Source organism: Idiomarina sp. ST10R2A5 (assembly GCF_051842325.1).
Lineage (GTDB): Bacteria > Pseudomonadota > Gammaproteobacteria > Enterobacterales > Alteromonadaceae > Idiomarina > Idiomarina abyssalis.
Genome location: NZ_JBNIEX010000002.1, coordinates 115,343 through 230,685, shown reverse-complemented (window position 1 = coordinate 230,685; position 115,343 = coordinate 115,343). Strand labels below are relative to the sequence as shown.

87 protein-coding genes (2 of these 87 running past the window's edge) are annotated in these 115,343 nt (G+C 46.9%); 63 read left to right on the top strand and 24 right to left on the bottom strand.

The features are described 5' to 3' along the window. Positions 1 to 230 carry the end of a prolipoprotein diacylglyceryl transferase gene (gene lgt, locus ACP7FG_RS03675; RefSeq protein WP_439225563.1) on the top strand. Its footprint begins 556 nt before the window's first position, so the window shows 230 of its 786 coding nt (coding positions 557-786); its start codon lies off the left edge, out of view; the stop codon is at positions 228 to 230. 244 nt (positions 231 to 474) lie between these two features. On the opposite strand, the gene ACP7FG_RS03670 is transcribed toward lgt, so the two are convergent. The 3 genes from ACP7FG_RS03670 to ACP7FG_RS03660 all read right to left on the bottom strand — a co-directional run bounded on the left by ACP7FG_RS03670 (position 475) and on the right by ACP7FG_RS03660 (position 2,991). Continuing rightward, positions 475 to 1,326 (bottom strand): thymidylate synthase, encoded by an 852-nt coding sequence (locus ACP7FG_RS03670; protein WP_439225562.1) that lies wholly within the window; start codon positions 1,324 to 1,326, stop codon positions 475 to 477. Positions 1,327 to 1,388: 62 nt separating this feature from the next. Continuing rightward, a complete protein-coding gene (locus tag ACP7FG_RS03665; protein ID WP_439225561.1) occupies positions 1,389 to 1,667 on the bottom strand; it encodes a helix-turn-helix transcriptional regulator in 279 nt (92 codons plus the stop codon). Next, positions 1,660 to 2,991: a HipA domain-containing protein gene (locus ACP7FG_RS03660; RefSeq protein ID WP_439225560.1), complete on the bottom strand. Its 1,332-nt coding sequence runs from the start codon at positions 2,989 to 2,991 to the stop codon at positions 1,660 to 1,662. The genes ACP7FG_RS03665 and ACP7FG_RS03660 overlap by 8 nt, the downstream gene beginning before the upstream one ends. 191 nt (positions 2,992 to 3,182) lie before the next feature. Between ACP7FG_RS03660 and ACP7FG_RS03655 the strand changes: the two genes are divergently transcribed. Genes ACP7FG_RS03655 through tcdA form a run of 3 tightly spaced genes read left to right on the top strand, consistent with a single transcriptional unit; the run spans position 3,183 to position 5,396 of the window. After that, positions 3,183 to 4,211 carry a response regulator gene (locus tag ACP7FG_RS03655; RefSeq protein ID WP_439225559.1) on the top strand — a complete coding sequence of 343 codons (1,029 nt, stop codon included), beginning with the start codon at positions 3,183 to 3,185 and terminating at the stop codon, positions 4,209 to 4,211. After that, the gene (locus ACP7FG_RS03650; RefSeq protein ID WP_088768828.1) at positions 4,208 to 4,627 is read left to right on the top strand and encodes a PAS domain-containing protein; all 420 of its coding nucleotides are present in this window, start codon (positions 4,208 to 4,210) and stop codon (positions 4,625 to 4,627) included. The genes ACP7FG_RS03655 and ACP7FG_RS03650 overlap by 4 nt, the downstream gene beginning before the upstream one ends. Beyond that, positions 4,620 to 5,396, top strand: coding sequence for a tRNA cyclic N6-threonylcarbamoyladenosine(37) synthase TcdA (tcdA, locus tag ACP7FG_RS03645; protein WP_439225558.1), 777 nt, complete (start codon positions 4,620 to 4,622; stop codon positions 5,394 to 5,396). The genes ACP7FG_RS03650 and tcdA overlap by 8 nt, the downstream gene beginning before the upstream one ends. A 124-nt stretch (positions 5,397 to 5,520) precedes the next feature. Here tcdA and ACP7FG_RS03640 read toward each other — a convergent pair whose 3' ends face one another. Further along, positions 5,521 to 5,889 (bottom strand): SufE family protein, encoded by a 369-nt coding sequence (locus ACP7FG_RS03640; RefSeq protein WP_439225557.1) that lies wholly within the window; start codon positions 5,887 to 5,889, stop codon positions 5,521 to 5,523. 124 nt (positions 5,890 to 6,013) lie between these two features. Between ACP7FG_RS03640 and ACP7FG_RS03635 the strand changes: the two genes are divergently transcribed. The 4 genes from ACP7FG_RS03635 (at position 6,014) to ACP7FG_RS03620 (ending at position 11,819) form a co-directional block, all read left to right on the top strand. Then, positions 6,014 to 6,763 (top strand): electron transfer flavoprotein subunit beta/FixA family protein, encoded by a 750-nt coding sequence (locus tag ACP7FG_RS03635; RefSeq protein WP_439225556.1) that lies wholly within the window; start codon positions 6,014 to 6,016, stop codon positions 6,761 to 6,763. After that, complete coding sequence (locus tag ACP7FG_RS03630; protein ID WP_222236509.1) at positions 6,760 to 7,689, top strand: electron transfer flavoprotein subunit alpha/FixB family protein; 930 nt, start codon at positions 6,760 to 6,762, stop codon at positions 7,687 to 7,689. The genes ACP7FG_RS03635 and ACP7FG_RS03630 overlap by 4 nt, the downstream gene beginning before the upstream one ends. 191 nt (positions 7,690 to 7,880) lie before the next feature. Continuing rightward, complete coding sequence (locus ACP7FG_RS03625; protein ID WP_439225555.1) at positions 7,881 to 9,725, top strand: DUF1302 domain-containing protein; 1,845 nt, start codon at positions 7,881 to 7,883, stop codon at positions 9,723 to 9,725. 75 nt (positions 9,726 to 9,800) lie between these two features. Then, the gene (locus ACP7FG_RS03620) at positions 9,801 to 11,819 is read left to right on the top strand and encodes a S9 family peptidase (protein ID WP_439225554.1); all 2,019 of its coding nucleotides are present in this window, start codon (positions 9,801 to 9,803) and stop codon (positions 11,817 to 11,819) included. 8 nt (positions 11,820 to 11,827) lie between these two features. Here ACP7FG_RS03620 and ACP7FG_RS03615 read toward each other — a convergent pair whose 3' ends face one another. Together ACP7FG_RS03615 and ACP7FG_RS03610 are read right to left on the bottom strand one after the other, a co-directional pair. After that, positions 11,828 to 12,625, bottom strand: a complete 798-nt coding sequence (locus ACP7FG_RS03615) for a glycosyltransferase family 25 protein (protein WP_439225553.1) — start codon at positions 12,623 to 12,625, stop codon at positions 11,828 to 11,830. After that, entirely contained in the window at positions 12,570 to 13,364 is a 795-nt protein-coding gene (locus ACP7FG_RS03610; protein ID WP_439225552.1) for a glycosyltransferase family 2 protein, read from the bottom strand. Before ACP7FG_RS03610 ends, ACP7FG_RS03615 begins: the two co-directional genes overlap by 56 nt. An 81-nt stretch (positions 13,365 to 13,445) precedes the next feature. Here ACP7FG_RS03610 and ung point away from each other — a divergent pair, with 81 nt between their 5' ends. Further along, positions 13,446 to 14,096: a uracil-DNA glycosylase gene (gene ung / locus ACP7FG_RS03605; RefSeq protein WP_439225551.1), complete on the top strand. Its 651-nt coding sequence runs from the start codon at positions 13,446 to 13,448 to the stop codon at positions 14,094 to 14,096. Here the strand turns inward: ung and ACP7FG_RS03600 are convergent. Next, positions 14,083 to 15,480, bottom strand: a complete 1,398-nt coding sequence (locus ACP7FG_RS03600) for an MBL fold metallo-hydrolase RNA specificity domain-containing protein (RefSeq protein ID WP_439225550.1) — start codon at positions 15,478 to 15,480, stop codon at positions 14,083 to 14,085. The two genes, ung and ACP7FG_RS03600, sit on opposite strands and share 14 nt — an antisense overlap. A gap of 361 nt (positions 15,481 to 15,841) precedes the next feature. Here ACP7FG_RS03600 and ACP7FG_RS03595 point away from each other — a divergent pair, with 361 nt between their 5' ends. The 32 genes from ACP7FG_RS03595 to cysQ all read left to right on the top strand — a co-directional run bounded on the left by ACP7FG_RS03595 (position 15,842) and on the right by cysQ (position 57,363). Continuing rightward, the gene (locus ACP7FG_RS03595; protein ID WP_439225549.1) at positions 15,842 to 16,852 is read left to right on the top strand and encodes a Wzz/FepE/Etk N-terminal domain-containing protein; all 1,011 of its coding nucleotides are present in this window, start codon (positions 15,842 to 15,844) and stop codon (positions 16,850 to 16,852) included. Positions 16,853 to 17,117: 265 nt separating this feature from the next. Next, the gene (locus tag ACP7FG_RS03590; RefSeq protein WP_439225548.1) at positions 17,118 to 18,827 is read left to right on the top strand and encodes an ABC transporter ATP-binding protein; all 1,710 of its coding nucleotides are present in this window, start codon (positions 17,118 to 17,120) and stop codon (positions 18,825 to 18,827) included. A gap of 267 nt (positions 18,828 to 19,094) precedes the next feature. Beyond that, a complete protein-coding gene (locus ACP7FG_RS03585; RefSeq protein ID WP_439225547.1) occupies positions 19,095 to 20,042 on the top strand; it encodes a KpsF/GutQ family sugar-phosphate isomerase in 948 nt (315 codons plus the stop codon). Next, on the top strand, positions 20,039 to 21,340 hold the full coding sequence (locus ACP7FG_RS03580) for a cytidylyltransferase domain-containing protein (protein ID WP_439225546.1): 1,302 nt from the start codon (positions 20,039 to 20,041) through the stop codon (positions 21,338 to 21,340). Before ACP7FG_RS03585 ends, ACP7FG_RS03580 begins: the two co-directional genes overlap by 4 nt. 9 nt (positions 21,341 to 21,349) lie before the next feature. Next, the gene (gene kdsA / locus ACP7FG_RS03575; RefSeq protein WP_439225545.1) at positions 21,350 to 22,195 is read left to right on the top strand and encodes a 3-deoxy-8-phosphooctulonate synthase; all 846 of its coding nucleotides are present in this window, start codon (positions 21,350 to 21,352) and stop codon (positions 22,193 to 22,195) included. 568 nt (positions 22,196 to 22,763) lie between these two features. Continuing rightward, positions 22,764 to 23,504, top strand: coding sequence for a hypothetical protein (locus ACP7FG_RS03570; RefSeq protein ID WP_439225544.1), 741 nt, complete (start codon positions 22,764 to 22,766; stop codon positions 23,502 to 23,504). 334 nt (positions 23,505 to 23,838) lie between these two features. Next, positions 23,839 to 24,582: a hypothetical protein gene (locus ACP7FG_RS03565; protein ID WP_439225543.1), complete on the top strand. Its 744-nt coding sequence runs from the start codon at positions 23,839 to 23,841 to the stop codon at positions 24,580 to 24,582. Between the two features lie 302 nt (positions 24,583 to 24,884). Then, positions 24,885 to 26,027 carry a hypothetical protein gene (locus ACP7FG_RS03560; RefSeq protein WP_439225542.1) on the top strand — a complete coding sequence of 381 codons (1,143 nt, stop codon included), beginning with the start codon at positions 24,885 to 24,887 and terminating at the stop codon, positions 26,025 to 26,027. 38 nt (positions 26,028 to 26,065) lie between these two features. Then, positions 26,066 to 27,382 carry a glycosyltransferase family 4 protein gene (locus ACP7FG_RS03555; RefSeq protein ID WP_439225541.1) on the top strand — a complete coding sequence of 439 codons (1,317 nt, stop codon included), beginning with the start codon at positions 26,066 to 26,068 and terminating at the stop codon, positions 27,380 to 27,382. Positions 27,383 to 27,846: 464 nt separating this feature from the next. Then, on the top strand, positions 27,847 to 28,878 hold the full coding sequence (gene galE, locus ACP7FG_RS03550; RefSeq protein WP_439225540.1) for a UDP-glucose 4-epimerase GalE: 1,032 nt from the start codon (positions 27,847 to 27,849) through the stop codon (positions 28,876 to 28,878). Between the two features lie 495 nt (positions 28,879 to 29,373). Further along, positions 29,374 to 30,411 carry a polysaccharide biosynthesis protein gene (locus tag ACP7FG_RS03545; RefSeq protein ID WP_439225539.1) on the top strand — a complete coding sequence of 346 codons (1,038 nt, stop codon included), beginning with the start codon at positions 29,374 to 29,376 and terminating at the stop codon, positions 30,409 to 30,411. 2 nt (positions 30,412 to 30,413) lie between these two features. Beyond that, positions 30,414 to 31,550: a UDP-2-acetamido-2,6-beta-L-arabino-hexul-4-ose reductase gene (gene wbjC, locus ACP7FG_RS03540; RefSeq protein ID WP_439225538.1), complete on the top strand. Its 1,137-nt coding sequence runs from the start codon at positions 30,414 to 30,416 to the stop codon at positions 31,548 to 31,550. Beyond that, positions 31,547 to 32,701, top strand: coding sequence for a non-hydrolyzing UDP-N-acetylglucosamine 2-epimerase (gene wecB / locus ACP7FG_RS03535; protein ID WP_439225537.1), 1,155 nt, complete (start codon positions 31,547 to 31,549; stop codon positions 32,699 to 32,701). The genes wbjC and wecB overlap by 4 nt, the downstream gene beginning before the upstream one ends. After that, entirely contained in the window at positions 32,691 to 33,788 is a 1,098-nt protein-coding gene (locus tag ACP7FG_RS03530; protein WP_439225536.1) for a glycosyltransferase, read from the top strand. Before wecB ends, ACP7FG_RS03530 begins: the two co-directional genes overlap by 11 nt. 134 nt (positions 33,789 to 33,922) lie before the next feature. Next, entirely contained in the window at positions 33,923 to 35,059 is a 1,137-nt protein-coding gene (locus tag ACP7FG_RS03525) for a glycosyltransferase family 4 protein (RefSeq protein ID WP_439225535.1), read from the top strand. Then, positions 35,052 to 36,014 carry a UDP-glucose 4-epimerase family protein gene (locus tag ACP7FG_RS03520; protein WP_439225534.1) on the top strand — a complete coding sequence of 321 codons (963 nt, stop codon included), beginning with the start codon at positions 35,052 to 35,054 and terminating at the stop codon, positions 36,012 to 36,014. The genes ACP7FG_RS03525 and ACP7FG_RS03520 overlap by 8 nt, the downstream gene beginning before the upstream one ends. 14 nt (positions 36,015 to 36,028) lie before the next feature. Then, positions 36,029 to 36,577 (top strand): sugar transferase, encoded by a 549-nt coding sequence (locus tag ACP7FG_RS03515; RefSeq protein WP_439225533.1) that lies wholly within the window; start codon positions 36,029 to 36,031, stop codon positions 36,575 to 36,577. After that, entirely contained in the window at positions 36,574 to 37,626 is a 1,053-nt protein-coding gene (locus tag ACP7FG_RS03510; protein ID WP_439225532.1) for an NAD-dependent epimerase, read from the top strand. The genes ACP7FG_RS03515 and ACP7FG_RS03510 overlap by 4 nt, the downstream gene beginning before the upstream one ends. A gap of 30 nt (positions 37,627 to 37,656) precedes the next feature. Further along, on the top strand, positions 37,657 to 38,823 hold the full coding sequence (locus ACP7FG_RS03505; protein WP_439225531.1) for a nucleotide sugar dehydrogenase: 1,167 nt from the start codon (positions 37,657 to 37,659) through the stop codon (positions 38,821 to 38,823). A gap of 53 nt (positions 38,824 to 38,876) precedes the next feature. After that, complete coding sequence (locus ACP7FG_RS03500) at positions 38,877 to 40,268, top strand: hypothetical protein (RefSeq protein ID WP_439225530.1); 1,392 nt, start codon at positions 38,877 to 38,879, stop codon at positions 40,266 to 40,268. An 86-nt stretch (positions 40,269 to 40,354) separates the two neighbouring features. Further along, complete coding sequence (locus ACP7FG_RS03495) at positions 40,355 to 43,111, top strand: SLBB domain-containing protein (protein ID WP_439225529.1); 2,757 nt, start codon at positions 40,355 to 40,357, stop codon at positions 43,109 to 43,111. Between the two features lie 127 nt (positions 43,112 to 43,238). Beyond that, positions 43,239 to 43,535, top strand: a complete 297-nt coding sequence (locus ACP7FG_RS03490; RefSeq protein ID WP_439225528.1) for a hypothetical protein — start codon at positions 43,239 to 43,241, stop codon at positions 43,533 to 43,535. A gap of 118 nt (positions 43,536 to 43,653) precedes the next feature. After that, a complete protein-coding gene (locus ACP7FG_RS03485; protein WP_439225527.1) occupies positions 43,654 to 44,337 on the top strand; it encodes a YjbF family lipoprotein in 684 nt (227 codons plus the stop codon). A gap of 8 nt (positions 44,338 to 44,345) precedes the next feature. After that, positions 44,346 to 47,213, top strand: coding sequence for a YjbH domain-containing protein (locus ACP7FG_RS03480; RefSeq protein WP_439225526.1), 2,868 nt, complete (start codon positions 44,346 to 44,348; stop codon positions 47,211 to 47,213). A gap of 64 nt (positions 47,214 to 47,277) precedes the next feature. Continuing rightward, positions 47,278 to 49,182: a polysaccharide biosynthesis protein gene (locus ACP7FG_RS03475; RefSeq protein WP_439225645.1), complete on the top strand. Its 1,905-nt coding sequence runs from the start codon at positions 47,278 to 47,280 to the stop codon at positions 49,180 to 49,182. An 18-nt stretch (positions 49,183 to 49,200) separates the two neighbouring features. Next, complete coding sequence (pgi, locus tag ACP7FG_RS03470) at positions 49,201 to 50,670, top strand: glucose-6-phosphate isomerase (protein ID WP_439225525.1); 1,470 nt, start codon at positions 49,201 to 49,203, stop codon at positions 50,668 to 50,670. 34 nt (positions 50,671 to 50,704) lie between these two features. Continuing rightward, positions 50,705 to 51,613 (top strand): sulfate adenylyltransferase subunit CysD, encoded by a 909-nt coding sequence (gene cysD, locus ACP7FG_RS03465; protein WP_439225644.1) that lies wholly within the window; start codon positions 50,705 to 50,707, stop codon positions 51,611 to 51,613. Further along, positions 51,613 to 53,031, top strand: coding sequence for a sulfate adenylyltransferase subunit CysN (gene cysN / locus ACP7FG_RS03460; RefSeq protein ID WP_439225524.1), 1,419 nt, complete (start codon positions 51,613 to 51,615; stop codon positions 53,029 to 53,031). The genes cysD and cysN overlap by 1 nt, the downstream gene beginning before the upstream one ends. Positions 53,032 to 53,239: 208 nt before the next feature. Next, on the top strand, positions 53,240 to 55,438 hold the full coding sequence (locus tag ACP7FG_RS03455) for a S8 family serine peptidase (RefSeq protein ID WP_439225523.1): 2,199 nt from the start codon (positions 53,240 to 53,242) through the stop codon (positions 55,436 to 55,438). 14 nt (positions 55,439 to 55,452) lie between these two features. Next, positions 55,453 to 55,938: a S8 family serine peptidase gene (locus ACP7FG_RS03450; RefSeq protein WP_417435960.1), complete on the top strand. Its 486-nt coding sequence runs from the start codon at positions 55,453 to 55,455 to the stop codon at positions 55,936 to 55,938. A 101-nt stretch (positions 55,939 to 56,039) separates the two neighbouring features. Next, positions 56,040 to 56,636 (top strand): adenylyl-sulfate kinase, encoded by a 597-nt coding sequence (cysC, locus tag ACP7FG_RS03445; RefSeq protein WP_439225522.1) that lies wholly within the window; start codon positions 56,040 to 56,042, stop codon positions 56,634 to 56,636. Beyond that, positions 56,629 to 57,363 carry a 3'(2'),5'-bisphosphate nucleotidase CysQ gene (gene cysQ / locus ACP7FG_RS03440; RefSeq protein WP_439225521.1) on the top strand — a complete coding sequence of 245 codons (735 nt, stop codon included), beginning with the start codon at positions 56,629 to 56,631 and terminating at the stop codon, positions 57,361 to 57,363. The genes cysC and cysQ overlap by 8 nt, the downstream gene beginning before the upstream one ends. A 2-nt stretch (positions 57,364 to 57,365) precedes the next feature. Here the strand turns inward: cysQ and ACP7FG_RS03435 are convergent, their stop codons facing one another. The 3 genes from ACP7FG_RS03435 to ACP7FG_RS03425 form a co-directional block, all read right to left on the bottom strand. Continuing rightward, positions 57,366 to 59,105: a DUF5666 domain-containing protein gene (locus ACP7FG_RS03435; protein WP_439225520.1), complete on the bottom strand. Its 1,740-nt coding sequence runs from the start codon at positions 59,103 to 59,105 to the stop codon at positions 57,366 to 57,368. Between the two features lie 197 nt (positions 59,106 to 59,302). Beyond that, positions 59,303 to 60,613 (bottom strand): HipA domain-containing protein, encoded by a 1,311-nt coding sequence (locus ACP7FG_RS03430; protein WP_439225519.1) that lies wholly within the window; start codon positions 60,611 to 60,613, stop codon positions 59,303 to 59,305. Then, a complete protein-coding gene (locus tag ACP7FG_RS03425) occupies positions 60,614 to 60,883 on the bottom strand; it encodes a helix-turn-helix domain-containing protein (RefSeq protein ID WP_439225518.1) in 270 nt (89 codons plus the stop codon). Positions 60,884 to 61,124: 241 nt separating this feature from the next. On the opposite strand from ACP7FG_RS03425, the gene ACP7FG_RS03420 reads away from it, so the two are divergent. From ACP7FG_RS03420 to guaA, 3 genes are all read left to right on the top strand, one after another. Beyond that, positions 61,125 to 61,478: a hypothetical protein gene (locus ACP7FG_RS03420; RefSeq protein WP_439225517.1), complete on the top strand. Its 354-nt coding sequence runs from the start codon at positions 61,125 to 61,127 to the stop codon at positions 61,476 to 61,478. A gap of 216 nt (positions 61,479 to 61,694) precedes the next feature. Further along, entirely contained in the window at positions 61,695 to 63,164 is a 1,470-nt protein-coding gene (guaB, locus tag ACP7FG_RS03415; protein WP_054491261.1) for an IMP dehydrogenase, read from the top strand. 11 nt (positions 63,165 to 63,175) lie between these two features. Further along, positions 63,176 to 64,753 (top strand): glutamine-hydrolyzing GMP synthase, encoded by a 1,578-nt coding sequence (gene guaA / locus ACP7FG_RS03410; protein ID WP_271331926.1) that lies wholly within the window; start codon positions 63,176 to 63,178, stop codon positions 64,751 to 64,753. 113 nt (positions 64,754 to 64,866) lie between these two features. Here the strand turns inward: guaA and ACP7FG_RS03405 are convergent, their stop codons facing one another. Beyond that, on the bottom strand, positions 64,867 to 65,391 hold the full coding sequence (locus ACP7FG_RS03405) for a hypothetical protein (protein ID WP_054491259.1): 525 nt from the start codon (positions 65,389 to 65,391) through the stop codon (positions 64,867 to 64,869). Between the two features lie 110 nt (positions 65,392 to 65,501). After that, entirely contained in the window at positions 65,502 to 66,665 is a 1,164-nt protein-coding gene (locus ACP7FG_RS03400; RefSeq protein ID WP_439225516.1) for an endonuclease/exonuclease/phosphatase family protein, read from the bottom strand. A 439-nt stretch (positions 66,666 to 67,104) separates the two neighbouring features. Between ACP7FG_RS03400 and ACP7FG_RS03395 the strand changes: the two genes are divergently transcribed. The 3 genes from ACP7FG_RS03395 (at position 67,105) to ACP7FG_RS03385 (ending at position 75,017) form a co-directional block, all read left to right on the top strand. Then, on the top strand, positions 67,105 to 70,236 hold the full coding sequence (locus ACP7FG_RS03395; RefSeq protein WP_222236572.1) for a TonB-dependent receptor: 3,132 nt from the start codon (positions 67,105 to 67,107) through the stop codon (positions 70,234 to 70,236). Positions 70,237 to 70,381: 145 nt separating this feature from the next. Then, a complete protein-coding gene (locus tag ACP7FG_RS03390; protein ID WP_439225515.1) occupies positions 70,382 to 73,534 on the top strand; it encodes a TonB-dependent receptor in 3,153 nt (1,050 codons plus the stop codon). Positions 73,535 to 73,628: 94 nt separating this feature from the next. Continuing rightward, positions 73,629 to 75,017, top strand: a complete 1,389-nt coding sequence (locus tag ACP7FG_RS03385; RefSeq protein WP_199496378.1) for a Na+/H+ antiporter NhaC family protein — start codon at positions 73,629 to 73,631, stop codon at positions 75,015 to 75,017. Here ACP7FG_RS03385 and tadA read toward each other — a convergent pair. Then, complete coding sequence (gene tadA, locus ACP7FG_RS03380) at positions 75,010 to 75,483, bottom strand: tRNA adenosine(34) deaminase TadA (RefSeq protein ID WP_439225643.1); 474 nt, start codon at positions 75,481 to 75,483, stop codon at positions 75,010 to 75,012. The genes ACP7FG_RS03385 and tadA overlap by 8 nt on opposite strands. 69 nt (positions 75,484 to 75,552) lie before the next feature. Here tadA and ACP7FG_RS03375 point away from each other — a divergent pair, with 69 nt between their 5' ends. The 3 genes from ACP7FG_RS03375 to ACP7FG_RS03365 all read left to right on the top strand — a co-directional run bounded on the left by ACP7FG_RS03375 (position 75,553) and on the right by ACP7FG_RS03365 (position 80,862). Beyond that, positions 75,553 to 76,836 (top strand): amidohydrolase, encoded by a 1,284-nt coding sequence (locus ACP7FG_RS03375; protein ID WP_271331933.1) that lies wholly within the window; start codon positions 75,553 to 75,555, stop codon positions 76,834 to 76,836. 1 nt (position 76,837) lies between these two features. Continuing rightward, positions 76,838 to 78,205 (top strand): membrane-bound lytic murein transglycosylase MltF, encoded by a 1,368-nt coding sequence (gene mltF / locus ACP7FG_RS03370; RefSeq protein WP_416512068.1) that lies wholly within the window; start codon positions 76,838 to 76,840, stop codon positions 78,203 to 78,205. 86 nt (positions 78,206 to 78,291) lie between these two features. Further along, positions 78,292 to 80,862 carry a zinc-dependent metalloprotease family protein gene (locus ACP7FG_RS03365; RefSeq protein ID WP_439225514.1) on the top strand — a complete coding sequence of 857 codons (2,571 nt, stop codon included), beginning with the start codon at positions 78,292 to 78,294 and terminating at the stop codon, positions 80,860 to 80,862. Positions 80,863 to 80,864: 2 nt separating this feature from the next. On the opposite strand, the gene rfaH is transcribed toward ACP7FG_RS03365, so the two are convergent. After that, a complete protein-coding gene (rfaH, locus tag ACP7FG_RS03360) occupies positions 80,865 to 81,362 on the bottom strand; it encodes a transcription/translation regulatory transformer protein RfaH (protein WP_054491340.1) in 498 nt (165 codons plus the stop codon). Between the two features lie 386 nt (positions 81,363 to 81,748). Here rfaH and purL point away from each other — a divergent pair, with 386 nt between their 5' ends. Next, positions 81,749 to 85,636 carry a phosphoribosylformylglycinamidine synthase gene (gene purL / locus ACP7FG_RS03355; protein WP_439225513.1) on the top strand — a complete coding sequence of 1,296 codons (3,888 nt, stop codon included), beginning with the start codon at positions 81,749 to 81,751 and terminating at the stop codon, positions 85,634 to 85,636. 285 nt (positions 85,637 to 85,921) lie between these two features. Here purL and ACP7FG_RS03350 read toward each other — a convergent pair whose 3' ends face one another. After that, a complete protein-coding gene (locus ACP7FG_RS03350) occupies positions 85,922 to 86,671 on the bottom strand; it encodes a 3',5'-cyclic-nucleotide phosphodiesterase (RefSeq protein WP_439225512.1) in 750 nt (249 codons plus the stop codon). A gap of 67 nt (positions 86,672 to 86,738) precedes the next feature. Between ACP7FG_RS03350 and ACP7FG_RS03345 the strand changes: the two genes are divergently transcribed. The 4 genes from ACP7FG_RS03345 (at position 86,739) to ACP7FG_RS03330 (ending at position 92,495) form a co-directional block, all read left to right on the top strand. Then, positions 86,739 to 87,371: a DUF998 domain-containing protein gene (locus ACP7FG_RS03345; RefSeq protein WP_271331937.1), complete on the top strand. Its 633-nt coding sequence runs from the start codon at positions 86,739 to 86,741 to the stop codon at positions 87,369 to 87,371. Next, a complete protein-coding gene (locus tag ACP7FG_RS03340; RefSeq protein ID WP_439225511.1) occupies positions 87,364 to 89,613 on the top strand; it encodes a heavy metal translocating P-type ATPase in 2,250 nt (749 codons plus the stop codon). The genes ACP7FG_RS03345 and ACP7FG_RS03340 overlap by 8 nt, the downstream gene beginning before the upstream one ends. A 5-nt stretch (positions 89,614 to 89,618) precedes the next feature. Next, entirely contained in the window at positions 89,619 to 90,365 is a 747-nt protein-coding gene (gene murI, locus ACP7FG_RS03335; protein WP_439225510.1) for a glutamate racemase, read from the top strand. Positions 90,366 to 90,806: 441 nt separating this feature from the next. After that, positions 90,807 to 92,495: an NAD-dependent malic enzyme gene (locus ACP7FG_RS03330; protein ID WP_439225509.1), complete on the top strand. Its 1,689-nt coding sequence runs from the start codon at positions 90,807 to 90,809 to the stop codon at positions 92,493 to 92,495. Here the strand turns inward: ACP7FG_RS03330 and ACP7FG_RS03325 are convergent. Beyond that, positions 92,492 to 93,643 carry a trans-sulfuration enzyme family protein gene (locus ACP7FG_RS03325; protein ID WP_439225508.1) on the bottom strand — a complete coding sequence of 384 codons (1,152 nt, stop codon included), beginning with the start codon at positions 93,641 to 93,643 and terminating at the stop codon, positions 92,492 to 92,494. The two genes, ACP7FG_RS03330 and ACP7FG_RS03325, sit on opposite strands and share 4 nt — an antisense overlap. An 83-nt stretch (positions 93,644 to 93,726) precedes the next feature. On the opposite strand from ACP7FG_RS03325, the gene azu reads away from it, so the two are divergent. The 3 genes from azu (at position 93,727) to ACP7FG_RS03310 (ending at position 98,414) form a co-directional block, all read left to right on the top strand. Continuing rightward, positions 93,727 to 94,176, top strand: coding sequence for an azurin (gene azu, locus ACP7FG_RS03320; protein WP_054490527.1), 450 nt, complete (start codon positions 93,727 to 93,729; stop codon positions 94,174 to 94,176). 87 nt (positions 94,177 to 94,263) lie between these two features. Continuing rightward, positions 94,264 to 95,307: an efflux RND transporter periplasmic adaptor subunit gene (locus ACP7FG_RS03315; RefSeq protein ID WP_439225642.1), complete on the top strand. Its 1,044-nt coding sequence runs from the start codon at positions 94,264 to 94,266 to the stop codon at positions 95,305 to 95,307. Continuing rightward, positions 95,307 to 98,414, top strand: coding sequence for an efflux RND transporter permease subunit (locus ACP7FG_RS03310; RefSeq protein ID WP_439225507.1), 3,108 nt, complete (start codon positions 95,307 to 95,309; stop codon positions 98,412 to 98,414). Before ACP7FG_RS03315 ends, ACP7FG_RS03310 begins: the two co-directional genes overlap by 1 nt. Here ACP7FG_RS03310 and ACP7FG_RS03305 read toward each other — a convergent pair. From ACP7FG_RS03305 to ACP7FG_RS03295, 3 genes are read right to left on the bottom strand one after another with little or no spacing between them, the layout of a single operon-like run. After that, positions 98,411 to 99,166, bottom strand: coding sequence for a transporter substrate-binding domain-containing protein (locus tag ACP7FG_RS03305; protein ID WP_439225506.1), 756 nt, complete (start codon positions 99,164 to 99,166; stop codon positions 98,411 to 98,413). The genes ACP7FG_RS03310 and ACP7FG_RS03305 overlap by 4 nt on opposite strands. Then, a complete protein-coding gene (locus ACP7FG_RS03300; RefSeq protein WP_439225505.1) occupies positions 99,167 to 99,622 on the bottom strand; it encodes a TerB family tellurite resistance protein in 456 nt (151 codons plus the stop codon). Between the two features lie 9 nt (positions 99,623 to 99,631). Continuing rightward, entirely contained in the window at positions 99,632 to 101,056 is a 1,425-nt protein-coding gene (locus ACP7FG_RS03295) for a GAF domain-containing sensor histidine kinase (RefSeq protein ID WP_244994817.1), read from the bottom strand. Positions 101,057 to 101,148: 92 nt separating this feature from the next. Here ACP7FG_RS03295 and ACP7FG_RS03290 point away from each other — a divergent pair, with 92 nt between their 5' ends. After that, on the top strand, positions 101,149 to 104,325 hold the full coding sequence (locus tag ACP7FG_RS03290) for an amidohydrolase family protein (protein WP_439225504.1): 3,177 nt from the start codon (positions 101,149 to 101,151) through the stop codon (positions 104,323 to 104,325). Between the two features lie 16 nt (positions 104,326 to 104,341). Here the strand turns inward: ACP7FG_RS03290 and ACP7FG_RS03285 are convergent, their stop codons facing one another. Next, on the bottom strand, positions 104,342 to 105,277 hold the full coding sequence (locus tag ACP7FG_RS03285) for a LysR family transcriptional regulator (protein WP_054490537.1): 936 nt from the start codon (positions 105,275 to 105,277) through the stop codon (positions 104,342 to 104,344). Between the two features lie 161 nt (positions 105,278 to 105,438). Between ACP7FG_RS03285 and ACP7FG_RS03280 the strand changes: the two genes are divergently transcribed. From ACP7FG_RS03280 to aceK, 3 genes are read left to right on the top strand one after another with little or no spacing between them, the layout of a single operon-like run. Continuing rightward, positions 105,439 to 105,738 (top strand): helix-turn-helix domain-containing protein, encoded by a 300-nt coding sequence (locus ACP7FG_RS03280; protein WP_224798334.1) that lies wholly within the window; start codon positions 105,439 to 105,441, stop codon positions 105,736 to 105,738. Then, a complete protein-coding gene (locus tag ACP7FG_RS03275; RefSeq protein WP_224798335.1) occupies positions 105,728 to 106,939 on the top strand; it encodes a type II toxin-antitoxin system HipA family toxin in 1,212 nt (403 codons plus the stop codon). Before ACP7FG_RS03280 ends, ACP7FG_RS03275 begins: the two co-directional genes overlap by 11 nt. A gap of 17 nt (positions 106,940 to 106,956) precedes the next feature. Beyond that, positions 106,957 to 108,651, top strand: a complete 1,695-nt coding sequence (gene aceK / locus ACP7FG_RS03270; RefSeq protein ID WP_439225503.1) for a bifunctional isocitrate dehydrogenase kinase/phosphatase — start codon at positions 106,957 to 106,959, stop codon at positions 108,649 to 108,651. Here aceK and aceA read toward each other — a convergent pair. The 4 genes from aceA to argE form a co-directional block, all read right to left on the bottom strand. Continuing rightward, positions 108,635 to 109,972, bottom strand: coding sequence for an isocitrate lyase (gene aceA / locus ACP7FG_RS03265; RefSeq protein ID WP_224798337.1), 1,338 nt, complete (start codon positions 109,970 to 109,972; stop codon positions 108,635 to 108,637). The genes aceK and aceA overlap by 17 nt on opposite strands. Before the next feature lie 30 nt (positions 109,973 to 110,002). Then, a complete protein-coding gene (gene aceB, locus ACP7FG_RS03260) occupies positions 110,003 to 111,586 on the bottom strand; it encodes a malate synthase A (protein WP_439225502.1) in 1,584 nt (527 codons plus the stop codon). 183 nt (positions 111,587 to 111,769) lie between these two features. Further along, on the bottom strand, positions 111,770 to 113,395 hold the full coding sequence (locus tag ACP7FG_RS03255) for a methyl-accepting chemotaxis protein (protein WP_439225501.1): 1,626 nt from the start codon (positions 113,393 to 113,395) through the stop codon (positions 111,770 to 111,772). 90 nt (positions 113,396 to 113,485) lie between these two features. Further along, positions 113,486 to 114,649 carry an acetylornithine deacetylase gene (gene argE, locus ACP7FG_RS03250; protein WP_439225500.1) on the bottom strand — a complete coding sequence of 388 codons (1,164 nt, stop codon included), beginning with the start codon at positions 114,647 to 114,649 and terminating at the stop codon, positions 113,486 to 113,488. A gap of 95 nt (positions 114,650 to 114,744) precedes the next feature. Here argE and argC point away from each other — a divergent pair, with 95 nt between their 5' ends. Continuing rightward, positions 114,745 to 115,343: the 5' portion of an N-acetyl-gamma-glutamyl-phosphate reductase gene (argC, locus tag ACP7FG_RS03245; RefSeq protein WP_439225499.1), read on the top strand. It continues 427 nt past the right edge of the window; the window shows 599 of its 1,026 coding nt (coding positions 1-599); the start codon lies at positions 114,745 to 114,747; the stop codon falls past the right edge of the window.

The window sequence follows — 115,343 nt, the reverse complement described above, 5'->3', positions numbered from 1 at the left end:
TGCTGTTGTTTGCCGTTATTATCTGGTTCCAGCGTAAACCGCGCGGAGTCGGTGCGGTCAGCGGCTTATTCCTACTGGGCTACGGCGTTGCCCGCTTCATTGTCGAATTCTTCCGGGAACCCGATGCGCACTTAGGCTTGCTGTCTTTAGGCATGTCCATGGGTCAATGGCTGACCCTGCCAATGATCATCCTGGGTATCATTCTGATGGTTCGCGCAAAGCGCGGTTAAAATGACATAGTGAATATGTCCGACGGTTGCTAGTGCGTCTATTAAACGGCTGTTGGGGCGCATGTTTCGCTTGAGCGTTAAGGGGCGCTATGCCAGAGACGCTGCAAGTTCATCCATGAACGCTTGACGAAGGCCATCCATGGCCTTCGACACTCTGGCATAGCGCCCCTCAACACTCGTAACGCTTACATGCGCCCCAACAGCCGTTTATCAGCCCCAGCTCTGTTCTAATCTCTTGATTGGGTTATACCGCAAATGGATACTTTATTGGTTCGTGACACTGATAACCGCTGACCGTGAAATCATCTTTGCTCACCCAGTTTTCTATATCTTCAAGGGACTTAATTTCAGGGTTAATGTGTAACTGAGGCGACGGGAAAGGTTCGCGTTTCAGTTGGACATCGCGCATGAGTTCCAACTGGTTTTCATAAATGTGAGCGTTCACTATCTTGTGGTACGCCTTGCCTGGTTTGTGCCCGGTAATTTGTGCCACCAAAGCCAGCAGAACAAAGCACTGAATTTGGTTGAAATTGAGCCCCAGCGGTACATCGCAGCTGCGTTGGTATGAGGTTAGGTAAAGCGTGTCGCCTAACAGCGAAAAGTTGTGGGTATGCATGCAGGGGCGCAAACAACCCAATTCAAATTCGCCGGGATTATAGAAGGTCACTATTTCACCGCGATCATCAATGCCTTTTGAGAGGTTATTGATCACTTTTTTCAACTGATCTAAGTGGCTGCCATCCGGTTTTTGCCATGAACGCCCCTGTACTCCGTAAACGCGGCCCATGTCATCTTCACCTTGGCGGTTCGGGTTATTCAGCCATGCCTGATTTTCATTGGCATTGGCGTCCCAGGTTTTACAGCCAATATCGCGAAACTGAGCCGCGCTGTCGTAGCCACGCAAATAACCTAAAAGCTCAGCAATAGCTGACTTGTAATAACTTTTGCGAGTGGTAATGAGCGGGAATTGGTTGTTGGCAACATCGTACTCTAAGTCGGCGTTTATAACCGTTAGGCAGTTAATGCCTGTACGTTCGTTTTTAACCCAAACACCTTCGTCGACAATGCGTTGGCACAGCTCTAAGTATTGTTTCATTTTTTATATAAAATTGTGTTGTGCGTAATGTTTTATATCGTACCTGATGCAATGGCATCAGGCTACAGCTTATGGTTAACAGCCTTTGCACTGAGCCGAAGTCCGGCGGGAGCAAGCAGTTTTTCAACGATAGATAAACGCGGATCGGTCTTGCCTTTTTCAATGTCGCGCAATGTTCTATCGGCCACCCCAAGAAATTTCGCGTAATGAGCCTGATTCATCCCGTATAATTCCGTTCTAATTTTCTTAATTGCAGCTCCGAGAGAGATATCGCCACTAGCCAATGCCTCTTCTATATCTTTTATGATCGCTCTGCGCTCTTCTATTGATAAATTATCCATTGTGTACACCGAAATTTGCTAATTTACTTTCAAGGTTGTTAAAACCAATGGCAGGGAACTCCAGTATTTCGCGAGGACAACCATGCTGCTCTAATAAAACAGGAACACCAATTAACTTTTCCGCTAAGCTGTTCAGGAACGCCATCAACTCATCAGGTTTGCAATACTCTGTAAGCTCTTTAACCACGTTATCAAAGCGAACTATGCCGCCTTCTTCACAATCTTTTCCCCACTTAAATAAACGGGTTACCATTTCAGGGTCGGCTTTCATCGGCGCAAAGTCGTAAATAGGGGCAAATTGAATATCACCCTCGAATTTTAAAAATGAGATATTACGCCCGTGGTTGTCTGAATTTCCGAAAGCTAAATTCAATAAATCTCTTGCCAGATACTGTTTAGCAAACTCCTGGCTCGACATCTGGGTGGTGGCTTTTATTTTATTCCAGATGTTCTCCATGACAAAAAAGTGATCCTGGTAACTGCCGGGTCCCGCATTAATCATCGAATAGATACTTTCAACGCCAACCCTGGTTGCTATTGAGTTGTCAACTTGAACGTCAAACCGTGGAAGCCAAAGGCTTACTTGAGATTCATGCTCCAGCGTCATCATGCCAGACACATTAATTGTCTCAATGCTGGTACCTTCCAGTATCTTGCTCAGCACCTGATAAAAGACACCTTCCGCGCGGAGAATATTATTGTCTCTGGCAGAGCGGGCATTCCGGGCAAACTTGGTCAGGTAGGGTGTTGCAGAAAGCCGTTTACCGGCAAAGTCACCATCAATATAAACCTCATTATTTTCAACCATAAGCAGCAGTTTGGGAGCAACACCACCAGCCCCCGTAGCACCACCTACAGCGGCCCCCTGTTCATTTGCGTACTCCAGAAAACCGTGTTGTAACTGTGCAACATCATTAATGGAAAAGCGCTGCGTGTTATGAACGTTCAGTTGTGAAGTGGCTTCTTTAATACGCAGGTTACCAATGGGGGACATGCAGGCGTGGGTTAGTAACGCATAATTTTGCTCAAACTCGCTACGTCTACTGACATTGAGGTAATTAAGCCACCAGTCCCGAGACTTCCCTACCGGCAGCAAATCGTCAAGTAATGCAGGCCAGCTTTCGTAATCGATAGGTGTTATCGTGACGGGGGCATTAACACTACAAGCCCAGCAGTCTGTCATGCCGTAGCTGTGCACGTCCTTAATGTATTGTGGAAGATAAGCTAAGGTAACACCACTTGCCATCTGTTCACCGGCAAAGCTGATGTTGGCAGCGTCCCACCATTTTCCTTCGTTAAATAGCTGAAGTGTTACGTTTTTCATTAATATCCGGCAGTTTGTTGCTGTAATTTGGTAAGAATAGCTTATAAATCGGAATCAATCTACCGTAATTTTATTGTTTATCGATCTTTTTCGGAATCAAACTGCTGTATTTTAAGGTTCACATACATGGCGTCAGACTGCACCATAGGTTAAACTAGGGGCATGTTTTTAACGGCCGGGAATTTCAATCTATGACGCTAAAAGTCACGCTGTGCGATGACTCCAAAATGGCGCGGAAACAGCTGTTGCGCACGCTGCCGGATGACTGGGACGCTGAGGTACATCAGGCGGAGCACGGCGAGCAAGCGCTTATTTGTGTGCGTGAAGGGCGTGCTGAAATCCTGTTTCTGGATTTGAACATGCCGGTAAAAGACGGCTACGAAACCCTGCAGGCAATCAAAGACGAGCAGTTAGAAACCTTAGTTATTGTGGTGTCGGGTGACATACAGCCCGAGGCGCAGAAACGCGTTCAGTCATTAGGTGCCATGGCCTTTGTGAAAAAGCCGATGAAAGCCGAAGACGTACAAACTCTGTTGCAGCAGTTCGGCCTTTACCAGCCGGCCGGTGGTCAGCTTAAAGTCGCCGACCAACAAACCCAGGCTCCGTCTAATCCGCTCGATGTATACCGCGAGGTTTCAAACGTTGCCATGGGTCAGGCGGGCGATCACTTAGCCCGGGTGCTGGATACGTTCATTGAACTACCGGTGCCTAACGTCAACTTTATTGCGCCTTCAGAACTGCACATGGCCATAGAGTCTATAGACGCCAAACAGCAAGTAGCGGCAGTCAGTCAGGGGTTTTCCGGCAGCGGTATTTTAGGTGAAGCTTTAACGCTCTTTAATGAGGCGGCTATTGACGACATTGGCAAGTTATTAGGCGCGAAGCTGGGCGAAAGCGGCTCGGTGAAGCAGCAACGTATTGAGTCGTTAATGGACGTGGCTTCTATTTTATCCTCTGCCTGTTTGAACGGTTTAGGTCAGCAGTTGCATGTGGAGTTTGCGGCGTCGCAGCCGGTATTACTCGGTGAGAACCAGCCCATGCAAGAATTACTGAAGCATGGTGAAAAACGCTGGCAGAAAATTTTGGCCATAGAAATTGGCTATCAGTTGCCGGAGCATAAGCTGGCGTTTGACCTTTTACTGCTGTTCCCGGCGGACGCTGTGAAAATTCTCGACCAGCAGCTGGCGCACTGGCTGCAAAGCGAAGAGGATGACCAATGATAGACGATATGGATGAGCTGCACAGCAAACTGAGCATTCTGGGCGCCATTGATGTAGGCATTGTGGTGGTCGATAACGACAACAATATTCAGATGTGGAACGAGTTTATGCAGAACCACAGCGGTTTGCGGCCCAGCGAAGTGCGCGATAAAAATTTATTTCGCTGTTGTCCGGGTATCGACCAGGCTTGGTTTCAGCGTAAAATTGACCGCGTGCGGCAATTAAACTCGCGGGTGTTTATCACCTGGCAACAGCGTCCTTACGTGTTTCGTTTTCGCCACAGCCGGCCCATAAGCGGGCAGAGCGAATGGATGTATCAAAACGTCACGCTTATTCCGCTTAAGAACCCGCGTGGTGAAGTGCACCAGGTGGGCATTATTATCTACGATGTGAGTGAACAACCCAGTCATGAGTGAAGTTCCCGATCAGCGCTTTGGCGGTGTCAGCCGCGTTTACGGACAGCAGGCGTTAAACCATTTTCAGCAGTTACATATTGTGGTCGCCGGGCTTGGCGGCGTTGGCTCCTGGGCGGTGGAAGCACTGGCGCGCACCGGCATTGGCAAGCTGACCCTCATTGATTTAGACGACGTCTGCACCACCAATATTAACCGTCAGTTGCCGGCTACCGATGACACCATTGGGCAACTCAAAACAGAAGTGCTGGCACAGCGGGTGAAAAGCATTAACCCAAACTGCGAAGTTAAGGTTATTGATGACTTTTTGCTGCCCGAGAACTTCGAAGAGTATTTAGCCGGCGCCGATGCAGTGCTTGACGCCATAGACAGCGTCAATACCAAAGCTGCGTTAGTAGCCTGGTGCAAACGCCGCAAGCTACGCCTGGTGGTGTGCGGCGGTGCCGGTGGGCAGATAGACCCGGGCATGATCCGCGTCGGTGACTTAGCCAAAGCCAAGCAAGACCCGCTACTGGCGAAAGTCCGCTCACAACTGCGCCGCGACTACGGCTTTTCCAAGAACCCCAAGCGTAAATGGGGCGTTGACTGCGTCTATTCCGAAGAGCAACTGCGCTACCCGGTTATTTCCGGTGAGCTGGAAGGTGAAGTGACACTGCAAAAACCAGGCTCCGGTTCCATGCGCATGGACTGCAGCTCCGGCTTTGGCGCCGCTATGGTGGTCACCTGCAGCTTTGCGATGCAAGCCACCGCTGTTTTGCTGAAAAAAGTGTAGTTTGGCGATTAGCGCGCCCGATGGTTATGGGAGCTACTGCGGAGGTGTGCAGCGCCATGGATGGCGCTGCCCAAGCCCTACAGGGATGTATTCACGGGCGTCCTCCGCAGTAGCTCCTATAACCTCAGCGCTCATTCACAACCCGCAACTTCAGGGTTTTGGCGACTTGGTACAGGCCGTTGCTGCGCGAAGGGCTTAGGGCGTTGTCCAGGCCTTCGGCGCGGTAAAAGGCGTCAATGTCAAAGGCGGCTATTTCCGCCACCGAGCAGCCGTCCAGCCGTTGTTGTAGTAGTGCCAGTAGCCCGCGCACAATGCGCGACTCGGAATCAAAACGAATCACTACTGCCTCCACATCAGAAGTATCCAGCCACAGCCACACCTTCGCCTCGCAGCCACCCACCAGATGATCGTCATCACGACATTCTGCCGGATATTCTGGTAGACTTTTGGCTTGTTGAACTAAGTGACGAAAAAGCTGTTCCCAGCTGGTCATGTAAACTCTCCCTTACGGCAATAGAGTTTTATTCTCCCATAACTTGTGAGATCGACGCCAGTCTAGGATAATGACAGCACAATAAAGACCAACATTCAGAACATTCCAGAAAAAGGAAGACAACATGAAGATACTTGTCGCGGTTAAGCGCGTCATTGACTACAACGTCAAGGTGCGTGTTAAACCAGATCAGTCCGATGTCGATTTGGCGAACGTCAAAATGGCACTTAACCCATTCTGCGAAATTGCCGTAGAAGAAGCTGTACGCCTTAAAGAGGCAGGCACAGCAGACGAAGTTGTTGTAGTTTCTATTGGCCCTAAAGCGGTACAGGAGCAGTTACGTACTGCGCTGGCATTAGGTGCAGACCGTGCTATTCAGGTTGAAACCGACGACATGCCGGACTCTTTATCTGCCGCCAAAATTCTAAAAGGTGTGGTAGAGAAAGAAGAGCCGGACATGGTCATCCTGGGTAAACAGTCTATCGACTCAGACAACAACCAGACCGGTCAAATGCTGGGTGCCTTAACCGGTATGCCACAGGGTACTTTCGCGTCTAAAGTGGAAGTAGGCGACGGCTTTGTAAACGTCACCCGTGAAATTGACGGTGGTCTGCAAACCGTTAAATTGAACCTGCCGGCTATTGTCACTACCGACCTGCGTCTGAACGAACCGCGTTACGCGTCGCTGCCAAACATCATGAAAGCCAAGCGTAAGCCGCTGGAAACCACAAGCCCGGACGAACTGGGTGTGGAAGTTAAGCGCACTATTAAGCTGCTGAAAGTTGAAACGCCTGCGGAACGTAGCGCTGGCGTGAAAGTAGCCGATGTAGATGAGCTGGTCGACAAACTGAAAAACGAGGCGAAAGTATTATGAGCATCTTAGTGGTAGCAGAACACGACAATAATGCGGTTGACCCTTCAACGCTGAAAACGCTAGCCGCTGCACAGAAAATCGGTGGCGACATCGAGGTACTGGTTGCCGGTAAAGGGTGCTCAACCGTTGCTGAAAATGTGGCAAAAGCCGACGGCGTGAAAAAAGTCATGCTGGCAGACAACGAAGCTTACGAGCATCAGTTGGCCGAAAACATCAGCGAACTGGTTGCTGACTTAGGCAAAAACTACAGCCACATTCTGGCTCCGGCCACAACCACCGGCAAAAACTTCATGCCGCGCGTTGCTGCGTTATTAGACGTGGCACAGGTATCTGACATTATCTCGGTAGAAAGCGATGACACCTTTAAGCGTCCTATTTATGCGGGTAATGCCATTGCCACTGTGCAGTCAGAAGACAAAATTAAAGTCATTACCGTTCGTGCAACGGCATTTGACGCTGTTGCAGAAGAAGGCGGTAGCGGCGAAGTCGAAAACATCGATTCCGTATTTAACAACGACAAATCTGAGTTTGTTGAAGAGCAACTGGCAGAATCAGAACGTCCTGACCTGACCTCAGCAGAAATCGTTATTTCTGGTGGTCGTGGTATGCAGAACGGCGAAAACTTCCACTTGCTGGAAGACGTAGCTGACAAACTGGGCGCTGCAGTAGGTGCATCACGCGCCGCGGTAGACGCTGGTTTCGTACCAAACGACATGCAGGTTGGTCAAACCGGTAAAATTGTTGCTCCGCAGCTTTATATTGCGGTAGGCATTAGTGGTGCTATCCAGCACTTAGCCGGTATGAAAGACTCTAAAGTCATTGTTGCCATCAACAAAGACGAAGAAGCCCCAATCTTTCAGGTGGCGGACTACGGTTTAGTGGCCGATTTGTTCGACGTATTACCTGAATTAAACAGCAAACTGTAATATTTGCTGAGTCTTTGTAACATTCTAGATTCGCTGCTGGCGCTCCATTTTTAGCGTCAGTAGCGACATTTTCCCGCATTTTTTCCAACAACTTGTTATATTTTCGTGTTCATACACTTGCATATTTTTAACTCATCGGACATGATTCAGACATAACCGCCAAACAAGTTTAAAGGATTAGGTGGCTCACAATGAAAAGAAGAACAACTATGCTAAAAAAACTTCCTCTGGCTACGGCCATTGCACTGAGCTTTGCGGCATCAGGCCAGGCTGCTGACTTCGAAGTCGGCGATTACGAAATTAAATTCGACTCTATTCTGTCATACGGCGCTGCATGGCGTATGGAAGATCAGGCTAACCACCTGATGCATCCGGGCAACCGCCAGGGCGGAACGGCACAGTCAAGTGTGGGTGACGACGGTAACCTGAACTTTGATAAAGGTGATTTAGTATCATCCGTAGTCAAAGGCGTACACGACTTAAGCATTGATGGCGGAAGCCACGGTGCCTTTATTCGTTTCAACTATTGGTACGATCACATCATTTCTGAAGAGAACATGGTGCACGGTCACCCGGGTAACAACTACTACCCGGACACCAAACTGAACGACGACGTATTCGACGACTACTCTCAAGGTAAAGGCGTTGAATTACTGGATGCCTTTGTCTACGCCAACTTTGACTTAGGCGATATGCCAGCCAGCGTTCGTTTAGGACGCCAGGTATTAAGCTGGGGTGAAAGTACCTTTGTTTTCAACGGTATTAACGACATTAACCCACTGGATGTAAACGCGGCACGTCGTCCGGGCGCAGAAATTAAAGAAGCGCTGTTACCCGTTGGCATGTTGAGCACCAGCATTGGCTTAACCAATACCTTAAACTTAGAAGCTTTCTACCAGTACGAGTGGGACAACACTAAACTGGACGGCTGTGGTACTTACTTCTCAAGTGTCGATATCATCGGCGGCCCTGGCTGCGGTAAAGTGACACTGAACCCACAGTTAGTACCAGGTGACCCAGACAGCTACTTAAGTGACTTCGAGTCAGTACAAGCAGGCGCTTATATTGGCAGCAACCCTATGCTGGAAGCTTCAGACAGCGGCCAATGGGGTGCTAACCTGCGTTACTACTCAATGGACTTAGACACAGAATTTGGTGTTTACTACCTTAACCTGCACAACAACACGCCAATTATTTCGGCGTACAACTGGACAGTGGACCCGCGTCCATTCCAGCAAGCGGCCGGCGCAGCTGGCCAACAACTTGGCTATACCTGGTCAACACCTAATGGCTATCCGATAGACGGACCTCGTTTGGTTATTGAATACCCTGAAGATACTAAAGTTTATGGTTTTAGCTTTAGTACCAACTTAGGCCTTTGGTCTGTTGGCGGTGAGTACAGCTACCGCGACGGTGTGCCGGTACAAATTAACACCACCGAAATTTTAACCGCCGGTTTGCGTCCAAACGTGCCAAGCACCTTTGCTGACCGTGTTAACAACGCTGAGCTGGGTGAGTTAGCTCACGGTTACGACCGCATGGACGTTAGTCAGGCGCAGGTCAGTTTTGTGCGCTTTGTTGACCGTCTGTGGGGTTCTGACCGCATGACCTTTGTGGGTGAAATTGCCACTAACCAGGTGCATGACCTGCCAGGTCTGAACGAACAACGCTACGGTCGTTTGCCACTGTATGGTAAGTGCTTAAGTGCACAAGACACTGGCGCTCCGGCCGACATGAACTGCGACGGTTTTGTCACTTCAAACTCGTGGGGCTACCGTACCCGCTTCCAGTTTGAGTATCAGGACGTTTGGCAGGGCTGGGGTTTAACGCCTGTGGTTCAGTTTAACCACGACGTTAATGGTTACTCACCAAACAGCAACTTTATTGAAGACCGTAAGTCGCTGGGCGTTAACTTAGTAGCGGACTACCTGTCTACTTACAAAGTGAGCCTGGGTTACACCACCTTCACCGGCGGTGACTACGATGCGACCACTGACCGTGACTATGCGTCAGTCAGCTTCTCTTACGCGTTCTAATACATTGATTCACACCGTGAATCACGATAAAACCGTCTCTACCGAGGCGGTTTTTTATTTTCCGGGGGAACAACAATGAAAAAATGGATAATTGCGGCAGCCGCACTGGCCTTGTCAGGCACAGCAGCAGCCCAGGAAAAGTTTGAATTAGAAGACGTATTCACGCTGGAATACGCATCCTCGCCGACTATTCACCCCAGCGGTGAATGGACAGTGTTTGTGCGTCAGTCCATGGACATTAATAACGACCGTAAAGTAGGCCGTTTATGGGCCAGTCTGCCCGACGGCGATATTCGGCCGTTAACCGGTGAGCAGGGCAGCGAAAGCCAGCCGGTGTGGTCACCAAATGGTGATCGCTTAGCTTATGTATCCACCGAAACCGGTTCACCGCAGGTTCATATTTACTGGGTAGACTCCGGTGACAGTGCGGCAGTAACGCAGCTGACACAAGCGCCGTCGAACCTTAGCTGGTCACCCGATGGCAGCCAAATTGCTTTTTCCATGTTCACACCAAAATCAAAGCCGGCTCCGGTCAGCTTACCGGGCAAACCCGAAGGTGCTAACTGGACCGAAGCGCCTAAGTACGTCGACAAAGACAATTATCGCTTCGATGGTGGTGGCTACGCAAAAGACGGCCATCAGCAAATTTATGTTATGCCCGCAACTGGTGGTTCGCCACGTCAGCTAACCGACGACGAATTCAACCACGGCGGGCAGCTGGCCTGGTCACCCGACAGCAAGCACATTTTCTTTTCGGCGAACCGTCGCGACGACGCCTTCCGCCAGCCTGTTAACAGTGAAATTTACCGTCTGACTTTAAGCAGCAAAGAAATTTCAGCGGTTACCGACCGTACTGGCCCGGACAGCTCGCCAAAAGTGTCGCCAGACGGCGAAAAAATTGCCTTTACCGGTTATGACGACACCAAAATGAGCTTTCAGGCAGCTAAACTCTATGTCATGGCGTTGGACGGCTCCAATGTGCGCGTACTGGCTGACGATTTAGACCGCAGTGTTACCGGGTTTTCCTGGGATACCGACAGCCAGGGCATTTATTTCACCTACGACAACAATGGCGTTGGCCAGTTGGCACGTACCAACTTAAACGGCGAATACAAGAACCTGACCGACCGCGTTGGTGGGTTGTCGTACAGTCGGCCATACGGTGGTGGTGATTTCAGTGTTGCCAAGGGTGATCGCATTGCCTTTACCATCTCTAACCCCATGCGTCCGGCCGAGCTGGCGTTATGGGACAGCGGTGACGTTCAGCAGCTAACGCGTTTGAACGAAGACGCATTAGGCCACAAGCAATTAGCCAAAGTCGAAGAGATCAACTACAAATCCAGTGTTGACGGTATCGACTTACAAGGCTGGATTGCTTACCCGCCGGGCTTCGACAAAAACAAAGACTACCCGTTAATGCTGGAAATTCACGGTGGCCCGCATACCAATTATGGTCCGCGTTTCGCTGCTGAAATTCAGTTGTTTGCGGCGGCAGGCTACGTGGTGCTGTACACCAACCCGCGCGGCAGTACCAGCTACGGTTCAGACTTTGCGAACGAAATTCACCATAACTACCCAAGCCACGACTACAACGACTTAATGGACGGCGTAGACGCGGTTATCGACAAAGGCTTTATTAACGAAGACGAGCTGTTTGTCACCGGTGGTAGTGGCGGCGGCGTGCTAACCGCCTGGATAGTCGGCCATACCGACCGCTTTAAAGCGTCGGTTGTGGCCAAGCCGGTAATCAACTGGTACAGCTTTGTGTTAACGGCTGATATGTACAACTTCTTCTATCAGTACTGGTTCCCGGGCATGCCATGGGACAACCTGGAGCATTACATGAAGTATTCGCCTATCAGCTACGTGGGTAATGTGACTACGCCAACCATGCTGCTGACCGGTGAAAACGACTACAGAACACCAATGTCAGAAACCGAACAGTATTATCAGGCACTGAAACTGGAAGGTGTGGACACCGCCATGGTACGCATTCAGGACTCAGGCCACGGTATTTACGCGCGGCCCAGCAACTTAATGAACAAAGTTGCTTATATCCTGCATTGGTTTGATAAATACAGGGGAACGAAGTAAATTTCAGACTACCTGTTTTTGTGGTATCGGCGGTTCTGCCAGAAGAACCGCCATTGTTCCTTCAGACGAACCCAACCGCGGCGCTTTAATGTGTGGCGGTTGGCTACACTAAAAATATCGCTTTCGTGTGAGTGACTGTTGTCCACGGTGTAAGGCAGTAGCCCTAGCACATGAGCTCCTGTCTCCCATTGCCATTGCATGTCCACATCCACCGGACGGAAAAAGGGTACCCGCGACAGCAGTTTTTTTGCGCCTTGCCGGCTAAGCAGGTAAGCACAAGCGCCCATCGGTGGTTTTTTATAATCCACCAGTTGAAAATCACCAAAGGTTTCCAGCGGCTGCGATACCTTGGGTGTAAACGGCTGTGCCAGCTTAATGAGGTCCCAGTTCGCGAAGCGGCTGGCCGCTAGTGCCTTCAGCGGCTTTTGCAACTGAGCAAACAGCGGGTCCAGCACAATGTCATCTTCCAGAATTATCGCTGCGTTATCTTCGCTGTCTAAAAGCTTTTGCCAGGCCTTGCGGTGGCTCATGTAGCAGGCAATTTCGCCCATGGTCAGGTCGTAATTGTAGCGCTCGGTGTTCAACTGGTGGCTGTATACCGCATTCACTGCGCTGTTTGAAACGGCACGGCCATCCACCGCCGACACCCGTTGAAAGTCCAGGTTCAGTTCAGACATGGCCTTTTTTACATCGTCCAGGCGGTGCCTTGAGCGATCCAGGTTAATTAAATAAATGGGTAAAGAAGCCATATCAGTGTTCTGACTTTTCAACATCATCGCCGCGCTTACGTCGGTAAGCGCGCTCATACAGCTTGGCTTCGGTCAGGAAAAAATGAAACGCGTCGATGTTGGCTTTAATAAAGCCGCGCCACCCGGCTAAAAACATGCGGCGAATAAAGTAAAACTTAATGAACATAAGCGGGAATATCAGCAGCACGCGTGCCAGGCTGCAGTGACGCCCGCGCTCCTCCCGTTGCTTAGCCTTTAGCAACGAGTATTTGTTCAGTTTGTCCATATAGCCATGAGCTGAATCATAACCGTAGTGTTTAACGTCAATAGGCAAGTGCGTCAGAGGCGGCTCTACCTCAATGTGCTCATGCACTTTGGTGGACGTATTCCACTGCGACTTCGACTTACGATACACCCTGCGGAAGCGATGATGCCGATGGTAAGGCAGCGAGTGCCCCATAAAAATGTCGTCGTGCGCCAGGTAAATACCATTAATATCGCCTTTGGCAATACGCTGCTGTATTTGCTCAAAAGCGCCTTCCGGCATTACTTCATCGCCGTCCAGGTTGATCACCCAGTCGTTACGGCATTGCTCTAAAGCAAAGGCCTTTTGTCTGGCGTAACCTAACCAGTCCTGATGAATAATACGGGCACCGTGTTTTTCGGCAATGCTGAGTGTGTCATCGGTTGAGCCCGAATCTACCAGCACTATTTCATCAGCACCTTTAACACTGGCCAATACTTCGTTCAGGTGGCGACCTTCGTTTAACGTAATTAAATAAACACTGACTTTAGGTAACTGACTTTGCTCAGACATAGGTAACCTTGCGCATCTTTAGTTGAGAACAAGGATCATATCGTTTTATCATACAAAAACAATAACAACGGAAACACCACAATGCCCTGGACCGATCTTCTAGCTGAAGAAAAACAAAAGCCGTATTTTCAAGAACTGTGGCAGCGTGTTGAACAGGCGCGTCAGCAAAGCGTGGTGTACCCACCAAAAGAAGACGTGTTCAACGCACTTAAGCTGACCGAGCCTGAGAACATTAAAGTAGTTATTTTAGGGCAGGACCCATACCACGGCCCGGGGCAGGCACACGGTTTAAGCTTTTCGGTGCCCGAAGGCGTTAAGTTTCCGCCGTCGCTGCGCAATATGTTCAAAGCCATAGCTATGGACTACCCCGACACCGTACTGCCAAAACACGGCGATTTAACCAGTTGGGCAGAGCAGGGTGTGCTGCTGCTCAATACCGTACTGACCGTAGAGCAGGGCAAAGCACACAGTCACGCCAGCTGGGGCTGGGAAACCTTTACCGATACCGTTATTAGTAAAGTGTCTGAAGCTACCGAGCATGTGGTCTTTTTACTGTGGGGCTCGCATGCACAAAAGAAAATACCGCTAATAGACGGCAACAAGCATTGCATACTAACGGCACCTCACCCGTCGCCTTTGTCAGCGCACCGCGGCTTTTTCGACGCCAACCATTTTCGTAAAGCCAACGAGTATTTGCAGCAACATGGGCGACAGCCAATTAAGTGGGCGTGATCACATCCCCGTATCGCGCTTTTATTTTCGTTGCCAACGCCAAACGCGCATCGGGTTCCCCATGAATTAACCGTATAAGCTTTACCGGCTCTTCAGTGGCGTCAATAAAGTCCAGCAGCTCCTGCTGGTCGGCGTGAGCGGAATAACCGCCTAAGGTATAAATACCCGCTTTAATCCAAATGCGCTGATGGTCTAACTCCACATAGCCGCCCTCAGGGCCGTAAGTTTGAATGTCACGCCCCGGTGTACCTGCGGCCTGATACCCCACAAAAAGTACATCGGTGCGCGGGTCGGGCAGTAAGGCTTTTAAATAGTTGAGCATACGCCCGCCGGTACACATACCGCTGGCGGCAATTACAATGCAGGGGTCACCGCTGCTTTGCAGGTAATTCACAATGCGCTCGTGTTCGCTGTGCTCATCCACCGTTAGCAGACGGTCAAAATTAAGCGGGTGGCGGTCTTCGTCTAAGCGTTTGTGGGCGTCCTCGTCCCATAAATCCTTCATGGCGCGGTACTGCTTAGTAAACTGCGCTGCCAGAGGGGAATCGAGAATTACCGTCATTTTATGCCAGACAGGATTTTTCGTGCCGGTTTTCGCTTCTTCTTCACGCGCCTGGTGGATAATATCTTCCAGCTCATATAAAAGCTCCTGCGTACGGCCAATGCTAAAAGCCGGAATTAAAATGGTGCCTTTGTTTTCAATGCAGCGTTCGACTACCGACTTTAATCGCTGGGCACGATCAGCCCGCGACTCATGGTTTTTGTCGCCGTAGGTACTTTCCAGCAACAAAAAATCGGCACGCTCTAATGGCTTAGGGTCGGGCAGCAGTGGGGTGTTTTTACAACCTAAGTCACCCGAGAACACCACGCGGTAGTGGGTACTCACATTTTCAATTTCAACATAAGACGATCCCAGAATGTGGCCGGCCTGGCGAAAGCGCAGTTTAAAAGGCTCAGTAGCAAACTCGGCGGGGAGTTCAAGCCATTGGTCATAAGCAACAGGGTTTAGCTGGCGTCGCAGCCGGGCAATAACCGCGTCGATAATCTCAGCGTTACGGGTTAAACCAACCTTTAAGGCGTCTTCAATAACCAGCGGCAGTAACAGCGCAGTGGCCTTGGTGCAATAAATAGAGCCGTTGAAACCCGCAATAAGCAACCAGGGTATGCGACCAACGTGGTCAATGTGGCAGTGTGTTACTACCAATGCCTTTACCTTGCTTATATCAAAGTCTATTTCCTGGGCGCTGGCGTCGGCACCCGAACCAGATGTTTCTGCCCCCTGAAACAAACCGCAGTCAATAAGTAGTGAGTGGTCATTGTCTAACAAAAGCTCGTGGCACGAGCCGGTAACCCCTTCAAAAGCGCCGTGGTGAATTACATCCATGTTTTTGGTTCCTTGTGTTGCTTCTTCATATGTAGCCTGACATTTATGTCAGGTGAGATACTGTTCCTGACATAAATGCCAGGCTAAAAATTGAGATTACACAAACCAGCGAGAAACCGCCATAGGACAAAAGAGTGATAAGTTCGGGGGAGTCAAGTGCTCAAAATTCCATCGAAAAGATATGATAAAGCCTTTGTAGAGAAAGGGCTGCATGCGGTATCATACGAGCTTGATCTAAATTTAGTAACGCACAAATTACACACAATTAACAGCACTATCGGTCTATGGGAGCCGCACCCCATGGGCGGTAGCGTGCGCAACTTATAAAAATAACGTTAAGTAGGCAACCCTTAAGGCCTTCATGATGAAAAACGAAAATTCTAAAGCACCACTAACTCCTCCTAACTACGAACCAAACCGCCATCCGGATTACCAGGACGACGAAATAGACCTGCGCGAGCTATTCGGCATAATTTGGCAAGGCAAATGGTGGATTATTGCCATTACCTTCGTGTTTGCGGTTGGGTCCGTTATTTACTCTTTAAGCCTGCCGAATATTTATAGGTCTGAAGCAACACTCGCGCCTACTGAAGAAGCGAGCGGTGGCGGACTTTCTCAAATGGCAGGGCAATTGGGTGGCCTGGCTAGTTTAGCCGGTGTTAACTTAGGTGGTAAAAATGCTGATAAAACCACCATCGCGTTAGAAATTCTTAAATCTCGCGCCTTTATTAAAGGCTTTGTCGAAAAGTATGACATTCTGCCTGAGCTTATGGCTGTGGAAGAATGGAATCGGGGTAGTGGTATTGTCTTTAACAATGAGGTTTATGATCCAGACATGAATGAGTGGGTCAGAGAAGTTGAACCGCCTAAGCAGTCAGCGCCATCGAGTTGGGAATATGTAAGAGTATTCAGAGACCAGGTGCTGGAAGTCAGTAAAGACGACGCAACAGGATTGGTAACTGTTGCGGTGAACCATCAGTCTCCAGAAGTTGCCCAAAGATGGGTGGGGTGGCTTATTGAAGAAATTAATAGCCACATGCGTGAAAGAGATATTCGGGAGGCGAAGAGAAGCCTGGAATATTTAGACAAAGAGCTACAAAGCACCTCGTTAAGTGACATGCAGCAAATGTTTTACCAACTCATAGAAAAGCAAACACAAACCATTATGCTGGCGAATGTGCGCCCTGAGTATATTTTCCAAACCTTAGATCCGGCCGTGGTGCCAGAACAAAAAGCCAAACCATCGCGTGCTATAATATCCATTATTGGTACCTTCTTAGGTGGCTTATTGAGTATAGGTTTTGTTTTATCAAGAAGCATGTTTAGTAAGAATAAGATGTTAAACTCCCTCAATTTTAATGGAAGTAAATAAAGTCATTGATTAGTAAAAAAATGGGTTTACCAGCGGGAGCATTTGCTAATTTGATGATTATATTTTCTTGAATCATGTCCTAAGTAAAATAAAAAATATCTTTCAGTTTTAAAATCGGCAAAATTGCTCTTAATTTGCTTTTTACTTTTATCTCTTTAACTAAGAGTCGAATAGTTATATGTTTAAACGTCTGAAACGTCTTTTCCAACTTCTCTCGAGTGAGCAACGAAAACGACTTATAAGACTTCAGTTTTTGGTTGTTTTAATGGCATTTTCTGAAGTCGCAGGGGTAGCTGCAATAGGGCCTTTTATGGCACTGGTGGGTGATATCAGTCTATTACAGGGAGAGGGGGTATTAGCTGAAATATATTCATTAACTGGTTTTCAAAATCCAAGAGATTTTTTGTTTTGGTTGGGAGTATGCGTTTTAGTAGTGCTGGCCTGTGCAAGTATCATTGCCATGTTTACAACATGGCGTCTGTCTCTTTACGCTGCAAAAGTTGGTGCAGAAATCTCTACTCGTTTATTTAAACACTATATGTCACAGCCATGGCTATTCCATGCTAAAGGCACTAGCAGTGAGCTAACCAATAGAATCTCACAAGAGACTAATAGGATAACTAATCTAGTCATTCAGCCATTAATGCAGATGAATGCAAAAGCTGTTTTAGGGTTAGTCATGGGGGGGGCCATATTTGCTTTTAATCCTTTGGTTGCTCTGGTTGGACTCTCTACATTTAGTGTTGCCTATGTGCTTTTGTACAGGTTAATTCGCAGTCAACTAACCCGAAATGGGAACGATATTTCCAAAGCTAACCAAGAACGTTTTAAACTTATGAATGAGGGATTTGGTGGTATTCGGGATACCCTTCTCTTGGGTCGCCAAAATGATTTTGTACACCGTTTTAATAAGTCCAGCGAGTTATTAGGTAACTCACAAGGAGTGACTAGGGCTCTTGCCCAGGCCCCTCGCTATGCTATGGAATTAGTTGCGTTTGGTGCCGTGATCTTTTTGATACTTTACTTATTATCGGAATATGATGGGGATTTAAGTGATATATTGCCTGTTTTATCAGTATATGCGTTGGCTGGGTTCAAATTACTTCCTGCTTTTCAACAGATATATACTAGCTTAGCTCAGGTAAAAGGAAACATGGCTTCATTTGATAGCATTGAAGAAGATTTAAAAGCAAGTCTATATGAAAAAACAATAGAAAATGCTGCACAATATGGGAAGCTTAAACCCAGAAATCTTATAGAACTGGAAGGTATAAGCTTTTCATATCCCGGTAACAGGCAAATGGCTTTGCAAAACTTGAATTTGAAATTGCCCGTTAATCAAGTTATTGGGTTGGTCGGAGCTTCAGGCTCAGGCAAGTCGACAACCATAGATATCTTGTTAGGGTTGATAGAGCCCCAGAAGGGGCTGCTTAAAGTTGACGGTATTGAAGTGAGGGAGAGTAGAAAACGTGCTTGGCAAAATAACATTGGCTTTGTTCCCCAGACAATATTTTTAGCTGATTCGAGTATAAGGGAAAATATTGCTTTTGGGATAGCACCTGACGGAATAGATGAAGAACGCGTGCGAAAGGCTGCGAAACTTGCTCACTTAGAGGATTTATTAGATCAACTTGACGAAGGGTTAGATACAAGAGTAGGTGAACGAGGTATACAGATATCGGGAGGGCAAAGACAGCGAATTGGTATCGCGAGAGCACTATATGATGACGCGGATGTACTAGTTTTTGACGAAGCTACAAGCGCGCTTGATGGAATAACAGAAAAGTTAGTCATGGATGCGATCCACAACTTATCTGGTGCAAAAACAATAGTGATAATTGCGCATAGAATTAATACTGTAAGACAGTGCGATACAATCTATTTTCTAAATAATGGAACGGTTCAAGATTCGGGAACCTATGAGCAACTACTTGTTAGTAACAATAATTTTAGAAAAATGGCTTATACTTCATAGTGTTACCTTTCTAAGAGACTTGTATATTTTTAGATTAACGTTTCTATCTAGTTTTGCATGAAAAGCAGATACTTATTACATAAAAGTTTTTAAAACGCCCGGCTGAGTGCGTATAAGAACATATGAAATATTAAAATAATGGCGTAATATTAAAATAAAATTCAAGCTTGTAGTTAAGACTAGTAAGTTAGTAAGTTTGTAAAGCAGTTCGCAGAAACGTGGTAAGCCTCAAATAGAATCAAGCTAAATTATAAGGTTAATGATTTGATGTTCAGCTATAAAGGGATCGCTCAAAGAGTTTTTGAAACGCAATGTTCTTCAATAAATTTTGTTGCTAAAAAAATTGATGCTGCTTTTGATAGTGCTATCACTAAAATCCTTGATGTGGATGGTAGAGTTATCGTTTGTGGGATGGGAAAATCAGGTCATATTGGAAAAAAAATCTTTGCAACTTTAGTTAGTACAGGTACCCCTAGTTTCTTTCTTCACCCATCTGAGGCATTTCACGGTGACTTAGGTATGGTACAGCCTTCAGATGTTTTTTTGGCAATTTCTAACTCTGGTGAGACAGAAGAGCTATTAAGATTGTTACCTTTCTTGAAAGACAATGGTAATACATTGATTTGTATGACCGGAAATCCTAGCTCAACCCTAGCTCAGAATTCTGATTGTCATTTAGATATAGGAGTTCAAGAGGAAGCTTGCCCTCTGCAACTAGCACCAACGTCTTCGACAACTGCTACGCTTGTCATGGGAGATGCATTGGCTATTGCGTTAATGGAGGCGAGGCAGTTCAAGCCAGAAAACTTCGCTAGATTTCATCCTGGTGGTAGTCTTGGTAGGAAGCTACTTAGCCGAGTCATTGAATTTGCCTTACCTGCAGTAACTGTGCATGTAGCGAGTGACTTTAAACTTTTGTTAACTCGGATCGCGAACTCTAAATGTGGAGTTGTTTGTGTAACAAAAAATGAAAACTTGGTAGGTGTAATTACCGACGGAGATGTTAGCCGTGCATTGTCAAACTATGAGTTGTCAGAGCTTAATAGTTTAAGTGCTGAATCAATAATGACAAAATCGCCTAAAGTAGTATCCTATTCAACAAAATGTGTTGATGCAGACATACTAATGAGTGAAACTTCTGTAAATAGCTTAGTTGTTACTGATGAAGCAAATAATTTATATATATATCAAAACCTGAATAGAGGAGCTTTATGAGAGTCGTCGCGTTTTTGCCAGCTAAAGGCTCAAGCTCAAGAATAGAAAGTAAGAATTTGAAGTTACTTGATGGTAAGCCACTATTTTTACACACCCTAGAGAAATTAGTACTTTGCGATTTTATTGATGAAGTTTATTTAGATACTGAATCAAAAGACGTTATTGACTTTGCAAGTGAAATTGACTGTAAGATTTTAAATCGCGATCCATCTCTTGCTAGTAACAAAACTGATGGAAATCAGCTTTTTATGAATGAAGTAAACCAAGTTGAAGCTGATATTTATATTCAAATTCTTGGTACGAGCCCTTTTATTCAACCTGACACGATTAAAAAGGGCGTCGACGCGTTGATGGAACCTTCGTCTGGATACGATTCAGCAGTGCTTGTTAACTCTGAAAAGCAGTATACATGGGAAGAAGGTAAACCTAGTTATGATATTAATCACATTCCAAACAGCGTAGATCTTGATGACACTGTCATAGAAACTATGGGGTTGTATATTGTAAAAAATGAAGCTGCAAAGAAGACAAATCGAAGAGTAGGTGAGTCTCCTTTAATGCTCCAGGCTTCACCACTAGAAGCTATTGACGTGAACTGGCCTGAAGAATTTGAATTAGCGAACTTAATCGCGGCTGGCTTGAGAGAACAAGATCGTCGATTGTTAACCAATATTAGAAATCATCTCACAAGTAGTATGCTATCAGATATTCTTGATGATTTTGGCTATAGTAATCAAGTTATCCGTGGGCTGACTCCTAATATCCCTGAAGCGAAATTTCTTGGACGAGCAAAAACGTTAAAACTTCGAAAGTTAAAAAAGGGAGAAGATTTTAAAGGAATTTATTCAGCTTTACATTCCTACGATACCATAATACCTAATGATATCATTCTGGTGGAGAATGATACCCCTGATTATGCCTACTTCGGAGAATTGAATGCAAATTTAGCTATTAGGGCGGGTGCATCAGCGGTAGTCGTTGGGGGAAAAACCAGGGATTCTAGTGAAGTACTTAAATTGGGGCTGCCTGTGTTCTCTTCAGGTTATACCTGCCAAGATGTTCGGAAACGCGCTACAATGGCATCTTTGAATAAAACAATTAATTTAAGCGGTGTATCGGTTAGCCCTGGAAGCTTAGTTTTCGGGGACGCTGAGGGGTTAGTTGTTATACCTAAAGTAATAGAAAAAGAAGTGATTGAAGAAATTTATACTCGAGCATCAAATGAAAAAAAGATCCTCGTGGATATATCGATGGGAGCTGAGGTCAGTTCCTTAGTAAAGAATTACGGATTTTTTTAGAGTTTAAAAATGGTCATTGAAATAAATAATAATATTTCGGTAGGAAATCAGCTTGGCTTTACGCTCTTCGGTGGTATTAATGTTATAGAATCCGAAGAGTTAGTAATGGAAGCATGTGAGGAATATGTTCGGGTGACAAAAAAGCTCGGTATTCCCTTTGTTTTTAAAGCTAGTTTTGATAAAGCTAATCGTTCGTCAATCCACTCATATCGTGGGCCGGGTTTAAATAAAGGGTTAAAGATTCTTGCGGATGTAAAAAAAGAATTTGGAGTACCGTTAATAACAGACGTCCATGAGTCATTTCAAGCTGAAGCAGCTTCTGAAGTAGTGGACGTATTGCAGCTTCCCGCATTCCTAGCTCGCCAAACCGATTTGGTTACCGCAATGGCGAAGACTGGCAAAGTGATCAATATAAAAAAACCTCAATTCCTTAGCCCAGGACAAATGAAACACATCATTGAAAAGTTCAGAGAAGCAGGTAATGAACGTATAATGCTCTGTGAGCGCGGAACGTGTTTTGGATACGATAATTTAGTGGTCGATTTGCTTGGTTTCGGTGTTATGAAGAATATTAGCAACAATGCGCCTATCGTTTTTGACGTAACCCACGCTCTACAGCAAAGAGAAAGCGGTGGTTCTGTATCTGGCGGGAGACGTTCTGAAATAGTCGAGTTAGCTAAAGCCGGAATTTCAACGGGGCTCGCTGGTCTTTTTTTAGAAGCACATAAAAATCCCAATAAGGCAAAATGTGATGGTCCTAGCGCGCTGCCTTTAGACAAACTCGAGATTTTTCTTGAACAAATAAAAGAACTTGATGATCTAGTAAAAAAGCAAGATAAAATCCTCATTACTTAATTGGTTAGCTAAATTTCAATAGAGGTATCAAACCTTTTTAAAGCTTGTAAGTAAGGAAGATAATATTAATTGAAATTATTATCTTATACGGTTAGCACCTAGTTCCTTTATTGATGGCACTTAGAAAATATTATACATAATTTTAATATTTCTTGTTTACAGGCTAGCCAAGCTTAGATTAAATCATCTTAACACTAACTGAAGTTTTTTTCTTATCTGCCTTTTGCCAGTATGAAAGATGCTCAAAAAAGGTTGTTGAGTACTAGTGAACAAGTGTGAATCAGAGCCTTGGTACGAGCTTATAGATAAAACCAGTTACTATTGTTTTTTATTTAACCGGGGAAATCTACGCAGAATGAATTTATTGAGAGTGAGTGCCTTCAGTAAAACTGGTTTAAGACTCTCGACAAAGTTAAATATGAAATATAGCGGCGGTATGTTCGATTCGCTTCAGGTTTGTGGTGTTTGATTATTGTTAGACATAATTTCATATGTAGCTACTTTTTAAAACTCCTTATCGAATTGGCGTTATATATTGCTTAATTTTTTTGAAGGTTTTAGTCAAGTTATGTTTTTAAATAAAATTAAAAAATTATTCAGATTAATAAAGCTTTTATTAATCTATGTTTTTAAAATAAGACCAAGCGATTTTTTTAATGATAAATATTTTAGTGGTAAAAAAATAATTATCATAGGCCCGGCAGACACTGCGATGCAGTTTTCTAATCCTGTTAAACTTGACGATTTCGATCTCATCATAAGGCTAAATAAATCTCCCTTAATGCTTGAGAAAAATGGTAATTCTGAAAGAACAGATGTTTTATACCATTGTTTAAATGAGGACCCGATAACGGGGGGGGGGGAAATAAAGCCAAGCATACTTATAAAACAGCATACGAAGTTTATACTGTACCCTTACAGGGAGATTTTCTTGTTTAAGGATTTTTTTGAAATAAAAGCTAAATATCCAGATCTTAAGATAAAAGCGGCTGGTTCTTTTTCGAAGTATATGAAATTAAGAAGAAAGCTTAATGTAAGGATACCAACGACCGGGATTCAAGCAATTAATCACCTAATAGATACCGATTTTAGTGAACTCTATATAACTGGTTTTACATTTTTTAGGACTGCATATAAAGAAAATTATATAGCGGAAAATTATAGCGATTCAAAATCTGCCTACGAATTAGCAAAAAGTAGTGGGAATCATGATCCAGATAAAGAGTTTGAATATTTTTTTGATCTGATAAATAGAAAAAACAGCGGAAAAATCGTACTCGACGAGTATCTTAAAAGGTATAAATTCTGACTTTAAAAAGTTATTGCGAATAAATTAATTTTTACAGTTCGATAAGCATTAATTGTATAAAAATAATAAGTATTTTTGAAAAAAATTACTACTTTTTAAATATTTAATAAAGATCAACCAGTAAATTAAAGTAGTATTATAGTTATGGCTAACGTCGAAGCTTCCTGTTAAAGCAATGAAGATTTTAGATATCAATTGCCCGGTTAATATTTCTGGTTACATAATAGTAATCTAAATTTGGAATGACGAAATTTCGATCTTGATGGTATGAATTTTACTTTGCTTAAATGGTTATTAGGAGTATCTCAGTTTATAAATTTTAAGAGAGGATTAGATGTTGCTGTTCCTTAGAATAAAGAATTTTATATTAGGGCGTCTTCATTCGATTAATTTATCACCCAGATTTATCGAGGATAAAGCTGAATCAACTGATTTAAGTGAATTTGAGAAAGGGTTCGGTATAAAGGCTACTGATAGGCCATTTGAAATATCTGCAGTATATAGACTGTCTCATGAGTCTGAATTTCTAACAGCAAGTGTAATGAGTATTGCGTCTTTAGTTTCGGAAGTTATTTTTGTAGCGAATAATAGTGACGAAGCGACGCTACGTGTAATAGAAAAATTGATAGACTATCTCGGAACTATAGGAATAAGAACCAAACTTATTTTTTTTAATAAAGAAGTAGCCAGCCAAGGTATTAATTATAAAAAAGACATTGAAAATGGGAAAGTCAGTCTGTCCGATTACTATAACTTTTGCTTCTCTCATGCTACATCTGAATATGTAATGAAAGTAGATGGCACAATGATAATGCTTCCACAAGCTAAACATGAAATAGAAAAAAAATTGAAGTTTAACGATTTTGTTCAATATAGAGGAATATCGTTCTTTGGGCGAAAAATGTCCTATGAAACCTATTTATATAAAAATGGTATGTTCAGATATGTTTGTGGCGATTATTTCGAACGGTTAAATGTAAGCGAGTTAGCTGAAAGAAAGAATATATACCGCTCTCGAATACACAAGAGGCTATATATTCATATGAAGTATTATAAGATGAAATATTATCTTCCTTAATTACCAAATAAGTTGTAAGTAAAATTTTTTATGGAATAAAATCCTAGAATGAGTTTAAAAACTATACTCAATTACTTTAACTTTTCTTTAAGCCTTTCGGGTTTTATGCCAGAAATTTAATCGTTGAAAAAGATACTATATTAATATAGCTAGTAGTTTACATCTATTGGCTTCCACTAGAAGAGAAGTAATTTCTAATAGATTTATTTTTTGGAAAAATAGTTCACATTTCTTCACTTTTACCACTTTCTTGCTCGCTTTATGTTTTATAAAAGCTTTAATTTAAAAGGCTACTGAAAAGTATGTTAAAAAACGTACTAGTGTTAATTTTAACCTTAATTCTATTATTAACAACTCAGGAGGTGGTTGCACTTGATCTTTTTATAGGTAAGGAAGTTAAATATCTAATTAATTTTTTATGCCTATTAGCTATATTTTTTAGTTTTCGTGACATAATATTTTTTTATGCCTTAGACCTTGTTTTTTGGTTGTTAGTTATTATTTATGTTTTTGTGAGATTTTCCTACTTTGGAATCTCTGAAAGTTCTGCAGTTGATTTATATCATTTCTTGAAATTTTATTTAGCATTCAAGATCGTTGTTGCATTAATAAGCAGGAGTAACTATAAAAATATATCTAGTGCGGTTAAGTGGCCTATATTTTTTGCATTTATATCTTTCATCCTTTTTTTAGTGAAACCTGACCAGTCATTCGTCTTTGAGGATCACTCTGGGCACACGGTATATGCTACTTACTTGTCATTTAGTTCTTCTATTTATAACTTACCCGGTATATCATTCGCGCGAATGAATTCGGTTTTTGACGAACCTGGGACCTTTGGTCTATTTATTTCAATGGTTCTTTTTTTAGATTACTATAACCGGAGAAAGCTTGATTTTACTTTTTTATCTATTGGGTTGTTAGGCTTAAGCTCAATGTCTTTAGCTTATATAATATACTTTATCGGTATCATTATTATAGTATCATTTAGTAAAATTAAACTTAAGAATTTTTTTACGATAGCTATTTTGTTTTCGATATCCATTTTAATACTATCATTTGATAGTAGTTTTTCAGAGTATATTATCGGTCGTTTCGATTCGATATTAAACGACAGCCATAACCGTTCTTCTGGTAACGAATTAGCTTTAGACTTCCTTGCCCACTCATTGGCAGGGATGAGTGATGCTGTGTTCGATAAGCGTTTAATCCCATCTAGTGGCATACTCGTACTGGCAGCATATAAAGGTGTGTTATTCGTATTACCTTTTATTTTTATGGTGTTTTGGCTGCTTTTATACTTTCCTAAGAATAAACTAATTTTCTTTTTTCTTTTTCTTATAGTAATTTCAACAAGAAATAACTTTTTTACCGGGTTTATGTTACACCTTTTACTTTTTATAGTTGTCTGGTCGTATAATTGGCCTAGTTTACGCGAAAAATAAACGTTGTTTATATATAGATATTTAAATGGATAGTTGACGTGCTGAATGATAATGAGATTAAACATAATAGTGGAAAGCCTTTAAAAGTACTTTGGGTTGTCAATCATGCTATGCCCGATTTATGTGAACATTACTCGCTACCCAAGACAACAAGCGGTTCATGGTTGGTTAGTCTACTAGATTACTTTAAGAGTCAGCAAAGAAGTGTGCAAGTTTTTATAGCTTGCCCCTCTAAACTGGGATATACCGAAACTAAACTGCAAGGGATAACCTATCTGACATTTCCGGAACCGCGGGTTGGTAAATATATTTATCTAAAGAATAAATCGCATAAAATTGCAGAACGTTTAATAAATATAGCTGATCCAGATTTAATTCATTTTCATGGTACAGAGTTTCCATATTTTGAAGCTTTCTACATATCTAACGGCGCTCCAACCGTAACTTCTATTCAAGGGTTGGTCTCTGAAATATATAAAACTAAAGCGATGACTAAGTTCAACAGCTATATTTCTTTTTTAGGAAAGATATATTGTTGGTTTAAGCATTTTTCCCTCTACACTAGATTTCTTTCTGAAACTCGGCAAATTAAGAACTCTCAAAATATAATAGGTAGGACAAACTGGGACTTTGTGCGTTCTTTTTCAATTAACCCTAAAATATCTTATTTTAAGGTGGATGAAGGGTTGAGAAGTGAGTTCTTGAACATAAAGTGGGATGAGAGCTCTCTTCAAGAAGAAACTATATTTTTCCCCGGAGACATATGTAATCCTTTAAAAGGTTTTGCATTTATGCTTAACGTTCTGGCTTCTGTTAAACAAAAAGCTCCAAACATCCAGTTACTTGCAACAGGCGATATAAGTAAAAGGAATGACAGTTATTCTAGGTCGCTTAAGAAAATAATAAAACGTTTTGAGCTTGAAGATAACATTCAGTTTCTTGGTTCTTTAGAGTCGGAAAGAATGGCATATTATTACAAAAATTGCTCAATCTGTTTTATAGGGTCAGCTATAGAAAATAGTTCAAATTCATTTATTGAAGCCCAGTCTGTTGGTATTCCTATAGTGGCCCCCTTTGTTGGTGGGCTTCCGTCGTTATATACGGGGGCATCTAAAGTAAAATTCTACCCGTTGAACGATGTGCAACTAGCTTCGCATTTTGTTTTTCAAAGCCTTGGCTACAGAACCGATTTTGACGGTATTAATAATGGCTTCCACCGTAATGGGGAAAATATATCTTTTCAACTCGATTCTAATGAGACTCAAGGTTTTGATACGGGGTTAGAATATTTAAATCTATACAACTACTTAGTAGGGGAGGGTACAGCCGAAAAAAGTCGGGATACATTTAATTAGTGACCATAAGAGAAAATACTAGGCTAGCTTGGAAATTTCTCGAAACGAGCATTCGGAATCGAGCCTATCGGGTTTGTGCTTAAGCATGGAAAAGCTGTTTATTCTATTAAAAGAATGGGTCCTCTTACTAACTAGGATAGAAATTTTAGCTATTAGAACTAGGTACTGTTGAAACATCTAAAATGATAATTTGCGGAACTTATTAGGCCTGTGTAAATGATTCTTTTGATTACTACATTTTGCAACTCTTAGGCTAATATTGCAGTACAAGTATAAATAAGAAACTTTGATACCTAAGTAAGTGTTTTTAATCAATTTTTTCTTATAAATTATATAAGATAACAGTGTACTTATTTAGTGATATATTACGATTGGTGAAAGCAGAAGAATTAGAAGGAACGTACCTAGGCTTTTTACAGCTTCACATTAATACGATAAGACTTGCAATAGACCGGTAGATTTTTATGAATGAACATATACTTGTAACAGGCGGGGCCGGCTATATAGGCTCACATACAGTGGTTGAATTACTTAGTGAAGGCTATTCAGTTGTCGTTTTAGATAACCTCTCTAATAGTACTAGAGAGTCCCTTAAACGTGCCGAAAAAATTTCAGGAAAAAACATTTCTTTTGTTAAAGGAGATGTCCGTGATAAAGCCAGTCTGAATAAATTATTCAGCCAATATACAATTCAGTCGGTTATCCACTTTGCTGGTTTAAAAGCTGTAGGGGAAAGCGTTGAACGACCACTTCACTATTATCAAAATAACGTTATAGGTACATTCACTTTATGTGAAGTGATGGAAGCTTTTGGCGTTAAGAATCTCGTCTTTTCCTCTTCAGCTACGGTGTATGGAGAGCCCCAAGGTTTTCCAATTAATGAAAGTTCGCCAGTCGGTAGTACTACTAATCCTTACGGCACTTCGAAGTATATGGTCGAACGTATTCTTCAGGATTTATGTGTTGCTGATTCAGGTTGGTCGGCTATCGTTTTACGATATTTTAACCCAGTTGGAGCCCATAGCTCCGGGATTATAGGTGAAGACCCAAATGGTATTCCGAATAATCTTTTACCGTATGTATCACAAGTTGCAATTGGTAAGTTAAAAGAACTGAATGTATATGGCTACGATTATCCGACCCCAGACGGAACAGGTATACGAGACTATATTCATGTAGTCGATTTAGCTCAAGGTCATCTTGATGCATTAAAGTTAATCGAAGAAAATGCCCCAGTTGGATTCGATGCGATAAATCTAGGGACTGGAAAAGGCTATTCTGTACTAGAAATCATAGAAGCTTTCGAAAAACAAAGTGCAAAAGCAGTACCATATAGGCTTGTCGAGCGCAGAGCGGGTGATATAGCTATCTGTTATGCCGATGCAGCCTACGCATATAAGAGATTAGGCTGGAAGGCTAGACTAGGATTAGAGAAAATGATGCGTGACTCTTGGAATTGGCAAATGAAAAACCCTAACGGATACAAAGGAAAATAATTTCTGTCGTAGTTATCATGTAGCTTTTAGCGCAAACCTCTTATATTCAATCCTTACTAAGGAGACTAGTTTTTTATGGAGACTGGTTTTAATTGTTTGTTGAAAATTAAAGGGAAACTAACGTTAACTAAATTGAGATAATTTTTAATGAGTAAAGAAAATTAATCGCTGGACAGAAAATATATTGTTAAGTTGACCGACACACCTGAAACCAATTCTACACCTGAGAGTTAACTAGTAACTGTAATAGTTGCACTTTAAGAGTTATGCTTCGCTTAATAAAGAGCAGTGGCGATTTATTCATCTCGGTCGATATATATTTTATTCGCTATGGTTCAGTTGTTCTTTGCTAGTTTATTTATCGAGGTGATGGTATCTTTTTTACTCATCTTGAGCTTTGCAATCCCGGCTCTTCTAAAGAGAGCTAACGATAATCGATTGGTTTACTAACTTTTGGCTTAAGCTAACGCTTCTAATATTTTATACGGTTCTTTTATGACTTTTAGTAATAAAAAACTTTTACTTACTGGCGGCACAGGTTCGTTTGGTAACGCTGTCCTTCGCCGATTTCTTGATACGGATATCGCTGAAATACGAATTTTTAGCCGTGATGAAAAAAAGCAGGATGATATGCGTAAAGCATACAACCATCCCAAGCTGAAGTTTTACATTGGCGATGTTCGAGACTATCAAAGCGTCTTAAATGCGAGTCGCGGCGTGGACTTTATTTATCATGCTGCTGCCTTAAAGCAAGTTCCCTCATGTGAGTTTCACCCAATGGAAGCAGTAAAGACAAACATCGTAGGTACCGAGAATGTTCTCGAAGCAGCTATTCAAAATGAAGTGAAAAGGGTTGTTTGTTTAAGTACAGATAAGGCTGTTTACCCTATTAATGCGATGGGTATATCAAAGGCTATGATGGAAAAGGTCATGGTCGCAAAGTCTCGTAACGTAGATGAGCAAAGAACCGTTATTTGCGGTACGCGTTATGGCAATGTTATGGCCTCACGGGGTTCGGTAATTCCTTTATTTGTTGATCAAATTAGAAGTGGTAAGCCAATTACTATTACAGACCCTAACATGACACGCTTTATGATGACTCTGGATGATGCGGTCGATTTGGTTCTATACGCATTCGAACATGGTACCAACGGTGATATTTTCGTTCAAAAGGCTCCAGCTGCAACTATTGAAACTCTAGCAAAAGCTATTTTGTCCTTCGTTGATAAAACAGGACATCCCATTGAAACTCTCGGGACACGCCATGGCGAGAAGCTCTACGAAGCACTTTTATCGCGAGAAGAGATGGTTTGCGCAGAGGATATGGGCGACTATTATCGAGTCCCGCCCGATCTTCGCGACCTTAACTACTCTAAGTATGTTGACCAGGGCGACAATAGAATTGAGCAGGTTGAGGACTATAACTCACATAATACTGAGCGATTAAACGTTGAGGGAATGAAGCAGCTCTTGAATAAACTTCCATTCATGCGTGCGGTTGCAAACGGCGATTACATTAATCCAGAAGGCTAGCTATGAAGTTACTGATTACTGGCGCAAACGGCTTTGTCGGCAAAAATCTAGTTGCTCATATCGATGAAATGGAAGATATTGAGTACGTTAAGTTCACGAAAGCTCATAAAGCACCGGAACTTAACGAATTGCTAAAATGTGTCGACTGCGTTATTCACTTGGCAGGTGTGAATAGACCTGATAATGAAAGTGAATTCTTTGAAGGGAATACTAACCTTACAGAAGAATTACTAAATATACTAAGTGAGCAGCCCAAACCCTTACCGGTTATTTATAGTTCGTCTATCCAGGCTCAACGTGATAACGCTTACGGTAAAAGCAAGCGACAAGCTGAAGAGTTAGTTAAAAGTTACGCAGAGGCTAATAGTACGCCTGCAAAGGTTTATAGACTAGCTAATGTTTTTGGGAAGTGGTGTGAACCAAACTATAACTCAATGGTGGCTACTTTTTGTCATAATGTTGCTCGCGACCTTCCTATACAAATCAACGATACCAACGCCAAAGTTAAACTTGTTTATATTGATGATGTAGTAAAGGAACTCATAAAAGCTGCACGTGATTTAGTTTCCGGTGAGAACAAAAATGCACAAACAGAAATGCTTAGTGAAGTGCTGCCTGTTTATGAGAAAACAGTAGGTTATGTAGCGAAGCAGCTGCGTTTATTCAAAGGCAGTCGCGACACTCTTGTTACAGAAAAGGTTGGCGATGGTTTTGTCCGTAAACTGTATTCAACTTACGTCAGCTATTTACCTAAAGAGCGCTTCTCATACGAGGTACCTAAGCATGGCGATGAACGCGGTGTTTTTGTTGAAATGCTAAAAACCAAGGACTCTGGACAATTTTCATTCTTTACGGCTCACCCAGGAGTGACAAGAGGTGGGCATTACCACCATACAAAAAATGAAAAGTTTCTGGTTATAAAAGGGAATGCTCGTTTTGGATTCCGCCATATGATAACTAATGAATATCACGAGCTTTTCACAAGTGGCGATAAACCGGAAATTGTTGAAACGGCCCCTGGCTGGAGCCATGACATTACCAATGTAGGTGATGAAGAAATGGTTGTGATGCTGTGGGCGAATGAGATATTTGACCGTGATAACCCTGATACATACTACGCACCGGTGAAACTTTCATGAAAAAACTAAAAGTAATGACTATTCTGGGTACACGTCCAGAAATAATTCGTCTGTCTCGTGTTATGGCAGTACTTGACGAGGTTGTTGACCATAAAATTGTTCACACGGGTCAAAACTATGACTATGAATTGAATGACGTTTTCTTTGAAGAACTCGGTGTGCGTCAGCCTGATCACTTTTTTAATGTTGATACGTCTTCTTTAGGAAAAAGCCTCGGTGAAATTCTAATTAAAACTGAACAGGTTATTCTTGAAGAGAAGCCGGATGCTGTTCTGGTGTTAGGTGATACAAACAGTGCCGTAGCCACTATGATGGCAAAACGAATGAAGGTAGCTACGTACCATATGGAAGCTGGTAATCGCAGCTTCGATGCCAATGTACCAGAAGAAATTAACCGGAAATTGGTAGATCACTTAGCCGATTTCAACTTGGTTTATACTGAACATGCTAGACGACATCTTTTGAGTGAAGGGCTCTCGCATCGCTTTATTTACCTAACGGGATCACCGATGCGAGAAGTTCTGGAGCATGTATTACCGTCAATTCAGAAGTCTACTGTTTTAGATACTCTGAAGCTCGAAAAGAACAAATACTTTATTGTCAGCGTTCATAGAGAAGAGAACGTCGACAGTAAAGAGAACCTTAAGAAAGTGGTTGAGTGCTTAAGTTCTTTATATGAAGCCTACGGCTACCCAGTTGTTGTCTCTACACATCCGAGAACTCGCAACAGATTAGAAAAGCTCGGCTTGCTCGATGATGTGGAAGGTATTCAGTTTTTAAAACCTTTTGGCTTTTTTGATTACAACAAGCTGCAAATGGACGCATTTTGCGCTATTTCCGACAGCGGCACTATTAGCGAAGAGTCTTCAATTTTAGAGTTTCCGGCAGTAACACTACGTCGTTCTATTGAACGTCCCGAAGCGCTCGATACAGGGGCTATAGCGTTAACTGGTTTGGACCAGCAAATGCTAATTGATGGAGTTCGAATAGCTACCAGCTCTCGTGATGTTTTTTCTGGGGCGGAGCGTGAAATTCCGGAAGAGTATAAAATTAGAAACACATCAGAGCGAGTTGTCCGTTTAATTACTGGAACCGCAAAGTTAACTCCGCATTGGAAAAATATGGACTCGTTTAGTCGTTATGACTGGTAATAATAGAAAAATTTTGTATGTTGGCGGTTTCAAATTGCCGGATTTAAATGCAGCAGCTCACAGGGTTGTCAACCTAGGAAAGGCGTTTTCTGCGTTGAGTTATAATGTATATTATATGCATCACGGAAAGGTAATTAAGCAAAGTGAGCTAGATGAGGTTGAGCATGTAAGGCTATCAAAAATTGCGAGGTTTAAAAAGTTTTTTGGCTTAGATGCTATAACTGGAATTAGAAAGTTAAAACCTAAGTACGTTGTTTTATATAACTATTGGAGTGTTAGTTTTGCTTTTGTTCTCCTTTACTGCAAGCTTAATAAGGTAAAGGTTATATCTGACTGCACTGAGTGGTATGGAGTTATCGGTTATAGAGGAATCAAAAAGTTAGCAAAGTTTATAGACACTGAGCTTCGCATGCGCGTTCTTAATAAACTCTGCTTCAAGGTTATTTCAATAAGCTCCTATCTACACCGCTACTATGGACATAAATCAGTTTTAATACCTCCATTAGTTGATGTGAATGAAGTTAAGTGGAGTGCAAAAGAAGATAGTGAATTTGCGAACCCCAAATACTTCAATATTTTATATAGTGGAAATGTTGGGTATGGAAAAGATAGCCTTTATGGCCTGATTGAAAAAGTAATAGAACATAATAAAAGTGGCAAACGAAAAATCAGAGTACTAATCGCTGGCACTACAAGACAGGACTTTGAAGTCTCTGAGTTCAACTACTTACCTAAAGGTGGAGAGGATGCAGTAGTATTTACTGGAAGGCTAACACATGATGAAGTCATTATGTTAAATAAAGCTTGTGATATTCTATATTTCTATCGTCCGGTAATAAGGGCAAATAAGGCTGGCTTTCCCACCAAGTTTGTCGAAGCCTATACGCTAAATTTACCTATTGTAACTAACGATGTTAGTGATGTTTCTAAATATTTGCAGTTTGAAAGTAGAGGTCGATTAATTGACAGCCCTGGTAAGCTAAATTTAGACGAAATAGTGGGGGGGTATTCATGTCGAGGTTATGGTTTAGACCTAAGCTTTCACTTTGAGAGCCACCTCTCAAGTGTCAAACATCTTTTTCATTGAGCTAATGGCGGCATCCTATGCCTGATTTATATATTTTTATTTAAACCAAAACTTTCATAGTTAGCGAATCACTCCATATCGAATACTAACAATTCATACGTTTACCTTTCCAGTAAGGCTTGAAAACTAAAAACATGCAACAGAAAATACTTTTTATTATTAATACGCCTGAGTTTTTTCTTTCTCATCGTGCCTCTTTAGCCGAAGCCGCTCAACAAAACGGGTATTCAGTTCATGTTGCTACTGGCAAAGGTGTTGCAGCTGAGGAGATAACGCGACTGGGCTTTACTTATCATGAAGTGCCTTTCAGTCGGAGCGGGCAGAATCCCTTAGTTGAACTAAAAACGATATTTAAGTTGTTGATACTATTTAGAAGCGTTAAGCCCGACTTAATTCACTTAGTTACTATAAAGCCAATGCTATATGGTGGTCTCGTCAACCGCTTGAGTATTAGGGTGCCTCTTGTTGGTGCGGTATCAGGTCTCGGTTCGGTATTTACATCGTCCTCATTGTTAGGTAGGTTGCGGCGCCATATAATTACAAGAGTATACTCATTTGCCCTTGGCTGCCGCTCGGTGAAAGTTATTTTTCAGAACCCGGATGACAAATCTACGTTACTGAATAGCGATGTCATTAGCGAAGAAAGTACAGTTCTGATCCGTGGCTCAGGCGTTGATTTAAAAGAGTACGCGGCGTTACCAGAACCTGTTGAGAATAAAATCCAAGTTGTTATGGTGGCTCGCTTACTCTTAGAAAAAGGTGTTTGCGAGTTTTACAAAGCTGCTGAGTTACTAGAGTTTCGTAATGTGCCAGTTGATATGAAACTTATTGGCACACCTGATCCTGGTAATCCAAAGAGTTTGTCTGAGTCAGAGTTCGAGTCTTGGAAGGAAAAGTCTTTCATAAAAGTTCTGGGTTTTCGTAAAGATATTGCCTCACAGTACGCCAACGCAAATATTGTCTGCTTGCCTTCATACTATGGAGAAGGCTTACCTAAGTCATTAATCGAAGCAGCCGCATGTGGTCGAGCTATTATTACTACTGACTCTCCCGGCTGTAACTATGCTATTGAAAATGGTGTTACGGGTTTGCTGGTTCCACCAAAAGACCATATTGCATTGGCTGATGCTATCGAAGAACTAGTGGCCAACGAAGGGAAACGAAAAAGGATGGGCGAAGCTGGTAGGACGTTCGCTGAAAAACACTTTGATATTAATGTTGTAGTGAAGCAACATTTGGCTATATACGACGAGTTGCTGACTTATGAGTGAACCAAGCAAGCTGCTTATTACTGGTGCCAGCGGGTTTATTGGCAATGAGTTATTTAAAAAGCTAAGTAATAATGGGTTCCAGGTAAACGGCACTGCGCGACAGTCTTATGGTGACTCTATTGTAGCTATACCATTAGACACGAAGGACTGGTCACCAGTTTTAGATGGTGTAGAGACAGTTATTCATTGCGCGGCTTTAGCGCATGTACCGCAGTCAGACAATGGGGAGTTTGTCTCTCGGGTTCGTGAGTATAATGTTGAGGCTCCTCAAAGGCTGGCTAAACAAGCGAAAGAAAAGGGCGTAAAGCGCTTTATATTTTTGAGTTCAGTAAAAGCCTTAGGCGAGTCAACAATCCCCAGCAGCTCTTATAAAAGCACAAGTGAATATTCACCTGAAGACTTATACGGCGAGTCAAAACGCGATGCTGAACTGGTCTTGAAAAAGGAGCTTTCAGGCTCTGCTACTGAGCTTGTTATTATTCGCCCACCCTTGGTCTACGGTCGAGGTGTAAAGGGTAACTTTAAAGCTTTAATGGGTTTAGCTAAGAAAAATGTGCCTTTGCCTTTTGGCGCAGTAAAAAATAAAAGAAGCCTGGTTGCGTTAGAAAACCTGGTTAGCTTAATTATTGCTTGTGTTAAGCATCCACAGCCTCTCAATGAAACTTTTTTAGTTAGTGATGATCATGACGTTTCAACCAAAGAGCTATTTGAAACCTTAACCCGTGCTTATGGCAAAAAGCCTAAGCTGTGGGCATGCCCGGTTTGGTTAATGCGCTTTGGAGCAACAATACTGGGAAAAAAAGCCATTGCGGATAGGCTGTTTGGTAATTTACAACTTGATATAACCCACACCAAAAAGACATTAAACTGGGAGCCGCCAGTTAGCTTTCAACAGGCAATACAAATCTGTGTTAACCATGAGCTGCACAGCTCTAATAAACCTGACAACCAATAGTGATATCGTATTCAATGATTCGTATTCTTGATTTTCTATTTTCTCTTTTTGGCCTGATAGTTGGCTTCCCCATACTTGTTTTACTTACCCTTATAGGGTTGTTTGATACGGGCTCGCCAATATTTACTCAGCAGAGGGTAGGCAAAAACAAAAAGCCTTTTGTTCTGGTTAAGTTCAGAACCATGAAAAAGGACACCGTTTCTGTAGCTAGCCATTTGGCCAGTAGCGCTTCTATTACAAAATTTGGGCATTTTTTACGTCGCACCAAGCTGGATGAACTTCCGCAGCTTTGGAATGTTCTAAAGGGCGAGATGAGCTTAGTTGGCCCACGGCCAGGGCTTTTTAATCAGGAAGAGTTAACCCAGGCGCGCGAAGCAAAAGGCGTGTTTAACGTTCGCCCGGGCATAACCGGGTTAGCGCAGGTAAACGAAATAGACATGTCCACACCAGAGTTGCTGGCAGAAACCGACGCAAAAATGATTAGCACACTCAATATAAAAAGCTACTTTCAGTATATTTTAATGACGGTTACCGGCAAAGGTTCTGGAGACAGAGTTAAATGAAGGTTTTAGTAACAGGCACGGCGGGCTTTATTGGTTTCTATACGGCCTTAAAGCTGCTTAAACAAGGCCATACCGTAGTAGGTTTGGACAGCATTAATGATTATTACGATGTAAATCTAAAATATGGCCGATTAAAAGAGAGTGGCATAGAAGAAAGCAAAGTTGAATATGGTGTAATGGTTACGTCTGAGTCGCACCCAGGCTACTCCTTTATCCAACTAAAGCTGGAAGACAAACATGCACTAGATTCGCTTTTTGAACAAGAGCAATTTGACGCAGTCTGTAACCTAGCTGCTCAAGCCGGAGTGCGTTACTCGCTGGAAAACCCCAGCGCTTATATAGATTCCAACATTGTGGGCTTTATGAATGTGCTGGAGGCCTGCCGCCATAATGATGTGAAAAACTTAAGCTATGCATCCAGCTCGTCGGTATACGGCTTAAATGAAGCTATGCCGTTTGCAACTTCGCACAGTGTGGACCATCCGGTCAGTTTGTATGCGGCTACAAAAAAATCTAACGAGTTAATGGCGCATACCTATGCGCACTTGTACGACATACAGTGTACCGGCTTACGGTTTTTCACCGTTTATGGCCCATGGGGCCGTCCCGATATGGCGCCCTTTATTTTTACCAAAGCCGCATTAAATGGTGACACCATTAAAGTTTTCAATAATGGAAAAATGAAGCGTGACTTCACCTATATTGACGACATTGTCGAAGGCGTGGTGCGCGTTATTGAAAGTCCGTGCAAAGCCAATAGCGGATGGAACGGTAAACAGCCAGACCCATCTAGCTCCTCGGCATCTTATAAAGTTTACAATATAGGTAATAGTCAACCTATCGCGCTTATGACCTTTATAGAGGCGGTTGAGAATGCCGCCGGGGTGGAAATACCCAAAGACTTTCAACCTATTCAGCCGGGCGATGTTGTCGCAACCTATGCCGATGTGTCTGAGTTAGAAAACGATATGGGTTATAGACCGTCAACGCTAGTAACTGAAGGCATGAAACGCACGGTTGAGTGGTACAAGCAGTTTTATAATGTCTAAAACCTCATAACAAGAACAGTTGGGTATTTTATGAAAATAGCAGTAGCGGGCACTGGGTACGTTGGCTTATCAAATGCTGTACTTTTGGCTCAGCATAATGAAGTTTATGCGGTTGATATTATAGATGAGAAAGTCGACCTTATTAACAGCAAGAAGTCACCCATTGAAGACAACGAAATATCTGAATTTCTTGCGGAAAAGAAGCTTAGTTTAAGAGCAACCCTAAGCCCTGAAGAGGCTTACAGTGATGCTGAATATGTGGTTATAGCCACGCCCACCGATTATGATCCCGAAACTAACTACTTTAATACCAATAGCGTAGAAGCGGTTATAGCCCAGGTTAAGCAAATAAACCCGGATGCCGTAATGGTCATTAAGTCGACCATTCCAGTCGGTTACACCCAAATGCTGAAAGAGAAAATGGGTACTGACAACATTATTTTCTCGCCGGAGTTTTTGCGCGAAGGTAAGGCTCTTTATGACAATTTGTATCCATCTCGTATTATTGTTGGGGAACGTTCAAAGCGTGCTGAGGTATTTGCCGAGCTGTTGAGAGAAGGTGCTATTAAAAAAGACGTGCCGACGCTTTTCACCGATAGCACTGAAGCTGAAGCGATTAAGCTGTTTGCGAATACGTACTTAGCCATGCGAGTTGCTTATTTTAATGAGCTAGATACTTACGCAGAAGTTCACGGCTTAAATACCCGCCAAATAATTGAGGGTGTTGGTTTAGACCCCCGGATTGGTGAGCACTACAACAACCCAAGCTTTGGTTATGGTGGCTATTGCCTCCCGAAAGATACCAAACAGCTATTAGCTAATTACCAGGATGTACCTCAAAACATGATGCGAGCGGTGGTTGATGCGAACCGTACCCGTAAGGACTTTATTGCTGACAGTATTATTGCAAAAAAGCCGAAAGTGGTGGGGGTTTATCGCTTAGTCATGAAGCAGGGTTCTGATAACTTCCGCGCATCGGCCATACAAGGCGTGATGAAACGCATTAAGGCCAAAGGCATTGAAGTTATTGTTTATGAACCGGTACTAGAGGAAGATAACTTCTATAATTCGCGTGTAGTGAATGATTTTGACGGATTCAAAGCTGAGGCGGACGTGATAGTTTCAAACCGTATGGCACCAGAGCTTCAGGATGTCGCTGGCAAAGTGTATACGCGAGATTTATTTGGAAGTGATTAGTCGCTAGCATCTGATGCGTAGGTGGCATTTTTAAAAAGCACAGGGTATAAGCAATGCAAACCATGACACTACAAAACTATACTGGTGCATCATTGCTTAACGCACGACAGTTAAACCTGTCTATGAGCTTAATGCTTGGGGAGCAAACGCGCCCTAAGCAACTGACTAAGCAGCAGCTCATGCAATTGCTGAATGTGCTGGAATCTTTGGCTATGTCATCACGAGTGCTGTTTGACGGCTCCATACAGCAAGATGATAAACAGCAACTTAAAGACCATAACCATCTCTACCGCGACCTTCTTAAAGAAACCAGTTTGTTTGCAACCGACCAATGGTTAGGTTGCTGCCAGCAGGCCGCTGCTCAGTCCGCATTACTGATTAAAGAATGGTTGGAAAGCCCCGAGCGCTGGTCAGAGCAATCGCCCGTTGCGCAAAAAGATGTCGAAAAATTTAAACAAGCGTTACTTGAAGGCTTTACCCAAAAGTTTACCGACAGACGCAAGCTGGCTAAAAGCACATTAACGGATAATAACTTCCGCGGTGCGAAATGTGTTGCCGGTTTATTGGTGACCATTGCGGAGCAAGCCCCTATAGACCAACCTACCGTTTCTGACTTTGCTCTTGCTTTTAACCAGGCAGCGCAAAGTGATGATGACGCTTGCCATAAAACCGGACAGTTAGTCTCCGGGCTTATCGACCGCTTCCGCGTAAACTTTGTGAATGAACTGGCCGCACAGCATAGCGCAGTTTATGTCGCGGCTCCTGCCATTGAAGACTTAAAAGCACAGCAAAGCGCGCTGCTCTGGCGTTTTTTAGGTAACAAGCTGCAGCAAGAGTCGCGGATAAATGACTTACAAAGCTTGTCACAAACCGAGTCTGAAGCCCTGCAAAGCTTTCCGTATGCTTATGCATTGCTGATGCAGAAGAAAGTCACCAGCCCCTCCAAACTCCTCGACTTACTCTTCAAAGTCCGTGATGACGCTGTTATTGCTCAGCAAGCCAGAGAAGAGCAAAGCGGAAAGCGGTTTGTGCATGAGTGGAACGTAGAAGAGTTTCAGGACATGCACGCTGGCCTTTTCGGGGATACCTTTGCCGCAATAAACAATCACAAAACCGCTTGGCACGATAACTTATTAAACATTGGTCGCTCATGCCTACCAGCACTGCTGTCTGTAGGCTCCGCGGGCCTAGGTATTGTGATACCGGAAAGCGCTGTTGAAGGCACCGTCGCTGTTAGTATGGCTTCTGCCGGTGTGGCGCTTGAAAATGCCAACCGCTTAGGTGGTAATAAAGTCAGTGACGGTAAGAGTGTTAAACTGTACCGCGATAATTATATGCGCTGGAACAAACTCCTGGATAAGGCAGCTACACAGCACTCAGGCGGCATGTCTTTGCAAGGCCGTATTGAAGATGTTTTTGGCGTACCCGTAGTGAACTCTGGTTAGCCAAACACTGTCGTAGCTTTTTTTAAAGTTAACTTATAAAATGCGGTGATTATTTAAGTGCTTAAAACGCATAAAGGGGAAATGCTTTGATCTCGTTGAAATCTTTCTTGTCTCGCTCAGTGTCATATTGTGCTGTGGTGTTAATGGTCGCTTCCACTTTTGGAGCAGTTAACTCTGTTCACGCGCAGTCAATGCCCAGCCAGGCCCAGATTGAGCAGTTAAAAAGTTTACCCCGAGCTCAGCAAGAGGCACTAGCAAAGCAATTTGGTATAGACCCAAGTATGCTGGACCAAATTAATAGCCAGTCATCTAGTTCGTCAGACCAAAAACAACAGCAAGAAAGTGTGGTTTTCCCCCGCGGTACTCGATTTGACGATAACGGCGACCCAATAATACCGGAAGAATTGGAAGAACAATTCACGTCTGATAAAGATGAGCTAAAACCTTTTGGTTATGAATTGTTTGCCGGTGAGCCTAAGTCATTCTCTCCTACAGGTTATGCTCCTGTGCCTTCTAATTACATTATGGGTGTTGGCGACACCATTAAAGTGCAGCTTTTTGGCAAGGAAAACCGGAGTTACGATTTAACCATAGACCGCGAAGGCAAAGTGGTTATTCCAGACTTAGGCGAGCTAAATGTTGCCGGTTTAAGCTACACTCTTATGCAAGAACTCATTCAAAATCAGGTTAAACAGCGCTTAATTGGCTTTAATGCGGCGGTTTCTATGGGAGAGCTGCGTTCTATTCAGGTGTTTATTGCGGGTGAGGCTTATAAACCGGGCTCGTATACTGTTAGCTCTCTGTCTACCATTAGCCAGGCTTTATACTTAGCCGGCGGCTTTTCTGATATTGCGTCGTTACGCTCTATTCGCTTAATGCGTGCCGGTGAGGTAGTTTCAGATTTCGATTTATACGATCTGCTACTTAAAGGTGATGCTTCTGGCGATAAAATGCTGCAAAGCGGTGACGTGGTTTTTATTCCTACCCGTGGCGAGATGGTTACCGTTAAAGGTGAAGTGAAGCGCCCTGCGTTGTACGAGTTAAAAGGTGATGAAACTCTAAAAGATGCAATTCGCTTTGCAGGCGGAAGTGAAGACAGTGCATATTTGTCGTCAGCGCAACTGCAGCGTATTGTTAAAGGTAAACGGCTAATTAGCACCGTTGATTTAACTTCCGAAAAACATCTAAACAAAGAGCTGCAAGGCGGCGATGTTTTAACATTGCGTGAGGTATCGGATTCTCTAGATAACAGCTTGTTATTGGTTGGCGCGGTAACCCGGCCTGGTCATTATGAGTGGTATGAAGGCATACGACTTAATGATGTTTTGCGTGACAGCCGTCATGACCTTTTAGAGCAGGCCGATTTAGCGTACGGACTGGTAGTGCGTGAGGCAGGGCCTCAACGTGACTTGAGCTTGTACCAGTTTAATGTAGCAGAAGCGATTAGCGGCAAAGCAGAAGAAAACCTTGTACTGCAAGAGCGCGATCAAATTGTTATTTTTAGTCGCTATCAAACCCAGGAACAAGAAGAACAACAACTGTCACGCTTTACTTTAACAGAACAAGAACGTCAGGCTGATGAGCGACAAGAAATGTTAGCGGAGTATAGGCGGGCGTTTTTGAAGGACTTAGTGCAGTCGAAGAAAACAAATGAAGAAGACGAGCGCAAGCGACTAGAAGAAGAACAACAGCGGACACCGTTAGCTGATTTATTTGGCTCACCTGATGAAGACGATGTTGAGATTGCGGATGAAGACTTAGCGCTTTATTCTCGCGATAAGTTGTTAGAGCCTATCATGCAGCGCATTGAACGTCAGCGTACCCGCAATGGTAATACGCCATTGGTGTACGTAGCCGGTGAGGTTAACCACCCTGGCGTTTACCCTCTAGTTGAAAACGCTAGTGTCAGCCGTTTATTAGATGCGGCTGGTGGAGTTAAAGACTCGGCGTACCTTAAACGCGCCGAGGTGACTCGTTTTGAGTTCAATAAAGACACTGCCCAGACTGACTACCTATCTGTTGCTTTAAATGACGTTTTAAAGGGCGAAATGGATGTGCCCTTACAAGGCCGTGACCGTTTAAACGTATTGAGTATTCCAGAGTGGCAGAACACTTATGAGGTAACTTTAAAAGGTGAAGTTCGCTTCCCGGGTACATACGCCATAAAGCGTGGTGAAACTTTAACACAGCTTATTGAACGGGCCGGTGGTTTTACCGACCATGCTTTTATAGAAGGTGCGGTATTTACTCGTGAAGAACTGCGCAAGCAAGAGCAAGAGCGTAAGAAAATTTTAGCACAGGAGCTTCAGCGAGAAGTAGCCGGTAATATGTTAACCGGTACCGGTGACAGCCGAGTGTCCTACAGCGAAGTGCGTACCTTGTTAGCTGATTTACTCTCTGCAGAGCCGATTGGGCGCTTAATTATGGACTTACCCAAGCTCCTGGCTGGTAACGGTGCCAATAATGTGCAACTGAAAGATGGCGATACTTTGCACGTTCCGTCTCGTAAGGACTCTATTAGTATTATGGGCGAAGTGCAGATGGCTACCTCGTACCGTTTTGATCCGGAACTTTCTGTTGACGAGTATATTAGCCGAAGTGGCGGTACCAAAGAAAAAGCTGACGAAGAGCGGATTTATATTGTTAAAGCCAATGGCGCTATAGAGCGTTATGAAGGCGGCAGCAGTTGGTTTAGCTTTAGCAGTAACTCTCAATTAGGTCCTGGTGATACTATTATAGTCCCTATGGATACTACTTATACAGAGAACCTGGAGCTATGGTCACAGGTTACAGGTATTATCTATAATTCTGCTGTGGCTATAGCGGCTATTAATGGCCTTTAAGTGAAAAATGATGTAAATGCCGTTTGCATTTTAGGGCCTAGCGGCATACTATGAAAGTTGCTGTTAACTGGAATGTTTTCAGTCACAGCGATACATGTATCTATATCTCTGGAGTGAGGTGAATTTTATGAAAACTTTAGCATTATCAATTGTTGCGGCGTTGGGTTTAGCGGCCGCGCCAGCAATAGCACAGCAGGGTGCTGCTGGCGAAGAAGCGTCAAGTAGCGGTATCGGCGGTATGTCAACTCAGGCAATGGTATTTGCAGGTGTTGCAGCAGCAGCAACTGTTGCTGTTGTTACTGACAGCTCTTCAAACCCAGTTGTTGACCCAACTGATCCGACTGATCCGACAGACCCGGATCCAATCGTTACCGTTACTGGTACAGGTACTAATACCTACACTATTACTATTCCAGCTCAGTAATAGCTTATTGTGTTGATTGCGAAGCGCTTCGCGATCAACACTCTACAAGAGCTGTGATAAAATACCGCCGCTTGGCGGTATTTTTTTATGCGCAATGGTTTAACTAGTGAGACTTCTTATGATTCGGAACGGACTCTTTGCCTGTTTTTTACTAATTTTAGCTGGTTGTACAGCAGTAACGGACGAGGTTCGTAAAACTGTTGAATATGCGTTTAAAGACATTGAAGATGCAGAGCTAAACGCCGAGGAAATACAAAACTTTCCTTATACCTCTTTATACGCCCAGTGGCAGGGAAAAGCTCGGAGCCTGATTGTTTTAGGTTTTGTCAATAAACCGAATGAATACCACTTTATTACAGCAGAGAAAGAAACCTTCGTTCTTGAAAGCGGGCGTGTCATACGCACTCAAGGCCTCGATGATAACCTGTTGAATGTTTCGAATTTAAAGGATGACCCGTTGCGCTGTATTACTACTGCGTCTGAGTCGTGTAACCTCACTTGGCAACGTAATTATGACTATCAGCTTGATGACGGAACACGCGTCAGTCGTGAGGCTCAGTCAACCTTTACGGTTAAGCAACCTGAACAACTGGATATGCCTTATGGTCAGGCAACTGCGGTTCTGGTTGAAGAAGTTGGTGAGTTTGTTTTAACGGGTGAGCGCTTTGTGAATACGTTTTGGGTAGAACCAGACGGCCACGTAATAAAAAGTGAGCAACGCATCATTCCAAATAAACCTGTTTTAAACCTTACCCAGGTGACCTGGATTGGTCGAACAAATAACTCAGAGTCAGCCAAATGAGTGATGTTATGAAACGCATTTTTATTTCTTTATTCGCTGTGGCCATTTTGGCTGAGTCAGGTGCGGTAAACGCAGAAACAAAACAAATTCAGTTTGAAGGGCCCGTGCGGTTAAAGCAGGCACTGAACGCTATTGAACAACAGGGGCTCTTAGCTGACGTATATTGGCCAGCTGTTCGTTTGGTAAAGACCGATGAAGCTGCCGAATTAGGGCGTAAAAAACGAAATGTACTTATGCAGCTAGCCGAGTTAGAAGCGTATTGGCGTGGTCGACGTGAAAATGAGAAAGCCGACGCTGCGGTTATGCTGCAAGGTCAAGTTAAAGGGTGGAAGCTCGGCAAACAATATTGGGGCAATATAAGCATCGAGCAAGCGCGTCAAAACTTAGCCGATAACCCACTTTTGCCTGAAGGTAGCTACTCATTGGTGCTATCGGAAAGACCGGAGCATATTTATGTGTATGGGTTAGTCAGTAAGCCCGGGAAGTATGCATTTCATTCAGGTAAAACCGTGGCAAACTGGCTAAACAGTGTTGAAGAGCAAAGTAATTTCCTTGATGGCTATAACAAAAGTGTTGCTTCTGTCGTGTCTGTTGATGAAGAACTAAAAACCAACTGGGCTTACTACAAGCAAAGCGATGTTGAACTCATGCCCGGCAATATTCTTTGGTTAGGGTTTGAGGTGAATCAGCTGCCGTCAGGCTATAAATCATTGAATGAGGACATTAGCGGGTTGTTAACTCACTTTGTTGAAGATACGTCGGTTCGTTCGGCGACCAACGTGCCTGTGTATCAGGTAAGTGAAACGCCTACATCGAAATGGCATTGGTCTCGTCGTGACTTGTCGCCAAGTTATAACGATTATGGCTCGGTCGGGTTGTTACAGAATCCGACAGCACGCATGATGGATGAAGGCGCTTTTGCTCTAAGCTATACTGACATGGACGAATACCGTCGCTACACCGTTAACTTGCAGTTGCTCCCCTGGTTAGAAACCACCGCGTTTTATACCGAGTTTCCCAATAAACTGTACAGTAATGTGCCGGACTTTAGCGGAGATAACATTCTTACGGATAAAGGCTTTGATATAAAAGCCCGCTTATGGGAAGAGAGCTATTGGTTGCCGGAAGTGAGTGTTGGTTTCCGTGACTTTGCCGGTACGGGCTTGTTCGATGCCGAGTATGTTGTGGCGAATAAACGTTTTGGGCCGGTTGATGTGAGCTTAGGGTTGGGCTTCGGGCGTTTGGGGACGCATGATGACTTCACTAACCCGTTTTGTGAGTTGTCTGACGAATATTGCCAGCGTGAGAGTAGTTTTGGTGGTAACGGCGGTAAGGTTGAGTTTGATCGTTGGTTTACCGGGTCTACAGCAGTTTTTGGAGGCTTGGAATATCAAACCCCGTGGGAGCCACTTAGCGTTAAGGTTGAATACGACGGTAATGACTACTCAACCGATCGCGCGGGTGTTCCTATAGTTCAAGACAGCCGCTGGAACTTTGGCGCGAATTATCAGGTGTCTGATTACTTTGACGTGCAACTGAGTTATGAGCGGGGTAATACGCTTATGTTCAACTTCAGCCTGCGTACCAACTTTAGTACATTGAACCAAATAAAGGTTACGCCGGACAAAGTAGTACCGACTCAGGATAAACGTAAAGCCTCTTTGAAAGACGTTGACTGGACCGGCATGAACCACACCATGCGTAAACAAATGGCATTTAGCGGGGCTCGCTTTGCGGCAGAGGAAGATGAGGTCACTGTGTACGGTTATCACTTCCGCTATCGTGATAGTGAAGAAGCTTATGACCGAGCTGCCCGCGTTATGGCAGCGGAGCTGCCCGACAGTGTTAAAACCTACAACATGGTTGATATGACGCTGTTTGATCCGAACGTTAACACCAGAATTGATGCCGATAAGTTTAAAGATCGTGTACTTAATAAAGATCCCGGAAAAGATGTCGACGAGTTTGACGACTTATTTGTTCGACTGGAGTCGCCGGATATGCCGCCGCGAGGTGATGACAGTTGGATGTTGAACCCTGAGAATAAGTTCACCAACCGTTATGGCTTGAAACCCTTCCTGGACCAGAGTTTTGGTAACCCGGAAACCTTCTATACCTATCAGTTGGGCGTGTACGCCTTTGGCCGTCGCTGGCTGAATGACAATATTGAGTTGTTTGGTGAGGTAGGCTTTAATATTGCCACTAACTACGATGATTTTCTGTTTTTAGGGGGGGGGCAGGACGCCTTACCGCCGGTACGTACCGATATTCGGAAGTACGTACAAAACGATATCTGGCTAGACTCAGCGCAGGCCACTTATCACAAACGTTTAAGCCAAAATTGGTTTGCGACGGCTTATGCGGGTTACTTAGAACGCATGTACGGTGGCTTGGGCGCGGAAGTGCTTTATAAACCAGTGGATAGTCGTTGGGCGTTTGGCCTAAATGCTAACCGTGTTCGCAAACGTGACTTTGAAGGGGGCGGAGGCTTTTTAGATTACGAAGTCACAACCGGTTTTGCCAGTGTGTATTACCAAATGCCATGGTTGTCTGATTCGTTATTACAGCTAGACTTTGGCCAGTTCCTGGCGAAAGATAAAGGCGTCCAGGTAACTATGCAAAAACGCTTTGACAGCGGTGTAGTTGCCGGTGCTTATGCCGCCTTTACTGATGTCTCTTCAGAAGAATATGGTGAGGGAAGCTTTACCAAAGGCTTCTTTATTAGCATACCGTTTGACTTGATGAGTGTGCGCCCAACACGTGAACGCGTCGGCTTTACCTGGGTGCCATTGTCGCGTAACGGCGGCCAACAGCTCCAGCGGCGCGTGCGTTTATACGACTATACCGATGACAGAGCACCTTTTTATAACCGTTAATGTGGTATGATTTTTTCAGGCTTTTAAGAGAAGGGAGCACTTTTTGAAAGCACTAAAAGTGTTAATGCAGCTGCCGCGTAATGTAAAACGCGGCATTGGGTTGGTAATTGACGTAGCGTCAATTACCGTAGCCATGCTTGCCGCGTATTTACTGAGCTTTGATGCCATTATGCCATTGCGCTGGTCGCAATGGGTGATTTTGGGCGGCCTGGTAATGGGTGTTACCCTGCTGGCCTTTATTCGCTTTGGGCTTTACCGCGCGGTGGTGCGTTATGTTGGCTTTAAAGTGCTTAGCCTGGTGTTTTTTACGGTAATACTGAGCGGTGCTTTGCTGGTTTTATGCGCGTTCTGGATGGGTATTGCCTTGCCGGTATCTGCTGTAGTGAACTATGTACTCATATCCTTCTTGTTAACCGGTGGTAGCCGTTTAATTGTCCGTGAAGCCTACCAAAGAGTCATGAGCCGCCAAAAAGACCGCGTTGCCATTTACGGTGCAGGTTCTGCCGGACGCCAGTTGGCTCAGGCGCTGTCAAATGGTGACGAATTTCACCCCGTATTGTTTGTGGATGACGACAGTGGGTTACAGGGCACCTCTGTACTGGGAATAAAAGTTATTGCGCCAAAGGATATAGAGTGCGCTATTCGTGATTTAGACATTCAGCGTATTCTATTAGCACTACCCAGTACCTTACGTTCGCGCAGACGCCAAATATTAGACGCCTTAGAAACCTTGCCGGTAAAGGTGCAAACCGTGCCCGGCATGGCTGATATGGTGAATGGCGATTTGTCGATTGACCAGTTGCAGGACGTTAAAGTGGAAGACTTATTGGGCCGTGACCCGGTGACTCCCGCGCCGCAATTAATGGAAAAACACATTACCGGACAAACTGTACTGGTAACAGGCGCTGGTGGTTCTATTGGCTCTGAGCTTTGTCGGCAGATACTCAAGCAGCGGCCAAAAGCACTGGTTTTGTATGAGCTGTCAGAGTTTGCTTTATACGCCATTGAGCGTGAGTTAACGCAGGTTTGCAGACAACAGGGCATAGGTGCCGAAATTATTCCGGTAATAGGCACAGTACAGCGACGTAACCGCATAGAAACGGTTCTGAAAACCTTTGCTGTCGACACCGTTTACCACGCAGCGGCATACAAGCACGTACCTTTGGTTGAGTACAACATGGTTGAAGGTGTGCGTAATAACGTATTTGGTACCTGGCATACGGCAGAAGCAGCTATATCAGCCGGTGTTAAGCAGTTTGTATTAATATCTACTGACAAGGCTGTTCGGCCTACCAATGTAATGGGTACAACCAAGCGTTTGTCAGAGCTGGTGCTTCAGGGGTTGGCTCAGCGTCAGCCTAAAACGCGCTTTTCTATGGTGCGCTTTGGTAATGTACTGGGCTCTTCCGGCTCGGTGGTTCCGTTGTTTAAAGAACAAATAGAACATGGTGGCCCGGTAACCGTTACTCACCCGGACATTACCCGCTTTTTTATGACCATACCCGAAGCCGCGCAGTTAGTCATTCAGGCAGGTACTATGGGTCATTCCGGTTCGGTATTTGTGTTAGACATGGGCGACTCGGTCAAAATTGTGGATTTAGCCCGTAAAATGATTCGTCTGTCCGGCCTTGAAGAGAAGACCGAGAAGAATCCGCACGGTGATATTGCTATAGAATTTACCGGCTTACGCCCCGGCGAGAAGCTCTATGAAGAGCTTTTAATTGGCGACAACGTAGAAGCCAGCGATCACCCGCGTATTTTGCGGGCTAATGAACAATTCTTAAGCTGGGACGAAATGGAGAAACTGCTGACGCTACTGGATGACGCCTGTCAGCGTTTTGCCATTGATGAATTACGCCAGTTACTGCTGGATGCCCCTACCGGCTATAAACCCCTGGATGACCATATTTGTGATGTTATTTGGAATAAACACCGAACATGCAGTGATGATGAGACCGATGTTGTTTGATGGGAAATGGATGAAACAATGATTAAAAATGGACCTTTTTTAGCCTTAGACACCAGTTATCAGAAACTTTCAGTCAATGAGCTTATTAGTGCTGTTGGTAAACGCTTACCAAAAAACTTTGATGAATACCGTCAGCAATTATGCCGGGGTGAGTACCGAAACCTCAGTGAAGATCGCCCGGTAACTCATGTACTCAGCCGCTCTGTTCATGCCGTAGCTAAACAAAGCAACCGCAAAACTCGTTTTGTCGATACCGTGCAGAAGCTGCGCTCTGGCCGGTGGTTAGGAAGCACCGGGAAACCCATTACCGATGTGGTAAACATTGGCGTAGGTGGTTCAGACTTAGGGCCGCAAATGGGAGCCTTTGCCTTACGCGAATTCGCGAACGATGCGGCATTGCATGATTTACAGGTACACTTTGTATCTTCTATGGACGGTGGGCAGCTTTATGCGGTTTTACCTATTGTTGACCCTGAAACTACTCTATTTATTGTTTCCTCCAAGTCATTTAGTACGGTTGATACTTTTGCCAATGTGGATACCGTTCGTAAGTGGATAGAGCCCACAATTACACAAGAGCAGTGGCTGGAAAAGCATGTGATTGGTGTTTCGGCTAATGCCCAGGCTATGACTAACTACGGCATACCGCCGGCGCAGCAGTTTACCTTTGGTGAAGGGGTTGGCGGGCGTTTTTCGTTGTGGTCGGCATTAGGCTTAAGCATTGCTTTAACCACTGGTATTCGGCCTTTTGAGCGTATGTTAGAAGGCGCCAAAGCTCTGGATGAACACTTTTTAGAAGCACCATTGGAAGACAACTTGCCGGTGTTATTGGCGCTTTATGGCGTGTATAACCGCGAACAACTGGGCATAAACAACCTGGCTATTTTGCCGTATGACGGCCGCTTACGTATGTTGCCAATTTACTTACAACAGGTGGATATGGAAAGTAATGGCAAGCAGTCAACGGCCGATAATAAAGCCATTGATTACCCAACCGGGCCTATTATTTGGGGCGGTTTTGGGCCTAACGGACAACATGCGTTTTTTCAGCATTTGCACCAGGGCTACGATGAGTTCACCGCGGATTTTGTCGCGGTATTAAAACGCGAAGCCCCGGGGTTTGAGAAGTCGGTACAAGAGAGCTTGGCTGAGCAGCAACGACTGGCAGTAGCCAACTGTTTGGCGCACCGCCGCTTAATGTGGGACGGCAGCGAAAGTAAAACTTCACCGCGTGACCATTACCCGGGCAGGCATCCGTCAAACCTATTAATAATGGATGAACTTACACCGGAAAGTTTTGGTGCCTTAATAGCCGCTTATGAGCATAAAGTGTTCACACAAGGGATTATTTGGAACCTGAACAGCTTTGATCAGCCGGGTGTGGAAAAAGGTAAGAAAATTGCCATGGACGTACTGCGCGTGCTGGATGGCGAAAGTGATGAGTCCTTTGACGAAAGTACGGATGCAATAATTCAGAGAATGAAATAAACGGTTATGAATAACAAACGATGGGAAACCAGTGATTAGCGGAGAAAAATTAACGCATTTAAAAGCACTAGAATACGAGTCAATTCACACTTTCCGCGAAGTGGCCGCGGAATTTGATAACCCGGTGATGTTGTATTCGGTGGGTAAAGACTCATCGGTATTGTTGCACTTGGCACGTAAGGCCTTTGCTCCGGGAAAAATCCCGTTCCCGCTTATGCACGTTAATACCACCTGGAAGTTCCGCGAAATGATTGAATTTCGCAACCGCATGGCCGAAAAGCACGGCTTTGAATTGCTAGAGCACATTAACGCTGAAGGCGTTGAAAAAGGCATTGGTCCGTTCAGCCACGGCAGTGCTTTACATACCGACGTAATGAAAACCCAGGCACTAAAACAGGCACTGAACAAATATCAGTTTGACGCGGCCTTTGGTGGTGCCCGTCGTGACGAAGAAAAGTCCCGCGCCAAAGAGCGTGTGTATTCCTTCCGTGACAAAAACCACCGTTGGGACCCAAAAAACCAGCGTCCTGAATTGTGGAATATTTTTAACGGTAAAGTGAATAAAGGCGAAAGTATTCGTGTTTTCCCTTTGTCTAACTGGACTGAGCTGGATATCTGGCAATACATTTACTTAGAAAACATTGATATCCCAGAGCTGTACTTTGCTAAAGAACGGCCTGTGGTTAAACGCGACGGCACCTTAATTATGCTGGACGATGATCGTATGCCACTTGAACAAGGTGAAAAGCCGGAAATGAAAATGGTGCGCTTCCGTACTCTGGGGTGTTATCCGTTAACCGGTGCCATTGAGTCTGAAGCGGAGACCTTGCCGGAAATTATTCAGGAAATGTTGCTGACCACCACCTCTGAGCGCCAGGGCCGTGTGATTGACCGTGACAGTGCCGGGTCCCTGGAAAAGAAGAAAAAGGAGGGCTACTTTTAATGAGCCATGCGTCTCCTTTAATTGAACAAGATATTTCGGCCTATCTTAACCAGCACGAAAACAAAGAGCTGCTGCGCTTTATTACCTGCGGCAGTGTCGATGACGGCAAAAGCACGCTGATAGGTCGTTTGCTACATGACAGCAACCTGATTTACGAAGACCAGCTGGCCGCGATTACTGAGGATTCTAAAAAGTCCGGTACTCAGGGCAATGAGGTGGACTTAGCTTTGTTGGTGGATGGTTTGCAGTCTGAGCGCGAGCAGGGCATTACCATTGACGTGGCCTACCGTTATTTTTCGACCGATAAGCGTAAATTTATTATTGCTGATACTCCGGGCCACGAGCAGTATACCCGTAACATGGCGACCGGTGCGTCTACCTGTGATGTTGCAGTTATTTTGCTGGATGCCAGCAAAGGTGTGCAAACGCAAACACGTCGTCACAGTTTTATTTGCTCACTGCTGGGCATAAAAAATGTGATTGTTGCTGTGAATAAAATGGATTTGGTGGACTACTCGCAGGAAACCTATAAAAAGATTCAGGCAGATTACCTGGAAATAGTGGGGTCATTGAATATTCCTAACATTCGCTTTGCGCCGGTATCGGCCTTAAAAGGCGATAATGTTGTGGAAAAAAGTGAAAACCTGAGCTGGTTCCGCGGTTCTCCACTAATGACGTATCTGGAAGGCATGTCAATTGAGCGTGAAGCCGACAGTGTCGAGTTCCGCTTCCCGGTACAGTATGTGAACCGTCCAAGCTCAGATTTTCGCGGTTTTGCTGGTACTATTACGTCGGGTGAAATTGAAGTCGGCGACACCGTGCGTGTACTGCCTTCGGGGAAAATTTCGACCATTAAGTCGATTGTGACCTTTGAGGGGGAGCACCAAAGAATGCGGGCTCCTGCAGCAGTGACGCTAACACTGAATGACGAAATTGATATCAGCCGCGGTGATATGATTGTGAAGAAAGACTCGTTGCCTAACGTGTCCAGTCGTTTCCGTGCCAAGCTGGTTTGGATGAATGAAGATGCACTGCAGACATACCGTGAGTATTACCTTAAGTTCAACAGCAAGTTGACCACAGGTGAGTTCGAGGAAGTTCAGCATCGCATAGATGTGAATACCTTTGCTGAACACAAAGCTGGCAAGCTGGAGCTGAACGAAATTGGCGAAGTGGATGTTCGCGTTACTGAAAAAGTGATGTTTGACGACTACCAGAGCAACCCGAAAACCGGTGCCTTTATTGTTATTGACCGTATGACCAATATGACCGTTGGCGCGGGTATGATTGAGCAGGCGTTGTCGGATTCTGCTGAAAGTAAAACTCAGAAGCACGAATATAGTGAGTTTGAGTTAGAGCTGAATGCGTTAATCCGCAAACACTTCCCACACTGGGAAGCGAAAGACTTACTTAAGTAATCTGAAACCTCTTGCCGGCCTGCCCGTGGCCACAACCTACCTACATTGCCATGAGTCTGTGGCTTATCCCCTTAGTGTTTCCTTTTTGATTTAAGTTAAGGTTTTGTAACAACGGTTAATACTTTGTTACAAATTGCGTTAACGGTAATTTAACAATGTCGTTATAGTGTTGTTCCTTTTTAGGGGAACAATAAATAACGAGGTAAAAATGCCAGTAAAACAATTTAAATTAACGGCATTATCAGCTGCTGTTGTAATGGGTTTAGCAGCCTGTGGCGGTAGTGATGATAATTATGCACCAACGGTTTCAGCGGAAGTTGCTGCTGAAGGTACCCAGTGGGCACCTATGACCGGTCAGGTAACTGCCACAGATCCTAACGGTGACGAAGTCACTTATTCTGCATCGGTTGTTGCACCAGAAGACGGTAGTGCACCCGGTACGGTAGAAATTGACAGCAACGGCGCGTTCACTTATACGCCGATGCGTGCTGAAACAGCGGTTATCGAAATTACTGTCAGTGATGGCGAACTAAGCACTACAGAAACCGTCACTATTGAAGGTTCCGCAATTAGTGGTGACCCGCTGGCTTACCAGCAATGGCACTTAAATAATACCGGTCAGAAAGCTTACACTCAGACACAAGCCGCGCTTGATTTCTTAGTGAATAACTATGGCTGGACCGAAGAAGATGCACGTGCTGCATTCTTTGACGAAAGCATTTACGTAGCCGGCGAAGACATGAACGTTGTTGGCGCTCATGCGCAAGGCGCGTTTGGTCAGGGCATGATGGTTGGTGTTGTCGATTCAGGTTTGGAAATTGGACACCCTGATTTGCAAGCGAATATTGCACCAAACATGTCGTTGAACTTTGATCCTAATGCAACAGATAAAATGGATCCGACAAATACCTTAACGAACCGCGGTGATCACGGTACTTCGGTAGCGGGTCTAATTGCTGCGGTAGCAGGTAATGAGATAGGCGGCCGTGGTGTTGCGCCTCAGGCAAAGGTTTTTGGTACCAACTACTTAGGCGGTAACGTTTCTCAAAACGATTTAAACTCTGCACTGAGCCATGGTTTACCGGGTAGTGGCGTTTCTGAGAGCGATCCATTAATTGCGTACAACCGCAGTTATGGTATTTCTTACCCTGCGGCTTTGTACACTTACCCAACAGATGAAGCCTTTGAAAGATACGTTGCAACCGACTTACGTAACGGCCTTGGTGCTATTAACGTTAAGTCTGCCGGTAACTCATTTAACGGCGGCGCAACTGGGCTGTGTAACGTGAATGGTTCTATCAGTGAAGGCCTAACCTGTCTGAACGGTAATATGGACCCTTCAAACGCTAACTTCTATACCACGACAATTGCAGCTGTAAACTCTGACGGTGGACATACAAGTTACTCGACAGCCGGTTCTAACACGTTTGTTTCTGCACCAGCAGGCGAATATGGTGAATTTGCACCGGCAATGGTAACGACTGACCAGTCAACTTGTTTGCAAGGTTACAGTAGTTTCCCTTCTCAGGATGCTATCGATACTTTGGCCGGAGCACCTGGCTATTTTGAAGCATTCAGAAACTTTAATGCGCCGGGTCACGAAGAAAACCCAAGCTGTCATTTTAACAGCACCTTTAACGGCACTTCTTCTGCTGCGCCAAACACCTCGGGTGTTGTTGCTCTTATCGGTTCGGCTAACCCGGCATTAAGCGCACGTGAAATTCGTCATGCTATGGCTAGCACTGCGGACCAGGTTGATGCCGAAGACGCCGGTGTTGTACTGGCTGTTAACGGTGGTGAATTTGTTGCTGACCCAGGCTGGGTTGAGAACGGTGCCGGTTATGCATTCAACCTGAAATATGGCTTTGGTCGCGTTAACGCAGGCGCAGCTGTTGCTATGGCAAAAGGTATGGAAGCCGGCGCTATGGGTGAGTTAATTGAGACCGAGTGGATGGATGTTTCTCCTGAAACTGCTGTAAATGTGCCTGACAATAATGCTGATGGCGCGAGCTACAGCTTTACTGTTGAGGAAGACATGACGCTGGAAGGTTTACAGTTCTCATTAACAGTGAGTAATGCTGACTTTAACGGCTCAGGCTGTTCTTTCTACAGCACTGCAGGTTCTGACTTAGCGGTTGAAGTGACTTCTCCTGCCGGTACTACAACTCAGTTACTGTCTGGTCGTCAGGAAATTATTGTTGGCGCTAACGGTCAATGTAGCCCTTACATTCTTGAAGATACCGTCTTACTGGCCAATGCATTTTATGGTGAAAGCCTTGCGGGTGAGTGGACAGTACGCTTAGTAGATACCAATGGCGATGACTTGAACCTAAACGGCATGCCAGTATCTAACAATACAGTACCTTCCGTTTTAGAAACCGTTAACGTTCGTGCGTTCGGTCATTAATAGGAGCAAAGAATATGAGTTTAATGAAAGCACTATTAACCGTGGCCGTGAGTGGCGCAATTGCGGTATCGGCCACAGCGCAGGAAATTCCTGCACCCATGAAAAAACAACAGCCAGCTGTTAAGCAGTTGCCACAGTTGGACGCAAAGCGTGATTACCAACAGTACAGCTTCACTAAACTGCCTGAATCAGCTGATAAGTCAGCGGAAGGTAGTGATGTGTTATTAGCCGGTACTGAAATGGTTAACCGTATTACCGGTGAAAAAGCTTATGTGTCTGGCGTGGTTACCGTGCTGACTAAAAACGTAGATGCGAATGCTTTAGCGTCTCAGTTTGGCCTGACGGTTGAGCGTGTATATTCTCGCTTAAACCTGGCTATGCTGAAAGCGCCTGAAGGCACCAACATGCTTAAACTGCGTGACGAGTTACGCGGCGTAAGCGGCGTAGACAGCATTAAAGTAGAGATTGTGGAAAATATTCGCAAGCCTCATACACTTTAAACGCTGACATCTAATAAAACCGCATCCGGCATCTGTCGGGTGCGGTTTTTTTGTTTATTTTACGGTACAATTCGGGCATCACTTTTTGAATGAAACTACCAATGGCCGATAACATTGTCTGGCATGACGCCGCTGTGTCGCATGAAGACCGTATAAAACAGAAAAAACACCAACCGGCACTGCTTTGGTACACAGGCTTAAGCGGTTCGGGTAAGTCGACTATTGCTAATGCTGTAGACCGTAAGTTGTTTGAACTCGGCTGTCATACCTACCTGCTGGACGGCGATAACGTACGGCACGGCCTGAATAAAGATCTGGGCTTTAATGACACCGACCGGGTGGAAAACATTCGCCGCATTACCGAAGTCAGCCGCCTGTTTCTGGATGCGGGATTGATTGTGGGTACAGCATTTATTTCTCCTTTTATTGCGGACCGGGCACAGGCTCGTGATTTAGCAGGCGAAGGCTTTATTGAAGTGTTTGTGGATACCCCTTTGGAGATTTGCGAGCAGCGCGACCCTAAAGGTTTGTATAAAAAGGCACGTGCAGGTGATATTCCGCATTTTACCGGTATATCGTCACCTTATGAGGCACCTGAACAGCCTGAAGTGCATTTAAAAACCGATGAAATGGACATTGAACAAGCCGCTGAGCAAGTGGTGCAGTATTTAAAGGATAACGGGATTATTTATGCTTAACGAACTGAAGAACATTGCCCGCGACGCTGGCGCAGCCATTATGGAAGTGTACGAAAGTGACGACTTTGATGTGCAGCAAAAGGGTGACGACAGCCCGCTGACTAAAGCGGACTTAGCCGCGCACAATGTGATTTGTGATGGCCTGCGCGCGCTTAAAACTCAGCATCCGATTATTTCCGAAGAGTCGTCAGACATTAGCTGGGAGCAGCGTAAGCATTGGTGCCGTTATTGGTTGGTTGATCCGCTTGATGGCACGAAAGAGTTTATTAAGCGCAATGGCGAGTTTACGGTAAACATTGCCCTAATTGAAAAAGGCGTGCCCATTATGGGTGTGGTTTACGCGCCTGTACTGGATGCCATGTACACAGGTGAGCGCGACCGTGGGGCATTTTTAAACGACAAAGCTATTTCAGTCGCGACCAAAGAACCTGATACTTTGCGTGTTGTGGGCTCTCGATCTCACCCCTCGCAGGAAACCATCGACTGGCTGGATGCCCTGGGCAAGCCTTATGAAATGGTGCCTATGGGCAGTTCACTGAAAATTTGCCTGGTGGCTGAAGGTAAAGCCGATATTTACCCGCGTTTAGGCCCAACGTGCGAGTGGGATACAGCTGCAGCCCATGCGGTATTAAGTGCAGCGGGCGGGCAAGTAACAACTGTTGCCGGCGACCCGCTGCTGTATAACCAAAAAGAAGATTATTTAAACCCGCATTTTATTGCGCGGTGATGTTATTCCTCGTCATTGGTTTCAAGTTCGGCCTCAGTTACCTTGATGTAACTTTGGTCGACCCAGACGCCTTCTATTTCTATAACAACGCCCACTTCAAGAGCATCGTAGAAAGTTTGTAAATCAACCTCTTCGTCGTTGAGTTCAAACTCCGTGTCCTGGCTAAAACGAAGCTCATTGCCATTGACGAAAACGCTGTCGCCCTCGATTGACTCTATTTCGCCTTCAAACTCAGCTTTGCCGGTACTGTCATCGTCATCATCGTCGCCGTCTTGGCCTCCTACGGTTTCAACTTCCACTTTTGCGGCAATTAGCGTGTCGCCGTCGTACTCGCCTTCGACTTCAACGATAACAGCCGGGTTGCTTTGAACCAGTTCGATAAAGCGTTCAACGCTGATGTTGTCGTCTTCGCCTTCAAACTCAGTGTTCTCGTTAAATCCGACAGTAACGTTCGCTATGGTCATACCTTCTGCGGTGACATCAGATACACGACCTTTGACTTCACCTTCGCGGTCTTCCTGGTCAATACGTTTTACTTTAAGTGCAATGGTATTGCCCTGGTCGTCCTGACGTGAAATGACTTTTAGCCAGTCGTTCAAGGCAATGTCGTCGAAGGTAAAGCTGCGTTCGTCTAAACCGGACTCGTCTTCGTATTGTGTTTCAGGTGTTACGCTGAACGTGGTGTTGTCAATAACAAAGGTTTCGTTGTCGGCGTTGAGGTCAGTCACCTGGCCTTCGGTTTTGCTGCGGGCGTCAGTGGCCTTGAACTCAATTTCTTCGGCAATTAACTGTTCGCTTTCAAAGCGACCTTCAACTTTTACGATAACGCCATTGGCAAGTGTGTCTAAACTGCCGTCATCAAACTCGGTGTCATCGGTAAGGGCAAACTGGTAACGGTTAACGCTAAATACGCCGCTTTCGCTGTCGTAATCTTTAACGATACCCGCAATGGTGACTTCTTCGGCGTCGTTATCTATGTCGTTGTCTTCTTTGTTTTCGATACTGCTGGCTGTGAGTGTCAGAGTGTCGCCGTCGAAATCATCGCCTTCTACTTTGACGAACAGGCCGTCGGCCAGGTCGTCCGCGGTCATGTCTTCATATTCCGCCGCAGAGTAGTCGATAGTCAGCTCCGCTAAAGAAAAGGTTTGAGCATCGGTATCCAGATTGGCGATTTCGCCCTTTAACTTAATTTCAGTTTCCTCGGTTTCCAGCTCAACAAGCGTCGCGTAAAAGCTGCCTTCGTCGTTGATGTAGCCGCTGACTTCAATGAAATCACCCACCGACAAAGTCTCGATATCGGTTTCATCAAACTCGGTCAGGTCATCAAAGAGAATGGTCTGGCCCAGCACTTCAATTTGTTCTGCTTCACGGTCAATGAATGAGACCGGGCCTTGCAGGTGTTCCTCGTAGCGAATTTGCTGCGCGTCCGGGTCTTCACCATCGTCTGACGCAGAAGCGGCAACGGTAACAACCATACCGACTTTTAACTGGGCTTCATCTGCCGCAGGGGAGTTACCTACAGCAATTTCAGCATTTTCTGATCGATACCGTTGTCCATTGACATACACACTGCCAAAACCTGTGATCACACCTTCGCTGACAACGGAGGTTGTTGTGATTGAAGTGTCGTCGTTATTGTTTTCGCCGCTTGTATTGTCGTTGGGAGAGTCGCTTGAGCTTCCGCCGCACGCCGTAAGCGCGCCCGATATTGCTAAGACTAAAAGAGACTGTTTAAAACGCATGGCTGTACCTCTTGTTGTTTCTAAAACACCTTATTTAAGTGTCGGTATTTTCAACCTTAGCGGATGGTTTTAGCCGATGCCAGAGGAATTTTTGAATATTTTGAATGCTTGTTACGTTAGGTTTTTGTTATAATATTTAGGCTGTGTAGCCTGACGTTCACGTCAGGAACGATATCTCATATAGCACAAGTGCCAAACTACAGGGTTACACCGGCGATATCATTGGCACACTTCTGTAAATGCAATGTGCGAGCTTTGATGTGTTCAATTAGCTGCGCGATATAGTCTTTTTCTTCTGCCGAAATAAGCTTTTGTTGCTCAAGCTCTTTTGACAGGTCCTGGGTGCTGATTACATGAACGACTTTAGCCGATAATTCACGCAGTGACTCGATCACCAGTGGGCGTTTTAAGCCACAACTCTCTGCAAAATCTGCAAGCTGGTAGGCGTGTATATGGTCAGGCTCAAACTCATCACCTACTGCCATAGCCAGCGCTTGTTTAAACTGGGGGAACATGGCGACGTTAACTAAATCGTAGCTTGGCGTGAAGCTACAACTGTTGCGACCCCAGAAAAATGATACGTTTTTAGCGTGGCTGTCGTAGTTACTGATCATCAGGTTAAATAGCTGCCACTGCAAAAGTTGCATGGTATTTTGAGCCGGGCTGGTTGAGGCCTGGCAAAAGCTAAAAAGCCCTGTGAGGTTGGCGCCATCGCGAATATGTTTTACGTCGCGACTGTCACCAAAATTGCGTTCGTATTTATAGTCGCGTGGAAGATCCAGTGCCTGGCATCCGTCGATAATATGACGCCGCAAGACTTTTTCCGCGTTAGTGTGGTAATGCCTGTCAAAGCGTTTGACCAGAAGGGCGGGGAATTTGTCAAAGCGTTTAAATTCTGTTTCTGCGGTTGGCAAGCCCGAAAGTTTAGCCAGCTGCATGCAAATGAATTCGTTTAGCACCAAATGTGGCAAATTTGCTTTTTCAAACTTAAGAATGTGGGTTGATGATAAGGTACCGTCGCCAAAACCCATTTGACCATCAGGGCTGATATAAACATTAAGTTTGTCCTGCACACCAGCAACACTTAAGCGCAGTTTGTCGTCCCAGTGCAGCAGTCCAAAGTCTTCCTTTTGCTCAAGTCGCTCTATGAGCTCGTTGTGTGGAACTTCACGGAATATGGGCTGGGAAGGAATTTCCTGATTAGTGAATGCAAAGGCTCCGGATACATCCTGACCCAGAGCTAAAGCCTGAGCAAAGACATTCTTTTCGCTGACGCCAAGGTTTTGTGTAAGTAGCTCTCTGGCTTTTCCTTCGGGGAGTAAATTATCCAGATAGTTATAGACACTAGCCGGTGTATGAGAGCCCTCTAGAGAAAGTGAAGGCGAGATAGGGAAGCCGTTTCCTTTCCAGTGTTGTTGGTACTCTATAACCGGAAGTTTGGTTACTTCACTAAGACCGATATGACCAACAACGTTTTCTCCGTAGCGGATATTAACGGAATGCAGCATTTACACCCACTCCTCGGCTGAAGTGTCTGGCTTTACTGTTAGTTGAATACCCAGGCCTTGTAGCACAGAAAAGGCCGCTGCCAGAGTGGTGTTGGGGTTGCCACGCTCAAGACGCGACAAGGTATTGACGCCAACACCACACAATGCAGCACAGTCACGAAGTTTAAGCTTCATTCCTGTGCGCTTAGCTTTAATCAGCTGACCTAATAGTTCTGGGCAGGTAATTGCAGATACATTGGGCGCTTCCGTTGCTTTAACGCGTTTAGGCATACCGCCCTCCTTTTATTCACCGATTTAAGTGATTATAGGTGGTTTTTGGTGTTTATCAATATAAATTAACTGGTATCGGGTATTAATTGCATTAATGTAGGCTTGAGTTTATATAGTCACCTAATAAAGTGATTATATTAATGTAAAAGAAGTTCCTTTAGTGGATAAATACCAGCCGCGTGCATACACTGGGAAGTATTGATATTTAATATAATCATTTAGTACGAAGGGAGACGACTTAATGAAATTATTCGCAGCTTTTATTACAACGCTGTTTTTGGCCGGTTGCAGCAGCGCCCAGTCAGCGTCGGATGAGCCGGTGACCATGGCCGACATAAAGAGCTTAATTGGCACACCAACAGCGCAGAGCATAGAAAGCTGTAAAGTTTTACCTGTGGGCAAAAAGGCTTGTGGTGGTCCGGAAGGCTATGTGGTTTACAGCAGCGAAACCGTGACAGATGAAAGAGCACTGCTGGACGCTATTCACCGTTATAATGAAAAAGCCAAAGAAGAGGCAAAAACGGGGTATTCAACCTGCGAGTATATACCAGAGCCGGAACCGCAGTTGAAAGGTGGCGCTTGCTGGATACCGTAACGCAGGAGAATTAGTGAATGCGATTCACGGTATGTATTGCGGAGCAGGCCGGTATGTAACGCCATGGATGGCGTTACGTAAGCCCCCAGGGATGGGTTTACGGCGTCCGGCCAGATCCGCAATACATACCCAAGCATTCATTAATTTTCCTTGCGCCCGGTAGCAAAAACGGGTAAAATCCACCCGCAACATGAATCCAGTCACGGAGTGTTGCACATGCTGCGAATTGCCCAAGAAGCCTTGACCTTTGACGACGTTTTGCTCGTTCCCGGTCATTCCGAAGTTCTCCCCCATACCGCTGATTTACGCACGCAATTAACGCGTGGAATTACCCTGAATGTCCCGCTGGTTTCGGCCGCGATGGATACCGTTACTGAATCGGCACTGGCTATTGCATTGGCGCAGGAAGGCGGCCTTGGCTTTATCCACAAAAACATGACCGCAGAGCAACAAGCCGCGCACGTTCGTAAAGTGAAAAAATACGAAAGTGGCATGGTCTCTGATCCGGTTACTGTGCAACCCACAACCACCATTGGTGAAATTAAACAACTGACTGCCGAGCATGGTTTTCAGGGTTTTCCTGTGGTTGAAGGCAATGGCGATTTAGTCGGTATTGTTACCGGCCGTGACACACGTTTTGAAGACGATGACAGCAAAGAAATTCGCCACGTAATGACGGGTAATGACCGCCTGGTCACTGTGCATGAAACCGCAGAAAGCGAAGAAATACTGCAGCTTATGCACAAACACCGCATTGAAAAGATCTTGGTTGTGGATGACGCGCACAAGCTGAAGGGTATGATCACCCTGAAAGACTTTGAAAAAGCCGAAAACAAACCGAACGCCTGTAAAGACGAGCTGGGTTCACTGCGCGTGGGTGCAGCAGTGGGTGTTGGTGCCGGTACGGAAGAGCGTATTCAGTTACTGGTTGAAGCGGGCGTTGATGTACTGCTTATTGATACCTCGCATGGACATTCGCAGGGTGTACTGGACCGGGTTAAGAAAACTCGTAAAGACTACCCTGACTTACAAATTATTGCCGGTAACGTAGCAACGGCCGCAGGCGCTAAAGCACTGGTTGAAGCGGGCGTTGACGCTGTAAAAGTGGGTATTGGCCCGGGTTCAATTTGTACCACACGTATTGTTACCGGTTGTGGTGTGCCACAAATTAGCGCTATTAGTGACGCTGTAGATGCCATTAAAGGCTCTGGTGTACCGATTATTGCCGATGGTGGTATTCGTTTCTCAGGAGACATTGCTAAAGCTCTGGCAGCCGGCGCGCACTGCGTTATGGTGGGTAGCATGCTGGCGGGTACTGAAGAGTCGCCGGGTGAAGTTGAGCTATACCAGGGCCGTTATTACAAATCATACCGCGGTATGGGCAGCCTGGGTGCAATGAACCAGCGCAATGGTTCGTCTGACCGTTACTTCCAGAAAAGCGATGAAGCTGACAAGTTGGTGCCGGAAGGTATTGAAGGACGCATAGCTTATAAAGGACCTATTTCTGCGATTATCCATCAGCAAATGGGCGGGTTGCGTTCAGCTATGGGCTTAACCGGTTGTCCGACAATTGAAGATATGCGCACCAAGCCGCAGTTTGTGAAAGTAACCGCCGCCGGCATGGGCGAATCACACGTACACGATGTGCACATTACCAAAGAAGCACCGAATTACCGTAGCTCGTAACAGGATGACTAATGACTAGAGATATCCACGATCACCGAATATTGATTTTAGATTTCGGCTCTCAGTACACGCAGCTGATTGCCCGCCGTATTCGCGAAATTGGCGTTTACTGTGAGCTTTGGGCATGGGACGTTGATGAAGCCGATATTCGGGACTTCGCGCCTAAAGGCATTATTTTATCCGGTGGTCCGGAAAGCGTTGCAGAAGAAGGCTCACCACGTGCGCCGGAATATGTTTTTAATGCTGGCGTACCGGTATTTGGTATTTGTTACGGCATGCAAACCATGGCGCATCAGCTGGGTGGCTCTGTGCAGTGCTCGCTTGAGCGTGAATTTGGTTACGCACAAATTGAGCTGGTAGAGCAAAGCCCGCTGTTTAAAGCCATTGAAGACGCTGTGTCTGAGTCTGGCGCGCCGTTGCTGGATGTCTGGATGAGCCACGGTGACAAAGTGGAAATGATTCCGGAAGGCTTCCACACCGTAGCGAAAACCTCTTATTGCCCTTATGCCGCAATGGCTGACGAAGAACGTCAGTTTTATGGTGTTCAGTTCCACCCGGAAGTGACTCATACGCGTCAGGGCATGCGTATGTTGGAACATTTTGTCAGCGATATCTGCGGTTGTGAGAAGCAATGGACGCCGGAAAAGATCATTGATGACGCTATTGAACGCATTCGCGAGCAAGTGGGTAGTGACAAGGTTATTTTAGGTTTGTCGGGCGGGGTCGATTCATCGGTAACGGCCATGCTGCTGCACCGTGCCATTGGTGATCAGCTGACCTGCGTGTTTGTGGACAACGGCTTGTTGCGCTTAAACGAAGCGGAGCAGGTAATGGAAATGTTCGGCGACCACTATGGTCTGAACATTTTGCCGGTACGTGCGGAAGACCGCTTTTTAGATGCGCTGGCGGGCGAGAACGACCCGGAGAAGAAGCGTAAAATTATTGGTAATACCTTCATTGAAATTTTTGATGAAGAAGCCGGTAAGCTGACCGAAGTAGACTGGCTGGCGCAGGGCACCATTTACCCGGACGTAATTGAGTCTGCAGGCTCTAAAACCGGTAAAGCGCACGTGATTAAATCGCACCACAATGTTGGTGGCCTGCCGGAAGACATGAAGTTAGGTTTGGTTGAGCCATTGCGCGAGTTGTTTAAAGACGAGGTGCGTAAAATTGGGCTTGAGTTAGGCTTACCTTACAACATGCTTTACCGTCATCCGTTCCCGGGGCCAGGTCTTGGTGTTCGTGTTCTGGGTGAAATTAAGAAAGAATACTGTGACTTACTGCGCCGTGCCGATGCAATTTTCATTGAAGAGCTGCATAACGCGGACTGGTATAACAAAGTGAGCCAGGCTTTCGCGGTATTCCTGCCGGTACGTTCGGTTGGGGTTATGGGTGATCAGCGTAAATACGACTGGGTTATTGCTATTCGTGCCGTAGAAACCATCGACTTTATGACTGCGCGCTGGGCACACCTGCCGTATGAGTTATTAGAGAAGGTATCGAACCGGATTATTAATGAAGTGAACGGCATTTCCCGTGTCACTTATGATATTTCGGGCAAGCCACCCGCCACCATTGAGTGGGAATAAGTCAGCAAGTACATCCCTGTAAGGCTTGTGCAGCGCCATGAATGGCGCTGCACACTTTCTCCAGATTTTCCTGCAACGGCGTAACGCCAATATCTACCTGTTATTTGATGAACTTAGAAGTTGTAAGTCACGCCAAGGTGAACTTCGTTGTCTATGCTGTTGAAGTTTCCGCGGAAACCGGCGTCAGCAGAGAACTGTTCAGTGAAAGCGTAGCGTAAACGTGCGCCTACTGATGCGAAGCCGTCTAAGCCCCAGTCATAGCCTGCGTCCACAATAGCTGTCGTTTGCTGGCTGAGTTTGGTCATAGCACCAATACCGGCATAAGCGCTGGTGTCGTCGCCGTATTCAAAGTCATAGTGGCTAACACCGCCTTTTAAGAAGGTGTTGAACTGTTTGCCAGCACCCATGTCCAGGAAGTACTTAGCGCCAGCGCGAAGTGAGTAGTCACCCATGTCGGTTAGCTGAACTTCGCCGACCCAGTTAGGGGCGATGGTGGTGGAGCCTTCGACGTAGAAGTCGGAGTCGTAGAAATCGGAAAAGCCACCGCTGATGTAGTTCAGATTGTCAGCCTGAGTGGCTGCTGAAAACACAAACGAACTGCTTGCGAGTAACGCTGTTGATAGTATGAGCTTTTTCATAGTTTACCTCCTTGGATACAATAACTTCATTATGGCACCTAAGGAGGATTTCAACAGCCCTTCAACTGTAAAGGTTCAGTAAAATAAAGGGCTGCAGAGGTGTTTGGTGTTTATTTAACGATATCTAACCAAACCAAACGATGATCGGAAGAGGCGCTGCGCTTATTCATTAGCTGGCTGCCGGGTTCATCATCGACAGGCCAGAACACGCCGGCGTCTTTTACAATTAAGTCGTCCGAGGGCAGCACGTAGTCAACGCGCTTACGCCAGGCGGCGGTATGGTACTGCGAGTTGCCGTTATTGGGAGAGTGCTGCTGTCCGCCCTGGCTTTGTGGCTTTACGTCATTAACCCGGGGGTGGTCCAGTAGCTGCTCAATGGCACCGTCGACGCCACCGGAACCGGCTTCAGCGTTCATGTCCCCCAGAATAACAAAGCTTTCATTCTCGCTAAGTCCGCCACGCACGCCATTATCGTCGTAAAGGTAGTTGTCACTGCCAGGCGTGAGGTAATCGGCAAATAAGCGGATTTCATCGAAGTTACGCATACCATTGCTGTTTTCCGGGCCGTCGAAAGCCGGTGGTACAGGGTGCGCCGCTAACAGATGAATAACCCGGTCGCCCACTTTTACCGGGACATCCCAGTGTGACTTAGAGCTTAACGGGTACTGCGCCATTATTTCATCGGAGTACCACTGCTCCTTGGTCGGCTGTTCCTGTTCATTCATAACGTAAGGAATGTGACGTCCGGGCATGTCTTTCCACAAAAAGTGCTGAAAGGTACGCACTTTATCGGTTAACAACGGGTACTTCGACAGTATGACCATACCGTACTGGCCGGGATACCAGCCAAAGCCCCAGGCATCTATGCCGGTACCTTCTTTTTTACCGTCGCGGTTTAAATCAAAAGGCGAGGGCACACCGGTGTTTACCGGGGCGGTATAAGCGTAGGGGTACTCAATGGCTTGCTGGCCATTTTGTGAAACCGCTAAATAGTCTTTTTGAAAGACGTTAACGCCAACTTCAGGGTCAAGGTAGTCAAACTCGTTCAGCAGCACAATGTCAGGACGTACGCGCTGAAGAATTTCAGCAATACCCCGTATTTGCCCGTGACCTTGCTGCAGTATTTCCGGTAATGGTGAGTTGTCTAATGTCGGTAGTTCATTTTCACTTAAGTAATTAGACGCATCCATACTGACATTAAAGGTCGCAACCCTTATTGTTTCAGGTTCATTTTTACCGGAGCCTGCTGTGGCATAAAAAGAGGTAGGAATCATAAAGACAACGAATGTTAAAAATACAAAAAAACGCATAAAGCCCATGGAATAACCGTTAGAGAGCAGCCTAAGACAATTGAAGAGAATAAAGGTTCCCGAATGACTAGGCAAGGGCAAAGATTTTGATTAAAATATGTCACATATCTGACACACAAATGTCTTAGAAGCGTAATGAATTCAGCCGCATCCCATACAGCTCCGACCTCTTGCCGTACTTCTGACTCTTATCAGGTCATGAGCTTTCCGGTAATGAACCAGCTATTATGCCGCGGCTCGTCATCGAATACTCAGCGAACGACCCATTTTTCTCTCCCGTCTTCGCAAAAAAGTTCCTTCGCTTCTTCTGTTTTTTTTCAAACCTTTCACGAAATTGTCACAAATGAGCCTTACCCTCATTCGTGCTTAAAAACCCAAAACCAAAACCGGGAAGAACAAAACTATGTTTAACTCCACTTTCAAGCGTACAGCTGTCGCAGCTGCTATTGCTTTTGGCCTTAGCGGTGTAGCTATTGCACAAGATACATCGTCAGTTGTCCGTGGTAACGTTGTTACTGCTTCTGGCGACGTTGCGGCAAACGCACGTGTTGAAATTATTCACATTCCAACAGGAACTCGTTCCGTTGCGACAACCAACGAGTCTGGAGCTTTCGCAAACTCTGGTCTGCGAGTCGGTGGCCCTTACCTCATCGTTATTGAAGGTGAAAATGGCCGCAAAGTATACGAAGACGTATACTTAACGCTGGGCGAATCTTACCGTATTAATGCTGAGCTTGAATCAACCGACATGGAGCGTATTCAAGTTTCCGGTGCGGCGATTTTAGGTGGTGAAAACCGCGGTAGCAGCAGTTTCTTCGGCGAAGATGACATTGCAAATACGCCTACCTTTAACCGTGACTTAAAAGAAGTAGCACGTTTAAACCCATACGTTAACTTGTTGTCAGGTAGCGAAGCACCAATGAGTATTGGTGGTTCTAACCCGCGTTTCAACTCTATCTCAATTGATGGTGTTGGTGTAAACGACGACTTTGGTCTGAACGGTAATGGTTATCCAACCCAGCGCTCACCTATTTCAATTGATGCGGTAGAGCAGGTTGCTGTTGATATGGCACCGTTTGACGCTTCTCAGGGCGGCTTCTCTGGTGGCCGTATTAATGCGGTGACTAAATCAGGTTCTAACGAATTTGAAGGCTCGCTTACATACGAGCGCATGAGCGACGCATGGGCAGGTGACCCGGAAAACCCTGAAAGTGGTCAAGAAGTTCCATTGGATTACGAACGTGATACTTACAGTATTGCGGTTGGCGGTCCAATCATTAAAGACAAGCTTTTCTTCTTCGTTAACTACGAAAACGCACAAGAACCGGCACAAATTGAGTACGGTCCTGCAGGCGCTGGCGCACCGAACGACAGCAACGTGACTCAGGAAGAGTACAACCGTGTTCGCGAAATTGCACAAACTCAGTACGGCTTCGATATTGGTAACTGGGACACTGTCCGTGATACCGAAAACGACAACTTGTTGGTTAAGCTGGACTGGAACGTCAACTACGATCACCGTGTTGCGTTAACCTATAACCGCACTGAAGGTAACAACCTGCGCGGCGTTAGCAGTAGCCAGAACTCTTTAAACCTGGACACTAACTGGTATGACTACCAGCAAAACATGGATCTGTTCCGTTTGTCCTGGTTTGCTGACTGGAGTGGTGACCTTTCAAGTGAAATTTATGTCAGCCACAAAGCGGTTGAAGCAATTTCTGGTTTGGTAACCAAAGACTTTGGTGACGTGAGCGTCCGTACTGAAAATGGCACTCTTAACTTTGGTCCTGATTCAAACCGCCACGCTAACCAGTTAGAAAACGATAATTTCAAAATTGGCGCGAAATTCGATTACCTGGTCGGCGATCACGAAATTGAGTTCGGTGGTGAGTATGACAGCGTTGACGTATATAACGTGTTTGTACGTAACTCTTTAGGTTCCTGGTCTTACGAGTCAATTGATGACTTCGAAGCCGGTACTGCCGATGAGTTCTTCTACGAGAACGCTTACACGAATAACGCGACTGACGCAGCGGCTAACTTTGAGTTAGGCATGCTGAACTTGTACGTACAGGACAACTGGTACCTGAACGATACAATGGAATTAGGTCTGGGTGTTCGTTACGAAACCTACATGGTTGACGACAAGCCAACATTAAACGAGAACTTTGTTGACCGTTATGGCTACAGCAACCAGGAAAACTTAGACGGTAAAGGCATTTTCTTACCGCGCGTTGACTTCAAATGGTTCGCTACTGACGACATGGTCGTTCGTGCCGGATTTGGTCGTTTCTCTGGTGGTCGTCCAAATGTTTGGATCTCAAACTCGTTCTCTAACGACGGCTATACTCTGGTACAGTTTGACCGTGATCAGGTATCAGAAGATCAGTACCTGGAAAACCAAAACCCTGCACAAATTCCGCAAGCGGTATTGGACAGCATGGAAGCCGGTGACGGTGACACTAACAGCATCGATCCTAACTACGACATTCCGTCTGACTGGATTGCTCGTGTAGGTGTTGACTACCGTTTCGACATTCCTAGTGTTGGTGATAACTTCCAGGCAACTGCTGAAGTTACTCGTAAGTGGATGACAGACAACAGCCAGTGGATTGATATCTCACGCTGTGTTGCTGATGAAACTGCAGCAGGCATCAACATTTATGAGCCGTGTGACCCAACTGCACCAAGTGGCCACTATGACCTGCAGCTGACTAACGAAGACAAAACCGGTAAAGCATGGTTGTTAACAACTTCATTGTCTAAAGCCTGGGATAGCGGCTTTAACGCATACGCTGCTTACACCTTCCAGGACATCGAAGAAGGTAACCCGGGTACGTCGTCTACTGCGACTTCAAACTACCAGTACAACATTGTTCGTGACCGTAACCAGGCATTGCTTGGCACTGCTGACTATCAGGTTGAGCACAGCCTGAAAATTGCATTAGGTTACAGCACTGAATTTGTTAGCGGTTACGCGTCTAAGTTTAACTTATTCTTCAACCGTCGCTCAGGTACTGCGTTCAGTTACACCATGGGTATGTATAACGATGGTGACTTCGGTGATCAGCCATACTTCCAGGGTGGTGGTTCTTACCTGCCATACATCCCGACTGGCGCGGATGACCCTGCATTCAGCCCTGAAAGCCCGTTGTCGTACGAAGAAGCCATGGCTTACTTCCGTGACGCTGGTTTAGAACAGTACGCAGGTGGCTTTGCACCGAAAGGTACAGGTCGTTCACCTTGGGTTACCAACCTGGACTTCCAGTTCCAGCAAGAAGTACCTGGCTTCGCAGAAGACCATAAAGGTATTTTCTACATTACCGTTAATAACCTGTTGAACCTTATCGACAGTTCAAAAGGTGAAGTATTGCGTCAGCAGTACACTAACCAGTCGGTTGTAGACTTTGCCGGTCTTGATGACCAGGGTCGTTACATGTATGCCGAGTCATTCTTTGGTTATAACGACTGGAGTATCTTCGAAGCTGAAGAGTCTACCTGGCGCCTGAAGCTGGGTGTTAAATACACCTTCTAATTTCGCTTTGAGTGAAACAGCTAAAGAATAACGAAAGCCGCACCTTAAGTGCGGCTTTTTTTTGAGCAAAGTTCACAGAGTTGTCACAAATAAGCTATACCCTTATTTGTAGTAAAACCAAAACAAAACCGGGAAGAACAAAACTATGTTTAACACGACTTTTAAGCGCACTGCTGTAGCTGCCGCCATAGCAATGGGGTTAGCAGGTTCAGCCGTGGCGCAGGAAACCTCTTCAAGCTTGCGCGGTGTTGTTACCACTGAGTCAGGGCAGGTGGTTTCAAATGCAACCATCCAGTTACGTGATGAGCGTACTGGTAGTGTCAAAACCTTACGCTCTAACGAGCAGGGGACATTCTCTTCACGTGGTTTGCCGGTTGGCGGGCCATACACTTTGGTGGTTGAAGGCCCTGAAGGGCGCACCCAGGTTGTCGAAGATGTTTATCTAACTTTAGGCGATTCACAAAATGTGAACGTGATGCTGGAGCGCCAGGCGGACATGGAGCGTTTAAGTGTAACCGGCTCTATGACCAGTAACGCTTTGTATGGCAGTAACAGTCCGGCCGCGAACTTCAATCTAGAAGATTTGGAAAATGCACCGGCTGCAAACCGTGACTTAAAAGATGTGGTGCGCATTGACCCACGTATTTACATTAACGAAACCAATGCCGGCGACATTCAGTGTGGTGGTGCTAACCCACGTTTTAACAGTCTGACGGTTGATGGCGTCCGTATGAACGACAACTTCGGTCTGAACAGCAGTGGCTACCCAACTGAGCGTATGCCTTTTTCTTACGACTCGATTGAGCAGGTAGCGGTTGAGTTTGCACCATTTGATGTGCAATACGGCGGCTTTACCGCCTGTAACATTAATGCTGTGACCAAAACCGGTGACAACGAAATGTTCGGTGGTGTGTTCTACGATTACACCAACGACTCTTTGCAGGGCGACGAGTTAGAAGGCGACACCATTAATATTGGCGACTTCAGCGAGAAGCGCTATGGCTTTAATGTTGGTGGTGCTTTCATTGAAGATAAACTGTTCTTCTTTACTTCTTACGAGAAACTGGAAGGCTCTGACACTTTTGATCGCGGTCCGGAAGGTTCTGGTGCAGCGACCGAAGTTGCCGGTGTGACTCAGGCCGACGTTGAGCGTATCGCTAATATTGCACAGAATGTTTACGGCTATAACCCGGGCGGGTTCCCGGCGAGCTTACCGGTAGAAGACGAAAAATTCCTGGCCAAGTTGGACTGGTACATTAGCGATGCTCACCGTGCGTCATTAACTTACAACTACAACGATGGCTACTCTATTGCAGAGTCTGACGGCGATTCAGACGAACTTGAATTCTCTAACCACTTCTACGAGCGTGGCTCTAAGTTTACCTCTTATGTTGGTGAGTTATATTCCGACTGGAGTGATAACTTCTCGACTGAAACGCGTGTGGGTTATTCTGAGCTGGACGCTCGGGTGAGCCCCCTGGGTGGTACCGACTTTGGTGAAGTTCAGATTGGTGTTAACGACGCAACGGTGTATTTAGGTGCGGATGACTCTCGCCATGCCAACAAACTGAAATACGACACCACTTTCTTTAAATTGAAAGGCACCTACTTGCTGGGTGACCACGTTATTTCTGCCGGTATTGAGCGGGAAGAGTACGACGTGTTTAACCTTTTTGTACAGGAAGCTGAGGGCGAATATCGCTTCGGTTCTATCGACGACTTTGAAGCCGGCACACCGTACGCGGCTATCTATGAAAGTGCCGCGGGTACCAACAACCCTCAGGATGCTGCTGCTGAATTCGCTTACGCGGTTAACACGGCATACGTTCAGGACGAATATTACTACGCATCAATGGATATTACCTTCACCTACGGTTTGCGTTACGACTGGTATACTAGTGATGACTACCCGGTGAACAACCCGTTAACTCAGGAACTTTACGGGTTCTCTAACCAGCAAAACATGGACGGTCAGGACTTACTGCAACCACGCTTTGGTTTTAACTGGTTTGTTAACCCTGACTTAGAAGTCCGCGGTGGTGTTGGTTTGTACTCCGGTGGTAACCCCAATGTGTGGATCTCGAACAACTACTCGAATAATGGCGTGACTCAGTACCAGGCCTTCCGCGATTTCTCCGGGGAGTCATTATTTGGTGTGCCGCATACTGGCGACGGCAACCCAATTTTTGACATTCCTCAGGAAATGTACGACGAAGTGGCTAACGCCAGCGGTCAGGGCCCGATTAACACAATGGATCCTAACTTCGACCTACCGAAAGAGTGGAAGTACGCATTAGGCGCAACTTACACCCTGCCGGATGACTACATTTTGATGGCGGACTTCTTATACACTGATAAGAAAGATGCGGCGATTATTTATAATCTGGGCTTGGAGCAGGTTGATACGGCGCCGGATGGACGTCCAATTTTTGATGAGATGTCTACTGACGGGCGTGACCAGGGCGACGACTTTCTGTTGACGAATGTTGACGGCGATTCTGGTTCACAAACCACGGTTTCACTGGCGTTAAGTAAGTCGCATGACTTTGGTCTGGACTGGACCTTCGGTTACGCCTATAACAAGGCGGAAGACGTTAACCCAATGACCAGTTCGGTGTCGTTCTCTAACTACACGAACCTGGCAACGGCAAACGCTCAGAATCCGGGTGTTGCAACTTCTAACTACGAGATCCCGCATCGCTTTACCTTTAAAGCGAACTACACCAGAGAGTTCTTCGATGGTTACAACACTGTGGTGACCTTATTTGGTACGCGCAACAAAGGCCGTCCGTTCTCTTACACAATGAGCGATGGTCCTTTTGGTGAAGTGGCGTACCAGGGCCGTAGCTTGCTGTACGTACCGACGGGTCTGGACGATCCAAACTTTGCGATTGGTACTGACGGCGACGGTAACCCATTTGAGACCGGAGCATTCTTCGACTTTCTGGAAGAGTCGGGTTTGAGCAAGTACGCTGGTGGTATTGCGCCGCGTAACGAGTTCAACAGCAAATGGTGGACCAAAGTTGATTTGCGCATTGAGCAGGAGCTTCCGGGCTTTATGGATGACCACAAAGCGTCCGCGTTCTTCGTCATTGAAAACTTAGGTAACATGCTGAACGATGACTGGGGCGTGCTTTACGAAGCGAGCTTCCCTCGTGCAGTGACTGTGGCTGACGTCGAAATTAACGACGCCGGTCAGTATCAGTACAATTCGTTCCGGGACATTAGCAATGTTCAGTCTCGCGCCGGTGCGCCTTCGCTTTGGTCTGTACGTTTAGGCGTAGAATACAAGTTCTGATTGTTTCACGCCGAATGAATAAACCGCCGCTGGTATTGCCCGCGGCGGTTTATTATTTTAATCTCCCTTTATCAAACACTAATTAGCTGACCCAATGGAACTGAGCTGGACCAGTCTTTTACCTTCCTTGCTGGCAATTGTATTTGCCATTGTTACCCGAAAAGTTCTGCTGGCGCTTATTGGCGGCATTATTCTGGCCAATATTCTGTTGTTCTGGCCGGCTCCGGAGAATATCGCCTACGGCACGCTGAACAGTACCTGGGACACCCTTGTTGACCCCAGTAATATGCTGGTGTGGTTTTTTACGCTGGGCATTGGTGCTTTATTCGGGGTGCTGGAAAACGGCGGCACCTTTAAACAGTTCGTATTAAAGCTAGAGCGTAAACAGTGGATTGAAAGCAAACGCCGGGCGCGCTTAATGACCTGGGTTTTGGGCGTTATTGTTTTTATTGAGTCTAACGTCACTATTATGATCTCAGGCACAACCTCACGACCTATTTATGACCGTCTGGGCATAGCGCGTGAAAAGCTGGCGTATATTGTGGATTCAACCTGTGCGGCCATTTGTATTCTTATTCCTTTGAATGCCTGGGGGGCGTTTAATTTAACGCTAATTTCTAACCAGGGTGTTGAACAACCGCTACTGGTGTTCATTCAGTCTATAGCCTTTAACTTTTATGCCATTTTTGCGGTATTGCTGGCGTTGTTTGTGGCTTTGTTCGACTGGAATATTGGCCCAATGAAAGCGTTTGAGAAGAATGCGGTGCCTGATCAGGTATCACAAAACACCTGGGGCGACGGGCCCGATGAAGAGGCCAGCTTTGGTAAAGGCACCGCGGTGGTGATGACCAGCCTGATCTCTTTAGTGGTGATGGTACCTGTCATGCTGCTGATAACCGGAAACGGTGTATTGGTGGACGGTAACGGCACCTTAAGTGTGTTCATTGCTATATATGTGGCATTGGGCCTTGCGGTGGCGGGTACGTTAATGACGCAACCGGTTAACCTGATGGATGTTGGCCGCTACCTGTTAAAAGGGGCGTGGAATATTCTGCCGTTGGCGGTTATTTTGTGGTTATCGATTGCGCTGGGTGGTTTAACCCGTGACTTAGGTACCGGCGAGTTTCTGGCTGCTGCGCTGGACGGTTCCGTGCAATTATGGATGCTGCTGCCGCTGATTTTTGTCTTGTCCGCTATTACCGGGTTTTCTATTGGCTCCAGCTGGGGCACCTTTGCCATCATGCTGCCACTGGCTATTCCGCTGGCAATGACACTGGGCTTACCGGCTGCACCTTTTATTGCGGCGGCAATTTCCGGCGGAATTTTTGGTGACCATGCGTCGCCCATTTCAGATACCACCATTATTGCGTCCATGGCGTCGGGCGTTGAGCATATTGACCATGTTCGTACGCAGTTGCCTTATGCGTTGTTGGCCGGGTTAGGCGCAACCGTAGCTTATGCAATAACGGGTATGCTTATTTAGGGTTAACTTTGGCAGACTTGCGGCGGGCGCGGAAAAATCGTCGTAAAATATCGCCGCATTCTTCTGCCAGTACGCCGCTTTGAACCTCAACTTTGTGGTTCATCGATGCGTGATTAATGACATCAATGGCGGTGCCGGTAGCGCCGGTACGAGGGTCGGTGGCGCCAAAGACTAAACGCTTAACACGGGCATGGGTTATCAGACCGGCACACATGGCGCAGGGCTCTAAAGTGACGTACAGCGTAGAGTTGACCAACCGATAGTTATCGATAGCCTGACCTGCTGCGCGAATAGCCTGAGCTTCGGCATGGGCAGAAGGGTCGGACAAAGAAATTACCTGATTGTAACCTTCGCCAACAATTTTTCCGTCCATGACCAACACCGCGCCAACGGGCACTTCGTCGGCTTTTTGCGCTTGTTCAGCAAGCTCTAATGCTCGCTGCATGTAGATTTCATCGGTTGTCATGGCGGCGATTTTAGCGCAGGATATTACCCAGTACCAGAACAACAATCCGCACCTATGCAGGAGAGAATAATGAAAAAGCTCGTTATTAGCTTAATGCTGGCCAGCAGCTTTGGTTTTAGCGCACAAGCGGCGGCGCAACAGTCGCCGGTAAAAGTCAGCAGTGATTTAGAAGCTCAGGTTATTGAATGGCGTCGCCATATTCATGCTAACCCTGAACTGAGTAACCGTGAGTTCGAAACCGCAAAAATGGTGGCTGAGCATTTACGTTCTCTGGGCATGGAAGTGGAAACCGGTGTGGCGCATACCGGAGTTGTGGGCCTGCTTAAAGGCGGCAAACCCGGCCCTACCATTGCGCTGCGCGCTGATATGGATGCACTGCCGGTCACTGAACAAACCGACGTGCCGTTTAAGTCGACGGTAAAGTCTGAGTATCGCGGTAACGAAGTGGGTGTTATGCACGCCTGCGGACACGATACTCACGTAGCTATGTTAATGGGCGCGGCTGAAAAGCTGACTGAAATGAAAGACGAGTTAGCCGGTAATGTGATGTTTATTTTCCAGCCGGCAGAAGAAGGTGCGCCTGAAGGTGAAGAGGGCGGTGCTGAACTGATGCTGGAAGAAGGTTTGTTTGCCGACAACAAGCCGGAAAAAGTGTTTGGTATTCATGTTTGGGCAGGCTTCCCGACAGGGCATGTGGGTTATCGTAAAGGCCCGTTGATGGCTTCTTCTGACCAGTTTGAAATTAAAGTCAAAGGTAAGCAGACACATGGTTCAACCCCCTGGGGCGGTGTGGATCCTATTGTGACTTCAGCGCAAATTATTAATAACGCACAAACTATTATTAGTCGTCAGACCAATATTACTAAGGCACCGGCGGTATTGTCCTTTGGTATTGTTGAAGGTGGTGTGCGTAACAACATCATTCCCGATGAAGTCACCCTAATTGGTACTATCCGCAACTTTGACATGGATATTCGTTCGGATATTCACGATAAACTGAAGTTGACTGCAGAAAAAACCGCAGAAGCTAATGGTGCTGAGGCCCATGTGCATGTTGACCTGGGTTACCCGGTAACCAGCAACGACGCAGACTTAGTTGAGCAGATGCTGCCAGTGACTAAAGCGGTTGCCGGTGCCGATAAAGTGCAGGAAGTGCCGTTAGTAACCGGCGCGGAAGACTTTTCTTATTATGCACTGGAAGTACCGGGCATGTTTGTATTCTTAGGTGTAACGCCTCCGGAGCGTGATATGGCCAACGAGCCCAGTAACCATTCGCCGCACTTCTATGCCGACGAAGACGCACTGAAAACCGGTACTGAGCTTTATGTGAATTGGGCGCTGGAATCACTCTAATATGCCGAAGTCTGCAGTATCGCTGTTTGTTTTATTGCTGCTTGCCGTTAGCTTAGTAACGGCCTGCAGTCCTCAAACCCGCCCCGATGCCATGACCGTTGTTAAGGAACGTCAGGTATTGCGGGTGGGAACCTTAATGAACCCCACCAGCTATTATTTTGACCATGACCGTGAGCAAGGTTTTGAATACGACCTGGCGAAACGCTTTGCTGATCGCTTAGGTGTTGAGTTGGAAATGGTGCCGCGGTTTGATGTGAATGATCTCTTCACTATGCTGCGCCGGGGGGAAATTGATATTGTCGCTGCCGGGATTGACCGCACCTCAACACGGGCGCGGCTGTTTCGTTTTGGCCCTCCGTACGATGTGATTAGCCAGAAAGTGGTGTTTAAGCAGGGCTCGCGGCAGCGTCCACGGGACTTGCAGCAAATTACCGATGGCGAAATTGTGGTGGTGGAAGGCAGTTCACACCACGAGTTTTTGAAAAGTTTAGGCGACAGCATTCCTACCCTGAACTGGCGCGCAACTCGTGACCATGATGCGGTAGAGTTGCTGCAAATGGTGATTAATGAAGAGATTGACTACACCATAACCGACAGTACGGCGCTGGATATTCAGCGGCGTTTCCATCCGGATTTAAGCGTGGCCTTTACCGTAAAGCATGATCAGGACATTGCCTGGGCTCTGCCGCAGGGCGACGATGATTCGTTGTTTTCTGCCGTGGTGGAATATTTTGGCGAAATTCGTGCAAGCGGTCGGCTGGCGCACATTAAAGAGCAGCACTTTGGCCACGTAAAACAATTTAATTATGTGACCACCAGCTTATTTATTGAGGCGGTAGATAAAATATTACCGATTTACCAGGAAACCTTTAAAGAACATTCTGGTTCGCTTGACTGGCGCTTGCTGGCGGCAATTTCTTATCAGGAGTCATTATGGAACCCGCGTGCCGTATCGCCCACCGGCGTTAGGGGCATGATGATGCTAACCCTGCCTACCGCCAAGGCTATGGGAGTTAAGAGCCGTTTGAACGCAGAGCAGAGCATTCGCGGTGGTGCCCGTTATTTGGAGCGCATGCTGAACCGGGTTCCGGCAAGAATTCCGCAACCGGACAGGACATGGTTCGCATTAGCTGCCTATAATATAGGCTTCGGGCATTTAGAAGATGCACGGATAATAACGGAGCGTCAGGGGGGCAACCCGGACCGGTGGGTTGATGTGAAGAAGCGTTTACCCCTGCTTCGGCAAAAACAATTTTACCGTCATACCCGCTATGGCTTTGCGCGTGGCGATGAGCCGGTAACTTATGTTGGAAACATTCGTCGTTTTTACGACACACTAAAATATCTTGATGAGCAAGGACGGCTTTAGCCTGATGCCCTGTGATGTACCCTGACATTCATGTCAGGTGAGATCCTCACGTCAGGAAAGCAGTAAACGTATAGGAACGAAAATAGATGAACAAGAAGACAATAGCTGCGGCAGTAGTGGCACTAACACCGATGTTTGCCGCCGCTCAAAGTTTGGGTGACAGTATTGAACTGTCTGTAGAGAACCAGATTATAGAAGCGACGCTTGCCGAGCGTTTGTCGTCCGCTAACAGCTATCGGCTGACCTTTGAGAACGCATCGGGTGACACTCAGCATTTAGGCTTTTTACATCAACGTGGTGATAATCAGCTTATCTCAATTACCCATCCGCAACTCGGCTCTGTCAGTATTCGCCGAGTGGATGGTAAAACTGTTACAGAGAACACGAACCTGCCGCCGGCTGAGCCTAAGCGCCGGTTCACGGAGCCTCAGGGTACGCTGAATCTCAATGCCCAAGCTTTATCTGTCCCCCCAAAATCGTACTCCGTTGATCTTTCACCTGCACCGCCAGAGGATGTACAAGAGTTTGATGACTCACTCGATGTGTTGTTTGTGTATGACGACCGTTTAGTCAGTTATGCCGAAGAGAACGATTACGATTTGGAACTGGCTATTCAAAGTGCGGTAGACGCCAGCAATAGTATATTTCAACGCTCTGGTGTTCCGGTAACCATGGCTGTTGCCGGAATGGAGCCGTTTCGTCCCGAAAGCACCACAGACTTTCCTAATGAAAACCCGGATCCCTTATTGGATGAGCTTATCGACGACCAAAGAATGCTTCGTTTAATAGACCGCTATAAAGCCGATGTGGTGCATTTTATCGGGGCTGATAACCCGGACGTATGCGGAATTGCATTTAGAGCTTCTGACTTTAGTACCAGTAACAACCGGGTGAGCTTTGTCAGCGGTGGTGCCAATGCCGGTTATACGGCTTTAAGCTGTATGGGATCGGGTACGGTAGCGCACGAAGTGGGTCATAACTTTGGCCTGCGTCACGATCGTTATACATTAGCTGATAACTCCAGCGGTGGCGAAGGTGACCAGGAAGACTTTCATATTCCTTATGGCTTTATCGACGGGCAGGGACGTTTTTATACGACCATGTCTTATGGTTCTGTGTGTCGTAGCGAATTCAGTGAAGGTGAGTGTGTCAGTGAAGCTGCCTACTCAAGTCCGGACTTAGTTGATGGAAACTATGGTGTGCCACTGGGTAAAGCGGCTTCTGAAATTGATGCAGCCGATGCTAGTCTGGCGGCTCAGCGCAGCAGTATTATTTGGGCAAATAACAGTTCACGCACCAATATTGACAGTATGCAAGTTGAACGCATTGGGAATGACTCTCTGACGTTCAGTTGGCCGCGCGTTGAGGGCTCTGATAAGTACGTTATTGGCGCCGGAGCTTGTGAAGGGTATACCGGTATATCACAACAAGCGTTGTTAGATGACGCAGGTGTTTCCGATAATACCGTTAGCTACGCGGCGAGCTCTCTTCCTGACAGCATTTGTGTTATTGCCGTTGAAGAAGTTAACGCTAATGCGGCACGTTGGCGCTTTGTGAGTAACGCGAGTTTTAGCGGCGACTATACGGATGCCTCGGCAGATTACTTATTAGTTGATGAAAATGTGTTAAGCCTTGCAGAGGCAGGTGATGAAGCTGTTATCGCCGTTAATTTGTCCGACCCAGAAACCGCAAATGAGTCAATTCAGCTGGCTCTGCCCGTGACAGCCAGCGGCACAGATGTTAGTCAACAAGTTGGTATCGACAATGCGGCTGAGTGGTTCAGTTGGGAAGTGATTGGTGATAGTAGCGTCAGAATTATGACCATAACGTTAAAACAGTCGCTTGCTGATATTAGCGCAGGGTTAGACAAAGACAATGTGCATAATCCGTATCACCTGCCTTTGAAAGTGGTTAATACCGATGCACCTGATTTCTCTGTTTCTACTGGGGTTTGGATAGATCCATCCAGCACGCTTGGCGGATCTGCACAGGTATTTGTTAGTCAGGGAGAAAGCATTGGCGAACTGTTAGCCGTGAATTCTGCGGTGAGTGTTTATAATGTCCCTAACGACGTTGTTATCAGCGTGGAAGAACCGGAAGGCTTCATTTCAAACTTTAGCGCTACGGAAGTTGACCCTGAAGTTGAAGGTGAGCGTCGAATTCAGCTGTCGGGCGATACACCGATGGTAGATGATGCGTTATCCGTACCACTGCGTGTTGACTTTAGTGACGGCAGCGAAAGTGTAACGGTCTCACTAACTGTTGAGCCAAGAGCAATAGCTCCAGGTATTAGCGGTTTCCGTGCCAGCAATACTGTAGAGGGTCAGACAGTGACGTTAACCGCTACTGTAACTGACGAGGACGAGAATCTGGACACATCCAGCATTGAGATTGTCCGGGTAAATGGCGATGGCAGCGAAACTGAAGTTTCTAATGTCAGCCTATCCGGCGATACGGTTACGGCGTCTGTTGGAAGCTTGTCTGCCGGTCAATATCAATATCGACTGAGTGCAAGCGACACCGAAGGTAACAGCGAGAGTGACAGCGTTAACTTCACGGTAAGTGCAGCGCCGTCAGAAAGCAGTAGCGGCGGACACGCCGGCTGGTTGGTTTTATTGGGGCTTATCGCTCTGGGGCTACGCAAACGCGTAGCCTGATTTTATTGGAATTGCAGCTCTTTGTAACTGAAGTTAGCTTTCACTTCTTTTTGCATCCATTCCAGCATAACAAAGCAGCGTGATTCACCATCCAGTTTGACAATTTTGGCAAGGAACCCACGGAAGGGGCCTTGCTGAATTTCGACTGTGTCACCCACTTGAGGGGCTTGTTCGTCGGTTAGTTGATCCACGCCCCGCATTTGGTCTATCCAGCTTTGAGGGACTTTTGGAATGTTATCGCCAAAACGTAATACTCCGGCGACACCATAGGTACTGCGAAGTTTGTAAAATTGCTCGATAATGTCATCGGGTTTCACAAAGACATAGCCCGGAAACATACGCTCAACCACCGATGTACGCACACCTCTGCGCACTTTCTTCACTGTTAACTCCGGCGCAAACACCTCAAACCCCTGGTTTTCTAAGTTTAAAATGGCGCGCTCTTCCTGCTTTGGCTTGGTTCTTACTATGTACCAAACGTCGGATTGGAGTTCATTCATAACAGGTCCTTTTGCTGATAGGCGGCTGATCTTTCCACATTCAGTTGAGTTACGCAAATTAAGCCGATAAGCCTGCATAAAATCATTGCATAAAACTGAGGCGGCAAGGTAAGCTGAACAGGTCTTTCAACGCAATAAAGGCCAAAGTCTATGCGAGCCAACCGCCTCAGACGTGAAAATAATTCCCGCCGTCGCGCTGTTATCCGTAAGCGCAGACAACGTATCATCGATAGACGCGAAAAGTGGTTTCGCATAGTGAATCGCGAAGGTACAGCCAAAGTCGAGTAGCCAGGCGTTTACGTCAGGTTCGATATTCCACCTGACATAAATGTCAGGCTACTGTATAATCTGCCAGCAAAAATCGCCCAGCTTTGGAGACCTTGCTTGTGGAAATCTACCGCGGTGCACCTGCCTTATCAGCCTTCAAAACAACGAAGCAACTTGAACAACTGAAACAGGCAGGAATTCCTGTCAAAGAGCTTTATGCCGAGTATCAGCACTTTGTTGATTTGCACAATGAACTGAGCGACGAACACCGTTCCGTATTGGTTCAGTTACTGAAGTACGGCCCTGAAATGCCGGCACACGAGCCTCAAGGTGCTCTGGTATTGGTTACTCCCCGCATTGGTACTATTTCTCCCTGGGCTTCAAAGGCCACTGACATTGCCCACAACTGTGGCTTGAAAAGTATTCATCGTGTTGAGCGTGGTGTGGCTTTCTATCTACAGGGTGACTTGTCGGCTGAAGAGCTGAAGCAAGCGGCGTTACTGTTGCATGATCGTATGACCGAAAGTGTCTTGTACGATATGAACGACGCGCAGCAGCTATTCCGCTCGCAGGAACCGCAGCCATTGTCTTCGGTGGATATTCTGGCAGGCGGCCGTGAAGCTCTGGCACAGGCAAATATCAGCTTAGGTCTGGCACTGGCCGATGACGAAATTGATTATCTGGTAGAAAATTTCCGCAAACTGGATCGCAACCCGAACGACATTGAGCTTTATATGTTTGCCCAGGCAAACTCTGAGCACTGTCGCCACAAGATTTTTAACGCCGACTGGACCATAGACGGCGCGGAACAGCCTAAGTCGCTGTTCAAAATGATTAAAAACACCTTTGAAACCACACCGGACTACGTGTTGTCGGCCTACAAAGACAACGCTGCTGTTATGGAAGGCCATGAAGCCGGGCGCTTTTATCCGCAGCCGGACAGCATGAGTTATGGTTACAGCCACGAGCCGGTGCATATTCTGATGAAGGTGGAAACGCATAACCACCCAACGGCTATTTCTCCTTACCCGGGTGCTGCAACCGGCTCCGGCGGTGAAATTCGCGATGAAGGCGCTACTGGTGTTGGTTCTAAACCTAAAGCTGGCCTGGTGGGCTTCAGCGTTTCTAACCTGAATATTCCTGGCTTTAAGCAGCCGTGGGAAGAAAACTACGGCAAACCAGCGCGTATTGTTTCGGCGCTGGATATTATGCTGGAAGGTCCATTAGGCGGCGCAGCCTTTAACAATGAATTTGGTCGTCCCGCGCTGACCGGCTACTTCCGTACTTACGAGCAAACGGTCGACAGCCACAATGGGCGCGAGACCCGTGGTTACCATAAGCCAATTATGATTGCCGGTGGTTTAGGCAATATTCGTGAAGCCCATGTACAAAAAGGTGATATTCCGGTTGGCGCTAAGCTGGTTGTACTAGGTGGCCCGGCAATGAACATTGGTTTAGGTGGCGGCGCGGCGTCTTCTATGGCGTCGGGTGAGTCGACAGAAGATTTAGATTTTGCTTCAGTACAGCGTGAAAACCCGGAAATGGAACGCCGCTGTCAGGAAGTGATTGACCGTTGCTGGCAGCTAGGAGCCGATAACCCTATTGCCTTTATTCACGACGTAGGCGCTGGTGGCCTGTCGAATGCCATGCCGGAACTGGTTAGTGATGGTGGTCGTGGTGGTCGCTTTGAACTGCGCGAAATACCAAACGATGAGCCCGGCATGACACCGCTGGAAATTTGGTGCAACGAGTCGCAGGAACGTTACGTTATTGCTATTGCACCGGAGAATATGGCGCGTTTTGAAGCTTTGTGTGAGCGCGAGCGTGCAGAATACGCGGTTATTGGTGAAGCGACTGAAGAGCTCACTATTTTACTGAACGATGCCAAGTTCTCGAATCAGCCGATTGATTTGTCACTGGACGTATTGTTAGGCAAGCCGCCGAAGATGCACCGCGACGTGGCCCGCTTGCAGGCCGAAGGTACGCCATTGCATCTGGAAGCGGCTGACTTGAATGACGCCGCTGATCGTTTATTGCGCTTACCGGCTATTGCTGAGAAAACCTTCTTAATTACCATTGGTGACCGCAGTGTTACCGGTTTGGTTGCCAGAGACCAAATGGTTGGTCCGTGGCAGATACCGGTGGCTGATGTTGCGGTAACCGCGTCCAGTTATGACAGCTACCACGGTGAAGCAATGGCCATGGGCGAGCGTACGCCGCTGGCATTACTGAACTTTGGCGCTTCGGCCCGTATGGCGGTAGCTGAATCTCTGACTAATATTGCCGCTGCGGACATTGGCGATTTAAAACGCATTAAATTATCGGCTAACTGGATGTGCGCAGCTGGTCACCCGGGCGAAGACGCCGGCTTGTACGAGGCTGTTAAAGCGGTAGGTGAAGAGCTGTGTCCGGAACTGGGTATTACCATCCCGGTGGGTAAAGACTCCATGTCGATGAAAACTCAGTGGCAGGAAGACGGCGAAGACAAAGCCGTGACTGCGCCAATGAGTTTGGTGATTACGGCGTTTGGCCGGGTGAATGACATTCGCGCAACCTTAACGCCGCAATTGCGTACCGACAAAGGCCAGTCGCATCTGATATTAATTGATTTAGGTAAAGGTCAGAACCGGCTAGGCGGCTCTGCACTGGCGCAAGTGTATCAGCAGTTGGGACAACACACGCCAGACTTAGACGACACTGAAGCCTTTAAAACCTTCTTTAACACCACACAGCAGTTGGTCACCGAAGGGCGTTTACTGGCCTACCATGACCGTTCAGACGGCGGACTGTTCACCACCGTAGCGGAAATGGCGTTTGCCGGAAACTGCGGTGCGAAAGTGGCACTGGACGAGTTAGGCGAAGACAATTTAGCGGTTCTGTTTAATGAAGAGCTGGGCGCTGTTATTCAGGTCAGCGACGAGCAGTATCAGCAAGTGATGGAAGCTTACAGCGAGGCTGGCTTAGGCGACTGTGTTAAACGCATTGGTGAGCCAACACATGAAGACGCCATTGTTTTTACCCGTAATGGGAATGATGTTCTGGCGCAGAGCCGTACACACTGGCGTACGGTGTGGGCCGAAACCACGCATCATATGCAGCGTTTACGCGACAACCCGGTGTGTGCTGATGAAGAGTTTCGCCTGAAACAGCGTGCCGACAACCCGGGTTTACAGGCCGATTTAACCTTTGACCCGTCTGAAGACATCGCGGCGCCTTATATTGCCAAAGGTGTGGCGCCTAAAGTAGCAATTCTGCGTGAGCAGGGTGTGAACTCGCATTACGAAATGGCAGCTGCCTTTGACCGTGCCGGTTTTGAAGCGGTCGATGTTCACATGAGTGACATTTTAGCGGGTCGTGTGTCGTTAGAAGATATGCAGGCATTGGCTGCTTGCGGCGGCTTCTCTTACGGCGACGTTTTAGGTGCCGGTGAGGGCTGGGCTAAGTCTATTTTATTTAACGACCGTGCTCGTGAGCAGTTTGAAGCTTTCTTTAATCGTAATGACACGCTGGCACTGGGTGTGTGTAACGGCTGTCAGATGTTATCCACGCTGAAGCAGCTCATTCCGGGAACCGAGCACTGGCCTCGTTTTGTGACGAACCGCAGCGAGCGTTTTGAAGCACGCTTTAGCCTGGTGGAAGTGCAGGAGTCTCAGTCGGTTTTCTTAGGTGACATGGCAGGATCGCGTATGCCAATTGCGGTGTCTCATGGTGAAGGCCGTGCTGAATTTGCTAACCCTCAGCAACAGTCGCAGTTAGAGCAAAGTGGTCAGGTTGCGTTGCGTTATATTGATAACTGGGGTGAAGTGGCTAAGCAGTATCCGGCTAACCCGAATGGTTCACCCAACGGCATTACCGCAGTAACCAGTGACGATGGCCGTGTGACGGCAATGATGCCACACCCTGAGCGTGTGTTCCGTACCGTAGCCAACAGCTGGCACCCGGATGAGTGGGGCGAAGACAGCCCGTGGATGCGCATGTTCCGCAACGCCCGTAAGCACCTCGGGTAGCTGGGCGGCGCGAACTGCAATTCGGCTACCCCGTGGGCTTTCTGCTTACGGAGACGCTGCAAGTTCATCCCTGAACGCTTGACGAAGGCCATCCATGGCCTTCGACACTCCTACAGCAGAAAGCCCACGGGTTTGATGTCTCTTGCAGCTCGCGCTGCACACCTCCTCAATAGTCCCTGCAACCGTTAGGGCGTTCGCTATCCATGGTATCTCACCTGATGTGAACATCTGATTCGCGACGTGTAGCCTGATGTTTACGTCAGGAACGATATCCCATAGCTCAGGTTACAACACCACTGTATTTTTATGCGGTGGGTTGGTTGCTAAGGTTTTGCGCAGGGCAATTTCGTAGCTGGGTTTCAGGTGAGTTACCCAAAGCTCAGCGGGTTGTTGCTCTAAGCTTTTCAGGGTGCTTTCTAGCAAGCCCGGGGTCATGTGTTTGGTTTTTTCTGCAACCTGGAGTAATTCGTCGGGGAAAGCGCATTCCAGCATGAGAGTATCAATATGGCCTAAGCGGTTAAGCTGCTCGGTCAGTTGCTTGCCGGCTATGGTATCGGCAGGGAAGACAAAGTGTTTGCCCTGACTTTTGACGCTGTACCCCACTGTCGGCACGCTATGCTCGACGGCAAAGGCTTTAATTTCCATACCTTCAAGCTCTATGCATTCACCCGGGTGAATTTCTTTAAACGTTAGTATCGGCTCCGGTCCTTCGGTCATGCTGCTGAGTTCAGGCCAGATATCGCCATTAAAAATGTTATTCTTCAGCTTCTCCAGGGTATGAGCCTGTGCGTATACGGTGACGGGTAAGTGCTCACTTCCGTACTGGTTACTTAAAAAGGTAGGGAGCGCCGCTATGTGGTCCATGTGTGAATGGGTTAAAAACACATGCCGAACTTGGTGCATTTGTGCCAGGCTGAGTTGATTCAGGCCGGTGCCTGCGTCAATCACAATGTTATGATTGAGCTGAATACAGGTTGAACCTCCTTTGTTGTCGCCGCTGAGTCCGCCGCTGCAGCCAAGCACTTGAATATTCACAATCTGTTCCCATCTTGGTTTACACTGTAGTGAAAGATTATCACATTAATACAGCCGAGGAGGCTACATGCAAAACGCACCGACGAAAAGCTCTCCAGTGATGCCGCAACTCATTATTCTGACCTTGTTTTGGGTTGGGCTGCAGTTGGTGGCAACCTGGGTAAAAGACGACTTTTCACATGTCAGCCAGTACATCAGTGAAATTAATGCCACCGGCAGCACCGCGGCGGGCGCTTTTGGCTGGGTGGGTTTTATTCCTTTGGCGATGATTTCCTTCGGCGTTTTGTTAACAGCCCGGCCGCATTTGCGGGTGCAAGGCATCAGTCATTTAGGCTGGGCGTTACTATTTTTCTATCCGGTTGCTTATCTCGGTGCGGCTATAGCACCCTGCGACCTGGGCTGTCCGACGGATGGCTCCAGCTCTCAGGCGTTACATAATATTATCAGCATAGTCAGTTACTTTGGCTTCGCGCTGGGCACCTTGCTGCTGACCTTTACACCAAGAACTACCTGGCCGGTGCGCGCTGCGTTTGTGTTGTTGTCTGTGGTTATAGCTTTAGGTTTTGTGTTGATGATAAGCCCTGAACTGGCTGAAGTACGCGGTGCCATGCAACGTTATGTTGAGCTGGCGCAGTTGGTCGTGTTTTGGCTGTTGCTGTGGCTGAAGCCTGCAGAAGCCGACGGAGGTAGCGATGAGTAATTCCGTTCGTTTAAGTATTGAAGGTATGAGTTGTGCGTCCTGCGTTGGGCGTGTCGATAAGGCGCTTAATGGTCTGGATGGTGTTGAAGATGCCTCGGTGAATCTGGCGTCGGACAGTGCCGAAGTAACATACTCTGACAAGGTTTCTGTCAATGATCTGATTAAGGCGGTGAAAGGTGCGGGCTATGATGCCCACGAAGTGCTTGATCGCGATAAGCAAATGCGCGAACAGCGTGAGCAACAGGCAAAAGAAATGCGCACGTTAAAAGGCCAGTTATGGCTTTCAGCGTTGTTGACGCTGCCGGTGTTTATACTGGCCATGGGCAACCATATGGTGCCGGTATTTTCCGAGTGGGTGCATAACTCACTGGGCTTACAAACCAGCTGGTGGGTACAGTTAGTGCTTACTACTATGGTGCTTGCGGTTCCCGGTGCGCGTTTTTATAAACTGGGTATTCCTGCGCTATTGCGCGGGGCGCCGGACATGAACTCCTTGGTGGCACTGGGCGCAACAGCAGCCTGGGGTTACTCGGTCGTGGCAACAATTGTTCCTTCGTGGCTGCCGAGCGAGTCAGTGAACGTTTACTTCGAAGCTTCGGCGGTTATTGTCACGCTGATTCTGGCCGGACGGTTTATGGAAGCGCGCGCTAAAAGCCATACCTCGGACGCGATTCAGCGACTGATGAGTCTGCAAAGCAAAACCGCACGTGTGGTGCGGGACGGTGAGGTGACCGAAGTCGATATTGCTGAGCTGGGCAAAGGCGATGAAATTGAAGTGCGTCCGGGCGAGCGTATTGCACTGGATGGCGAAGTGTCTTCCGGTGACAGTTATGTGAACGAAGCCATGATAACCGGTGAACCTGAGCCAGTGCATAAAGAAAAAGGCGACAAAGTGGTCGGCGGTACCCTGAACGAAAAAGGGACGTTGCGGTTTAAGGTAACGGCGACCGGCGAAGGCACAGTGCTGGCGCAGATCATTCGTATGGTTGAGCAGGCTCAGGGCAGTAAACTGCCCATTCAGGATACCGTGAACCGCATTACATTATGGTTTGTACCGGCGGTCATGCTGGTGGCGTTGCTGACCTTTGTGGTGTGGTACTTTGCCGCCAGTGAGTCAGCACTGACCTTTGCGTTGGTTAATGCGGTGGCTGTGTTAATTATTGCCTGCCCCTGCGCAATGGGGCTGGCAACGCCTACGTCTATTATGGTGGGGACCGGTCGAGGTGCCGAAATGGGCGTGCTATTCCGTCAGGGCAGTGCGTTGCAGGCGTTGCAGCAGTCGAAAGGCGTTATTTTTGATAAAACCGGTACACTGACAGAAGGCAAACCAACCATTACCGACTGGCTTACCCTGAGTGACTTTGAGGAAAAAGAGGTGCTGACATTAGCCGCTTCGATTGAAGCTAAGTCAGAACACCCCACCGCAGAAGCTTTGGTCAACTACGCCAAAGAGCAGGACATTAAAGTCAGCGAGCCTGACAGCTTTGAAGCCATTTCAGGTTTGGGGGCTACCGGTAAAGTTGATGGTAAAACGCTTTATATTGGTACCAGCGAGCTGATGCAGGACAACGGTATTGCGCTTGATAACGAACCTGATGACGCGAAAAGCTGGTCTGAAAGTGGCCGCACACCCATTTATGTGGCAGTGGATGGTAAGCTGGCGGCTGTATTTACTCAGGATGATCCGATTAAATCCAGCGCCAAAGAGCTAATTAAGCGCTTGCATGATGACGGCCTGAAAACGGCAATGGTCACCGGTGACGCCGAGTCCACCGCAAAACGCATTGCCAAAGAACTGGGCATTGACGAAGTGGTAGCTAACGTTAAACCCGATGGCAAAGTGGATGCCGTAAAGCGCCTTAAGAAGGAGTGGGGTCAAGTCATATTTGTAGGGGACGGTATTAATGATGCGCCGGCATTGGCCTCTGCTGATGTGGGTTTTGCTATCGGAACCGGTACCGACGTGGCGATTGAATCCGCCGATGTGGTACTTATGTCAGATAATCTGACCGTGGTGCAGCAGTCCTTCGCCTTGTCAGAAGCAACCATGCGCAATATTCATCAGAATTTATTCTGGGCGTTTGCTTATAATACCGCACTGATTCCTGTCGCTGCCGGCGTACTGTATCCGTTTTTTGGTATTTTGCTGTCGCCTATGCTGGCGGCCGGCGCTATGGCGCTGTCCAGTGTCTTTGTTATAACCAACGCGCTGCGTCTTAAAACAGTAAGCCTGGAGAAATAGTAAGCATGAAAGTTGGAGTTTTTGATAGCGGTGTGGGTGGTTTAACAGTAGCGCGGTCACTGCAGCAAAGCGGTTGTTTCAGCGAGTTGCTGTATTACGGAGACACCGCCCGGGTGCCCTACGGTAGCAAGGACAGCAATACGGTAACGCGCTACGCGCTGGAAGCTGTGGAGTTTTTTAACGGCGCCGATGTAGACTGCCTGGTGGTAGCCTGTAATACCGTGAGTGTGACCGCATTAGAGCAAATGCAGAAGTTCTCTAACAAGCCAGTTTACGGGGTGCTGGAGCCAGGTGTTATGGCACTGCAGCAACTGCAGGGTATTGATACCAGCGCCCGGGTACTGGTTATTGCTACGCGCTCGACCATAAACTCCGGTGCCTACCAGCAGCAAATACAAGCGTTGGGCTACAACCAGGTAGACGCCATGCCTACACCGTTGTTTGTGCCTATTGTCGAAGAAGAGCTTTACGACGGGCCGATACTGCAGGAAACTTTTAAGCATTATTTCAGCAAGCTTAAAAAACCGGATGTGGTGCTGCTGGGCTGTACGCACTTTCCGCTGATAGCCGAGAGCATTTCCGACTACTTCAACGGCGCAAAAACCATCCATTCCGGCGAGGCCATGCTGTCCTGGTTAAAGCAACATCTGGACTTAAGCGCCCAGTTTGAAAGCACACCACTGCACATCATAGCCACCGAAAACGTCGACGCCGTCAAACGCACCGCCACCCGCTGGGGCCTGAAGCTTTAATCCCAGGGGCAGGCTTCGCCGGCAATTCGGCTGAGAAAAGAACTCGTGGCTTGAGGAGACGCTGCAAGTTCATCCATGAACGCTTGACGAAGGCCATCCATGGCCTTCGACACTCCTCAAGCCACGAGTTCTTTCCTGTATCGCCTTTTGCCACCAAAGCCTGCCCCTGGGATTAACTTCCTATCTAAGATATTTGTGCCAGATGAAAATGCGAGATAGCGAGTGCGCAAAAGGATTAGCAGTGGGACTTTGGAGGTGTGCAGCGCCATGGATGGCGCTGCCCAAGCCCTACAGGGATGTATTCACGGGCGTCCTCCAAAGTCCCACTGATAACCTCAGCACTCGCGTTTTCCTCGGTATTCCAATCCAGCGAAACATGTGAATCGCAGCCGCGTTTTGCTATGATATTCGTATTACTTTGGCTTTCAGGAGTTTGTACTTATGCCGCAGACGCAGCGTCCGCTTTATATTCCCTATTCTGGCCCTAATTTGTTGGAAACCCCGCTACTGAATAAGGGCAGTGCGTTCAGTAAGGAAGAGCGTGCCGCGTTTAACCTGACCGGTTTGTTGCCGCCTCGCTATGAGAGCATTGAAGAGCAGGCTGAGCGTGCTTATATGCAGTACCGGAGCTTTGAAACGCCCATTAACAAGCATATTTACCTGCGTGCTATTCAGGACAACAATGAAACCCTGTTTTATCGCTTATTAACGGATCATCTGGAAGAGATGATGCCAATCATCTACACCCCGACCGTGGGGGATGCCTGTGAGAAATTCTCGGATATTTACCGCAGCTCACGCGGCTTGTTCATTTCGTATTCAGAGCGTGATCAGCTGGACGATATTCTGCGCAATGCTACTAAGCAAAAAGTGAAAGTGATTGTCGTCACCGACGGCGAGCGCATTCTGGGCTTAGGTGACCAGGGTATTGGAGGCATGGGTATTCCGATTGGTAAGCTGTCGTTGTATACCGCCTGCGGCGGCATTAGCCCGGCGTATACACTACCGGTTATGCTGGATGTCGGCACCAATAATGAAAAGCTTCTGGAAGACCCAATGTACATGGGGGCGCGACATAAGCGTATTGGTCAGGAAGAGTACGACGAGTTTCTCGATAAATTCATCAAAGCGGTTACCAAACGCTGGCCTGGTGTGATGCTGCAGTTCGAGGACTTTGCTCAGCCTAATGCTATGCCGTTGCTGCGTCGCTACCGAGATGAAGTCTGTTGTTTTAATGATGATATTCAGGGCACCGCCTCTGTGACTGTGGGTACCTTACTGGCGGCCTGTCGCCAAAAAGGCAAAAAGCTCAGCGAGCAGAGAGTTGTATTCGTTGGGGCTGGTTCAGCTGGTTGTGGTATCGCCGAGCAAGTCATGATTCAAATGACCGCGGAAGGCTTAACGGAAGAGCAGGCGAAGAAACAGATATTTATGGTCGACCGCTTCGGTCTGGTGATGGACACTATGGACGGGCTGCGCGACTTCCAGCAGGCATTAGCGCAAAAAACGGCCGACCTGAATGACTGGGAATACAGTGGTGATTATCCGTCGTTGCTGGATGTGATGCATTGTGCCGAACCGGATATTTTAATTGGTGTTTCCGGTAAGGCGGGCTTGTTTACTGAGCAAGTTATATCGACTATGGCAAAAAATGTTGAACGGCCCATTATTTTCCCTCTGAGTAACCCGTCAAAACATGTAGAAGCGCACCCTGCGGATGTACTGAAATGGAGTGAAGGTAAAGCCATTGTTGCTACCGGTAGTCCTTTTGGTGAAGTTGAGTATAACGGGCGTTTGTATCCGATAGCTCAGTGTAACAACAGTTATATTTTCCCGGGCATTGGTCTTGGTGTGTTGTCGGTTAAGTCGCAACGGGTCAGTGATGAAATGCTGCGTGTGGCAAGTAAGACGTTAGCAGCAGCTTCGCCCAGTGCCAATGGTAAAGGCGAGGAATTACTGCCGGCTTTTAAAGACTTGACGCAGTTGAGTAAAGACATTGCTTTTGCGGTGGGTAAAGTGGCTCAGCAGGAAGGTCTGGCACTGGAAATTGATGACGATACGCTGCGTGAGCGCATCGACAACAATTTCTGGAAGCCGGAATACCGCTTCTATAAGCGCGTCAGCATTTAAGCGTGCGCGCTGTCGATGGCCTGCTGTAAGTCTGCCAGCAGATCATCGGCGTTTTCAATTCCTACCGACAAACGCAATAGGTCTAAGGGTACCGGGGTATCCGGGCCTTCAATGCTGGCGCGGTGTTCAATCAGGCTCTCTACACCACCTAATGACGTAGCGCGATGCCACAGCTGTGTTTTTGCGGCAACGGCAATAGCGGCTTTCTCACCACCCGCCAGACGGATAGACAACATGCCGCCAAAACCGCCCTGCATTTGCTTAACCGCAATATCATGGCCGGCAAAGCTTTTTAAGCCCGGGTACAGCACTTCAGTGACTTTTGGGTGTTGTTCTAACTGCTCAGCAATGTACAACGCATTTTGACAGCTTTCGCGTACTCGTAAAAACAACGTTCGCATGCCGCGTAGTAGCTGAGCTGCATCTTGTGGCCCCGGAACTGCACCGTATTGCGCGCGAATGGCAACCAGGCGTTTCCAGAAGTCGTTATCTTCGCGGGCAGCGAGAGCGCCAGAGATAACGTCGGAGTGACCGTTAAGATATTTTGTGGCGGAATGCATGACAACATCGGCACCGAGATCCAGCGGTTTAGTCAGCAAAGGTGTGGCTACCGTAGAGTCTACCGCCAGCAGGGCACCGCAGTTACGAGCTATATTAGCTACCGCAGCAATGTCGGTGACTGTCCACAAAGGGTTGCCAGGGGTTTCCAGCCAAATGAGCGTAGGAGCCTTTTCTGAAATGGCATGGCGCAACTCGTCCAGGTTAGACGTATCGACAAAACGAACGTCCAGTCCGCTATCGACCCCGAAGGTCTGCAGCCATTTGCGCAACGCCCAGTACATGACTTTAGGGGCGATGACTGAATCTCCCGGTTTTAAAGCTTGAAAAACCGTGGTTGCAGCAGCCATACCGGAGGCAAATAAACGTGCATCGGCCGCATTTTCCAGCTCGGCTAATAGCTTTTCTGCGGGACGGTAAGTGGGGTTATCAGCTCGCGAGTAGACACGACCAGTACGATATTGATTATCCTCATCGCGCAGGTAAGTCGTTGATGTGTATACTGGAGGGATAATTACGCCATTCTCGTTGTCAGAGTGGGTACCTCCCTGAGCAAGGAGCGATTGTGGCGAAAATGGATGTTTCGTCATATAAATTCTCGTTAAAGTAATCTCAATGCGAGATTTTACGTATAAGGAAGGAATCATTTCATACTAACCGAAGAGGTATTGCAATGCGTTACATAATTTCCGCACTACTGGGTTCGATGTTGTTTGTCGCAAACGCCGCACAAGCTAACGAATGTGAACTCACTATAGATAGCAATGACAACATGAGGTTTGATACAAAAGAGATGTCCGTACCAGCGAGCTGTGACGAAGTGACAGTAACTCTGACTCACTCAGGTAAGCTGGATAAGAAGGTCATGGGTCATAACTGGGTTCTGAGTGAAGCTGGTGATATGCAATCAGTTGTTCAGCAAGGCATGTCAGCTGGTATGGAAAGCCAGTATGTACCGGACTCAGATGCCGTTATTGCGGCAACCGATGTGATTGGCGGTGGTGAAGAAACCTCAGTGACTTTTTCTACTGAAGGTATGAGTGCAGACACTGATTATAAATTCTACTGCACCTTCCCTGGCCATTCAGCCATTATGCAAGGCAGCTTTGCGATTAAAGAATAGTTGTAGCAAGCCTGTGTTATTGCTTATTGATTAATACAGACTGCAGCCCTTGTGGCTGCAGTTTTTTTGGAGCACTAATTGACCGTTATGAAGTCTTTACTCATTGCTTTATTGTTCATTCTGTCACTGCCAGGTGGATACAGTCAGGCTCAGCAATTTGGACCTCGCGAAGCTTTGGTCATTGTGCAGCCTGTATCTTTTGAGCGTGAACGTAATCGGGTTGAAGCCGTTGGCACGGCCGAAGCGGTTCGCTCTATTACCATTTATCCGGCGGTGGGTGACCGAGTGGTTGCGGTGAATTTCAAGCCGGGCGATAAAGTTGAGAAAGACCAGTTGCTGGTTGAACTCGATGCCCGCCGACAGCAAGTTGCGGTGGAGCAGGCACAGATTAATTTACGCGACGCAGAGCGCACGGTAGAGCGTTTACGAGCCAGCCGTGAACAAGGCGCTGTGCCGCAGTCAGAGCTTGATAACGCGATATTATTAAGAGATTTAGCCCGCGTTGAGTTAGATAACACCAAAATTGAATTAGAAGACCGTTTTATTCGTGCACCTTTTGAGGGAATTATCGGTATTACCGATGTTGAAGTGGGCGACCGCATTGACCAACAAACCGCTATTGCTACTTTAGATGATCGTTCGACCTTATTAATTGATTTTCGCATTCCTGAAGCGGCGGTTTCGTTACTGCAGGACGGTGCTGAGTTACAGGTTCAGCCATGGCGATACTCAGGCACTCCCGTTACAGCTGAAATTATCGAGCTGGACTCACGCATTAACGCAACGACCCGTATGTACCGGGCACGCGCAAAAATCAGTAACGATAATGACGATTTTTTACCCGGCACCAGTTTCAGAACCGCAATAGAGTTGGCTGGCGAAGAGTTTGCTTCGGTTCCTGAAGCCGCTTTGTCGTGGGGCGTGAATAATCCTTTTGTCTGGGTTGTGGAAGACGATAAAGCTGCGCGTATTGAGGTACAGATTGAACAGCGCCTGGCCGGGCGAGTACTGGTATCAGGTAATATTCAACGTGATGACTTGCTCATCGTTGAAGGCGTACAAAGCCTGCGTGAAGGGCAGCCTGTTGTGTTTGATCGGGCCACCCTCGATACGCAAGAGGTTACCGAATAATGTCAGACCAGCAGATGAATAACCAACAGGACGCGAACGACTTACCATCGGTGTCGATTCGTCGCCCGGTACTGATAGTTGTTCTTAACGTGCTTATCGCCATAGCAGGTATTGCTGCTTTAATGGGTGTTGAAGTGCGTGAGCTGCCTGACGTTGACCGACCGGTTGTCGGGGTGAGCGCAACCTTGCCCGGCGGCGCGCCAGAAACCGTTGATGCTGAAGTGACCAGTATCTTAGAAGGTGCCGCTGCGCGAGTTTCCGGCGTGGAGTCCATTCGTTCGTCGAGTGAAGAGAACAGCGCCCGTATTTCTATTGAATTCCGACCCGGTGTGGACTTAGACGTTGTAGCCGCGGAAGTACGCGAAGCGGTTAACCAGATACGTCGTGAACTGCCGGATGATGTCGAGCAAATAAACGTTCGTAAAGCTGACAACGATGCGCGCTCGGTACTGGATATAGCCGTTAGTAGCGACTCCTTAACACAGGAAGAACTGACCCGCCGGTTGGAAACCGATTTATCGCCTGAATTTCTGGCCATTAATGGCGTGGCCGATGTCCGTTTAAATGGTGACCGCGAGCGAGTATTGCGCGTTGACCTTGATCCCCTGAAGCTGGTGAGCTTTGGTTTGTCGGTCACGGATGTCGCCGATGCCTTGCGTCAGGCACCTTTTGATGTGCCTGCCGGTAGCCTGCGCTCAACTGACCAGCGCTTGATTATTCGAGCCGATGCAACGGCCATTACTGAAGAGCAAGTTGAAAACATTATTGTCCGCGATGACACTCGTGTGGGTGATGTCGCCCAGGCTTATTTCGCACCCGCCGATGCCAACAGCTTTGTCCGCTTAGATGGTAAGCCAGTGGTTGGGTTAGGGGTTATACGTCAGGCTGGCTCTAACACTATTGAAATTTCTGATAAAGCCCTGGCGGTACTGGAAAGGTTACGCGAGCGCTTCCCCGACATGGAAATGAGCATCACTAACGACGATGCGCAGTTTATTCGTAAGTCCGTTGCTGAGGTTGTCACGACTCTGGCAATTACTATTGCTTTGGTTGTCGCTACTTTATGGGTGTTTATTGGTTCATTCCGGGCAACAATTATTCCTGCCTTTTCAATTCCGGTTGCGCTATTTGGTGCCGTAGCGGCTATATGGTTAATGGGCTTTTCCATTAATATTCTGACGCTGTTGGCTCTGGTTCTGGCTACCGGGCTCATTGTCGATGACGCCATTGTTGTTACCGAGAATATTCAGCGACGCCGCAGTATGGGGCTTGGAAGTCGTGCGGCTGCGGTATTGGGAACACGTGAGGTTTTCTTCGCGGTTGTTGCGACTACGGCGGTATTGGTGGCGGTGTTTGTGCCCATAGCCTTTTTACCGTCAACGGCGGGTCGACTGTTCCGTGAGTTTGGTGGTGTGCTGGCGGCGGCTGTGGTTATTTCTTCTTTTGTTGCCTTGTCTTTGGTACCCGCATTTACTGCGCGTTTGCCAAAGTCTGCCGGGCAGAGTAACCGTTTTGCCAAAATTGGTAATGTGTTTAAACGCTTCTATAAGCGAACGCTGCACAAAGCGCTCGATTTTAGCTGGGTAATCGTGATTTTATCACTGCTGTCTGCTGGCGGTGGCGCTTTGTTGTACAACCAGATTAACAGTGAACTGATGCCCAACGAAGACCGTGGCTCGGTCAGAGTATTCTCTCGCGGACCCGATGGTGTTGGCCTTAAATTCATGGACAGGCAGGCGCGTAAGTTAGAAGAGATTTTGCTTGAATACAAAGAAAGCGGCGATATCGAATCAATTTACACCGTGGTGGGTCAGTGGGACCCCAACCTGGTGTTCATTACTGCTAACCTGAAACCCTGGGAAGAAAGGGATATTAGTCAGCAGGAGATCATTAATAACATCCGGGAGCCGCTGAGCCAGGTACCGGGCGCGCCGGGGCGTGCTTTTGGTGATAACAGTCTGAATTTACGAGGTCAGGGCGGCGGCCTTGAAATGGCGATTACCGGCGAGAACTACGATGAGATATTCAAAGCCGCCCGTGAATTTACTGCAGTTATAAAAGAGCGTATGCCGGAGCTTGGTGAGCCTAATGTCTCTTATCAGCCGACGCAGCCTCAGTTGCGGGTGAAAATTGACAGGCGCCGGGCTGCTGAGCTGGGCGTTTCATTAAGCGATATATCTTCAACGTTACGCGCGGCGATTAACGGTGATGATGTTGCTGACTTGAACGTGGGTGACCAACAAATTCCGGTAATGCTGCGTACACGGAATAACCTGATACAGTCACCTCAGGATATGCAAAATCTGTATGTCTCCTCCAGTAGCGGCGAGCTTGTGCCAATATCCAGCATTTCCGAAATAGTCGAAGAGGGCGTGTCTGCAGAGTTAGAGCGACAGGCTCAGCGGCGCGCGATAGAAGTCGATGCGGATTTACCGGAAGATCTGCCTATGTCGGAGGCTGTAGAGCAACTTCGCGCTATTGCTGACGAGGTGCTGCCCGATAGCATGGGGTTGGTATTCCTGGGTGAAGCTGCAACCTTTGAGGATACCTCGCAAGAAATTGCCATGACCTATATTTTGGCATTTTTGATTGTTTTGCTGGTTCTTGCTGCGCAGTTTGAGTCATTAAACAGTGCGGTAGTGGTTATGCTGACGGTTCCGTTTGGTATTGCTGCAGCTATTTACGCCTTGTTCCTGACCGGCACATCAATGAACATCTATTCGCAGATTGGTCTGGTCATGCTAATAGGCTTGCTAGCGAAGAACTCGGTGTTGTTGGTTGAGTTCGCCGATCAACTGCGGGACAGGGGACTGGAAGTACGCGAAGCAATAGAAGAAGCTGCATTGATTCGTCTGCGCCCCATCATGATGACTCTGGTTTCGACCATACTTGGCGGACTGCCGTTAATTCTGTCTTCTGGTGCCGGCGCAGAGGCACGTAACTCTATTGGTTGGGTGGTCTTTGGCGGCTTAGGTTTGGCGACATTGTTTACGCTGTACCTGACTCCGGTGCTTTACCTCTGGTTAGCACGCTTTACCAAGCCGCGTGCCGATGAGTCTGCTCGTTTGGAAAATGAAATGCAGCAGGCCAGAGAAAGCGGGCATTAATTTGGAGTGTAAGAAGTAACCCAGTGCTGGATATTCCAGCGCTGGCGAATACTGTCGAGTTCTCCACTGTCTTCAAGGTGTTGTAAAGCTCGGTTTATATGGCCTAAAAGCTCAGTATTGTTGGTCTTTACAGCAAAACTGACGGGAACTCTGATTTGAGGCTGCCATAAAATACGCACGTTAACGCCTATTTCATCAGCAAGATACAGGCCCACTTTTTCGGGCATAATAACGGCCTCAACTTCACCAATAGCAAGCTGAGTCATGGCTTCTTTTTTGGAGTCGGCCTGCTGAATTCTAATGGCATTATGCAACCCGAGCTCTGTCAAATACTGCTCCAGTACCGAGTGACGATCGCCACTAATACGCTTGCTCACTAGCTTGCGAACCGACTCCGGACTGCTTTCCTGATCAAGTACAAATAAAGTCGCCAGTCGATGGTAATAAGGTTGGCTAAAGTCAAAGTAAGCTTGTCGAGCTTCGGTAGACTCCATACCAATAGCCAAGTCCAGCTCGCCATAGCGAAGCAGGCTGACCACATTGTCCCAGTCGTACTGATGAAGGTTTAAATCTTTTCCCAGATAGTTGAAAACGGCACGAACAACGTCAACATCGAAGCCCGCAGGCTCTCCGCCCTGGCTAAACTGAAAAGGCGGGTAGCCCGTTGCCATGCCCGCTTCTTCAGCCAGGCTATCAGCCACAAGGGTAAAACTTAATGACGCGGCAGCAAAGAAGGTGGGTAGCAGCCGCATTTAAGAGTCGATAACCCTAAGTTTGGTGCGAATGTAGTCAGCGTGACTGATATAAAGTAAGTCAGCAAGTTTGCGCAACATACTTTCCTCATGTGGATCAAGTGCACTATCAGCGTAGGCAACAGCCCACAAATTTTCCAGTAATTCAACGCGTTGTTCGTAGCTAATGGCTTTTAACTGTGCTGTGAAGTCGTGCAGCGATGAGGCTTCCTGTACTGCCTGCACGGCTTCTTTAATTGCGTTGTCAGCTTGCGCACCGGTAATACCGTATTCGCGCTCTAGCTCATCCAATAAGTGCTCACCCTCTTCATCGGATAGCTCGCCATCGGCCAGACTAATTTCTGTCATTAGAACCAGCGACAGAAAAGCGTCATTTGATAGACCCTCTACCTGGTGCATGTTGGCCTGTTCAGCCGGTGTCGTTTGTTGAAAAAAGTTTTGCAGAGCTTTGAGCATACAACAATCCTATTTGGGTAAATCGGGTAAGAAAAAGGAAAACTCGGTGCCTTTACCAGGCGTTGATTGGACAGAAATTTCGCCGTTGAGTTTCCGGGTCACCAGATTATAAACAATGGATAAGCCTAACCCTGAACCACCCGTCTGGCGAGATGTGGTGAAAAAGGGCTCGAAGATATTTTTAATGGTCTCGCTGTCCATACCTTTACCGTTGTCGCGAAAGCGAAAATGGACACCTTCGTCTTTTTGTTCCGTTTGTATCTCTATTTGATGCTTTTCATCGGGTTCGACAAAAGCGTGGTCGTTAGTATTACTGACCAGATTCGTCACAATTTGTGCTAACGCGCCCTGGTAAGTGCTTAAAACAATGTCGTCGTCGCAGTCGATAGTGATGCTGACGTGCTTCTTTTTTACCACAGGCTTTAGACTTAAAATTAACGCGTGCAGGTAGTCGTTAAGCTGGCAGTTAACCAGCTCAAAACTGGATTGATCAACCGCGGTTTTCTTAAAGTTCTGAATCAGGGTTGCGGCTCGCTCAAGGTTACTGGTGAGTAACTGGTAAGCTTCATAAGTATCACTGATAAAGGTTTGCAATTGTTTGCGTGAAATTGAACCGTTACTGAAGCCTTGATCCAACTTTTTAAGACGATGTTCACAGTGAGTTACAGCGGTAACGGAAACACCCAGGGGGGTATTAACCTCGTGCGCGACGCCGGCGACTAACTTACCCAGAGCGGCCATTTTTTCGGTTTCAATTAACCGTTCCTGAGCCTGCTTAAAGTTGTCCAGCGCTTTGGTTAATGATTCTGTTCGCTCCGCTACCATGCTCTCCAGCTGTTCATTCTGACGAATAAGGAGTGCTTCGAATCGTTCGCGTTCGGACGCACTGACGGCGCGGCCATAAATATCCGCAAGCACTCCAACAAAGGCGACTTCATCGGAAGTCCAGCGGCGTGAGGGTTTACGGCTTTCGCAGCACATTACGCCTATCATTTGACCTTTATGGCGTAAAGGGACGTCGAGCATGCCGTATACACCAGTTTCCTCCAGATAGCCGTTGCTGAGTTCAACGGTTGCCGGGTGGTTGCGGGCGTCGTTGGCGATAATGGTCCGCTCAGTCATTAATACCCGAAAATAAGAAGGAAGTTCGGACTTACGCAGGACAGGCAATTCTTTGTCCTGCTGTTTTTCATCAATTAACCTGGCAGCAGTCATGCTCTGCTTGTCCGGCTGCAATAACCAAATACTGACGCGGCTAATATCCAGCCCTTTTAGCGCTGACATCAGGATCAGTTCAGACGCTTTCTCCAGGTCGCCGCCGTCAATATCCGGTGACTTAGATACATCGAGAAGGATATTTTCTAAGGCTTCGTTCATATTCAATCCGTCTTCTGAATATTTACTCACTATAACCCACTGACTTTTAATGTCCATTAACCGACCATAACTCCCCATTTAACGTTAGCCACTGGACTTTTGGATCTTAACTGCCTACAAAGGGAAGACATTTTTAGTGAGGCAATACCATGAAAAAGACAACATTAACCTTAGCGGTCGCATCGCTTTTAAGCTTAGCGCCGGTGAGCATGGCACAAGAACAGACCCAGGGCTGGGATGTCAGTAACCCGCAGGGCGAATTTAAAGAAATTGATATATCGGTGAATTCCGGCACCTGGATGAATGTAGACGTCAGCCCCGATGGCGACTACATCGTATTTGATTTGCTGGGTGACATTTATCGCATGCCGTTTGGCGGCGGCGAGGCTGAAAAACTTATGGGTGGCATAGCCTGGCATATGCAGCCTGTTTACTCGCCCAATGGACGTTACATTGCTTTTACTTCGGATCAGGGCGGTGGCGATAATATTTGGGTGATGGATGCCGATGGCAGCAATGTGCGTGCCGTTACCGAAGAAACTTTTCGTTTATTAAACAGCCCGGCCTGGAGTCCGGACAGCGAGTTTTTGGTTGCGCGTAAGCACTATACCGCCAGCCGTTCGTTAGGAGCCGGTGAAGTCTGGATGTACCACCGCAGTGGTGGCTCGGGTGTGCAGTTAACGGAGCGCCCGAATGACCAGAAAGACTTAGGCGAGCCGGCGTTTTCACCGGACGGTAAATACATCTATTTTTCGCAGGATGACACACCGGGCAAAACTTTCCACTACAGCAAAGACTCGCTGGAAGGCATTTACACCATTAAGCGTTTTGAGCGCGAGAGCGGTGAAATTGAAACTTTGATAAGTGGTGCCGGTGGCGCAATTCGTCCGACACCATCGCCGGACGGGCGTTATCTGGCCTACATTAAGCGTGAAGACTTTGACAGCGTGCTGTACCTGCTGGACCTGAAGACCGGCGAACACAAGCGGGTTTACGGGAAAATGGAACGCGACATGCAGGAAACCTGGGCCATTCATGGCGTTTATCCGACCATGGACTGGACACCGGATTCTAAGCAGTTAGTGTTCTGGGCCGGTGGTCATATTCAGAAGCTGAATATTGATGACGGCAACGCACGCATTATTCCGTTTAAAGTCGAAACGGAGAAGAAAGTACAGCATGCACTGCGCTTTAAGCAAAATGTTGAAGCTGACCAGTTTGACGTGAAAATGCTGCGTATGGCGCAAGTTTCACCGCAGGGTGATGCGGTGATTTACGAAGCTTTGGGTAGCTTGTATCAGCGTTCATTACCAAATGGTGAGCCGCAGCGCTTAACCAATAGCGAAGACTTTGAGCTGTACCCACAATACTCGCGCGACGGTGAAAGCGTAGTATTTGTTCGCTGGAATGACGAAGAGCAGGCACAGGTTATTGTTCGCGATATCAGTTCTGGTGATGAGCAAGTGCTGAATACCGGACAGGGCAACTTTGTTGAACCCACATTCTCTCCGGACGGCAAGCATGTGGTTTACCGCAAAATACGTGGTGGTTACTTAATTTCCGATAAGTTTGGTCTGGAAAACGGTATCTATCGCGTTGCGGTGTCAGCCAATGCTGAACCAGAGCAAATAGCAGAAAGTGGACGTTTACCTCAGTACGGTGCCCGTAACGACCGGGTTTATCTGATGACTCCGGGCGAAAAACCAACCTTGAGCGCTATTGATTTACGCACACTGGAGCAGCGCGAGTTGTATCAGTCGGAGTTAGCCACTGAATTCCGCGTGTCTCCGGATGGCAAGCAACTGGCTTTTGCAGAACGTTTCAAAGTGTTTGTTACGCCTTTAGTCGAGCGCGGCAGCGTTATCAACGTAGGGCCGGGAGATAAACAAATGCCGGTGCATCAGCTGTCTGTTCGTGCCGGTGAAAACTTATCCTGGACGGCAAACAGTGACCAGATTTACTGGACATTGGGGCCGGAGCTTTACCATACGTCGGTGGCTGAAGCCTTTAATGCTGACACTGAAAGCGACACCCTGAAAGTAGAAAATGGCCAGAACATTGGTTTTGAACATGACGCCATGGTACCGGATACAACCGTTGCCTTTGTGGGCGGCCAGGTTATTACCATGAATGGCGATACGGTTTATGAGCAGGGCACTGTGGTCGTGCGCAATAATAAAATTGTGGCGGTTGGCCCTGAAGCTGAAGTTAATGTGCCTTCCGGCGCTGAGGTTATTGATACCAGTGGCAAAACCGTTATGCCGGGGTTATTTGATGCGCACGCGCACGGTGGTCAGGGCCAGGCAGAAATTATCCCGCAGCAGAACTGGGGACAGTACGCGAATCTGGCATTTGGTGTGACCTCAATTCACGATCCGTCTAACGATACGACCGAGTTCTTTGCGGCCTCAGAGCTGCAGAAAGCGGGCAGAATTGCCGCGCCACGACTGTTCTCAACCGGTACCATTTTATACGGCGCTAACGGCCCGGGTTACACCTCGCATGTGGATAGCTTAGAAGACGCTAAGTTTCATTTAGAACGTCTGAAGAAAGTGGGTGCCTTCTCGGTGAAAAGTTATAACCAGCCACGTCGTAACCAGCGTCAACAAGTGGTTGAAGCCGGGCGAGAGCTGGAAATGATGGTGGTACCTGAAGGCGGTTCGTTGTTGCAGCACAACTTGAGCATGATCATGGATGGGCACACCACGGTTGAGCACTCATTACCGGTAGCCAATATCTATGATGATATTCGTCAGTTATGGCAGCAAAGTGACGTAGCTTATACACCAACCCTGGGTGTGGCTTATGGCGGTATCTGGGGTGAGAACTACTGGTATGCGGAAACCGATGTATGGAAGCATCCCAAGCTGACTCAATATGTGCCCATGGACTTTTTAGTGGGTAAGGCGATGCGTCGTGAAAAAGCGCCGCATAACCACTACAACCACTTTAATAATGCGGAAGTGGCTACTGAGCTGCAGGACTTAGGTGTTGAAGTGCTCTCTGGTGCTCATGGGCAGCGTGAGGGGTTAGCGCAACACTGGGAAATCTGGATGATGGCTCAGGGTGGTATGGAACCGCTGGAAGCCCTCCGTACAACGACCATTGATCCGGCTAAAGTCTTTGGTATGGACCACGCGCTGGGCTCGCTGGAAGAAGGTAAACTGGCGGATATTATTGTTATTGACGGTAACCCGCTGGAGGACATCCGTAACACCGACAAAGTGACTCACACTATGGTTAATGGCGTGTTGTATGATGCCACCACCATGGATCGCTTGTTGCCGGAACCACGTAAACGTAAGGGCTTTTTCTGGGAAGAATAAGCCCCTGGTAACAAAGCTATGAAGCTGCCGCGGTTTCGGCGACCACTTGTCGGAACCAGCGGTGGCCTGCATCGTGCTGTAACAGCGGCGACCAGATCATGGTCAGAGTTAACCCCGGTATTTCAAACGGGGGAGCCTTCATAACCAATTGACTGTCCTGTGAATACAGTTCGGCGGCCCGTGTTGGCAAGGTAGCAACCAGCCCCTGACGTGCCAGATACATAGCCACATGATAATTACGGGTAAACACTTTAATTTTCCGGCGTTTGCCCAGTTTATCTAACGCGTCGTCGACCCAGCCGAGTTTTTGTACGTCGTGCGGATCCATCCCTACGCCCACACCAAAGCCCGTTTTACTCACCCAGACGTGCTGCGCCTTTAAGTAATTGTCCAGCGTGTAGTCTTCCAGCAATGGGTGGTCTTTGCGGATCAAACAGGAAAACTCGTCGCTCCATAAATTCTTTTGGTGAAACGACTGTGGCAGTTGTTCAAAGCGGTTAATGGCCAGATCCACTTTGCCGTTTTCAACGTCGTGAAAGCTGATGTCGCTGGGGGTCATGATATCCAGTGAGACATTGGGTGCCTGCTCATCAAGTTTTTCCAGCAGTTTAGGCATAAGCGTGGAAGCGGCATAGTCGGACGCCATAATCCGGAAAACCTGATCACTGGTGGGGGCGTCAAACTCACGCACCGGCTGGATCATCTCTTCAACCGAGTACAATACACCGCGCAGGGCTTCCTGCATGTCCAGTGCACGTTGAGTCGGCACCATGCCTTCGCTGGTGCGCACTAAAATAGGGTCGTTTAGCAGGTTACGCAAACGCTTCAGGCCGTTACTCATGGCAGGCTGGGTGATATTTAGCTGTGCCGCTGCACGGGTCACATTTTTTTCCCGCAGCAGAACATCCAGGTAGACCAACAGGTTTAGATCGATGTCTTTGATGGTATTCATAGCTATCCAGAATAAGGGGAATATGAAAAATCTATCGGGATTATAAATAGGGTGAATGTATAACGCCAGTCTTGTTTCGTTACCCTGGGTCAAGAAAGAGACTTGCTTATTTCTATTAATCCATCATAATTAATTTATTAAGCTTTAATAAATGATATTTGGTGGCTAAATTGAATGGTGCAGATGGCTTTTTAAAAACAGTTGGTGAGCTCATTAAGCGTCAGCGTTCATTAACAATGGATCAGCAGGACTTCGCTAAGCGGCTGGGCTGCGGCGTTAATACGGTTTACCGTATGGAAAACGGTCATTCAGTTAACTCGTTGACCTTATTTACCGCGCTCGAATTACTGGGACTGCTGGAACATTTCACGCCGGTTTTGGATGATCAGTATGCACGGGTAGCTAATGCACCTAAGCGCAAACGCCGAAAAATCTCAGAGGATTTTTCTAATGACTTCTAAGGCTTATGTTTTTATCGAAGGGCTAGAGAATGAGCCGGTTATTTGTGGTGTTATTTGGTATGACCCGGAAAACAGAATTGGCCGTTTTCGATACGGTCAGTCCTATTTAGCTCGAAACGATGCTTTTGCGCTGGATCCTGTTCATTTGCCGTTAACGGACGAACTATTTGAGACGCGCGCTAACAAAGGGCTGTTTGGTGTTTTGACCGATGCCGGAGCTGATGCCTGGGGACGAAAGCTGATCTCCCAGTTACGCACAACCAAACCCGAAAATGAGTTGGAGTTTTTAATTGCCGGTGCATCCATGGGTGTGGGTGCTATTAGTTTCAGTCTTTCTCAATTCAAGTCAAAAGCTAAGGTATCCCGGAATACATTGGATGATATCGATTTGTTACTGGCCGGGAAAAACGCAATTCTGAACTCTGAGAATGTCTCTGTTGAGGTGAAAAAGGCGTTTCAATATGGCGAGTCAATGGGTGGTGCCAGACCAAAAACTGTACTCCAGCATAACGGACAAGCTCATTTATTAAAATTTAACCGCCCCGACGATCTCTACAACGTTGCCAGAGTAGAAAGCGCGACAATGGCAATGCTAAATGAAGTCGAAGGAGTCAATGTGGCCAGTACGCGGTTGCTTAACGGTGAAGAAGACGTACTAATGAGCGAGCGATTTGACCGTCGTGGTCTGGATGTTTCGCATCACTTTATTAGTGCTAACTCTTTGCTGACCGAGGGAAATGTCAGCGAAGCCATGCTTAAGACAACATACTCCTATGGTGCACTGGCGGAGTATCTGAGGAAAAACAGCCAGCGTGCTGAGGATGCAACCGAGCTTTATAGACGCATGGCATTTAATGTGTTTATTGGTAACACGGACGACCACGGCAGAAATCATGCCTTACTCTGGGATTTAAATTTCGGCGGTTGGAAGCTGTCGCCGGCCTATGATGTACTGCCTATTAATAATGGCCAGCAACATGCTTTAGGTATTGGCGAATATGGACGTGTAGGCAGTATTGATAATGTGCTGTCGCAATGCCGACGGTTTGGTGTTACCCCTAATAAAGCGAAGAATTTACTTAAGAACATTCAGGAGCTGATTGCTGAGTGGCCCGCTTACTATAAAAAGAACGGCGTCGGTGACGGTGATATTGAACGATTAAAAGCTGTTATTCCACAAGCGTCCAGATTAAAGGGCTGAATTCAGGAGAGGCAAGCATGACAATTAGCCCAGAGACCCTGGCAAAAAGTATTCTGGATGGCTTTCATAGCCACTACCGGCGTTTTCAGGCGCTGACTCAGGGTGCACGTGAACGTTTTTTACAACGTGACTGGACTGCGGTTGTGTCGGCGGCCTCAGAGCGCATTCATTATTACGACCATCAGGTGGGTACAACCGCGAAGAAAGTGGAGCGCCGCGTGGGTAATGAGCTTGATGAAAACCTATGGCGTGCAACCCGGCAACGTTACCAGCAACTGCTGAAGTTTCATCCACAGGCGGAGCTTGCAGAGACTTTTTACAACTCGGTATTTTGCCGGGTGTTCGACCGGGCCTATTTTAATAACGACTATATTTTTGTGGAAACCGTGCTGGCGAACCATATTCCGGTGCCGGTGGAAAATGAATGCCACTCTTATTTCCCGGTAGTTGACGGACTGGAGGGAACACTGACGCGAGTGTTTGAGGATATTGGTTTAGGTGGTGAGTTCGAAAACTTTGAAAATGATATTGAACAGCTGCGCGATAAGTTCTTTGAGCGCGCAGCAGAAACCGATATTGAGGCGCACAACCTGCGCATAGATGTTTTGAAGTCACCGTTTTACCGAAACAAAGCCGCGTATATTGTCGGGCGAGTGGTGACTGAAAATAACCATTACCCTTTTATTGTACCTGTGCTGATTAATTCGCAGGGCAAGCTTTATGTGGATGCTTTTATTACCCGGTCAGACCGTATGGCGACTATTTTTGGCTTTGCCCGTTCGTATTTTATGGTCGAAACCGAGGCGCCTTCTGCTTTAGTGCGGTTTTTAAAGGATTTAATGCCGCACAAAACTCTGGCGGAGCTTTATTCGTCGGTGGGTTTTCATAAGCAGGGCAAAACCGAATTCTACCGGGAGTTTTTGCACCACTTGCGCCGTACAGATGACCAATTGTCGGCAGCCCCCGGTGTCAAAGGTATGGTTATGACCGTATTCACGCTGCCGTCTTTTCCTTATGTATTTAAAGTCATTAAAGACCGGTTGGGCGGTACCAAGGAGTTTGGCCGCCAGACGGTTATCGACCGTTACCGCATGGTGAAGCGGCACGACCGGGTAGGGCGTATGGCCGATACATTGGAATTTGTCGATGTGGCGTTGCCGCTTAAGCGCATATCTGCCGACTTACTGGAAGAGTTCAAGCAAACCATTAGCAATTCTATTTCGATAGAGGGTGACACTTTGGTGATTCACCAGTTGTTTGTTGAGCGCCGAATGACGCCACTGAATTTGTACTTAGAATACGCCAATGACGAAGAAGTAGACGCGGCGATGGATGACTATGGCCGGGCATTAAAAGAAATGATGGCGGCGAATATTTTCCCCGGCGACATGCTGCTGAAAAACTTTGGTGTCACCCGGCATAAACGGGTGGTGTTTTATGACTATGACGAAGTACGGTATTTAACGGACATGAGCTTCAGACGTTTGCCGGATAACGACTGGGAAGTGTCTATTGCGCCGGACGATGTTTTTCCGCAGCAGCTGGCGCAATTTGCGGTGCCGCAGGCGAAATACCGCGATAAACTATTGAAGCGTCATCCTGAATTGATTGACCCGGCGTACTGGTGCCGGGTACAAAAAAACATCCGCAAGGGTGAGCTTACGGATGTCTTTCCTTATGATGCCGACTTGCGCTTTACGCGGAGGTTTTAAACTGGTCTTCCTCGGTTGAGCCTTTCAGTGCAGTAACTGAGGACAGCCCGCCCTGAATAACGTTGGTCAGTTCGTCAAAGTAACCGGTACCGACTTCCTGCTGGTGCGCCACAAAGGTATAGCCTTTGTCTGCTGCGTCAAACTCTTGCTGCTGCAGTTTAACGTAGGCAGACATGTCGTTGCGGGCATAGTCATGAGCCAATTCAAACATGTGGTACCACATGTTGTGCACACCGGCCAAGGTAATAAACTGGAACTTGTAACCCATTGCGGCAAGCTCGCGCTGGAACTTAGCTATGGTGTCGTCGTCCAGGTTGCGTTTCCAGTTAAATGACGGTGAACAGTTATAGGCCAGCAGTTTGCCGGGGTATTTGGCATGAACCGCTTCAGCAAACTGACGCGCTTCGTCTAAGTCTGGTTTGGCGGTTTCACACCAGATAAGATCCGCAAACGGAGCATATGCTAAGCCGCGTGAAATAGCCTGTTCAATGCCCGGCTTAACCCGATAGAAACCTTCGGCAGTGCGCTCGCCGGTAATGAAGGGTTTGTCATTCGGGTCGAAGTCAGACGTTAGCAGGTCAGCGGCGTTGGCGTCAGTACGGGCCACAATCAGTGTTGGTGTCCCGGCAACATCAGCAGCCAACCGCGCGGCGGAAAGTTTCTGCACCGCTTCTTGTGTGGGCACCAGTACTTTTCCGCCCATGTGACCGCATTTTTTCACTGATGCCAGCTGGTCCTCAAAATGCACACCTGCAGCCCCGGACTGGATCATGCGCTTCATTAGCTCGTAAGCGTTGAGTACGCCACCAAAACCGGCTTCAGCGTCAGCAACAATCGGCGCAAAGTAGTCTACGTAATTGTCGTCTTCCGGCGTAACGCCTTTTGACCACTGAATTTGATCAGCACGGGCAAAGGAGTTGTTAATGCGCTCAACCACCGTCGGTACTGAGTCGACCGGATATAACGACTGATCCGGGTACATGCTGCAGGCCGAGTTGTTGTCAGCCGCCACCTGCCAGCCGGAAAGGTAAATGGCCTGCAAGCCTGCTTTAACTTGCTGCACCGCCTGACCACCGGTTAAAGCACCCAAAGCGTTTACATAGTCTTTGCCAAATTTTTCCTGTGCTTTGCCGTGAATCAGTTGCCAGAGTTTATCGGCACCATTGCGGGCATAGGTGTATTCCGGCTGAACTGTACCACGCAAGCGCACTACGTCTTCGGCACTGTAGGGGCGCTCAACGCCTTTCCAGCGCGGGTCGGTGTCCCATTGATTTTGTAGTTCTTTAACCTGCTGTGCGAATGAAAGGTTTTGGGTTGTCATAAATAATTCCTTGTTGTTCTTTAATTGTAATTACTTGAGTTGTTGGTAGCCGGGCAGGGTCAGAAAGTCGACCAGCTCGTCGGCTGTGGTAATTTCTTCCAGCAGGCTCAGGGCCCGGGAAAAAGGTTCGCTCTTCCAGCGCTGTTCACCGACTTCATTTTTCACCACATCGGCTTCTTCTTGCAGGTACTGCCGGAACAGCTCTTTGGTGACCGGGGTGTTGTCGGTAAGCGTTTTTCCGTGGCGGATCCACTGCCAGATTGAGGTGCGTGAAATCTCGGCGGTGGCGGCGTCTTCCATTAGCCCATAGATAGGAACGCAGCCTTTGCCGTTCAGCCAGGACGCAATGTATTGCAGCGACACCCGAATGTTGGTGCGCATGCCAGCTTCGGTACGCTCGCCGTCACAGGGTTGCAGCAGCAAGGCCTGATCAATCGGCGTGTCGTTTTCACGAAGTACATGAAGCTGGTTGTCGCCTTCAATACCATCGACAAAAATTTCGCGGACGGTATCAGCCAGACCCGGGTGGGCAATCCAGGTGCCGTCGTGGCCATTGTCACGCTCCATGGTTTTGTCGGCGTGAACTTTAGCGAGGATTTTCTCATTCTCGGTTGGATCTTTGCTGGGAATAAAGGCCGCCATGCCGCCCATAGCCAGGGCGCCGCGCTGGTGACAGGTTTTCACTAACAAGCGCGAGTAGGCGTTAAGAAAAGGCTTGTCCATACTCACCACCTGGCGGTCGGGAAGAACCCGCTCCGGATGCTCTTTCAGGGTTTTGATGTAACTGAAAATGTAGTCCCAGCGGCCACAGTTAAGTGCAGCAATATGGTCTTTCATGGCATGCAGTATTTCGTGCATTTGAAAAACCGCCGGCAGGGTTTCAATCAGTATGGTGGCGCGAATGGTGCTGGTTTTTAAGCTGAACTTTTTCTCGGTGAAATGAAAAACGTCAGCCCACCATTTGGCTTCATCGCTGTGCTCCAGCTTGGGCAGGTAGTAATACACTCCGGAGCCTTGTTGCAGGCGTTGCTGATAATTCAGTAAAAAGTACAGAGCAAAGTCCATTAAGGCACCGGGAATTGGCTTGCCGTTACGCTGTACGTGTTTTTCCGGTAAGTGCAGACCGCGAACCCGGGCAATGAGTAATGCCGGATCAGGGCCGACTTCATAGTGTTTGCCGCTGTCCGGGTCGGTGTAGGTCATGCCGCCAATGTTGGCATCGCGTAGGTTAATTTGACCGTTTACCATGCCCTCCCAGGTAGGTGACTGGGAATCTTCAAAGTCCGCCATGTAACAGTCGACATTGGCATTCAGCGCGTTGATGACCATTTTTCGATCCACCGGCCCGGTAATTTCCAGACGGCGTTTTTTTAAATCGGCCGGCAGTTCGGCAATGCGCCAGTTCCCTTCACGGATGTTCTGAGTTGCAGGGTCAAAATTGGGTAACTGACCCTGGTCAAATTGCGCCTGACGTTGCTGGCGTTTCTTCAACAGGGACTCTAACTGTGGTTGAAAGGTATCGACTAACTCAGCGAGAAAAGACTGATTCTCGTCGTTGAACAATGCTTTTGCATCGTTATCAAGCGGTTGACTGAAGTTAAATAGATTGTTCATTTTTAAATCCGTTGTTATTTGTTTGTTAACACGGATTCAGGTTAGATGCTGGTCGCACCATTAGTCTAATTTATGCGGTTGATTAGCAGTATTCAGGAGGGTTATTTTAGTTGGAAGAGGTTCTGTGGCTAAAATTCGAACGGGGCCATTGCGGCCCCGTTCATCTTTAATGGTGAAATGTGGTTACAGTCTGAAAGCTCTAACCAGTTCACTGAGGTCAACGGCAAGTCGTGATAACTCTTTGCTTGATGCGCTGGTTTGTTCAGCGCCTGATGCTGTCGAGTTGGATAAGTCACGAATACTTACCAGGTTCTTATCAACGTCACGGGACACATTGGCCTGCTCTTCTGAAGCACTGGCTATCGAGGTGTTGTGATTGTTAATTTCATCGACCGCGGTTGCAATAAGCTGTAAGGCTTCGCCGGCTTCGCGAGCTACGTCCAGAGTTTTCGTTGCGCGCTCCAGGCTTCTGTCCATAGTTGCTACTGAACGGTCGCTGGACTCGTTAATGGCTTTGACCATGTCTTCAATTTCAACGGTAGACTGTTGAGTTTTGTGCGCCAGTGAACGAACTTCATCGGCTACCACTGCGAAGCCACGGCCAGATTCTCCGGCACGGGCAGCCTCAATAGCGGCGTTAAGTGCCAGTAAGTTGGTTTGCTCTGCAATACCGCGAATAACTTCAAGCACCTTGGTAATATTTTTCACCTTGTCGGCCAGTTCAGTTACGCTACCGGAAGAGTCGCCAATTTCCTGAGAGAGCTCTTCGATAGCGCGAACGGTTTGACGGACACGATCATCACCGTATTGCGCTTGTCTGTTTGCTTCCTCAGAAGCCTCGGATGCGTTTTGAGCGTCTTGTGCAACGGTTTCAACCGCAGTGGTCAATTCGGTAACTGCCGTTGCTGCCTGCTCCAGCTCTTCAGACTGCTGCTGAATAGTGCGGGTTGACTCGTCGGTGACCGAACTTAACTCTTCAGATGTGGAAGCCAGCTGCTCTGAGGACTCCGAAATAGTACTCATGGACTCACGCAATTGGTTGCGCATCGTTTTTAACTGCTGCAGCAATTGTGCGGGCTCGTCCTTGCCTTCAATTTCAATGGTCTGACTTAAATCGCGTGATGCGATGATTTTGGCAAAATCTACGGCATCCCCAATGGGTTTAACGATGCTTCTGGTAAGCGTTACAGCAAATAACGCGAGTAAAGCGACCACAACCACTAAGGCAATAATCATCATGACTTTTGCGTTACTGGACACGGCATCGGCTTCGTCGGAAGCTGCGTCTATTAATGACATCTCTCTGTTTAAAAGCTCATCGAGTTTCGCTGAAATTTTGTTGGTCAGCGGTAGAATGCTATTTTCCCGAATGGAGTCTATGGCATCGGAAAGCCCGGCATTAACCAGTTTTTCGAACTGGTTATTTAGCTTCCAGTACTCGTCATCAAGGGCCATGTATTCTGCGAATAGCTTTTGGGCTTCAGGGTCATCAAGCGTTTTCTTATATTCATTTTGATTACGCTTAAGAGCACTGATCGAATCATTTAAACTCTTTTGATACCTTTCCAGGCGCGCAGGATCGTTAATGTAGGCTGCGACGTTAGCTGAGTGAATACGTACGCGCAGAAACTCTCTGTCTAAATCATTGATGTTATCAACGGAAGGAACCTGCTTGTCACTAATGATGTTTAGCTGAGTTTCAATCGCCCCCATGCGGTTGAGTGCAAATATGCCCAAAATGAGCGTCAGTATTCCAATCAGTCCGAAAGCCGCACTTGCGCGAGCACCTATGGAGAGCTGTCGTATCATGTGATAATCCTTTGTTGTACCAAAACTCATGGTCTACTACTGGCAGATTTGATGTGACTCAAATCTAAGACATAGTTTTGTTATCGGCAGCTACTGCGAAAAACAAAACGTTTTTAGTAAAGTTTTTAGTTTTTCTTGAGTGGGCTTTATAGAATCTACCGACAAATATTCATTGGGTTGGTGCGCCTGTTTTATTGAGCCTGGGCCCAAAACCAACGTTTCGCAGCCCAGTTCCTGCAGAAAAGGCGCTTCAGTGCAGTAGTTTACCGCCTGCGCTTTGCTTTGTGAGATTTTCTCGGCCAGTTGCACCAAAGCTGAGTCGGTTGTTTGCCGGAAAGCCGGTATCGGATGGTGCAGTGAGATTAATTCAACACAACCGGGGTAACGTGCCTGAACACTCTCGGTTGCTTTATGCAGGTGGGCACAAAGTTCGTCGACCGATAAGCCCGGCAGCGGTCTAATGTCCAGGTGTAACTCGCAACAACCACAAATACGATTAGCATTGTCACCGCCGTGTATGTGGCCAAAGTTCATGGTTGGCTGTGGCACTGTAAAGCTTGAATCTGAATATTTATGCTTAAACTCTTCTTTTAATTTCAGCAGTGCAGAAATGACTTCATGCATCAGCTCTATGGCGTTGACTCCCAGTGCAGGATCGGAGCTGTGACCAGAGCGCCCGGTAATGCGAATAACCTCACTCATATGGCCTTTATGAGCATATACCGGACGCATATCAGTGGGTTCGCCTATAACACAGTAGTCCGGTTTGAGGTTTGCAAAGCGGCTCACTTCACGGGCGCCGTTCATGGTTGTTTCTTCGTCGGCGGTTGCCAGAACCATAATAGGTTTGTTTTGTTGGCTGCTATCCAGCTCACTCAAAGCTTGCATAACAAAGGCAAAAAAGCCTTTCATATCAATGCTTCCGAGCCCGTACCAGCGGTTATCCTGTTCGGTTAATTTAAAGGGGTCAAAATTCCAGCGACTGGCATCATAAGGAACGGTGTCGGTATGACCGGACAGCAGTAGACCGCCATTTCCGGTACCACGGCGCGCCAGTAAATTGTACTTGCCCTGTTGGCTTTGCAGTTCGTTAATTTCGCAGTTAAACCCAAGCAACTCCAGCCATTCGGCCAATAAATAAATGACGCTTCGGTTGCTCTGATCCCACTTTGGGTCGGTCGCACTGATGGATGGCTGAGCAATGAGCTGCTGATACATAGAGAAAAAAGACGGCAAAGAACGAGCGGTTACCATAGGTTATCCTTAATATAATTATTCACTATTATTGCATAAATATATCTATTCAGTTATTCTGCATTTTTAATCAGGAACAGCAACAGGTTTTTCGCATGCAGTATCAACCAGCGTCGTCACACTCAGCGGCTATTATCGGAGCCAGCGGTTACGTTGGAGCTGAGCTTAGCCGTTTAGTGCAGCAACACCCGGCGCTTAGCCTTTTCGGTTGCTATGTGTCTGAGCATAGCAGCGATGCCGGTGCCTTGTTGAGTGATTTGTATCCACAATACGCACATTGTTTAAAAATCCCTTTGCAAGGTCTGACGGATAACGAGAAATCCGGCATTAAGCTCCAGGCAGACACCGTGTTTCTATGCACTGAGCATAGTATCAGTGTCGCACTGGCACCTGAGTTTCTTGAGGCTGGCTTAAAAGTCATAGACTTGTCCGGTGGTTTTCGCTTAGACGCAATTGAAGACTATCCTCAATTTTATGGGTTCGAGCATAAGCAGGCTCATTGGCTTCGCCAGGCTGTTTATGGTCTTGCTGAGTGGTATCCGCATGAGATAGCGGAAGCTCAGTTAGTTGCGGTTCCTGGATGTTACCCGACAGCCAGCTTAATGGCATTGCTTCCGCTTAAAAAGGCCGGCCTACTAAAAAGCAGCAAAGTTATTATTAATGCAGTGTCAGGAGTGACCGGGGCAGGACGTAA

Bases quoted from the DNA above. Each gene is read 5' to 3' on its own strand.
- ACP7FG_RS03425 (WP_439225518.1), bottom strand. From the start codon at position 60,883: ATGCCTAAACGCGTTAAAGCAACGGAAGCGCCCAATGTATCTGCAATT.
- ACP7FG_RS03595 (WP_439225549.1), top strand. From the start codon at position 15,842: ATGATGAAAAACGAAAATTCTAAAGCACCACTAACTCCTCCTAACTAC.
- ACP7FG_RS03285 (WP_054490537.1), bottom strand. From the start codon at position 105,277: ATGAATACCATCAAAGACATCGATCTAAACCTGTTGGTCTACCTGGAT.
- pgi (WP_439225525.1), top strand. From the start codon at position 49,201: ATGATTAAAAATGGACCTTTTTTAGCCTTAGACACCAGTTATCAGAAA.
- ACP7FG_RS03305 (WP_439225506.1), bottom strand. From the start codon at position 99,166: ATGCGGCTGCTACCCACCTTCTTTGCTGCCGCGTCATTAAGTTTTACC.
- ACP7FG_RS03585 (WP_439225547.1), top strand. From the start codon at position 19,095: ATGTTCAGCTATAAAGGGATCGCTCAAAGAGTTTTTGAAACGCAATGT.
- ACP7FG_RS03365 (WP_439225514.1), top strand. From the start codon at position 78,292: ATGAACAAGAAGACAATAGCTGCGGCAGTAGTGGCACTAACACCGATG.
- ACP7FG_RS03325 (WP_439225508.1), bottom strand. From the start codon at position 93,643: ATGACGAAACATCCATTTTCGCCACAATCGCTCCTTGCTCAGGGAGGT.
- ACP7FG_RS03375 (WP_271331933.1), top strand. From the start codon at position 75,553: ATGAAAAAGCTCGTTATTAGCTTAATGCTGGCCAGCAGCTTTGGTTTT.
- ACP7FG_RS03515 (WP_439225533.1), top strand. From the start codon at position 36,029: ATGATTCGTATTCTTGATTTTCTATTTTCTCTTTTTGGCCTGATAGTT.
- tadA (WP_439225643.1), bottom strand. From the start codon at position 75,483: ATGACAACCGATGAAATCTACATGCAGCGAGCATTAGAGCTTGCTGAA.
- ACP7FG_RS03450 (WP_417435960.1), top strand. From the start codon at position 55,453: ATGAGTTTAATGAAAGCACTATTAACCGTGGCCGTGAGTGGCGCAATT.
- ACP7FG_RS03510 (WP_439225532.1), top strand. From the start codon at position 36,574: ATGAAGGTTTTAGTAACAGGCACGGCGGGCTTTATTGGTTTCTATACG.
- ung (WP_439225551.1), top strand. From the start codon at position 13,446: ATGCCCTGGACCGATCTTCTAGCTGAAGAAAAACAAAAGCCGTATTTT.
- wbjC (WP_439225538.1), top strand. From the start codon at position 30,414: ATGAAGTTACTGATTACTGGCGCAAACGGCTTTGTCGGCAAAAATCTA.
- wecB (WP_439225537.1), top strand. From the start codon at position 31,547: ATGAAAAAACTAAAAGTAATGACTATTCTGGGTACACGTCCAGAAATA.
- ACP7FG_RS03255 (WP_439225501.1), bottom strand. From the start codon at position 113,395: ATGATACGACAGCTCTCCATAGGTGCTCGCGCAAGTGCGGCTTTCGGA.
- ACP7FG_RS03345 (WP_271331937.1), top strand. From the start codon at position 86,739: ATGCAAAACGCACCGACGAAAAGCTCTCCAGTGATGCCGCAACTCATT.
- ACP7FG_RS03405 (WP_054491259.1), bottom strand. From the start codon at position 65,391: ATGAAAAAGCTCATACTATCAACAGCGTTACTCGCAAGCAGTTCGTTT.
- ACP7FG_RS03420 (WP_439225517.1), top strand. From the start codon at position 61,125: ATGAAATTATTCGCAGCTTTTATTACAACGCTGTTTTTGGCCGGTTGC.
- ACP7FG_RS03615 (WP_439225553.1), bottom strand. From the start codon at position 12,625: ATGAGCGCGCTTACCGACGTAAGCGCGGCGATGATGTTGAAAAGTCAG.
- ACP7FG_RS03400 (WP_439225516.1), bottom strand. From the start codon at position 66,665: ATGATTCCTACCTCTTTTTATGCCACAGCAGGCTCCGGTAAAAATGAA.
- ACP7FG_RS03490 (WP_439225528.1), top strand. From the start codon at position 43,239: ATGAAAACTTTAGCATTATCAATTGTTGCGGCGTTGGGTTTAGCGGCC.
- ACP7FG_RS03500 (WP_439225530.1), top strand. From the start codon at position 38,877: ATGCAAACCATGACACTACAAAACTATACTGGTGCATCATTGCTTAAC.
- ACP7FG_RS03620 (WP_439225554.1), top strand. From the start codon at position 9,801: ATGAAAAAATGGATAATTGCGGCAGCCGCACTGGCCTTGTCAGGCACA.
- guaA (WP_271331926.1), top strand. From the start codon at position 63,176: ATGACTAGAGATATCCACGATCACCGAATATTGATTTTAGATTTCGGC.
- aceA (WP_224798337.1), bottom strand. From the start codon at position 109,972: ATGACAACCCAAAACCTTTCATTCGCACAGCAGGTTAAAGAACTACAA.
- ACP7FG_RS03630 (WP_222236509.1), top strand. From the start codon at position 6,760: ATGAGCATCTTAGTGGTAGCAGAACACGACAATAATGCGGTTGACCCT.
- ACP7FG_RS03485 (WP_439225527.1), top strand. From the start codon at position 43,654: ATGATTCGGAACGGACTCTTTGCCTGTTTTTTACTAATTTTAGCTGGT.
- ACP7FG_RS03310 (WP_439225507.1), top strand. From the start codon at position 95,307: ATGTCAGACCAGCAGATGAATAACCAACAGGACGCGAACGACTTACCA.
- ACP7FG_RS03315 (WP_439225642.1), top strand. From the start codon at position 94,264: ATGAAGTCTTTACTCATTGCTTTATTGTTCATTCTGTCACTGCCAGGT.
- ACP7FG_RS03600 (WP_439225550.1), bottom strand. From the start codon at position 15,480: ATGGATGTAATTCACCACGGCGCTTTTGAAGGGGTTACCGGCTCGTGC.
- ACP7FG_RS03435 (WP_439225520.1), bottom strand. From the start codon at position 59,105: ATGCGTTTTAAACAGTCTCTTTTAGTCTTAGCAATATCGGGCGCGCTT.
- azu (WP_054490527.1), top strand. From the start codon at position 93,727: ATGCGTTACATAATTTCCGCACTACTGGGTTCGATGTTGTTTGTCGCA.
- ACP7FG_RS03505 (WP_439225531.1), top strand. From the start codon at position 37,657: ATGAAAATAGCAGTAGCGGGCACTGGGTACGTTGGCTTATCAAATGCT.
- ACP7FG_RS03430 (WP_439225519.1), bottom strand. From the start codon at position 60,613: ATGCTGCATTCCGTTAATATCCGCTACGGAGAAAACGTTGTTGGTCAT.
- ACP7FG_RS03580 (WP_439225546.1), top strand. From the start codon at position 20,039: ATGAGAGTCGTCGCGTTTTTGCCAGCTAAAGGCTCAAGCTCAAGAATA.
- cysQ (WP_439225521.1), top strand. From the start codon at position 56,629: ATGCTTAACGAACTGAAGAACATTGCCCGCGACGCTGGCGCAGCCATT.
- cysN (WP_439225524.1), top strand. From the start codon at position 51,613: ATGAGCCATGCGTCTCCTTTAATTGAACAAGATATTTCGGCCTATCTT.
- ACP7FG_RS03560 (WP_439225542.1), top strand. From the start codon at position 24,885: ATGTTAAAAAACGTACTAGTGTTAATTTTAACCTTAATTCTATTATTA.
- ACP7FG_RS03480 (WP_439225526.1), top strand. From the start codon at position 44,346: ATGAAACGCATTTTTATTTCTTTATTCGCTGTGGCCATTTTGGCTGAG.
- aceK (WP_439225503.1), top strand. From the start codon at position 106,957: ATGACAATTAGCCCAGAGACCCTGGCAAAAAGTATTCTGGATGGCTTT.
- ACP7FG_RS03565 (WP_439225543.1), top strand. From the start codon at position 23,839: ATGTTGCTGTTCCTTAGAATAAAGAATTTTATATTAGGGCGTCTTCAT.
- ACP7FG_RS03340 (WP_439225511.1), top strand. From the start codon at position 87,364: ATGAGTAATTCCGTTCGTTTAAGTATTGAAGGTATGAGTTGTGCGTCC.
- ACP7FG_RS03530 (WP_439225536.1), top strand. From the start codon at position 32,691: ATGACTGGTAATAATAGAAAAATTTTGTATGTTGGCGGTTTCAAATTG.
- ACP7FG_RS03670 (WP_439225562.1), bottom strand. From the start codon at position 1,326: ATGAAACAATACTTAGAGCTGTGCCAACGCATTGTCGACGAAGGTGTT.
- rfaH (WP_054491340.1), bottom strand. From the start codon at position 81,362: ATGAATGAACTCCAATCCGACGTTTGGTACATAGTAAGAACCAAGCCA.
- ACP7FG_RS03590 (WP_439225548.1), top strand. From the start codon at position 17,118: ATGGCATTTTCTGAAGTCGCAGGGGTAGCTGCAATAGGGCCTTTTATG.
- ACP7FG_RS03625 (WP_439225555.1), top strand. From the start codon at position 7,881: ATGAAAAGAAGAACAACTATGCTAAAAAAACTTCCTCTGGCTACGGCC.
- ACP7FG_RS03290 (WP_439225504.1), top strand. From the start codon at position 101,149: ATGAAAAAGACAACATTAACCTTAGCGGTCGCATCGCTTTTAAGCTTA.
- kdsA (WP_439225545.1), top strand. From the start codon at position 21,350: ATGGTCATTGAAATAAATAATAATATTTCGGTAGGAAATCAGCTTGGC.
- ACP7FG_RS03545 (WP_439225539.1), top strand. From the start codon at position 29,374: ATGACTTTTAGTAATAAAAAACTTTTACTTACTGGCGGCACAGGTTCG.
- ACP7FG_RS03455 (WP_439225523.1), top strand. From the start codon at position 53,240: ATGCCAGTAAAACAATTTAAATTAACGGCATTATCAGCTGCTGTTGTA.
- murI (WP_439225510.1), top strand. From the start codon at position 89,619: ATGAAAGTTGGAGTTTTTGATAGCGGTGTGGGTGGTTTAACAGTAGCG.
- ACP7FG_RS03650 (WP_088768828.1), top strand. From the start codon at position 4,208: ATGATAGACGATATGGATGAGCTGCACAGCAAACTGAGCATTCTGGGC.
- ACP7FG_RS03665 (WP_439225561.1), bottom strand. From the start codon at position 1,667: ATGGATAATTTATCAATAGAAGAGCGCAGAGCGATCATAAAAGATATA.
- ACP7FG_RS03390 (WP_439225515.1), top strand. From the start codon at position 70,382: ATGTTTAACACGACTTTTAAGCGCACTGCTGTAGCTGCCGCCATAGCA.
- ACP7FG_RS03385 (WP_199496378.1), top strand. From the start codon at position 73,629: ATGGAACTGAGCTGGACCAGTCTTTTACCTTCCTTGCTGGCAATTGTA.
- ACP7FG_RS03295 (WP_244994817.1), bottom strand. From the start codon at position 101,056: ATGGACATTAAAAGTCAGTGGGTTATAGTGAGTAAATATTCAGAAGAC.
- ACP7FG_RS03520 (WP_439225534.1), top strand. From the start codon at position 35,052: ATGAGTGAACCAAGCAAGCTGCTTATTACTGGTGCCAGCGGGTTTATT.
- ACP7FG_RS03525 (WP_439225535.1), top strand. From the start codon at position 33,923: ATGCAACAGAAAATACTTTTTATTATTAATACGCCTGAGTTTTTTCTT.
- ACP7FG_RS03610 (WP_439225552.1), bottom strand. From the start codon at position 13,364: ATGTCTGAGCAAAGTCAGTTACCTAAAGTCAGTGTTTATTTAATTACG.
- argE (WP_439225500.1), bottom strand. From the start codon at position 114,649: ATGGTAACCGCTCGTTCTTTGCCGTCTTTTTTCTCTATGTATCAGCAG.
- ACP7FG_RS03275 (WP_224798335.1), top strand. From the start codon at position 105,728: ATGACTTCTAAGGCTTATGTTTTTATCGAAGGGCTAGAGAATGAGCCG.
- guaB (WP_054491261.1), top strand. From the start codon at position 61,695: ATGCTGCGAATTGCCCAAGAAGCCTTGACCTTTGACGACGTTTTGCTC.
- ACP7FG_RS03330 (WP_439225509.1), top strand. From the start codon at position 90,807: ATGCCGCAGACGCAGCGTCCGCTTTATATTCCCTATTCTGGCCCTAAT.
- tcdA (WP_439225558.1), top strand. From the start codon at position 4,620: ATGAGTGAAGTTCCCGATCAGCGCTTTGGCGGTGTCAGCCGCGTTTAC.
- mltF (WP_416512068.1), top strand. From the start codon at position 76,838: ATGCCGAAGTCTGCAGTATCGCTGTTTGTTTTATTGCTGCTTGCCGTT.
- ACP7FG_RS03635 (WP_439225556.1), top strand. From the start codon at position 6,014: ATGAAGATACTTGTCGCGGTTAAGCGCGTCATTGACTACAACGTCAAG.
- cysC (WP_439225522.1), top strand. From the start codon at position 56,040: ATGGCCGATAACATTGTCTGGCATGACGCCGCTGTGTCGCATGAAGAC.
- aceB (WP_439225502.1), bottom strand. From the start codon at position 111,586: ATGAACAATCTATTTAACTTCAGTCAACCGCTTGATAACGATGCAAAA.
- ACP7FG_RS03300 (WP_439225505.1), bottom strand. From the start codon at position 99,622: ATGCTCAAAGCTCTGCAAAACTTTTTTCAACAAACGACACCGGCTGAA.
- ACP7FG_RS03640 (WP_439225557.1), bottom strand. From the start codon at position 5,889: ATGACCAGCTGGGAACAGCTTTTTCGTCACTTAGTTCAACAAGCCAAA.
- ACP7FG_RS03655 (WP_439225559.1), top strand. From the start codon at position 3,183: ATGACGCTAAAAGTCACGCTGTGCGATGACTCCAAAATGGCGCGGAAA.
- ACP7FG_RS03475 (WP_439225645.1), top strand. From the start codon at position 47,278: ATGCAGCTGCCGCGTAATGTAAAACGCGGCATTGGGTTGGTAATTGAC.
- galE (WP_439225540.1), top strand. From the start codon at position 27,847: ATGAATGAACATATACTTGTAACAGGCGGGGCCGGCTATATAGGCTCA.
- ACP7FG_RS03570 (WP_439225544.1), top strand. From the start codon at position 22,764: ATGTTTTTAAATAAAATTAAAAAATTATTCAGATTAATAAAGCTTTTA.
- ACP7FG_RS03395 (WP_222236572.1), top strand. From the start codon at position 67,105: ATGTTTAACTCCACTTTCAAGCGTACAGCTGTCGCAGCTGCTATTGCT.
- ACP7FG_RS03660 (WP_439225560.1), bottom strand. From the start codon at position 2,991: ATGAAAAACGTAACACTTCAGCTATTTAACGAAGGAAAATGGTGGGAC.